103 protein-coding genes and 1 tRNA gene (2 of these 104 only partly in view) are annotated in these 112,695 nt (G+C 70.3%); 49 read left to right on the top strand and 55 right to left on the bottom strand.

What is annotated here, in order from left to right; all coding sequences use genetic code 11:
- The 3 genes in view from coxB to ACFQ58_RS08140 are tightly spaced (at most 6 nt apart) and all read left to right on the top strand, a layout consistent with a single transcriptional unit that may run on beyond the window.
- A protein-coding gene (gene coxB, locus ACFQ58_RS08130; protein WP_376950571.1) for a cytochrome c oxidase subunit II crosses the window boundary here: on the top strand, positions 1-103 show its final stretch. 788 nt of this gene lie to the left of the window's left edge; 103 of the gene's 891 nt are visible here — the last part of the coding sequence; its start codon lies beyond the left edge, outside the window; it ends in the stop codon at positions 101-103.
- 6 nt (positions 104-109) lie between these two features.
- Positions 110-1,846, top strand: a complete 1,737-nt coding sequence (ctaD, locus tag ACFQ58_RS08135) for a cytochrome c oxidase subunit I (protein ID WP_376950572.1) — start codon at positions 110-112, stop codon at positions 1,844-1,846.
- On the top strand, positions 1,847-2,296 hold the full coding sequence (locus tag ACFQ58_RS08140) for a cytochrome c oxidase subunit 4 (RefSeq protein WP_376950573.1): 450 nt from the start codon (positions 1,847-1,849) through the stop codon (positions 2,294-2,296).
- A 59-nt stretch (positions 2,297-2,355) separates the two neighbouring features.
- Here the strand turns inward: ACFQ58_RS08140 and ACFQ58_RS08145 are convergent, their stop codons facing one another.
- Genes ACFQ58_RS08145 through ACFQ58_RS08170 form a run of 6 tightly spaced genes read right to left on the bottom strand, consistent with a single transcriptional unit; the run spans position 2,356 to position 8,101 of the window.
- Positions 2,356-3,018, bottom strand: a complete 663-nt coding sequence (locus ACFQ58_RS08145; RefSeq protein ID WP_376950574.1) for an SAM-dependent methyltransferase — start codon at positions 3,016-3,018, stop codon at positions 2,356-2,358.
- Positions 3,019-3,038: 20 nt separating this feature from the next.
- Positions 3,039-3,878, bottom strand: a complete 840-nt coding sequence (locus ACFQ58_RS08150; RefSeq protein ID WP_376950575.1) for a putative RNA methyltransferase — start codon at positions 3,876-3,878, stop codon at positions 3,039-3,041.
- A 29-nt stretch (positions 3,879-3,907) separates the two neighbouring features.
- Positions 3,908-5,518: a cytochrome bc complex cytochrome b subunit gene (locus ACFQ58_RS08155; protein ID WP_376950576.1), complete on the bottom strand. Its 1,611-nt coding sequence runs from the start codon at positions 5,516-5,518 to the stop codon at positions 3,908-3,910.
- A complete protein-coding gene (locus ACFQ58_RS08160) occupies positions 5,515-6,591 on the bottom strand; it encodes a Rieske 2Fe-2S domain-containing protein (protein WP_376950577.1) in 1,077 nt (358 codons plus the stop codon). The genes ACFQ58_RS08155 and ACFQ58_RS08160 overlap by 4 nt, the downstream gene beginning before the upstream one ends.
- Before the next feature lie 30 nt (positions 6,592-6,621).
- The gene (locus ACFQ58_RS08165; RefSeq protein WP_376950578.1) at positions 6,622-7,413 is read right to left on the bottom strand and encodes a c-type cytochrome; all 792 of its coding nucleotides are present in this window, start codon (positions 7,411-7,413) and stop codon (positions 6,622-6,624) included.
- A gap of 49 nt (positions 7,414-7,462) precedes the next feature.
- Entirely contained in the window at positions 7,463-8,101 is a 639-nt protein-coding gene (locus tag ACFQ58_RS08170; RefSeq protein WP_092670112.1) for a heme-copper oxidase subunit III, read from the bottom strand.
- 131 nt (positions 8,102-8,232) lie between these two features.
- Between ACFQ58_RS08170 and trpD the strand changes: the two genes are divergently transcribed.
- On the top strand, positions 8,233-9,285 hold the full coding sequence (gene trpD, locus ACFQ58_RS08175) for an anthranilate phosphoribosyltransferase (RefSeq protein WP_376950579.1): 1,053 nt from the start codon (positions 8,233-8,235) through the stop codon (positions 9,283-9,285).
- A gap of 90 nt (positions 9,286-9,375) precedes the next feature.
- Here the strand turns inward: trpD and glpK are convergent, their stop codons facing one another.
- Both glpK and ACFQ58_RS08185 read right to left on the bottom strand, forming a co-directional pair.
- Positions 9,376-10,896: a glycerol kinase GlpK gene (glpK, locus tag ACFQ58_RS08180; protein ID WP_376950580.1), complete on the bottom strand. Its 1,521-nt coding sequence runs from the start codon at positions 10,894-10,896 to the stop codon at positions 9,376-9,378.
- Between the two features lie 116 nt (positions 10,897-11,012).
- Positions 11,013-11,738 (bottom strand): MIP/aquaporin family protein, encoded by a 726-nt coding sequence (locus tag ACFQ58_RS08185; RefSeq protein WP_376951108.1) that lies wholly within the window; start codon positions 11,736-11,738, stop codon positions 11,013-11,015.
- A 266-nt stretch (positions 11,739-12,004) separates the two neighbouring features.
- Here ACFQ58_RS08185 and dhaK point away from each other — a divergent pair, with 266 nt between their 5' ends.
- From dhaK to ACFQ58_RS08205, 4 genes are all read left to right on the top strand, one after another.
- On the top strand, positions 12,005-13,006 hold the full coding sequence (gene dhaK / locus ACFQ58_RS08190; protein WP_376950581.1) for a dihydroxyacetone kinase subunit DhaK: 1,002 nt from the start codon (positions 12,005-12,007) through the stop codon (positions 13,004-13,006).
- A 10-nt stretch (positions 13,007-13,016) separates the two neighbouring features.
- Positions 13,017-13,664, top strand: a complete 648-nt coding sequence (gene dhaL / locus ACFQ58_RS08195) for a dihydroxyacetone kinase subunit DhaL (protein ID WP_376950582.1) — start codon at positions 13,017-13,019, stop codon at positions 13,662-13,664.
- A complete protein-coding gene (gene dhaM / locus ACFQ58_RS08200; protein ID WP_376950583.1) occupies positions 13,657-14,379 on the top strand; it encodes a dihydroxyacetone kinase phosphoryl donor subunit DhaM in 723 nt (240 codons plus the stop codon). The genes dhaL and dhaM overlap by 8 nt, the downstream gene beginning before the upstream one ends.
- 67 nt (positions 14,380-14,446) lie before the next feature.
- Positions 14,447-14,785, top strand: a complete 339-nt coding sequence (locus tag ACFQ58_RS08205; protein WP_376950584.1) for a hypothetical protein — start codon at positions 14,447-14,449, stop codon at positions 14,783-14,785.
- Between the two features lie 355 nt (positions 14,786-15,140).
- Here the strand turns inward: ACFQ58_RS08205 and ACFQ58_RS08210 are convergent, their stop codons facing one another.
- The 6 genes from ACFQ58_RS08210 to ACFQ58_RS08235 form a co-directional block, all read right to left on the bottom strand.
- Positions 15,141-15,569 (bottom strand): cupin domain-containing protein, encoded by a 429-nt coding sequence (locus tag ACFQ58_RS08210; protein ID WP_376950585.1) that lies wholly within the window; start codon positions 15,567-15,569, stop codon positions 15,141-15,143.
- A gap of 115 nt (positions 15,570-15,684) precedes the next feature.
- The gene (locus ACFQ58_RS08215) at positions 15,685-16,056 is read right to left on the bottom strand and encodes a hypothetical protein (RefSeq protein ID WP_376950586.1); all 372 of its coding nucleotides are present in this window, start codon (positions 16,054-16,056) and stop codon (positions 15,685-15,687) included.
- A 130-nt stretch (positions 16,057-16,186) separates the two neighbouring features.
- Entirely contained in the window at positions 16,187-17,017 is an 831-nt protein-coding gene (locus ACFQ58_RS08220; protein WP_376950587.1) for a LysM peptidoglycan-binding domain-containing protein, read from the bottom strand.
- A gap of 105 nt (positions 17,018-17,122) precedes the next feature.
- Entirely contained in the window at positions 17,123-19,483 is a 2,361-nt protein-coding gene (locus ACFQ58_RS08225; protein ID WP_376950588.1) for an ATP-binding cassette domain-containing protein, read from the bottom strand.
- Positions 19,484-19,526: 43 nt separating this feature from the next.
- Positions 19,527-19,937: a VOC family protein gene (locus ACFQ58_RS08230; RefSeq protein ID WP_376950589.1), complete on the bottom strand. Its 411-nt coding sequence runs from the start codon at positions 19,935-19,937 to the stop codon at positions 19,527-19,529.
- Positions 19,938-19,947: 10 nt separating this feature from the next.
- A complete protein-coding gene (locus ACFQ58_RS08235) occupies positions 19,948-20,415 on the bottom strand; it encodes a helix-turn-helix transcriptional regulator (protein WP_376950590.1) in 468 nt (155 codons plus the stop codon).
- A gap of 112 nt (positions 20,416-20,527) precedes the next feature.
- On the opposite strand from ACFQ58_RS08235, the gene ACFQ58_RS08240 reads away from it, so the two are divergent.
- Positions 20,528-21,370: a patatin-like phospholipase family protein gene (locus tag ACFQ58_RS08240; protein WP_376950591.1), complete on the top strand. Its 843-nt coding sequence runs from the start codon at positions 20,528-20,530 to the stop codon at positions 21,368-21,370.
- A gap of 119 nt (positions 21,371-21,489) precedes the next feature.
- On the opposite strand, the gene ACFQ58_RS08245 is transcribed toward ACFQ58_RS08240, so the two are convergent.
- On the bottom strand, positions 21,490-23,097 hold the full coding sequence (locus ACFQ58_RS08245) for a RecQ family ATP-dependent DNA helicase (RefSeq protein WP_376950592.1): 1,608 nt from the start codon (positions 23,095-23,097) through the stop codon (positions 21,490-21,492).
- Positions 23,098-23,359: 262 nt separating this feature from the next.
- Here ACFQ58_RS08245 and ACFQ58_RS08250 point away from each other — a divergent pair, with 262 nt between their 5' ends.
- A complete protein-coding gene (locus ACFQ58_RS08250) occupies positions 23,360-23,968 on the top strand; it encodes an HdeD family acid-resistance protein (protein ID WP_376950593.1) in 609 nt (202 codons plus the stop codon).
- Positions 23,969-24,057: 89 nt separating this feature from the next.
- Here ACFQ58_RS08250 and ACFQ58_RS08255 read toward each other — a convergent pair whose 3' ends face one another.
- Complete coding sequence (locus ACFQ58_RS08255; protein WP_376950594.1) at positions 24,058-24,822, bottom strand: SDR family oxidoreductase; 765 nt, start codon at positions 24,820-24,822, stop codon at positions 24,058-24,060.
- Between the two features lie 130 nt (positions 24,823-24,952).
- Here ACFQ58_RS08255 and ACFQ58_RS08260 point away from each other — a divergent pair, with 130 nt between their 5' ends.
- From ACFQ58_RS08260 to ACFQ58_RS08275, 4 genes are all read left to right on the top strand, one after another.
- Positions 24,953-25,420 carry an NfeD family protein gene (locus tag ACFQ58_RS08260; RefSeq protein ID WP_376951109.1) on the top strand — a complete coding sequence of 156 codons (468 nt, stop codon included), beginning with the start codon at positions 24,953-24,955 and terminating at the stop codon, positions 25,418-25,420.
- Positions 25,417-26,355 carry an SPFH domain-containing protein gene (locus ACFQ58_RS08265; protein ID WP_376950595.1) on the top strand — a complete coding sequence of 313 codons (939 nt, stop codon included), beginning with the start codon at positions 25,417-25,419 and terminating at the stop codon, positions 26,353-26,355. The genes ACFQ58_RS08260 and ACFQ58_RS08265 overlap by 4 nt, the downstream gene beginning before the upstream one ends.
- 13 nt (positions 26,356-26,368) lie before the next feature.
- Positions 26,369-27,121, top strand: coding sequence for a glycerophosphodiester phosphodiesterase family protein (locus ACFQ58_RS08270; RefSeq protein WP_376950596.1), 753 nt, complete (start codon positions 26,369-26,371; stop codon positions 27,119-27,121).
- Positions 27,122-27,206: 85 nt separating this feature from the next.
- On the top strand, positions 27,207-27,572 hold the full coding sequence (locus ACFQ58_RS08275; RefSeq protein ID WP_376950597.1) for an RNA polymerase-binding protein RbpA: 366 nt from the start codon (positions 27,207-27,209) through the stop codon (positions 27,570-27,572).
- On the opposite strand, the gene lnt is transcribed toward ACFQ58_RS08275, so the two are convergent.
- From lnt to ACFQ58_RS08320, 9 genes are all read right to left on the bottom strand, one after another.
- Positions 27,569-29,203, bottom strand: a complete 1,635-nt coding sequence (gene lnt, locus ACFQ58_RS08280; protein WP_376950598.1) for an apolipoprotein N-acyltransferase — start codon at positions 29,201-29,203, stop codon at positions 27,569-27,571. The genes ACFQ58_RS08275 and lnt overlap by 4 nt on opposite strands.
- Entirely contained in the window at positions 29,200-31,638 is a 2,439-nt protein-coding gene (locus ACFQ58_RS08285) for a DEAD/DEAH box helicase (RefSeq protein ID WP_376950599.1), read from the bottom strand. The genes lnt and ACFQ58_RS08285 overlap by 4 nt, the downstream gene beginning before the upstream one ends.
- Before the next feature lie 9 nt (positions 31,639-31,647).
- Positions 31,648-32,412, bottom strand: coding sequence for a twin-arginine translocase subunit TatC (gene tatC / locus ACFQ58_RS08290; RefSeq protein ID WP_376951110.1), 765 nt, complete (start codon positions 32,410-32,412; stop codon positions 31,648-31,650).
- Between the two features lie 49 nt (positions 32,413-32,461).
- Positions 32,462-32,746, bottom strand: a complete 285-nt coding sequence (gene tatA, locus ACFQ58_RS08295; protein WP_376950600.1) for a twin-arginine translocase TatA/TatE family subunit — start codon at positions 32,744-32,746, stop codon at positions 32,462-32,464.
- Positions 32,747-32,809: 63 nt separating this feature from the next.
- Positions 32,810-33,829, bottom strand: a complete 1,020-nt coding sequence (locus ACFQ58_RS08300) for a helix-turn-helix transcriptional regulator (RefSeq protein WP_376950601.1) — start codon at positions 33,827-33,829, stop codon at positions 32,810-32,812.
- Positions 33,826-34,845, bottom strand: a complete 1,020-nt coding sequence (locus ACFQ58_RS08305; RefSeq protein ID WP_376950602.1) for a helix-turn-helix transcriptional regulator — start codon at positions 34,843-34,845, stop codon at positions 33,826-33,828. The genes ACFQ58_RS08300 and ACFQ58_RS08305 overlap by 4 nt, the downstream gene beginning before the upstream one ends.
- A 48-nt stretch (positions 34,846-34,893) precedes the next feature.
- Positions 34,894-35,814 (bottom strand): FKBP-type peptidyl-prolyl cis-trans isomerase, encoded by a 921-nt coding sequence (locus ACFQ58_RS08310; protein WP_376950603.1) that lies wholly within the window; start codon positions 35,812-35,814, stop codon positions 34,894-34,896.
- Positions 35,815-35,853: 39 nt separating this feature from the next.
- Positions 35,854-36,873, bottom strand: a complete 1,020-nt coding sequence (locus ACFQ58_RS08315) for a tRNA (adenine-N1)-methyltransferase (protein WP_376950604.1) — start codon at positions 36,871-36,873, stop codon at positions 35,854-35,856.
- Complete coding sequence (locus ACFQ58_RS08320) at positions 36,870-37,544, bottom strand: HAD family hydrolase (protein WP_376950605.1); 675 nt, start codon at positions 37,542-37,544, stop codon at positions 36,870-36,872. Before ACFQ58_RS08320 ends, ACFQ58_RS08315 begins: the two co-directional genes overlap by 4 nt.
- Positions 37,545-37,579: 35 nt before the next feature.
- Here ACFQ58_RS08320 and ACFQ58_RS08325 point away from each other — a divergent pair, with 35 nt between their 5' ends.
- Positions 37,580-38,530 (top strand): PAC2 family protein, encoded by a 951-nt coding sequence (locus tag ACFQ58_RS08325; RefSeq protein WP_376950606.1) that lies wholly within the window; start codon positions 37,580-37,582, stop codon positions 38,528-38,530.
- A 26-nt stretch (positions 38,531-38,556) separates the two neighbouring features.
- On the opposite strand, the gene ACFQ58_RS08330 is transcribed toward ACFQ58_RS08325, so the two are convergent.
- Both ACFQ58_RS08330 and ACFQ58_RS08335 read right to left on the bottom strand, forming a co-directional pair.
- A complete protein-coding gene (locus ACFQ58_RS08330) occupies positions 38,557-39,378 on the bottom strand; it encodes an undecaprenyl-diphosphate phosphatase (RefSeq protein ID WP_376950607.1) in 822 nt (273 codons plus the stop codon).
- Between the two features lie 78 nt (positions 39,379-39,456).
- Positions 39,457-40,815: a M20/M25/M40 family metallo-hydrolase gene (locus ACFQ58_RS08335; RefSeq protein ID WP_376950608.1), complete on the bottom strand. Its 1,359-nt coding sequence runs from the start codon at positions 40,813-40,815 to the stop codon at positions 39,457-39,459.
- 114 nt (positions 40,816-40,929) lie between these two features.
- On the opposite strand from ACFQ58_RS08335, the gene ACFQ58_RS08340 reads away from it, so the two are divergent.
- The 6 genes from ACFQ58_RS08340 to ACFQ58_RS08365 all read left to right on the top strand — a co-directional run bounded on the left by ACFQ58_RS08340 (position 40,930) and on the right by ACFQ58_RS08365 (position 49,164).
- Positions 40,930-41,013, top strand: a tRNA-Leu gene (locus tag ACFQ58_RS08340).
- A 158-nt stretch (positions 41,014-41,171) separates the two neighbouring features.
- On the top strand, positions 41,172-41,951 hold the full coding sequence (locus tag ACFQ58_RS08345; protein ID WP_376950610.1) for a hypothetical protein: 780 nt from the start codon (positions 41,172-41,174) through the stop codon (positions 41,949-41,951).
- Entirely contained in the window at positions 41,948-43,498 is a 1,551-nt protein-coding gene (locus tag ACFQ58_RS08350) for a DNA polymerase Y family protein (RefSeq protein ID WP_376950611.1), read from the top strand. The genes ACFQ58_RS08345 and ACFQ58_RS08350 overlap by 4 nt, the downstream gene beginning before the upstream one ends.
- Positions 43,498-46,956, top strand: coding sequence for an error-prone DNA polymerase (locus tag ACFQ58_RS08355; protein WP_376950612.1), 3,459 nt, complete (start codon positions 43,498-43,500; stop codon positions 46,954-46,956). Before ACFQ58_RS08350 ends, ACFQ58_RS08355 begins: the two co-directional genes overlap by 1 nt.
- Positions 46,957-47,049: 93 nt before the next feature.
- On the top strand, positions 47,050-48,219 hold the full coding sequence (locus ACFQ58_RS08360) for an MFS transporter (RefSeq protein WP_376950613.1): 1,170 nt from the start codon (positions 47,050-47,052) through the stop codon (positions 48,217-48,219).
- Between the two features lie 72 nt (positions 48,220-48,291).
- Entirely contained in the window at positions 48,292-49,164 is an 873-nt protein-coding gene (locus ACFQ58_RS08365; RefSeq protein WP_376950614.1) for a DUF3097 domain-containing protein, read from the top strand.
- A 12-nt stretch (positions 49,165-49,176) separates the two neighbouring features.
- Here the strand turns inward: ACFQ58_RS08365 and ACFQ58_RS08370 are convergent, their stop codons facing one another.
- Both ACFQ58_RS08370 and ACFQ58_RS08375 read right to left on the bottom strand, forming a co-directional pair.
- On the bottom strand, positions 49,177-50,271 hold the full coding sequence (locus ACFQ58_RS08370; RefSeq protein WP_376950615.1) for a VIT1/CCC1 family protein: 1,095 nt from the start codon (positions 50,269-50,271) through the stop codon (positions 49,177-49,179).
- A 179-nt stretch (positions 50,272-50,450) separates the two neighbouring features.
- Positions 50,451-50,927 carry an Lrp/AsnC family transcriptional regulator gene (locus ACFQ58_RS08375; protein WP_376950616.1) on the bottom strand — a complete coding sequence of 159 codons (477 nt, stop codon included), beginning with the start codon at positions 50,925-50,927 and terminating at the stop codon, positions 50,451-50,453.
- Between the two features lie 120 nt (positions 50,928-51,047).
- Between ACFQ58_RS08375 and ACFQ58_RS08380 the strand changes: the two genes are divergently transcribed.
- Positions 51,048-52,271 carry a trans-sulfuration enzyme family protein gene (locus tag ACFQ58_RS08380; protein WP_376950617.1) on the top strand — a complete coding sequence of 408 codons (1,224 nt, stop codon included), beginning with the start codon at positions 51,048-51,050 and terminating at the stop codon, positions 52,269-52,271.
- A 54-nt stretch (positions 52,272-52,325) separates the two neighbouring features.
- On the opposite strand, the gene ACFQ58_RS08385 is transcribed toward ACFQ58_RS08380, so the two are convergent.
- Positions 52,326-54,158, bottom strand: a complete 1,833-nt coding sequence (locus ACFQ58_RS08385) for a DEAD/DEAH box helicase (RefSeq protein WP_376950618.1) — start codon at positions 54,156-54,158, stop codon at positions 52,326-52,328.
- Positions 54,159-54,222: 64 nt separating this feature from the next.
- Between ACFQ58_RS08385 and ACFQ58_RS08390 the strand changes: the two genes are divergently transcribed.
- Complete coding sequence (locus ACFQ58_RS08390; RefSeq protein ID WP_376950619.1) at positions 54,223-55,041, top strand: SGNH/GDSL hydrolase family protein; 819 nt, start codon at positions 54,223-54,225, stop codon at positions 55,039-55,041.
- Here ACFQ58_RS08390 and ACFQ58_RS08395 read toward each other — a convergent pair.
- Positions 55,038-56,342, bottom strand: coding sequence for a D-alanyl-D-alanine carboxypeptidase family protein (locus ACFQ58_RS08395; protein ID WP_376950620.1), 1,305 nt, complete (start codon positions 56,340-56,342; stop codon positions 55,038-55,040). The genes ACFQ58_RS08390 and ACFQ58_RS08395 overlap by 4 nt on opposite strands.
- 23 nt (positions 56,343-56,365) lie before the next feature.
- Positions 56,366-57,163: a TrmH family RNA methyltransferase gene (locus ACFQ58_RS08400; protein ID WP_376950621.1), complete on the bottom strand. Its 798-nt coding sequence runs from the start codon at positions 57,161-57,163 to the stop codon at positions 56,366-56,368.
- A gap of 141 nt (positions 57,164-57,304) precedes the next feature.
- On the opposite strand from ACFQ58_RS08400, the gene ACFQ58_RS08405 reads away from it, so the two are divergent.
- Together ACFQ58_RS08405 and ACFQ58_RS08410 are read left to right on the top strand one after the other, a co-directional pair.
- A complete protein-coding gene (locus ACFQ58_RS08405) occupies positions 57,305-58,087 on the top strand; it encodes a Sir2 family NAD-dependent protein deacetylase (RefSeq protein WP_376951111.1) in 783 nt (260 codons plus the stop codon).
- Complete coding sequence (locus tag ACFQ58_RS08410) at positions 58,084-58,746, top strand: histidine phosphatase family protein (protein WP_376950622.1); 663 nt, start codon at positions 58,084-58,086, stop codon at positions 58,744-58,746. Before ACFQ58_RS08405 ends, ACFQ58_RS08410 begins: the two co-directional genes overlap by 4 nt.
- Here ACFQ58_RS08410 and ACFQ58_RS08415 read toward each other — a convergent pair whose 3' ends face one another.
- Together ACFQ58_RS08415 and ACFQ58_RS08420 are read right to left on the bottom strand one after the other, a co-directional pair.
- Positions 58,747-59,841: a glycosyltransferase family 4 protein gene (locus tag ACFQ58_RS08415; protein ID WP_376950623.1), complete on the bottom strand. Its 1,095-nt coding sequence runs from the start codon at positions 59,839-59,841 to the stop codon at positions 58,747-58,749.
- Positions 59,838-60,752, bottom strand: coding sequence for an alpha/beta fold hydrolase (locus ACFQ58_RS08420; protein WP_376950624.1), 915 nt, complete (start codon positions 60,750-60,752; stop codon positions 59,838-59,840). Before ACFQ58_RS08420 ends, ACFQ58_RS08415 begins: the two co-directional genes overlap by 4 nt.
- A 61-nt stretch (positions 60,753-60,813) precedes the next feature.
- Here ACFQ58_RS08420 and ACFQ58_RS08425 point away from each other — a divergent pair, with 61 nt between their 5' ends.
- A complete protein-coding gene (locus ACFQ58_RS08425; protein WP_376950625.1) occupies positions 60,814-61,515 on the top strand; it encodes an exonuclease domain-containing protein in 702 nt (233 codons plus the stop codon).
- Between the two features lie 40 nt (positions 61,516-61,555).
- The gene (locus ACFQ58_RS08430) at positions 61,556-62,053 is read left to right on the top strand and encodes a hypothetical protein (RefSeq protein WP_376950626.1); all 498 of its coding nucleotides are present in this window, start codon (positions 61,556-61,558) and stop codon (positions 62,051-62,053) included.
- A 72-nt stretch (positions 62,054-62,125) separates the two neighbouring features.
- Here ACFQ58_RS08430 and ACFQ58_RS08435 read toward each other — a convergent pair whose 3' ends face one another.
- From ACFQ58_RS08435 to glgA, 3 genes are all read right to left on the bottom strand, one after another.
- Positions 62,126-62,374: a type B 50S ribosomal protein L31 gene (locus ACFQ58_RS08435; RefSeq protein ID WP_092670014.1), complete on the bottom strand. Its 249-nt coding sequence runs from the start codon at positions 62,372-62,374 to the stop codon at positions 62,126-62,128.
- Between the two features lie 109 nt (positions 62,375-62,483).
- Positions 62,484-63,275, bottom strand: coding sequence for an ABC transporter ATP-binding protein (locus ACFQ58_RS08440; protein WP_376950627.1), 792 nt, complete (start codon positions 63,273-63,275; stop codon positions 62,484-62,486).
- A gap of 52 nt (positions 63,276-63,327) precedes the next feature.
- The gene (gene glgA / locus ACFQ58_RS08445) at positions 63,328-64,518 is read right to left on the bottom strand and encodes a glycogen synthase (protein WP_376950628.1); all 1,191 of its coding nucleotides are present in this window, start codon (positions 64,516-64,518) and stop codon (positions 63,328-63,330) included.
- A 78-nt stretch (positions 64,519-64,596) separates the two neighbouring features.
- Between glgA and glgC the strand changes: the two genes are divergently transcribed.
- The 3 genes from glgC (at position 64,597) to ACFQ58_RS08460 (ending at position 67,530) form a co-directional block, all read left to right on the top strand.
- Complete coding sequence (gene glgC, locus ACFQ58_RS08450) at positions 64,597-65,847, top strand: glucose-1-phosphate adenylyltransferase (RefSeq protein ID WP_376950629.1); 1,251 nt, start codon at positions 64,597-64,599, stop codon at positions 65,845-65,847.
- Entirely contained in the window at positions 65,844-66,506 is a 663-nt protein-coding gene (gene serB / locus ACFQ58_RS08455) for a phosphoserine phosphatase SerB (RefSeq protein ID WP_376950630.1), read from the top strand. The genes glgC and serB overlap by 4 nt, the downstream gene beginning before the upstream one ends.
- Positions 66,507-66,585: 79 nt before the next feature.
- Entirely contained in the window at positions 66,586-67,530 is a 945-nt protein-coding gene (locus ACFQ58_RS08460; protein WP_376950631.1) for an SMP-30/gluconolactonase/LRE family protein, read from the top strand.
- Between the two features lie 27 nt (positions 67,531-67,557).
- Here ACFQ58_RS08460 and ACFQ58_RS08465 read toward each other — a convergent pair whose 3' ends face one another.
- A complete protein-coding gene (locus ACFQ58_RS08465; protein ID WP_376950632.1) occupies positions 67,558-68,268 on the bottom strand; it encodes a beta-ketoacyl-ACP reductase in 711 nt (236 codons plus the stop codon).
- 142 nt (positions 68,269-68,410) lie between these two features.
- Between ACFQ58_RS08465 and ACFQ58_RS08470 the strand changes: the two genes are divergently transcribed.
- From ACFQ58_RS08470 to ACFQ58_RS08480, 3 genes are read left to right on the top strand one after another with little or no spacing between them, the layout of a single operon-like run.
- Positions 68,411-68,809 carry a DUF3099 domain-containing protein gene (locus ACFQ58_RS08470; protein ID WP_376950633.1) on the top strand — a complete coding sequence of 133 codons (399 nt, stop codon included), beginning with the start codon at positions 68,411-68,413 and terminating at the stop codon, positions 68,807-68,809.
- Positions 68,806-69,084 (top strand): hypothetical protein, encoded by a 279-nt coding sequence (locus tag ACFQ58_RS08475; RefSeq protein ID WP_376950634.1) that lies wholly within the window; start codon positions 68,806-68,808, stop codon positions 69,082-69,084. Before ACFQ58_RS08470 ends, ACFQ58_RS08475 begins: the two co-directional genes overlap by 4 nt.
- Positions 69,081-69,929, top strand: coding sequence for an SURF1 family protein (locus tag ACFQ58_RS08480; protein WP_376950635.1), 849 nt, complete (start codon positions 69,081-69,083; stop codon positions 69,927-69,929). Before ACFQ58_RS08475 ends, ACFQ58_RS08480 begins: the two co-directional genes overlap by 4 nt.
- Before the next feature lie 19 nt (positions 69,930-69,948).
- On the opposite strand, the gene ACFQ58_RS08485 is transcribed toward ACFQ58_RS08480, so the two are convergent.
- A complete protein-coding gene (locus ACFQ58_RS08485; RefSeq protein WP_376950636.1) occupies positions 69,949-71,547 on the bottom strand; it encodes an ABC-F family ATP-binding cassette domain-containing protein in 1,599 nt (532 codons plus the stop codon).
- Between the two features lie 112 nt (positions 71,548-71,659).
- On the opposite strand from ACFQ58_RS08485, the gene ACFQ58_RS08490 reads away from it, so the two are divergent.
- On the top strand, positions 71,660-72,769 hold the full coding sequence (locus tag ACFQ58_RS08490) for a winged helix DNA-binding domain-containing protein (RefSeq protein ID WP_376950637.1): 1,110 nt from the start codon (positions 71,660-71,662) through the stop codon (positions 72,767-72,769).
- 87 nt (positions 72,770-72,856) lie between these two features.
- Here the strand turns inward: ACFQ58_RS08490 and ACFQ58_RS08495 are convergent, their stop codons facing one another.
- Positions 72,857-73,423, bottom strand: a complete 567-nt coding sequence (locus tag ACFQ58_RS08495) for a YceI family protein (protein ID WP_376950638.1) — start codon at positions 73,421-73,423, stop codon at positions 72,857-72,859.
- Positions 73,424-73,496: 73 nt separating this feature from the next.
- Positions 73,497-74,675: a glycoside hydrolase family 3 N-terminal domain-containing protein gene (locus tag ACFQ58_RS08500; protein ID WP_376950639.1), complete on the bottom strand. Its 1,179-nt coding sequence runs from the start codon at positions 74,673-74,675 to the stop codon at positions 73,497-73,499.
- A 140-nt stretch (positions 74,676-74,815) separates the two neighbouring features.
- Between ACFQ58_RS08500 and ACFQ58_RS08505 the strand changes: the two genes are divergently transcribed.
- From ACFQ58_RS08505 to ACFQ58_RS08520, 4 genes are all read left to right on the top strand, one after another.
- The gene (locus tag ACFQ58_RS08505; RefSeq protein WP_092669990.1) at positions 74,816-75,310 is read left to right on the top strand and encodes an Lrp/AsnC family transcriptional regulator; all 495 of its coding nucleotides are present in this window, start codon (positions 74,816-74,818) and stop codon (positions 75,308-75,310) included.
- Between the two features lie 108 nt (positions 75,311-75,418).
- Positions 75,419-76,549: a pyruvate dehydrogenase (acetyl-transferring) E1 component subunit alpha gene (gene pdhA / locus ACFQ58_RS08510; protein WP_376950640.1), complete on the top strand. Its 1,131-nt coding sequence runs from the start codon at positions 75,419-75,421 to the stop codon at positions 76,547-76,549.
- A complete protein-coding gene (locus tag ACFQ58_RS08515; RefSeq protein WP_376950641.1) occupies positions 76,546-77,574 on the top strand; it encodes an alpha-ketoacid dehydrogenase subunit beta in 1,029 nt (342 codons plus the stop codon). The genes pdhA and ACFQ58_RS08515 overlap by 4 nt, the downstream gene beginning before the upstream one ends.
- Complete coding sequence (locus tag ACFQ58_RS08520) at positions 77,571-79,094, top strand: dihydrolipoamide acetyltransferase family protein (protein WP_376950642.1); 1,524 nt, start codon at positions 77,571-77,573, stop codon at positions 79,092-79,094. The genes ACFQ58_RS08515 and ACFQ58_RS08520 overlap by 4 nt, the downstream gene beginning before the upstream one ends.
- Before the next feature lie 69 nt (positions 79,095-79,163).
- On the opposite strand, the gene ACFQ58_RS08525 is transcribed toward ACFQ58_RS08520, so the two are convergent.
- Positions 79,164-79,679: a hypothetical protein gene (locus ACFQ58_RS08525; RefSeq protein ID WP_376950643.1), complete on the bottom strand. Its 516-nt coding sequence runs from the start codon at positions 79,677-79,679 to the stop codon at positions 79,164-79,166.
- Between the two features lie 123 nt (positions 79,680-79,802).
- On the opposite strand from ACFQ58_RS08525, the gene ACFQ58_RS08530 reads away from it, so the two are divergent.
- Positions 79,803-80,018 (top strand): hypothetical protein, encoded by a 216-nt coding sequence (locus ACFQ58_RS08530; RefSeq protein WP_376950644.1) that lies wholly within the window; start codon positions 79,803-79,805, stop codon positions 80,016-80,018.
- Between the two features lie 357 nt (positions 80,019-80,375).
- Here the strand turns inward: ACFQ58_RS08530 and ACFQ58_RS08535 are convergent, their stop codons facing one another.
- On the bottom strand, positions 80,376-81,266 hold the full coding sequence (locus tag ACFQ58_RS08535; RefSeq protein WP_376950645.1) for a LysR substrate-binding domain-containing protein: 891 nt from the start codon (positions 81,264-81,266) through the stop codon (positions 80,376-80,378).
- Between the two features lie 59 nt (positions 81,267-81,325).
- Here ACFQ58_RS08535 and ACFQ58_RS08540 point away from each other — a divergent pair, with 59 nt between their 5' ends.
- The 3 genes from ACFQ58_RS08540 to ACFQ58_RS08550 are packed head-to-tail and all read left to right on the top strand — an operon-like array spanning position 81,326 to position 84,872.
- The gene (locus ACFQ58_RS08540) at positions 81,326-82,621 is read left to right on the top strand and encodes a M20 family metallo-hydrolase (protein ID WP_376950646.1); all 1,296 of its coding nucleotides are present in this window, start codon (positions 81,326-81,328) and stop codon (positions 82,619-82,621) included.
- Positions 82,618-83,733 (top strand): diaminopropionate ammonia-lyase, encoded by a 1,116-nt coding sequence (locus tag ACFQ58_RS08545; protein WP_376950647.1) that lies wholly within the window; start codon positions 82,618-82,620, stop codon positions 83,731-83,733. The genes ACFQ58_RS08540 and ACFQ58_RS08545 overlap by 4 nt, the downstream gene beginning before the upstream one ends.
- Positions 83,730-84,872: an ArgE/DapE family deacylase gene (locus ACFQ58_RS08550; RefSeq protein WP_376950648.1), complete on the top strand. Its 1,143-nt coding sequence runs from the start codon at positions 83,730-83,732 to the stop codon at positions 84,870-84,872. The genes ACFQ58_RS08545 and ACFQ58_RS08550 overlap by 4 nt, the downstream gene beginning before the upstream one ends.
- Positions 84,873-85,005: 133 nt before the next feature.
- Here the strand turns inward: ACFQ58_RS08550 and ACFQ58_RS08555 are convergent, their stop codons facing one another.
- From ACFQ58_RS08555 to ACFQ58_RS08595, 9 genes are all read right to left on the bottom strand, one after another.
- A complete protein-coding gene (locus tag ACFQ58_RS08555; RefSeq protein ID WP_376950649.1) occupies positions 85,006-86,013 on the bottom strand; it encodes a LacI family DNA-binding transcriptional regulator in 1,008 nt (335 codons plus the stop codon).
- Positions 86,014-86,110: 97 nt separating this feature from the next.
- Positions 86,111-87,154: a LacI family DNA-binding transcriptional regulator gene (locus ACFQ58_RS08560; protein ID WP_376950650.1), complete on the bottom strand. Its 1,044-nt coding sequence runs from the start codon at positions 87,152-87,154 to the stop codon at positions 86,111-86,113.
- Positions 87,155-87,313: 159 nt separating this feature from the next.
- Positions 87,314-89,626, bottom strand: coding sequence for a family 78 glycoside hydrolase catalytic domain (locus tag ACFQ58_RS08565; RefSeq protein WP_376950651.1), 2,313 nt, complete (start codon positions 89,624-89,626; stop codon positions 87,314-87,316).
- The gene (locus ACFQ58_RS08570) at positions 89,623-90,492 is read right to left on the bottom strand and encodes a carbohydrate ABC transporter permease (RefSeq protein ID WP_376950652.1); all 870 of its coding nucleotides are present in this window, start codon (positions 90,490-90,492) and stop codon (positions 89,623-89,625) included. The genes ACFQ58_RS08565 and ACFQ58_RS08570 overlap by 4 nt, the downstream gene beginning before the upstream one ends.
- A complete protein-coding gene (locus ACFQ58_RS08575) occupies positions 90,492-91,436 on the bottom strand; it encodes a carbohydrate ABC transporter permease (RefSeq protein ID WP_376950653.1) in 945 nt (314 codons plus the stop codon). The genes ACFQ58_RS08570 and ACFQ58_RS08575 overlap by 1 nt, the downstream gene beginning before the upstream one ends.
- 7 nt (positions 91,437-91,443) lie before the next feature.
- Positions 91,444-92,739, bottom strand: a complete 1,296-nt coding sequence (locus tag ACFQ58_RS08580) for an ABC transporter substrate-binding protein (protein ID WP_376950654.1) — start codon at positions 92,737-92,739, stop codon at positions 91,444-91,446.
- 108 nt (positions 92,740-92,847) lie between these two features.
- Positions 92,848-94,455, bottom strand: coding sequence for a family 43 glycosylhydrolase (locus tag ACFQ58_RS08585; RefSeq protein WP_376950655.1), 1,608 nt, complete (start codon positions 94,453-94,455; stop codon positions 92,848-92,850).
- Entirely contained in the window at positions 94,448-96,853 is a 2,406-nt protein-coding gene (locus ACFQ58_RS08590; protein ID WP_376950656.1) for a glycoside hydrolase family 3 N-terminal domain-containing protein, read from the bottom strand. The genes ACFQ58_RS08585 and ACFQ58_RS08590 overlap by 8 nt, the downstream gene beginning before the upstream one ends.
- Before the next feature lie 370 nt (positions 96,854-97,223).
- Positions 97,224-100,265, bottom strand: coding sequence for a glycoside hydrolase family 2 TIM barrel-domain containing protein (locus tag ACFQ58_RS08595; RefSeq protein ID WP_376950657.1), 3,042 nt, complete (start codon positions 100,263-100,265; stop codon positions 97,224-97,226).
- A 500-nt stretch (positions 100,266-100,765) separates the two neighbouring features.
- Between ACFQ58_RS08595 and ACFQ58_RS08600 the strand changes: the two genes are divergently transcribed.
- The 3 genes from ACFQ58_RS08600 (at position 100,766) to ACFQ58_RS08610 (ending at position 105,684) form a co-directional block, all read left to right on the top strand.
- A complete protein-coding gene (locus tag ACFQ58_RS08600; protein ID WP_376950658.1) occupies positions 100,766-101,194 on the top strand; it encodes a MarR family winged helix-turn-helix transcriptional regulator in 429 nt (142 codons plus the stop codon).
- A gap of 545 nt (positions 101,195-101,739) precedes the next feature.
- Positions 101,740-103,725 (top strand): hypothetical protein, encoded by a 1,986-nt coding sequence (locus tag ACFQ58_RS08605; RefSeq protein ID WP_376950659.1) that lies wholly within the window; start codon positions 101,740-101,742, stop codon positions 103,723-103,725.
- A 408-nt stretch (positions 103,726-104,133) separates the two neighbouring features.
- Positions 104,134-105,684, top strand: a complete 1,551-nt coding sequence (locus tag ACFQ58_RS08610) for a carboxylesterase/lipase family protein (protein ID WP_376950660.1) — start codon at positions 104,134-104,136, stop codon at positions 105,682-105,684.
- 849 nt (positions 105,685-106,533) lie between these two features.
- Here ACFQ58_RS08610 and ACFQ58_RS08615 read toward each other — a convergent pair.
- Entirely contained in the window at positions 106,534-106,923 is a 390-nt protein-coding gene (locus ACFQ58_RS08615) for a hypothetical protein (protein WP_376950661.1), read from the bottom strand.
- Between the two features lie 604 nt (positions 106,924-107,527).
- On the opposite strand from ACFQ58_RS08615, the gene ACFQ58_RS08620 reads away from it, so the two are divergent.
- Both ACFQ58_RS08620 and ACFQ58_RS08625 read left to right on the top strand, forming a co-directional pair.
- The gene (locus tag ACFQ58_RS08620; protein WP_376950662.1) at positions 107,528-108,235 is read left to right on the top strand and encodes a hypothetical protein; all 708 of its coding nucleotides are present in this window, start codon (positions 107,528-107,530) and stop codon (positions 108,233-108,235) included.
- A gap of 4 nt (positions 108,236-108,239) precedes the next feature.
- Entirely contained in the window at positions 108,240-110,054 is a 1,815-nt protein-coding gene (locus ACFQ58_RS08625) for a hypothetical protein (protein ID WP_376950663.1), read from the top strand.
- 116 nt (positions 110,055-110,170) lie between these two features.
- Here the strand turns inward: ACFQ58_RS08625 and ACFQ58_RS08630 are convergent, their stop codons facing one another.
- Together ACFQ58_RS08630 and ACFQ58_RS08635 are read right to left on the bottom strand one after the other, a co-directional pair.
- A complete protein-coding gene (locus ACFQ58_RS08630; RefSeq protein ID WP_376950664.1) occupies positions 110,171-110,353 on the bottom strand; it encodes a hypothetical protein in 183 nt (60 codons plus the stop codon).
- 808 nt (positions 110,354-111,161) lie between these two features.
- Entirely contained in the window at positions 111,162-111,539 is a 378-nt protein-coding gene (locus ACFQ58_RS08635) for a hypothetical protein (RefSeq protein WP_376950665.1), read from the bottom strand.
- A gap of 388 nt (positions 111,540-111,927) precedes the next feature.
- Here ACFQ58_RS08635 and ACFQ58_RS08640 point away from each other — a divergent pair, with 388 nt between their 5' ends.
- A complete protein-coding gene (locus ACFQ58_RS08640) occupies positions 111,928-112,092 on the top strand; it encodes a hypothetical protein (protein WP_376950666.1) in 165 nt (54 codons plus the stop codon).
- 446 nt (positions 112,093-112,538) lie between these two features.
- On the top strand, positions 112,539-112,695 hold the 5' end (the start) of the coding sequence (locus ACFQ58_RS08645; RefSeq protein ID WP_376950667.1) for a DDE-type integrase/transposase/recombinase. It continues 185 nt past the right edge of the window; the window shows 157 of its 342 coding nt (coding positions 1-157); its start codon is at positions 112,539-112,541; its stop codon lies beyond the right edge, outside the window.

Raw genomic sequence — 112,695 nt, forward strand, 5'->3', positions numbered from 1 at the left:
GTCGCTGCGCGACGCCGGCCAGGAAGGCCAGCTGTCGACCGAGTACGACCGCAACCAGAACCTGCCCGGAACGGGCGAGCCCGAACTGAAAGAGGAAGAGTAAGCCGCGATGAGCACCACGACCGCACCGGCTCGTCCCACAGGATCGTCGCCGCAGTTCGGCGCGCTGAAGGTCGAGCGCAAGGGCAACGTCCTCGTCAGGTGGATCACCTCGACGGACCACAAGGTCATCGGGTACCTGTACCTGATCACCTCGTTCATCTACTTCTGCATCGGCGGCGTGATGGCGCTCATCATCCGTGCGCAGCTGTTCGAGCCGGGTCTCGAGATCGTGCAGACGCGTGAGCAGTACAACCAGCTGTTCACCATGCACGGCACGATCATGCTGCTGATGTTCGCGACGCCGCTGTTCGCGGGCTTCGCGAACGTCCTGATGCCGCTGCAGATCGGCGCACCCGATGTCGCCTTCCCGCGCCTGAACGCGTTCGCCTACTGGGCGTTCAACTTCGGCTCGCTGATGGCCGTCGCCGGCTTCTTCACGCCGCAGGGCGCCGCATCGTTCGGATGGTTCGCGTATCAACCGCTCGCCTCGACGACGTTCTCGCCAGGCATCGGCGGCAACCTCTGGATGCTCGGACTCGGCCTCTCGGGCTTCGGCACGATCCTCGGTGCCGTGAACTTCATCACGACGATCATCACGATGCGCGCACCGGGCATGACCATGTTCCGGATGCCGATCTTCACGTGGAACACGCTCGTCACGTCGATCCTCGTCCTGATGGCCTTCCCGGTCCTGGCGGCGGCCCTGCTCGCCGCTGCCGCCGACCGCATCTTCAACGCGCACATCTACGACCCCGCCAACGGCGGTGTCATCCTGTGGCAGCACCTCTTCTGGTTCTTCGGCCATCCCGAGGTCTACATCATCGCGCTGCCGTTCTTCGGCATCGTCTCCGAGGTGTTCCCGGTGTTCAGCCGCAAGCCGATCTTCGGCTACAAGACGCTGATCTACGCCACGATCGCGATCGCCGCGCTCTCCGTCTCGGTGTGGGCCCACCACATGTACGTGACCGGCTCCGTGCTGCTGCCGTTCTTCGCGCTGATGACGATGCTCATCGCGGTACCGACGGGCGTGAAGATCTTCAACTGGGTCGGCACGATGTGGCGTGGCTCGATCACGTTCGAGACCCCGCTCATCTGGGCGCTCGGCTTCCTCGTCACGTTCGTGTTCGGTGGTCTGACGGGCGTCATCCTCGCCTCGCCGCCGCTCGACTTCCACGTCTCGGACACCTACTTCGTCGTGGCGCACTTCCACTACGTGGTCTTCGGAACCGTCGTCTTCGCCATGTTCTCGGGCTTCTATTTCTGGTGGCCCAAGTGGACTGGCAAGATGCTGAACGAGACGCTCGGCAAGTGGCACTTCTGGCTGCTGTTCATCGGCTTCCACACGACGTTCCTCATCCAGCACTGGCTGGGCGTGGTCGCGATGCCGCGCCGGTACTACTCGTACCTGCCGGAAGACAACATCACCTGGATGAACCAGCTGTCAACGATCGGCGCGTTCATCCTGGCGGTCTCGCTCCTGCCGTTCTTCCTGAACGTGTACATCACCGCGCGTCGTGCTCCGAAGGTGACCGTGAACGACCCTTGGGGCTACGGTGGATCGCTCGAGTGGGCGACCAGCTGCCCGCCGCCGCGGCACAACTTCACGTCGATCCCGCGCATTCGCTCGGAGCGCCCGGCGTTCGACCTCAACCACCCCGAGGCCGGCATCCCGGTCGGCATCGGTCCGGCCAAGGACGCCCCCGAGGCTCCCGTTTACGACGCTGAGACGAAGGAAGTCAAGTAGATGCGCGCCAACGTCATCCTCTTCTGGATCCTCGCCGGCTTCTTCGCCCTGGCCACGGCCATCTACGGCGTCTGGTCCTCCATCGACGCCACGGCCTCGCGCGTCGCGAACTCGCACGAGCTCGTCGGACCGGAGTGGGCCGGAACCATCGCGCTCGGCCTGACGACCGTCCTCAGCGCGTTCATCGCCTTCTACCTCGGCCGCGTGCGTCGGGAGCAAGGCGGCGTCCTCCCCGAGGACCGCCTCGACGCGAACATCGACGACGGCGACGCCGAGCTCGGCTTTTTCAGCCCGTGGAGCTGGTGGCCGATCCTGGTCGCCGGTGCTGCGGCACTGGCGTTCCTCGGCCTCGCGGTCGGCGTCTGGATCACGTTCATCGCGGTCCCGCTCGCGCTGATCGCGCTGACCGGCTGGGTGTACGAGTACTACCGCGGCAACTTCGCCCGCTGAGTCCACCTGTAGACGAGGGCCCCGGCACATTGTGCCGGGGCCCTCGTCGTTCCGACTACTCAGGCCGGCGCCGCCCGCGTGGCCGCGACCACCCACCACCGCGGCCCGGTGCTGAGCGCTGCGGGCGCAAGCCCGGCGTCGGCCAGCGCGTCGTACATCCGGCCGGGGGAGTGGATGAAGCCGCGGTACTCATGGCCGCGGACTCGCATCCAGGCATTGCCGAACGCGACCGAGCTCCGCGTGAGCCACGTACGCGGCGGGTGGCTGAAGACCAGCGCACGCCACGTGTGCCGAGCGGCGGCCGCGAGAAGCTGCTCGGCGTGGGGGTAGCAGCACACCACGCGATGGAGGATGACGTAGTCGGCCGCGGGAACGCGATCGCCGTCGACGGCCACATCCACGCCGACGATGCGGGTGGCCCGCCGCGCCACGCCGCGCTCCTCGAGGAGCGCGACCGCTTCCCCCTCGTACGCCCCGGAGAGCTCGACGTTCGTCGTGTGCGCCGCTCCACGCGCCAGCAGTTCGAGCTGGAGCTCGCCGATGCCACCGCCGATCTCGAGGACGGTCCGGTCGTCCACGCCGAGCGAGGCGAGATGCTCGACCATGCGGCGTTCGAACCTCGTCGCTCCGCGGCGTCGATAGCGCCGGGCGAGATCCCGGGCGAATCGCGCATCGAACACGTCCTCGTACCGCGCCGAGCCCGGGTTGCAGCAGTCGGGCATGGGCCCAGTATGCACCCGCGTCAGCCGGCGCCGCGATGTCCGAACACGAGCACGTCGACCGACACGGTCACCCGAATGGTGCGTTGCTCTGAAACCTCGGAGGAGGACGCAGCATGGTGGGCAGACGGGCCCATGCCTGCGAGGAGCCGGCGCAGCGCTCCATCCGCCTCGATCCGGTAGTCCACCCGGGACGCGCTCCGTCGAACGAGGCCCGCGTCGGCGAGCCGGTCGGTGGCAGCCGCGGCCTTCTCGGGCGGAACGTCGAGCAGGAGTCCCTCACGGCGAAGTTCGGCCAAGTGGTCGACACCGGGCACGACGACGACGAGACGCCCGGCGGGGCGCAGGATCCGGGCGAACTCCTCCGGATTGCGCGGCGCGAAGACGTTCAGCACGGCGTCGGCGGCCGCCGTGCGGATCGGGAAGGGCCGCCAGATGTCCATGACGATGCCGGTGGCCTCGGGGATGGCTCGGAGGCTGGCCCGCACGGCGTCGGACGACCGGTCGGCGAGGAGGAGTCGGACCTCGGGATGCGCATCGGCGAGGCGCCGCGAGTAGTACCCCGTCCCGCAGCCGAGGTCGGCGACCGAAGGCCGCGCTCCGGATGTCTCGAGCGCCGCCGCACGGACGATCTCGTCGGCGATGGGTGCATAGGTCCCAAGCCCCAACAGGGCGGCTCGTGCGTCGAGCATCGCTCGATCGTCGCCGATGGTCCGTGGCGCCTTCGGCGGCAGCAGCGTCAGGTATCCGTGCTTGGCACGGTCGAACCGGTGTCCGTGCACGCATCCATACACCCGTTCGTCGACGAGCGAGAGATCGGAGAAGCAGTTCGGGCACCGGAGCCAGGTCGAATCGATCGACATGGCCCGGTGCCCGAAGTTGCGAGGAGCGGTCAGTGGTGGTTCGAGTGGGATGCCTCGAGCTCGCCCTTCGTGACGGGCGCGATGCGGTCCTCGAAGAACCAGCGCGACACGCCCGCGCGGAGGCGCTCGCCCACCGTGATCTTGCCGCGCGCGTTCGGACGCAGCATGAGCGGCTCGTACGAGTCGTAGCTCACCAGGCGCCAGCGCTCGTACTCGTCGAGCGGCTGGTGCACCTCGATGAACTCGCCACCGGGCAGCTTGACGATGCGGCCGGACTCGTAGCCGTGGAGGACGATCTCGCGGTCCTTCTTCTGCAGCGCGATGGCCACGCGCTTGGTCACGAAGTACGCGACGATCGGCCCGAGGAAGAGCAGGGCCTGCAGCGAGTGGATCACGCCCTCCATCGTGAGCATGAAGTGCGTCGCGATGAGGTCGGAGGCCGCTGCGGCCCACAGGACCGCGTAGAACGTCACGCCGGCCGCGCCGATGGCGGTGCGGGTCGCCATGTTCCGCGGACGGTCGGCGATGTGGTGCTCGCGCTTGTCGCCGGTCACCCACGCCTCGATGAACGGATAGATGAGGACCGTGACGATGAACAGGCCGAGGCCGATGAGCGGGACCAGGATGTTGAACGACCAGGTGCGGTCGAACAGCACGAACTCCCAGCCCGGCGGGATCAGGCGCAACGCTCCGTCGGCGAAGCCGATGTACCAGTCGGGCTGCGTGCCCGCCGACACGGGGGAGGGGTCGTACGGACCGTAGTTCCAGATCGGGTTGATCGTGAACAGCGACGCGATCAGCGCCACGACACCGAAGATGATGAACATGAAGCCGCCGGCCTTGGCCGCGTAGATCGGGAGGATGGGCGGGCCGACCGAGTTGGTGACGTGGCGGCCGGGACCGGCGAACTGCGTGTGCTTGTGGATGAACACGTAGCCGACGTGGACCGCGATGAGCGCGACGATGATCGCCGGCAGCAGCAGGATGTGCAGGGTGTACAGGCGGCCGACGATCGCCGTGCCCGGGAACTCGCCGCCGAACAGGAGGAAGGAGATCCACGTGCCGATGACCGGCATGCCCTTGACCATGCCGTCGATGATGCGGAGGCCGTTGCCCGACAGCAGGTCGTCGGGGAGCGAGTAGCCCGTGAAGCCCTCGCCCATGGCGAGGATGAACAGGATGAACCCGAACACCCAGTTGATCTCGCGCGGCTTGCGGAACGCACCGGTGAAGAAGATGCGCAGCATGTGCAGGCCGATCGCCGCCACGAACAGCAGCGCCCCCCAGTGGTGCATCTGCCGGACGAGCAGGCCGCCGCGGATGTCGAACGAGATGTCGAGCGTGGAGGCCATCGCCACCGACATCTCGACGCCCTTGAGCGGCACGTACGAGCCGTCGTACTCGACCTCGGCCATCGAGGCCTGGAAGAAGAACGTCAGGAACGTGCCCGTGATCAGGATGACGATGAAGCTGAAGAGCGCGACTTCGCCGAGCAGGAACGACCAGTGGTCGGGGAAGGCCTTGCGACCGAGCCCCTTGACGGCGACGGCGATGCCGGTGCGGTCATTGACGTACTCCGAAGCCGCAGCGGTGAACGAGCGCCGGGCTGGCGCTGCCGGACGGGTGGTTGCGGTGCTCAATGACGCTCCCAGAAGCTCGGGCCCACGGGCTCGGTGAAGTCGCTCTGCGCGACGAGGTAGCCCTCGTCGTCGACCGCGATGGGCAGCTGCGGGAGCGGCCGGGCGGCCGGTCCGAAGATGACCTCGCAGTGGTTGGCCACGTCGAACTGCGACTGGTGGCACGGGCAGAGCAGGTGGTGCGTGTGCTGCTCGTACAAGGCGACGGGGCAGCCCACGTGGGTGCAGATCTTGGAGTACGCGACGATGCCGTCGTACGACCAGGAACTGCGCTCCTCGGTCTCGTTGAGCTCCTCGGGGTTGAGCCGCATGAGGAGCACGGCCGCCTTGGCCTTCTCCTCGAGCCTGCCGTGGTGGAGTTCGCTGAGACCCTCGGGGATGACGTGGAAGGCGCTGCCGATGGTGACGTCGGCCGCCTTGATCGGGACACCGGAGGGGTCGAGCGTGAGGCGCGTGCCCTCCTTCCACATGGTGTGGCTGAGCAGTTCGACCGGGTGCTGGTCCTGCGGCGCGAGTCCGCGGAAGAGGACCACCGCGGGCAGCGGCATGACCAGGAGCGCCCCGATGAGGCTGTTCCGGATGACGGTCCGCCGGGAGAAGCCCGACTCCTCGTCGGCCTGCCGGAACACCTCGACCGCTCCCTGCTTCGTCGTCTCCGTCGAGCCGATCGGGTGGCGGATGTCGATCGACTCGGCCGACGTCATCAGGGTCTTGCCCCAGTGCACGGCGCCGAAGCCGATGCCGAGGAGCGCGAGCGCCGAGCCCAGTCCGATGAACATGTTGTTGAGCTGGACCGCGCCCACGTCGTTGGACTCGATCGGGAAGAGCATGTACGCCGCGATCGCCCAGACGCTGCCGAGGATCGACAGGTAGAACAGCGTGTACACCGTGCGCTGGGCACGCTTCTCGCGCGCCGGGTTCTCATCGGTGACGCGAGGGCGGTGCGGCTCGAAGCCCGGGTTCTCGAACGTGTCGGCCTGGATGAGTGCGGTACCCGCCTTCACGGCAGGAACGTTCGCGGCGTGCGACGAGTCGGCAGCGGCGAGTTCAGAGCCGCTGTGGTCGTCCTGTGCCATGGTTCTCCTTCTTCGCTTCTTCGGTCGGCCCTAGTTGGACTTCGCCGTGATCCACACGGTGATCGCGACGATGGCGCCGAGACCGAAGATCCAGATGAACAGGCCCTCCGCGACCGGACCGAGCGAGCCGAGCTCGAACCCTCCGGGCGAACGGTTGTCCTGCACGTACTGCAGGTAGGTGATGATGTCGCGCTTGTCTTCGGGCGTGATGTTGAGGTCGTTGAAGACCGGCATGTTCTGGGGGCCGGTGACCATGGCCTCGTAGATGTGCACGCCCGTGACGTCGGTCAGGGGCGGGGCGTACTTGCCCTCGGTGAGCGCGCCGCCCGCGCCGGCGACGTTGTGGCACATCGCGCAGTTGATACGGAAGAGCTCGGCGCCGTTGGCCGCATCGCCTCCGCCGTTGACGAGGCTGTCGGCGGGGATGTCGGGGCCGGGGCCGAGCGAGGCGACGTAGTACGCCAGCTGCTTGACCTGCTCGTCGGTGAACTGGACGGGCTTCTGCTGCGCCTGCGGCCCCTGCATCTGCATGGGCATGCGGCCCGTGCCGACCTGGAAGTCGACGGCCGCGGCGCCGACGCCGACCAGGCTGGGGCCGGTCTCGGTGCCCTGGGCCTCGAGCCCGTGGCACGTCGCGCAGTTCGCCTGGAACAGCTTCTCGCCCTCTTCGATCGTCTCCTGCGACGTAGGGGACGCCTCGGCCTGCGCCGTGGTCGTGCTGAAGGCGGCGTAAGTGCCGCCGGTGAACACGAGCCCGAGCGCGAGCAGCGCGACGGTGGCGAGCGGGTGCCGGCGACCGGTGCGTCGCTTCGAGCGGGTCATTGATCTCTTCCTGTTCGCGGGCATTGCGGGGTGACGCTCCTGGCTCGGCCTATCTGAGGACGTAGATGACGAGGAAGAGGCCGATCCAGACGACATCGACGAAGTGCCAGTAATAGGACACGACGATCGCGCTGGTCGCCTCTCGATGGCCGAAGTTCTTCACGGCGAAGGTGCGCCCGATGACGAACAGGAACGCGAGCAGGCCGCCGGTGACGTGCAGGCCGTGGAAGCCGGTCGTGAGGTAGAAGGCCGAACCGTACGCGTTGGAGTCGATCGCGATGCCCTCGGAGACGAGCTGCGCGTACTCCCAGACCTGGCCCGCGACGAAGATCGCGCCCATCGCGTACGTCAGGAAGAACCACTCGACCATGCCCCACTGCGTCGGCCTCCAGCCCGTCCGATAGGGCTGGCTGCGCTCGGCCGCGAAGACGCCGAACTGGCACGTGAACGACGACGCCACGAGGATGATCGTGTTGGTCAGGGAGAACGGGAAGTTCAGGCGATCGGCCTCGAACGCCCACAGCTCGGGGGACGTCGAACGCAGCGTGAAGTAGATCGCGAAGAGTCCCGCGAAGAACATCACCTCGCTGCCGAGCCACACGATCGTGCCCACTGCAACGGTGTTGGGACGCTTGATCACGGGCGCGGTCGCCTGATACGTCAATGAGGTGCTCGTCACGCTCCCCATTATGGCTGATCCGGCGCCCGAGTTTTGGACGTCCCAGCCCGTTCGAGGGTGGATTCGGCTGTTCCGAGCCTGCGGTGCGCCTGATGAGGCGCCGTGAATCCGCCTCGAATCCGCGCGGATAGGATCGAGCCATGTCTCCAGCCCAGTCCTGGCCCGCCGTCCTGAACGCCCTCATCGAGGGCGAAGACCTCAGCGTGTCGGATGCCGCGTGGTGCATGGAGCAAGTTATGACGGGTGTCGCGACCGACGCACAGCTCGCGGCCTTCCTCATCGCGCTGCGGCTCAAGGGCGAGACCGTCGACGAGATCGTCGGCTTCCGCGACGCCGTCCTGGAGCACGCCGTCGAACTGCCGGTCGACCCGATGGCCCTCGACATCGTCGGCACCGGTGGCGACCGGTTCGGCACGGTCAACGTCTCCACGATGGCCTCGGTCATCTGCGCAGCGGCGGGCGTTCCCGTGATCAAGCACGGCAACAAGGCGGCGAGTTCGGCGTCGGGCTCGTCCGACGTGCTCGGCGCACTGGGGATCGACCTCACGCTTCCGGCTCATCGCGTCGCCGAGATCCTCGGCGAGGCGGGCATCACCTTCGCGTTCGCCGCAGCGTTCCACCCCGGGTTCAAGCACGCCGGCCCGGTCCGATCGCAGATCGGCGTGCCGACCGTGTTCAACTTCCTCGGCCCGTTGTGCAATCCGGCGCGACCCGAGGCATCGGCCGTCGGGGTCGCCCAGCTCGACCGCGTCCCGCTCATCGTGGGCGTCTTCCAGACGCGTGGCGCCACCGCGCTCGTGTTCCGCGGCGACGACGGGCTCGACGAGCTCACGACGACGGGGCACAGCCACATCTGGGAGGTCTCCCGCGGAACCGTCAAGGAGCACGACCTCGACCCGCGCGAGCTCGGCCTCCCTCGCGCGACGATCGAGCAGTTGCAGGGCGGCGACGCCGAGCACAACGCGCAGGTCGTGCGCGAGGTCTTCGCCGGTGCCCGGGGGCCGGTCCGCGACATCGTCGTGCTGAACGCCGCCGCCGGGTTGGTCGCGTTCGAGCTCGCGAATGATCCGAGCCAGCTGCAGCGGACGATCCTCGAGCGCTTCCACGAGAAGATGGCCGTCGCCGAGGGCGCGATCGACAGCGGAGCGGCGGCGCGGAAGCTGGAGGCGTGGGTCGCGGCGACCCGCCGCTGAGCCCATTCCGGCGCCTCGCGTCCGACGACCTCGTGCCGGGAGCACATGACGAGGGCCCCGCCGCAGCGGGGCCCTCGCTCGTGGGTCGGGCTACTCGTGCGACACGTCGGCGTCGACCCAGTCGAAGGTCTTCGAGACGGCCTTCTTCCAGAGCCTGAGCTGGCGCTCGCGCTCCTCGGCGTCCATCTTCGGCTCCCAGCGACGGTCCTCCTGCCAGTTGGCCCGGAGGTCGTCGAGACCCGACCAGAAGCCGACGGCGAGGCCGGCCGCATAGGCGGCTCCGAGCGCCGTCGTCTCGGCGACGACCGGACGTACGACCGGGACGCCGAGGATGTCGGCCTGGAACTGCATCAGCGTGTCGTTCGCGATCATGCCGCCGTCGACCTTGAGCTCCTCCAACTCCACGCCGGAGTCGGCGTTCACCGCGTCCAGCACCTCGCGGGTCTGGAACGCCGTCGCCTCGAGAGCCGCCCGCGCGATGTGCCCCTTGTTCACGTAGCGGGTCAGGCCCACGAGCGCGCCGCGCGCGTCCGGACGCCAGTACGGGGCGAAGAGCCCCGAGAAGGCCGGCACGAAGTACGCGCCGCCGTTGTCCTCGACGGACTTCGCGAGCTCCTCGACCTCGGGCGCACTGGAGATGAGCCCCAAGTTGTCGCGCAGCCACTGGATGAGCGAGCCGGTCACCGCGATCGAGCCTTCGAGCGCGTAGTGGGCCGGCTGGTCGCCGATCTTGTAGCCGAGGGTCGTGAGCAGCCCGTTCTTCGAGTGCACGATCTCGGTGTCGGTGTTGAAGATGAGGAAGTTGCCCGTGCCGTACGTGTTCTTGGACTCACCCGCGTCGAACGCGGCCTGGCCGAACGTCGCCGCCTGCTGGTCGCCGAGGATGCCGGCGACGGGGACCTCGCGAAGGAGGCTCGACGGCTCGACATTGCCGTACACCTCGGAGGAGGCCCGGATCTCGGGCATCATCGAACGCGGCACGCCGAAGGCCTCGAGGATGTCGTCGCGCCAGGAGAGCGACTCGAGGTCCATGAACATCGTGCGGCTCGCGTTCGTGACATCCGTCGCATGGACGCCGCCCTCGGTGCCGCCCGTGAGGTTCCACAGCACCCAGCAATCGGTCGTGCCGAACAGGAGGTCGCCGGCCTCGGCCTTCGCGCGCGCGCCATCGACGTTCTCGAGGATCCACACGATCTTCGTGCCGGAGAAGTACGTCGCCAGCGGCAGTCCGACGTCCTGCTTGAAGCGTTCGACGCCGCCGTCGGCCGCGAGGCGGTCGACGATGGGCTGCGTGCGCGTGTCCTGCCAGACGATCGCGTTGTAGACGGGTTCGCCCGTGTTCTTGTCCCAGACCACCGCAGTCTCGCGCTGGTTGGTGATGCCCACCGCGGCGATGTCGTGTCGCGTGAGGTCGGCCTTGCCGAGCGCTTGACCGATGACCTCGCGCGCGTTGCGCCAGATCTCCATGGGGTCGTGCTCGACCCACCCGGGCCTGGGGAAGATCTGTTCGTGCTCGAGCTGCCCGCTCGAGATGATCGAGCCCTTCTTGTCGAAGATGATGGCCCGCGTGCTGGTGGTTCCCTGGTCGATCGCCAGGATGTAGTCCGCCATGACGTCCTCTCAATGTTGCGGATTTCCGTCGGCATCGACGCCGGCGGGATGCACGACTGCGTGCGTGCGGGGAAGGACGCGGGGCCGGCCCGCGGAGGACCGGACCCGCCGGATGGTCAGGTGATGACCGGAAGCAGCCAGAGGGCGGCCCAGCCCGCGAGCAGGCCGCCGATGATCGGACCCACCACGGGCACCCACGAGTAGGCCCAGTCGGATGAGCCCTTGCCGCGGATCGGCAGGAAGGCGTGCGCGATGCGGGGACCGAGGTCGCGCGCCGGGTTGATGGCGTATCCGGTCGGACCACCGAGCGAGACGCCGATTCCGACCACGAGGAGTGCGACGGGAAGTGCGCCCAGCGAGGCGAGTCCGGACGCATCGCCCTGCCGGCCGAAGCCGATCACGACGAAGACGAGCACGAAGGTGCCGATGATCTCGGTCACGAGGTTCCAGGCGTAGTTGCGGATGCCGGGGCCCGTCGAGAACGTGCCGAGCTTGGGAGCCGGGTCGGGCTCCTCGTCGAAGTGCTGCTTGTACGCCAGCCAGCAGACGACGGCACCGAGGATGGCGCCGATGAGCTGCGCGCCGATGTAGGCGATGACGCTCAGCACGTCGACCGGCACGGTGAGCCCGAGGGCGGCGTTGCCGAACTCCGTTGCGCCATTGGCGACCAGGCCGAGCGTGACCGCCGGGTTGATGTGGGCACCGGACGCGTACGCCACGATGACGGCCGCGAAGACGGCGAAACCCCAGCCGAACGTCACCATGAGGAAGCCGCCGGCGAAGCCCTTCGTCTTCGCGAGGGCGACGTTCGCCACGACACCGCAGCCGAGGAGCACCAGCATCGCTGTGCCCACGAGTTCGGAGAGGAACAGTACACCGAGATTGTCCACGTCGACCTTCCATCCTTTCGCCGAGCCCGAGGGCCGCGCCCTGGGGCGGATGGCGCCCACCATACTCGCGTCGCGAAGTCACGCGGAAGACCCGCTCCGCTTTTCCCGGAGAGCCCTTTCATGCGCCGCACCCGCGGGAGTAGTTTTGCGTGGAGTGCTGCCGACGGCGTCGATGCGCGTGGGCCCGGCGCGGGCAGTTCGAGGGGAAAGGGACGTCCGTGAAGAAGATCATCAACGACCCGAAGCGCGTGGTCGACGAGTCCGTCGCCGGGTTCGCGCTTGCGCACGCCGACCTCGTGAAGGTCGCGACCGACCCGATCCACGTCGTACGCGCCGATGCGCCCGTGGCCGGGAAGGTCGGCATCGTCTCCGGCGGCGGAAGCGGCCACGAGCCGCTGCACGCGGGATTCGTGGGCCACGGCATGCTGGATGCCGCGGTGCCGGGCGCCGTCTTCACCTCGCCCACGCCCGACCCCATCCTCAACGCGACCAAGGCGGTCGACGCGGGCAAGGGCGTCCTGCACATCGTCAAGAACTACACCGGCGACGTGCTCAACTTCGAGACCGCGGCCGACCTCGCGGCTGCCGACGGCATCGAGGTGCGCGCGGTCGTCACCAACGACGACGTCGCCGTGAAGGACTCGCTCTACACGGCCGGTCGCCGCGGCGTCGGCGGCACCGTGCTCGTCGAGAAGATCGCGGGGGCGGCCGCCGAGCGCGGCGACTCGCTCGAGCAGGTCGCCGAGATCGCCGAGCGCGTGAACGCGAACGTGCGCTCGATGGGCATGGCGCTGACTCCGTGCATCGTGCCGCACGCCGGCGAGCCGAGCTTCACGCTCGCCGAGGACGAGGTCGAGATCGGCATCGGCATCCACGGCGAGCCCGGCCGTGAGCGCATCAAGCTCGAGCCGGCCGACTCGCTCGTCGACCGCCTGCTCACGCCGATCCTCGAGGACCTGCCGTTCTCGTCTGGCGACCGGGTGCTGCTCTTCGTCAACGGCATGGGGGGCACTCCGCAGGTCGAGCTCTACATCGCCTACCGCCGTGTCGCCGAGGTGCTCGAGGAGCGCGGCATCCGCATCGAGCGCTCGCTCGTGGGCAACTACATCACCTCACTCGAGATGCAGGGCTTCTCGCTCACGCTCCTCAAGCTCGACGACGAGATGGTCGAGCTGTGGGACGCGCCTGTGCACACCGCGGCGCTGCGGTGGGGCCGGTAGGGGGCGGACGGTGGGACTGGACATCACCTGGGCGGTCGATTGGGTACGGCGCAGCGCGGAGGCCATGTCGGAGCACCGGATCGAGCTGATCACGCTCGACCGTGAGATCGGCGACGGGGATCACGGCGAGAACATGGATCGCGGTTTCCAGGCGGTGCTGCCGAAGCTCGACGACCTGCCGGCGGGTTCCACGCCCGCCGACGTCCTGAAGCTCGTCGCCACCACATTGATCTCGACCGTCGGCGGTGCGGCCGGCCCGCTCTACGGCACGGCCTACCTGAAGGCCTCCGCCGCCGCCGCGGGGGAGACCTCGATCGATGCCGCCGGTGTCGCCGCTCTGCTCGAGGCGGGGCGCGACGGCATCGTGGCGCGAGGCAAGGCGGAGTCGGGCGACAAGACGATGGTCGATGCCTGGACGCCCGCGGTGGACGCGGCGCACGCGGCCGCCGAGCGCGGCGCCACTGCCGCCGAGACACTCCGAGCGGCGGCGGATGCCGCGGCGGCGGGCGCCGTCGCCACGGAACCGCTCGTCGCGCGGAAGGGTCGGGCGAGCTACCTGGGGGAGCGGTCGGCCGGGCATCGCGACCCCGGCGCGCAGTCCACGGCGTACCTCCTCGAGGCTGCCGCCGCCGCGGCGACGAACGGCACCAGTGCCTGACCCGGCGTCCGCCGCTCGCGTCGGCATCGTCTTCGTCTCCCACTCGCGGAAACTCGCCGACGGCCTCGTCGAACTCGCCCGGCAGATGGCGCCGACCGCCCGACTCGAAGCGGCCGGTGGCACCGACGACGGACGGATCGGCACGAGCTTCGATCTCGTGTCCTCGGCGATCCAGGCGGCCGAGGGCGGGGCCGGCGTGGTGGTGCTCTGCGACCTCGGTTCCGCGATCCTGACCGCCGAGACGGCGCTGGACTTCCTCGATGACGACGAGCGGGCGCGTGTGCGCATCGCGGATGCGCCGCTCGTGGAGGGCGGTGTCGCGGCATCCGTCGCGGCCGAGGCGGGCGACCCGCTCGAGGTCGTCGTGCGGGCCGCGGAAACGGCCGCCGGCGGCGGGGGACAGGAGCAGGCCCAGGGCAGCACCGCAGGCCACGCGGCGGCGGCGCCATCCGCCTCGCCGGCCCATCATCGACGCGTGACGCTCACGAATGCCGACGGGCTTCACGCCCGCCCGGCGGCCGAGCTCGTGAAGCTCGCCAGCACGTTCCCGCAGCGCGTGACGGTGAACGCGACGGATGCGAAGAGCCTGCTGGCGATCATGGCCCTCGGGCTCGTGAAGGGCGACGAGGTCGAGATCGCGAGCGAGGATCCCGATGGAGGCGAGGCGGTCGACGCGATCGCGGATCTCGCCGAGTCGGGGTTCGGCGAGCACTGAAACGGATAGTGACACTATCTGATCATGTGCTCGCGCCGCGCTCGGCCTCGGGAGTACCATCGGCGCCATGGCACGCGAGGATGCGGGCCCTGACGACCGGAATGCGTTCACGCGGTTCTTCGACCGCGTGGACCGGACGCTGAGTCCAGCATTCGTGTCGCCGGACATGGCCCCGGAGGACCCAGATGACCGCAGTCAGCTGGGGGAGAAGCCGTGCCCCGTCTGCGGGCACCCGATGTTCGAGCATCGCGTCGACGAGTCCACGTCGAACGTCCTGCTCGAATGCCCGACCGATGAGCGCCTGCCCGAGCGGGCCGCGAGCGGTCCACTCAACGAGTTCGGCATGCCGGCGGGCGAGAAGCGCCTGGAGAAGATCCGGCGACACGAAGAGCGGTACGGCGACTGACGACGCGGCAGATCACCACGGCGTGATGCGCACCGTCCGGACCCACGGGGTCGGACGGCGCTTGTGCGTGATCGACGACTCTCGCGAACTCACCGCATGATGAAGCGACCTCACGATGAGGCGGATGCAGCGGCTCGCGACTCCTCGGTTCGGGTGCGCCGTTGAGCGTTGCCTTCAGCGCGACAGCGAGTCCTGGATCAGAGGACGGCTCGAACGGCGGGTGGGGGATCACCCGGCTGACGAATCCTTCAGTTCCTGCTGTTCGTGACCGATAACGGACATAATGTGCATTATCGGCGCTGCGTGCCTGCCGGGATTCCGGCGCCGGGAGGACCCGAGCAACGAGTGGCGTGCCTTACCACGGCATCGGGCGATCAGCGGCTCGCTCCGCGTCGTCGGGCACGCGCGGCAGTTCGCCGCCGCCGGCCCGGATGCAGAGCCACCGCAGCTGCTCCGGGCTGTCCGGCATGCTGCGCCACGTCCGCCACACGCCCTGGCCGACGCGCACGGCGCTGCCAGGACCGACGTCGACGAGGTCGTCGTCCAATCCCATCTGGCCGCGCCCGGCGAGGAACACGTACAGTTCCTCGACACGCGAGTGGCGGTGCCAGTATCCGGCTTCCTCGCCGGGCTCGAGCGCGTTCGCCGTCATCCCGATGTACTGCATCGTGAGCTCGTGGTCGACGGCCCGACGACCGTCCCGCGAGGTCTCCGGACGATACCCGCCGTAGTGCGAGCGCCAGTCGTCCAAGCCGCCGAGTTCCAACACCTGGTAGTCAGTCACGTCCTTCACCCTATGGCCCGACCGCTCCCCTCCCTCGACCGTCGACGACCATGGAAAGCGATTTCCAGGGCGCTCGTGGAGCCGCAGTTACGAATCAGCCACGTCCGGTGCGAACTCAGGTGCTCGAGAGGCACCCGGTCGCATTCGCGGTCTCCGTGGTGAGCAGCGCCGCGGACTCTGCGCTGATGCGGTCGGCCGCCGCGAGGTCGTCGACCTTCACCTGCAGGTTCCCCAGCTTGACGACGGCGTCCGCGGTCTTGCCGGCGTCCGCCAGGTCGCTCGCGTCATCCACGAGCTTCACCAGCCCGGCGCGTTCCTTGTCGACCTTCCCTCCAGTGATCGTCACTGAGCCGACGGAGCTCCCCAACTGGGAGAGCTCTTCTCCGCATGCGGTCACGGTGTCGGCGTTCGCGGCCGATCCGCCTGCGGCGGTCAGGACGGATGCGAGCAGCGCGGCCGACAGGACGGCCGGGATTCGTGTGAGCACGATGTTCCTCCTGGTGTTCGGGTATCGAGATCCTATGCGCCGAATCGCCGAGACGGACGCCCTGCGGCGAGGCGTTTTCTCAGTCACCCAGTCGTGCGCCGATTGGGGGTGGTCGTGCGCGGCCCCGTGTTCAACCGCGAAGCCCGCGCGATCCTCGCGCCAGGTTGAGGGTGAGGTCGGCGAGTACGAGCCGCGTGGTCAGCCGATCCGGGTTCAGCCACTCGAGGTCGTCCAGCGTGATGCCGAATCGCTCGGTGATGCCGTCGGGCGTATCACCCCACGCGACCCGATAGGTCGACGGGGTGCCATCCGGGGCGAGCGTCACGGCTCCGCGTGCTCCGTCGTCGGGCCCGCGATCGACGACCGCGAGACCGGGATTCATGTCGGGCAGGTCCCACGTCAATGCGGCCGTCGCGACGACGCTGCCGAGGCCCACGGGCGCCCCGGGCGATGCCGCCCAGATCACCGCCGTCCGCATGTAGCTGGGGTCGTTCGTCTCGAACCCGCCATACCCCGAGCTCGGCATCGCGAGCGTCTGGTCGGCCACCTGCTGCAACGGGTTGTCCGTGTAGTAGCTGAACCCCTGCTGCAGCTCTTCGTCGGTCGCCGTCGCCGGTAGCGCGTTGAGCTCGAGCGAGGTTCCATTGGGAGGCGCGGGTGACACCCCGATCAGTGCGACATCGAACCCGTGGTCGGCACCGTTCGCCGTGATCTCGATCCGGCCGTCGGTGCCTCGCCCGAGGAACGCCCCGCTCGCGATCACCGTGCCGGCAGTGACATCGGACAGGCTCGGAGGCACCTCGGACGACGTCGCTTCGGACGCGCTCACCGGGTCGGCGGTCGCCGGGATCGCGGCGTCGGACGGTGCCGGGCCCGGCACCGCCACGGCACAGCCAGTCGCCGCCGTCAGGATCAGTGCCGCCATGCCGACTGATCGAGCCCACCGTCGCGCCGTGACCATGCGCCGCACTCTATCCGGATGCCGCTCCCCTGCGCCGCACCCGAGCGAGAATGTGGAGAACTTCCTCCGGTCCGCTTCTCACGTCGGACGCGCGCGCTCCCTCGCTCACACCGGCGCCGTCGCGCCCACGTATTCGGCCAGGTGCTCCCCCGTCACGGTCGAGCGCACGGCCACGAGGTCGGACGGCGTCCCCTCGAAGACGACGCGCCCGCCGTCGTGACCGGCGCCGGGTCCGAGGTCGATGATCCAGTCGGCGTGCGCCATGACCGCCTGGTGATGCTCGATCACGATCACCGACTTGCCCGAGTCCACGAGGCGATCCAGCAGCGCCAGCAACTGCTCGACGTCCGCGAGGTGCAGTCCCGTGGTCGGTTCGTCGAGGACGACCACGCCGCCCCGCTCCCCCAGGTGCGTTGCCAGCTTCAGTCGCTGCCGCTCCCCGCCCGACAGCGTGGTCAACGGCTGGCCGAGCGCGACGTACCCCAGGCCGACGTCGGCGAGCCGGCGCAGGATCGCGTGCGCGGCCGGGATCTTGGCGTCGCCCGAGGCGAAGAACTCCTCGGCCGCCACGACCGGCATCGCCAGGACCTCGCTGATGTCGCGACCGCCCAGGTGGTACTCGAGTACCGATGCGTCGAACCGCTTGCCCTCGCACACCTCGCAGGTCGACGCGACGGTCGCCATGGGCCCGAGGTCGGTGAAGACCACGCCGGCGCCGTTGCAGTTCGGACAGGCGCCCGCGGAGTTGGCGCTGAACAGCGCCGGCTTCACGCCGTTGGCCTTCGCGAAGGCCTTCCGGATGGGGTCGAGGAGTCCGGTGTACGTCGCCGGGTTGCTCCGGCGCGAACCGCGGATGGCAGCCTGGTCGATCGAGACCACGCCGTCGCGCGCCGACACCGATCCGTGGATGAGCGAGCTCTTGCCCGACCCCGCGACGCCGGTGACCACGGTCAGCACGCCGAGCGGGAGGTCGACGTCGACGTTCCGCAGGTTGTTCGCCGTCGCCCCGCGCACCTCGAGTGCGCCCTTCGGCGTCCGGACCGATTCCTTGAGCCTCGCGCGGTCGTCGAGGTGGCGCCCGGTGAGCGTGCCGCTCGCCCGCAGCGCGTCCACGCTCCCCTCGAAGCAGATCGTGCCGCCGGCGGTCCCGGCCCCCGGCCCGAGGTCGACCACGTGATCGGCGATGACGATCGCCTCCGGCTTGTGCTCGACGACGAGCACGGTGTTGCCCTTGTCGCGAAGGCGTCGCAGCAGGTCGTTCATGCGCTGGATGTCGTGGGGGTGCAACCCGATCGTGGGCTCGTCGAACACGTACGTGACATCCGTCAGCGATGAGCCCAGGTGCCGGATCATCTTCGTGCGCTGCGCCTCGCCGCCCGACAGCGTGCCCGAGGGCCGGTCGAGCGAGAGGTAGCCGAGTCCCACCTCGACGAACGAGTCGAGGATCTGGCCGAGGCCGGTCAGGAGGGGTGCGACGGATGGCTCGTCGAGCGCGCGCACCCACTCGGCGAGGTCGCTGATCTGCATCGCGCAGGCATCGGCGATGCTGACCCCGGCGATCTTCGACGACCGCGCCGGCGCGTTCAGGCGGGTGCCACCGCAGTCGGGGCAGGCGGTGAACGTGACCGCGCGTTCCACGAACGCGCGGATGTGCGGCTGCATGGCGTCGACGTCCTTCGAGAGCATCGACTTCTGGATCTTCGGCACGAGGCCCTCGTAGGTGAGGTTGATGCCGTTGACCTTCACCTTCCGCGGCTCCGCGTACAGGAAGTCGTGACGTTGCTCGTCGGTGAAGTCGACGATCGGGACATCGGCCGGCACCACGGCGCCGATGATCTTCGTGCCCCAGCCGTCGGCCGTGTAGCCGGGTACCGTGATCGCACCGCCGAGGAGCGACTTCGTCTCGTCGAAGAGCTCGGCCAGGTCGAGGTCGGACACCGTTCCCATGCCCTCGCAGCGCGGGCACATGCCGCCGAGCTGCGTGAAGGTCCGCTCGACGTCGGTGCTCGTCGAGCCGCGTTCGATCGTCATCGAACCGCTGCCGCTGACTGACGGGATGTTGAACGAGAAGGCTTGGGGCGAGCCGATGTGCGGCTCGCCGAGCCGGCTGAAGAGGATGCGCAGCATCGCGTTGGCGTCGGTCGCAGTACCGACGGTCGAGCGCGCGTTCGACCCCATCCGCTCCTGGTCGACGATGATCGCCGTCGTGAGGCCCTCGAGCAGGTCCACGTCGGGCCGGGCCAGCGACGGCATGAAGCCCTGCACGAACGCGCTGTAGGTCTCGTTGATCATCCGCTGCGACTCGGCCGCGATCGTCTCGAACACGAGCGAGCTCTTGCCCGACCCCGAGACCCCGGTGAACACCGTCAGTCGGCGCTTCGGGATCTCGAGGGAGACGTCCTTGAGGTTGTTCTCGCGTGCGCCCTGCACGCGGATGAGGTCGTGGCGGTCTGCTGCATGCGTCACCGGAACGGCGCCTCCTGGGTCGTGGTCGTGGCCGTCGCGGGGATCAGCGCGGCTCCTGGATCCTGACCATGTTGCCTGCCGGATCGCGGAACGCGCAGTCGCGCACGCCGTAGGGCTGGTCGATCGGCTCCTGGGCCACCTCGGCGCCGCTGGCCTGCACCTGCTCGAACGTGCCGTCGACGTCCGGCGAGGCGAGGACGATGCTCGCGAACGTGCCCTTCGCCATCATCTCGGCGATGGTGCGACCCTCGTCCTCCGTGACGCCCGGGTCGGCGGTCGGCGGATAGAGCACGACGGATGTCCCGGGCTGGCCCGCCGGACCGACCGTGATCCATCGCATTCCCTCGTACCCGACGTCGTTGCGCACCTCGAACCCGAGGACGTCCCGGTAGAAGGAGAGCGAGGCCTCGGGGTCGGTGTGCGGCAGGAACGTGTACTGAATCGTGATGTCCATGCCCGTCACGCTATCGGCGCCTCCCGGCTGTCGCTTCTCGATTCCTGACCGGTCGAGCGACGCGCTTGGCGAGGACGGAGGGCACACCCGCCACGACCGACGGCATGCCTTCGGTCGGGTGGCGTGCCTCACGCTGGTAGACGCTCGGCGGCACGCCGACCAGCTCGGTGAACCGCGTGCTGAAGGTGCCGAGCGACGAGCAGCCGACCGCGAAGCACACGTCCGTCACGCTCAAGTCCCCGCGCTGCAGCAGGGCCATCGCGCGCTCGATGCGGCGGGTCATGAGGTACGAGTACGGCGACTCGCCGTATGCCAGCCGGAACTGCCGACTGAGGTGGCCGGCTGACATGTTCGCGCCACGCGCGAGCGCCGCGACATCGAGCGGCTGCGCGTACTCCCGGTCGATCCGATCGCGGACCCGCCGCAGGCGGACGAGGTCGTCGAGCTGCGGCGCGTGCGAGTCGGGACTGCTGCTCACCTGCGTGATCGTGCCACCTCTCCCCCGCGATGTCCAGCGGCCGACGCCACGTCGACTGCGTACCGGGCCGAACGTCACGTGAAGTGCGAGCACCCGGTGCGACAATGGCGCCATGGGCTCGGCGAGGGTGGCGTTCGTGCTCGGCGGGGGCGGCGTGCTGGGCGCCGTGCAGATCGGCATGCTCCGTTCGCTGCTCGAGCGCGCCGTCCGCCCCGATCTCATCGTGGGCACGTCGATCGGCGCGATCAACGGCGCCATCATCGCCTCCGGGGTCGACCTCAGCGTGGCCCGGCTGGAACGTGCCTGGACCTCGCGCGACGCCAGGGTGCTGACCAGCGGGATGGGTTTCCGCCCCGGGCGGACGCACGTCATGTCGACCGGTCCGCTGGTCCGGCTGCTGAAGACCGGCCTGCCCGAGGCGCGCACGTTCGCCGACCTCGAGGTCGAGTTCCGCTGCTGCGCCGCGAGCATCGAGCGAGCGGCCGAGCACTGGTTCCGCGAGGGCCCGCTGATCCCCGCGGTGCTGGCCTCGTCGGCGCTGCCGGGCGTCTTCCCGGCGGTCGAGATCGACGGCGAGCACTTCCTCGACGGCGGGATCGTGAACTCCATCCCGATCAGCGAGGCGGCCGCGGCCGGCGCCACCGAGATCCACGTGCTTCAGGTCGGTCGCATCGAGTTCCCGCTCACCGCACCACGCCACCAGCTCGACAACGCGCGCGTCGCCTTCGAGATCTCCCGGCGGCACCGCTTCGCGCGCGACTCGGCGTCGCTGCCTCCGGGGGTCCGCCTGCATGTGCTGCCGACCGGGACCACGACTGAGCGCGAGAACCGCATCGCTCGCAACCTGACGCCGGACGCCATCCGCCGACGCATCGACGGGGCGTACCACGCGACCTGCTCCTACCTCGAGCGCGAAGGCATCATGCGGAATTCGCCGCATCGGACGCCGAGCTGATGCGCGTCCCGCCCGTCTGGCGAGCGACATAGGACCCCCGACGCTCTCGTGATCTTCCCCGGGGCGGCAACTTCACGGAGAAGCGGCGCACGCGCCATCGAGCGGCGCCGACCCGTCAGTCACGACGCGGTCAGCAGCCCACCGTCACGCACGGCCGCGAGCGACAGCACCCGATAGCCCTCCTCGTCGAAGAACACCGTGATCCGGTCGGGTTCGATGCTCATCACGCGTCCGTCGCCCCACTCGCGATGGCGGACCGCCTGGTCGAGGCGGTACTCCCCCTCGGCGCCACCCTCGTCGGACCCGGAGGCCGACCCGTCGTCGCACGTGTCGCAGTTGCCGCACGGCGAGTCGACCGCGTCCCCGAAGTACTCGAGCAGGTACGCACGCCGGCACCGGGTGGTCTCGGCGTAGCCGCGGATCATCGCGAGCCGCGACTCGTCGATGCGTCGGCGTCGTTCGGCGACCTCGTCGACGAGCGCGAGCGCCGTCTCGCCAGGGAGCTCGCCGTGGACGATGACCCCGCCCTCGACGGCGGTCGCGGCATCCGCCTCGACCAGGATGTTCAGGATGGCGGTGACCGCCCGAGTCGGCAGGCCGAGCGCCTCGGCGACCTCGCGGCCCGAGCGCGGCGCATCGGTGGCCGACAGCGCCCCGGCGACCGCGCGGACGCGGTCCTCGCGCGGCCGGCCGGACGCGAAGAACGCGCGCAGGCCGAGATCCTCGGGCCGGTAGTGCAGGGTCGCATCGGCCGGCTCACCGTCGCGACCGCCCCGGCCGACCTCCTGGTAGTACGCGTCGATCGACTCGGTGACGTCGCCGTGCACGATCGCGCGCACGTTCGGCTTGTCGACGCCCAGGCCGAACGCGCTCGTCGCGACCACGAGATCGAACTCGTCGGCCAGGAACCCCTCGTGGACCTCGCGTCGCGCTCGGGCGGGCATGCCGCCGTGGTAGAAGGCGGCGCGGAGCCCCTCCTCGCGGAACCGCTCCGCGAACCGCTCCGTGTCCGCTCGGGTCGCGACGTACACGAGCGCCGGCCGCGCCACCTCGAGCGCGGTCTCGATGATCGCGCGCTCCTTCGCCGCATCGTCCTCGTGACGAGACACGCCGAGGTGGATGTTCGGCCGGTCGAAGCCGCCGACGAGGACGCGCGGCTCGCGGAGACCGAGCCGTTCGACGATCTCCTCACGCACCGGCGCGGACCCGGTCGCGGTGAGCGCGACGACCCGCGGGCGACCGAGCGCCTCGATGGCCGCACCGAGCCGCAGGTAGTCGGGGCGGAAGTCGTGACCCCACGACGAGACGCAGTGGGCCTCGTCGACGACCACCAGCGAGACGCCGAGCGCGGCGAGTTCGTCGACCACCTCCGGCTTCGCGAGCTGCTCCGGGGCGAGGAAGACGAACTCGGCCTCGCCCGACGCGACGGCCTCCCACGCGCGTTCGTTCGCGCGGTCGCTGTGCGACGAGTTGACCGCGACGGCCGCACCCTCGCCGGATGCCCGCTCGAGGTGTCGGACCTGGTCGGCCTGCAGTGCGATGAGCGGCGAGATCACGAGCGTGGGGCCGTCGAGTAGGTGGGCCGCGATCTGGTACACCGCGGACTTGCCGTACCCCGTGGGCATCACGACCAGCACGTCACGCCCCGCGACGACCGTCTCGATCGCCTCGGCCTGCCCGGGCTTCAGCGCGGTCCAGCCGAAGCGCTGCTCCGCGATCTCCTGCATCCTGTGCCTCAGTCCACCCACGCGGCTCCCCTGCTCGAATCGGACGTCCCAGTCTGGCGCACGCCCGTGCATCCGGTGGTCGCCGCCGGCGGGCTTGACGCGGAGCGCACGATGCGTCCCGGGGATCGAGGCGCGGCCCGCGGCGGGAAGGCGACGCCCGACGACACGCTCTCCACGGGACGAAAGGCTCCCCGCCCCTCCACCCCGCGGGGAATACCCTGATCGCGAGCGCGCGGAGCGCGCGCCGGAAGGAGTCGTCGGAATGTCCTCCCCCCAATCCAGCAGTACCTTCGCCGCGTTCTCATTCGATTCCGCCGAGCTGACCAAGTCGGCGGTCAACACGATCCGCGTCGCGCTCGGCGTGACGGGCGTGCTCGCGCTCCTCGCGGGCATCTTCATCACGTTCTGGCCGGACAAGGCGGCGATCTTCCTCACCGTGATGCTCGGCATCTACTTCGTGATCGCCGGGCTCGCCTACGTCGGCCTCGGCATCTTCTCGAGGGGCATCTCCGGCGGCGCCAGGGCACTGGACATCATCCTCGGCATCCTGTTCGTGGTCGGCGGCGTGCTGATGCTCACCAGCCCGAGCGACAGCGCCATGGTGATCGGCATCTTCCTCGGCGTGCTCATCGGCATCCTCTGGATCATCGAGGGCGCGGTCGCGCTGGCCCAGTCCGGGAGCTCGTCGTCGAGGGGCTGGAGCATCTTCTTCGGCATCCTCAGCATCCTCGCGGGCATCGTGCTGCTCTTCTCGCCACTCTGGGGTGTCGCGATCCTGTTCTGGATCGTCGGCATCGCGCTCATCGTCCTCGGGATCGTGCAGATCGTGCGCGCGTTCACCTTCGCGCGCGGCATGCAGCTGTCGAGCTGAACCGTCACTCCACGCGAACGGGGCCGGCGGATGATTCCGACCGGCCCCGTTCGCTGCGTGCAGGCGCTACTCCTACGCAGGCTCTGCTCCTACTCGGGCGTGAATCCCGAGGTGTCGCCGACGTAGCGCGTGTGGTCGGCAGGGATCGGCTCGACGGCGGCGGAGGCCACCTCGGCGGCGAACTCGGCTACGTCGTACAGTCGCCCCGCGTCCTCCTTGCGCGCGGCGATCGCGCCGGGGTTCGCGCGCTCGAGCAGCGTCGCCGTGATGGTCCCCTCGATCATGTCGCCCGAGACGACGACGAACTCGACGCCCTTCGCGTCGAACTCGGGCAGCTTCGCCCGGAGGGCGTCTTCGCCCGCGCGCTTGGAGAGGGCGACCGGCTCGTACTCGGGCATGGTCGGGGTGGTGCGGATGAAGTGCGCCTGGTGGCTGGTCACGAACACGATGCGCGCGCCATCCGCGAGGTGGGGCAGCGCGTTGTCGACGACGTTGACCTGGGCGTCGCGGTTGAGGCGCATGGCGTAGTCCTCGCCCATGCCCGTCTCCATGCCACCGGACGCGTTGAGCACGAGCACGTCGATCGGCCCGAGCTCGGCGACGGCGTGCTCGAACATGGCCTGCACGGAGGCGGCGTCGGTCAGGTCGGCGCCGACGGCGATCGCACGACCGCCCCCGGCGGTGATCTCGCCGGCGATCTTCTCGGCGCGCGGCGCCTTGCTGCGGTAGTTGATCACGACGGCGGCCCCTGCCTCGGCGAGGTAGCGGGCGGTGTCGGCGCCGATGCCGCGGGACGACCCCGTGACGAGGGCGACGCGACCGTCGAGCGATCCGGGTGCGAGCGGGTTGGTCACGTTGGGCTCCTCAGTGGTGCGGATGTCGCGGGGGCGCGCTCCGGCGCGCCGCACCGAGACTACCAACTCCCCCACTGGCGGGCCCTCCGCTGCTAGGTTCGTGACGGGCCCCGAAGGAGTCGAATTGGATGTGCTGACGCAGTACGCGTGGATCGCCTGGGTCGTGCTGATCCTCGTGTTCGCGACCGTCGAGGTGTTCACCCTCGAGATGACGTTCCTCATGCTCGCGCTCGGCAGCGTGGCGGGCCTGCTCTCCGGTCTGGCGGGCATCCCGTGGTGGGCGCAGTTCATCATCGCGGCCGTCGTGTCGGTCGCGCTCATCCTCGTCCTGCGGCCTCCGCTGCTTCGCCGGCTCCGGCGTGGCGCCGACCCGGCACGCAGCAACATCGACGCGCTCATCGGAGCCGACGGGGCGGTGCTGCGCACCGTGACCGCCTCCGGCGGCCAGGTCAAGCTGCAGAACGGCGACGTGTGGACGGCGCGGCTGTCGCCGATCACCGAGCAGGCGGATGTCGCGGTCGGCGAGCGCGTGCTCGTGACCGGCATCGACGGGGCGACGGCGGTCGTCGTCCCGGTGGAGAGGAGCTCAGAGGCGTGAACGACGTCGGACCCATCATCACCGTGATCGCCGTCGCGGCGATCACGATCTTCGCGATCGTCGTCATCGCGAGGTCGATCCGCATCATTCCCCAGGCGTATGCCGGCATCGTCGAGCGCCTGGGCCGCTACCACAAGACGCTGACGCCCGGCTTGAACATCCTCGTGCCCTTCATCGACCGGCTGCGGCCGCTCGTCGACATGCGCGAGCAGGTCGTCTCCTTCCCGCCGCAGCCGGTGATCACCGAGGACAACCTCGTGGTGTCGATCGACACCGTCGTCTACTTCCAGGTGACCGACGCGCGGGCCGCGACGTACGAGATCGCGAACTACCTCGGCGCGGTCGAGCAGCTGACGACCACCACGCTGCGCAACGTGGTCGGCGGCCTGAACCTCGAGGAGGCGCTGACCTCGCGCGACAACATCAACGGCCAGCTCCGCGTGGTGCTCGACGAGGCGACCGGCAAGTGGGGCATCCGCGTGTCGCGCGTCGAGCTCAAGGCGATCGACCCTCCCCTGTCGATCCAGGACTCGATGGAGAAGCAGATGCGCGCCGAGCGGGACCGCCGCGCGCTCATCCTCACCGCCGAGGGCACGAAGCAGTCCGCGATCCTCACGGCCGAGGGTGAGCGGCAGGCGGCGATCCTCAAGGCCGAGGGCGACGCGAAGGCCGCGGTGCTGCGCGCCCAGGGCGAGGCCGAGGCGATCCTCACGGTCTTCGACGCCATCCACAAGGGCGACCCCGACCCCAAGCTGCTCGGCTACCAGTACCTGCAGATGCTGCCGCAGCTCGCCGAAGGTGCGGCGAACAAGCTCTGGATCGTCCCGAGCGAGCTGACCGAGGCGCTCAAGGGCATCGGTCGCGCCTTCACGCCGAACGGCGAGGCCGCCGGCGGCGCCGGAAGCGGCGTCTCCCGGCCTGGCGGGCTCGCCTGACCTCCACCCGCCGGTGACCTCGCGCTGGTTCGAGCCGCCCAGGCCACGTGTGCTCGCGCACCGCGGGCTGGCGATCGACGTGCCCGAGAACACGCTCGCCGCGTTCGAGCGGGCGGTCCGCGTCGGCGCGACCTACCTCGAGACCGATGTCCACGTGAGCGCCGACGGCGCCGCCGTGCTCGCGCACGACCCGACCCTGAGGCGCGTGGCCGCCCGCCCCGAACCGCTCGCGAGCCTCACGGTCGACCAGCTCCGCCGCGTCGACCTGGGCGGCGGCCACGGGTTCGGCACGCTCGACGAGCTGCTGCACGCGTTCCCCGAAGCCCGCCTGAACATCGACGTCAAGACGGATGCCGCGGTGCCGGCCGCGATCGAGGCGATCCGTCGCGCGGACGCGGCCGACCGCGTACTGCTCACCTCGTTCGCCGATGCACGTCGTCGACGCCTCGTGGCCGCCCTCCCCCAGGCGGCCACGTCGGCCGGTCGGGCATCCGTGCTGCGGGCGCGCGCGGCATCCGTCACTCGCAATGCGGCCCTCATGCGCCGCGCGACCGCCGGGCTCGGCGCGTTGCAGATCCCCGAACGCGTGGGGCGCGTGGTGCTGCTCTCGCCCGCCCTGCTCGCCGCCGCGCACGCGGCCGGCGTCGAGGTCCACGTGTGGACGGTGAACGACGAGGCCGACATGCGGCGCCTGCTCGCCCTCGGCGTCGACGGGCTCGTCACCGACCGCGCCGACCTCGCGCTGCGGATCGTCTCGCAAAGCTGAGAGTTCTCCTGCAAAAGCCCAGCCCGCGGAAAGAAGATGCCCAGCTTGATCGTTTATACCTGATGACGAGCGAGAGGAGTACGCCATGGCGGACCGGAGCCTTCGGGGCATGCGAATCGGCGCGCAGAGCCTGCAGAGCGAGGATGGCGTCGTCTTCGCGGAGCGCGCGGAGTACACGTACCAGTGCGAGACCTGCGGTCGCGACACCAACATGGTGTTCTCGACCGAGGCTGAGATCCCCGAGACGTGGGAGTGCCGTCACTGCGGCAGCTCGGCAGTCCTCCTCGTCGACTCGAAGCCCGTCGAGATCGACCGCTCGGGCGAGAAGGTCGCCCGCACCCACTGGGACATGCTGCTCGAGCGTCGTACCCGCGCGGAGCTCGAGGAGATCCTCCAGGAGCGACTGAACTACCTGCGGGCCCGCCGCGGCCAGCAGAAGATCGGCGCCTAGACCGCCGTTCCCCCGTCGACGCCCCGCTCGGACCCGTTCCGACGCGGGGCGTTCCGCATGCCGGCGCGGACTCCGGCCGCGATGAGTCCGGCGATGGCGCCGATTCCGATCAGCGTCGGGATGATCCCGCCGAGCGCGACGGAGGGCGTGATGCCCGTCCGCAGCTCCACGTCGGTGACCATGGCCCCTGCCTCGTATGCGGGAAGCGAATCGATCGTCCGACCCGACGGGTCGATGACCTGGCTCGTGCCGACGGTCGAGATGTTCACCACCGAGCGCCCGGTCTCGATCGCACGGAGCCGTGCGATGGCCAGTTGCTGCTCGTTCTCGTCGGTACCGCGGAAATCGGCGTTGTTCGTCTGCAGGAGGTAGACCTCCGCGCCGTCGCGGGCACCCTCCCAGATCACGCCGTCGTAGATGACGTCGAAGCAGATGGCCAGTCCGGCCATGGTGCCGTCGATGTCGAAGACCGGCGGCTCGGTTCCGGGCGAGTAGCCGCGCTGGACGAGGCCGGTCAGCTCGGGCACGAGGGCGTCGTAGAACCACCGGTCGGGGATGTACTCGCCGAACGGCACTGGGTAGCGCTTCGAGTACCGGTCGACCGCCCCCTCGCCCGCCTTCCACAGGAGGGAGGTGTTGTAGAAGCGCTCCTCGTCCGCCTCCTCGTCGACGGTCACCGTGTTGAGGACCACGGGGGCGTCGAGCCGCTCGCTCAGGTCGTCGAAGACCCGGGCGGCGTCGGCGCTGCGCGTCGGGTCGATGTCGGATCCGCCCTCGGGCCAGAGCAGCACGTCGACGCCCGGTTCGTCGAGGATCGGTTCGGTCGCATCGAGCTGCGCGGCGAGCACGTCACCCTGCGACCGCTCGTCGAAGTATCCGGACGGGCCGTTGCCCTGCACGCTCGCCACCCGGAATTCTCCGGTCGGGCTCGTCTGCCAGGCCGGTACGACGATCGCCACCACGAGGAGCGCAGCGATCGGGATGCCCGTCCGCAGGTCGCGCCATCCGCGAAGCCGCACCCACTCGATGATCCCCGCGACGATCGCCACCATGACGAAGCCGAGACCCGAGAAGCCGACCCACGACACCACGTCGGCGAAGGGGCTCTCGGACTGGCTCAGTGCGGCGCGACCCCACGGGAAGCCGGTGTACGGCAGCGTGCCCGACGCGGTCTCGCGCAGCACCCACAGCCCGGCGACCAGGAGCGGCAGCAGTACGAGTCGCGCCCAGCGGGAATCGGTGGCGCGCGGCATCCATCGGTACGCGAGCGCGATGAGCACCGCGCCTCCGGCGACGAAGAGCGACTCGAGGATCGAGAGCGCGAGCCACGGGATGGGGCCCAGGTACAGCGACGTCCACGACACGTGGGTGAGGTAGAACGCGAGGCCGAACACCAGGCCCACGTGGAAGGCCGCCCACGACGACCGGCCGATCAGGCTCAGCAGCGCCATGGCGATGCCCGCGAAGGCGAGCGGCCAGACGCTCGCACTCGGGAAGCCGAGGTCGTACACGAACCCGCCGAGCGCCGAGAGGAGCAGGGCCGCCCAGAGCGGCAGCGGCAGCCGGGCGCGGGCCGTGACGCGGGCGCGGACGGGCGACGCGCCGTCGGGCCGCGGCGGAGCCGCGCTCACGCCGCCGCCCCGTACGCCACCACGCCGCGGCGCACGGCGTCGATCGCGGCGCGCGCGGTGGCGCCGAGCTCGGCCTCGGCCACGATCGAGATCTGGTCGAGCAGGTCGATGACCTGCTTGGTGAGCCGCACGAAGTCGCCGGCCGCGAGCTCGGTGTCGGCGAGGATCGCGCCCAGCCCGACGCCGCGCGCCCACGCGTGCATCGCGGACGCGAGCGCCGGCGAGGGCTGCTCGCTGCCCGGCAGGCGGTGGTCGCGCTCGACGTCGTCGAGCTCGCTCCACGCGTCGGTCGTGCGGTCGAACGCCTCGCGGAACGGTCCCTTCGGCAGCCGGAACTGCATGCCTCGCTCGTCGCGCCGCGGTTCGTAGACGAGCGCGGCGGCCATCGCGGCGATCGACGGAACGTCGAGTCGATCCCACAGGCCCCGTCGCAGCGACTCCGCGACGAGGAGGTCGCGTTCGCCGTAGATGCGCTTGAGCGTGCGGCCTGCCGCGGTGGACGTGAGCCCGCCTTGCCCGTCGGACTCGAGGTAGCCGAGCTCCTCGAGGACCTCGGCGACCCGGTCGAACCGCTTCGCCACCTGGCCCGTGCGCGTCCGGATCTGGCGGGACAGGTCGTCGTGGTCCTTCTTCAGCCGCCACCAGCGCTCCGCCCACCGCGCGTGCTGCTCGCGCTCTGCGCAGCCGTGGCAGGGATGGGCTCGCAGGCGCTTGCGTTCCGCGGCGAGCTCGCGCTGCATCCGCTCGCGCTGGGCGTGCGTGGGGTTGCCCTTCGCCTGCTGGCGCTCGAGCCCGCCGATGCGCCGGCGGATCGAGAAGTACTCGCCGAAGTCGCCGAGATGGCACCGCATCGCCTGCTCGTACCCCGTCATCGACTCCTCCTGCTTGCGCAGGGTGCGGGCGAGGTCGACCACGGCCCGATCCGCCTGGAACTGCGCGAATGACAGCTCGAGCACCTGGCGCGTGCGTTCGCGGCCGAACTGGTCGACGAGGTTGACGGCCATGTTGTAGGTGGGGCTGAAGCTGGAGTTCAGCGGGTAACTCCGCCGCGAGGCGAGGGAGGCGACCGACTCGGGATCGAGGCCGTCGACCCACTGGATGACCGAGTGCCCTTCGACGTCGATGCCACGTCGCCCGGCGCGTCCGGTGAGCTGCGTGTACTCCCCCGGCGTGATCGGGACCCGCGCCTCGCCGTTGAACTTCTCGAGCTTCTCGAGGACGACCGAGCGCGCCGGCATGTTCACGCCGAGCGCGAGCGTCTCGGTCGCGAAGACGACCTTGAGCAGCTTGCGCTGGAAGAGGTCCTCGACGACCTCCTTGAACGTCGGCAGCATGCCGGCGTGGTGGGCGGCGACGCCGCGCTGGAGCCCCTCGAGCCACTCCCAGTAGCCGAGCACCGCGAGGTCCTCGTCGCGCAGCGTCCGGGCTCGCTCCTCGACGATCGCGCGAATCTCGTCGCGCTCGGCGGTGTCGGTGAGCCGCATGCCGCTGCGCAGCACCTGGCGGACCGCCTGGTCGCACCCGGCCCGGGAGAAGATGAACACGATGGCCGGCAGCAGGTGCTTGCCGCGGAGCAGTTCGACGACCTCGGGCCGTTCGGCCCGGCCGCCCCCTGGTCCGCCGCCCGATCCATGGAAGCGTCCGCGGTCGCTGCCCCGGCGCCCGCGCTGGGATCGGCCCTGGATGGAGCGCCCTCCCGCTCGCGCGAGTCGCTGCAGTTCGGGGTTGACCCGGTGCGTCGCCGCCTGGCCCGACGAGTCGAACAGGTCGACGAGCTTCGCACCGACGAGCACGTGCTGCTCGAGCGGGACGGGACGCTGCTCGGAGACGATGACGTCGGTCTCGCCGCGGACCGCCTGCAGCCAGTCGCCGAACTCCTCGGCGTTCGACACGGTTGCGCTCAGCGAGACCAGTCGCACCGCCTCGGACAGGTGGATGATCACTTCCTCCCACACGGCCCCCCGGAACCGGTCGGCGAGGTAGTGCACCTCGTCCATCACGACGTACGCGAGCCGGTCGAGCAGCGGCGAGTCGGCGTAGAGCATGTTCCGCAGCACCTCGGTCGTCATGACGACGATCCGGGCGCCGGAGTTGATGTTCGTGTCGCCCGTGAGCAGGCCGACGTTGCGCGCTCCCCAGGTGTCGACGAACTCCTGGTACTTCTGGTTCGACAGGGCCTTGATCGGCGTCGTGTAGAAGACCTTCTCGTCGCCCGCCTGCATGGCGAGGTACACGGCGAATTCGGCGACGACCGTCTTGCCGGCGCCCGTGGGCGCCGCGACGAGCACACTGCGCCCATCGTCGAGCGCGGCGCACGCCGCACGCTGGAACGGGTCGAGGTCGAACGAGAGGCCGGCGGCGAACTCCTGCAGCCTGGGCTGTCGCTGCTGCTGTCGCGACAGGGCGTATCGCTCCGCCGGTGAGAGGCTCTTCACCCCTCCAGCCTAGACAGCCGTCCCGAACTCCAGTTCCGTGCGCTTGGCCACGCGGCGATCATGCAGGAAGGCGATCCCGTACGCCGCGAAGTACAGGCCGATCATCGGGAGCGCGAGCATGAACATCGAGACCACGTCGGCCGACGGCGTGGCGAACGCGGTGAACAGCACGATCACGAGGATCGCGATGCGCCACGACTTGATGATGGAGCTCGCGCTGATGACGCCCGCGAAGTTCAGCAGCACGATGAAGACCGGCAGCACGAATGCGATGCCGATCGCGACCACGAGCTTCAGGACGAAGTCGATGTACTCCTTCGCCGTGAGCAGGGTCTCGGCGCCCTCCGGGACGAAGCTCGTCATGAGCTTGACGATGTTCGGCAGCACGAACCATCCGGCCGCGCAGCCGGCGAAGAACAGCGGGATCGCGGTCGCGAAGAAGCCGAAGGTGTACTTGCGCTCCTTCGAGCTGAGCCCCGGCACGAGGAAGGCGAAGATCTGGTAGAGCCACACCGGCGCGGAGATCACGATGCCGAGGGTGAACGCGATCTGCAGGCGCAGGTCGAACGCGCTCGAGATCGTCGGGAAGATGATCCCGGTGCTCGCTGCGTCGGTGCCCTGCTGCGCCTCGACGACGAGGTTGACCGGCTCCTGGATGGCCTGCCACACGAACAGGTCGGTGAGCACCCAGCCGGCGACCATGCCGACGACGATCGCGATCGCGGAGATGAACAGCCGCTTGCGCAGTTCGAGCAGGTGCGCCCCGAGCGACATCCGCTTCTCGGGATTGCGGGTGCCGCGATCCTTCACGGCAGACACGGGGTCAGGCGCTCGGGCCGGCGTCCGTGCGCTTGGCCTGGTCGGCGGGCGCGGCCGGCGTGGTCGTCGGCTCGGCAGCCGCAGCCGGCGTCGACTGGGCCGGAGCCTCGGTCTTCGCTGCCGTGCCGTCGGCCGCCTCAGCGTCCTCGGAGCGGACCTCGTTCTTGAGGATCTTCATCGACTGGCCCAGGCTCCGCGCGAGCGCGGGAAGCTTCGGCGCACCGAACAGCAGCAGGATCACCAAGAGGATGATCAGCGCGTGCCAACCGGTGAAGGCGTTTCCAAACATAGGTGCTCGTCCATTCTGGCGGGATGGTGCGGCCAGTCTACCTGCTCGTGAGCGGTGCCGATCTCACGCTTCGGTCACGCGCGGATCGGGGTCGTCGGGCACGTCGGCGTAGGCCGCGAGTCCGGCCTCGGCCCACTCCGCGACGGCGGCGCGGGCGACCTCGGGCGCGACCACGGTGACGAGTCCCGGAAGGCCGGCGACCAGTCGCTTCAGGCCGTGCACGTGCGCGAGCCGCAGCGTCACGCGCAATCGATCGCCGGCCTCGGCCTGCGTCGAGTCGGCGAGGTAGTCGCCGAGCAGCGGCAGCGTGGCGGGCGCGACGTCGACGACCACCTCGAGGTCGTCGGGCGAGGCCTGGAACAGGGTCTCGGGGATGGCGCGCCCGGAGTGGTCGCCGATGGGCTCGTCGGTCACCTCGAGGTCGCTCATGCGGTCGACGCGGAAGTTGCGGACGTCCTCGCGCGTGTGGTCGTACGCCTGCAGGTACCAGTCGGCTCCGAGCGACGCGATGCGCAGCGGATCGACCCGGCGCCGCCGGCGCTCGCCGCGCGCGTTGAGGTAGTCGAAGTCGAGACGGTGACCGGATGCCACGGCACGCCGCACCGTCGCGAGCGATTCGTCGGCCGACTCCTCGGCGACCGCGAGCCGGCTCGGCGCCGACGACGCGCCGGCCCGCAGCTTCTCGGTGAGCGCGGCGAGCGAGGCCCGGCCGGCGTTCTCGGGCAGCGCCGAGAGGTACTGGAGCCCCGCGATGAGGGCCGCCGCCTCGCGGGCGGAGAGCCGAGGCGCGTCGTCGATCGCGACGTGGTGCACGATCACGATGACGTCGTCCTCCTCGAAGGAGTCCCAGTCGATGTCGAAGAGGTCGTTGGGCTGGTACGTGCCCGTCGCTCCGGGGAGGCCGGACGTGGCGATGAGCATGACCGCGTCGCGGATCTCCTGCTCGCCGACGCCGAAGTGCGTCGCGGCGTCGGCGACGTCGACGACCCGCTGCTCGAGCAGGTACGGCACCAGCGAGAGCAGGAACACGAGCTTGTCGGGCGCGCGCAGGCCGGCCGGCCGCCGCGCAGACGGTCCGCTCATGCGGCGCCTCCTGAGCGGTGGGCGGCAGCGACGGCCTCGAGGCGGTCGCGGACCGCGTCGCGCAGCGACGCGGGCGCGAGCACGCGCACCTCGGGGCCGTACGAGGCCAACTCGTCGGCGAAGATGGCCGCGTCGGTGTAGTGCAGCCGGATGACGCCCGCATCCTCGTCGGCGGCCACCGCGCGCTTGCCCAGCCGCACCTCGGCGTCGGATCCCGCACGCACCGCGAGGTCGGCCGCGTTCGACAGGCGCAGCGCCTGCAGGTCGGCCAGTGCGCGGTCCTGGATGTCGGGCGGCGGCGGCGGGAAGGGCGTCCCCGCGATCGCCTGGACGTCGCCCACGATGCGCGAGAGCAGGAACGTGCGACCTGCCGCGACGTCCACGTCTCGGCCGTGCAGGTGCCAGCGCCCTTCGTGGAGCACCATCGCGTAGGGCTCGACCGTGCGCGGGCGCGGCTCGTGCTCGCCGGGCTTGAGGTAGCGGAACCGGACGCGCTGGCGCTTGTCGAGCGCCTGGCGGACCGGCTCGAACGCGGCATCGCGCACCCGCAGGCGCGGGGCGTAGCCGATCACGGGTTCGCGCGGTTCGATGCCGAGCGAGCGAAGCTTGGTGAGCGCGCGCTGCGAGTCGGCCGACAGCGAGGCCTCGCGCCACACCTCGGCGGCGAGGCCGAGCAGCGCGAGCTCATCGGGCGTGAACCGCACGTCGACCGGCAGGTCGTACTCGCCCTTGGGGATCCGGTAGCGCAACGCCTGGTTGTCGCCGGGCCGGTCGGGCGATTCCACCGTCTCGAGCGGGATGCCGAGGTCGCGGATGTCGTCCTTGTCGCGCTCGAACTGGCGCTCGAGGTTGGCGTTGCCGCCGCGCGCGTCGTAGCGCTCGGCGTATCCGCGCACCGTCGAGAGGATCTCGGACTTCAGCAGCCCGGTCTCGGTGGCCAGCAGTGCCAGGACGAGGCTGAACAGCCGGTCCTCGACCGGGATCCTCGGCTCCCCCGAGCGCTTGGATGACGCCACGTCAGCGATCATACTGAAGCGCCGCGGGGGCACGGCGACCGCTCGTCGTCACACCACCCCGAGGACGTCGACCACGTAGAACGCCGCCGGGTTGCCGGCCTCGTCGGCCGGGAGCGCGATGCCCACCTGGGACCCCACCGTCACGCCCTCGAGCGACCCGGCGAAGGGCGGGCTCCCCTGGGCGACCGCATCGTCGCCGACGACGATCGCCGTCGGACCGCCCTGCTCCCACGTGGAACCGCCTTCGAGCACGGTTCCCTCGGCCCAGTTCACGCCGGTGTAGTGGACGAGCACCTGGTCGCCCGACTCGACCTCCTCGCCCTGCCCCTTCTTGAGGAGCTCGACCTCGGTCGACTCGAACGGGTCGGAGTCGGGCACCGTGATGCCGGGACGCCCGTCGGGTGCGAGGACCACAGCGGGGAATCCGTCGCGCGTGAGCTGCGGTGTGCCGTTCGCGCGCGTCAGGAAGGAGCGGTGCACGTCGAACACCACCACGAGGCTGTCGTCGCCGCTGATGCCGAGATCCTCGTTGCCCTCCTCGCCGAATCCGTCCTCGGGCGGGACGACGACGACGACCCGGGATCCCTCGCTCGTGCACGAGAGGCCCTTGCTGAGGCCGGGCAGCGTGTTGCTGCCGAGCAGGACGGGGACCGGGTCCTCCTCGCCGAATCCGACGACCTGGATCTCGTCGCCCGTGGTGCCGTTGTACACGGCCAGCCCGACGAGCGCCTGCTGGCCGTCGACCAGGTGCTCTCCGTCGCCCTCGATAACGGTCGTGCACTGCGTCGTACCGGGCGAGACCGGCGTCGGGAAGTCCACCTTGGGCGCGTCGCCGAAGTCGCCGCGCACCTCGATGAGATCGGACGACGCACCGGCCGTCGCCTGCGGCTCGGGTGCCGGGGCGGAGCAGCCGGTGAGCGTGACCGCCAGGGCGGTCGCGGTGGCCATGAGTGCGAGCGGGACGCGCACGGATCCTCGTTTCGTCGGGTGGGACGGGCGGCAGACAGCCTAGTCGGCGTCGGCGGGCTCGGTGGTCTGGTGTGGATCGTCGTCGTCGCCGCGGGAACGGCGCGCCGCGGCATCCGCCGCCCTCGCGCGCTTGCGCAGCACTTTGTCGCTGACGTTGCGCTCGCCGAGCGCGCCGGGCGTCCACGCCTCGACGTCCTCGTCGCTGAACTCGGTCTTCGAGGGCCGCCGCTTGAGCTCGGGCAGCACGGTGCCGGGCGCGAGCCGCCGCGCCGTGAGCAGGAAGCCCGTGTGGGCGATCATGCGGTGGTCGGGCCGGACCGCGAGCCCCTGCACGTGCCATCCGCGCACCATGGTCTCGTTCGCCTGCGGCTCGGTGTACGCACCGGTCGCCCGGATCGCCTCGGCGACCCGGGAGAGCTGGGTCGCCGTCGCGACGTAGCAGAGCAGCACTCCGCCGGGCTTGAGCGCCGTCGAGACGACGTCGATGCACTCCCAGGGCGCGAGCATGTCGAGCACGACGCGGTCGACGGAGGCGTCGGCTGCCTGTTCCGGCAGCGTCTCGGCGAGGTCACCCAGGGTGATGGACCAGTTCTCGGGGTCTTCGCCGTGGAAGGTCGCGACGTTGCCCCGCGCGACCGAGGCGAACTCCTCGCGGCGCTCGAACGACAGCAGGCGACCCTGCGGGCCGATCGCACGCAGCAGCCACAGCGAGAGCGCACCGGATCCGACGCCGGCCTCGACGACCGTCGCACCCGGGAAGACGTCGGCCTGCGCGAGGATCTGCGCCGCGTCCTTCGGGTAGACGATCGCGGCGCCGCGCGGCATCGACATGACGAAGTCGCTGAGGAGCGGCCGGAGCGCGAGGTACTCGACGCCGACGGCGTTCGCGACGACCGAGCCGTCGGGCAGTCCGATCAGGTCGTCGTGCGCGATCGGGCCCTTGTGGGAGTGGAACACCTTGCCCGGCTCGAGCGTGATCGTGTGCAGTCGGCCCTTCGGACCGGTGAGCTGCACACGGTCGCCGGTGCGGAACGGCCCGCTCGCCTCGCCGCGGCTCATGCGCGCCCCCAGACGGATGCCGCGACCGCGACGACGTCGTCGAGCGAGCGACCGTCGAGGGTGGGCCAGACCACGTGCGAGGGAGCCTCGTCGAGCGAGAGCATGTGGGGCACCCCGATGGACACCGCGCCCGCGCTCATTGCGGCGGCGAGTCCGGTCGGCGAGTCCTCGATCGCGACGCAGTCCGCGATGTCGACGCCGAGCCGGCCGGCCGCGGTGAGGTAGGGCTCGGGGTGCGGCTTCGGCGCCGCCACCTCGTCGCCCGTGACGAGCTCGTCGAAGGCCGTGAAGGGGATGGCGCCGACGATGTCCTCGGCCATCGACCGGATCGACATTGTGACGAGGGCGGTCGGGATGCCCGCGTCGCGCACGGACTTCAGCAGTTCCTGTGCGCCCGGCTGCCACGGCACGCCGTGCTGCGCGAGCTGCTCGCGCACGCGCTCGGTGAGCCGCGCCACGATCTCGTCGGCGGGGAGGTCGACGCCCTCGCGCTGGAAGACCGCCGCGGCATCCCACAGCCCCGCGCCGACGAGCTGCAGGGCGTCCTCCTCGGTCCACGATCCGCCGAACTCGCGGATGAGCTCGGTCTCGGCCCGCATCCAGTACGGCTCGGTGTCGACGAGGGTGCCGTCCATGTCCCAGAGGACGGCGGCGGGCAGGCGCTTGGTCACAACGGGCGATTCTATCCGCACGCCCTATTGTGGAGATGAGCCCGGAGTTCCCGGTCTCGGGAAGCGGGGCGAACCGAGTGCAGCATCCGACCGGATTCGAGGGCGGCCGACTCCTCATCGTGGCCTTCGAGGGGTGGAACGACGCGGGCGAGGCCGCCACGGGGGCCGCGAGGCTGCTGTCCGAGCGGCTCGGCCTGGTCGAGATCGCCGCGGTCGACCCCGAGCTGTACTTCGACTACCAGTTCACGCGTCCGACCATCCAGGCCGACTCCGACGGCGTGCGACGGCTCACGTGGCCGGGCGCGGCGATCCTCGGCCCGAGCGGGATGCCGCTCGACGACGACGACGAGATCGTCACGGGTCCGGGCGCCGACACGCTGCACGTGCTGCTCGGTGCCGAGCCCGCGCGCACCTGGAAGGGCTTCGCGGCCGAGCTCATCGACGCCGCGCTCTCGGCCGACGTCGAGGGCATCGTGCTGCTCGGCGCCATGCTCGCCGACGCCCCGCACACCCGCCCCCTCGCCGTGTTCGCCTCGAGCGAGAACCCCGAGGTGCGGGCCGCGCTCGGCGTCGAGCGCTCGACCTACGAGGGGCCCGTCGGCATCCTCAGCGTCATCGCCGACCAGGCCGAGCGCGTCGGCATTCCGACCGTGTCGCTCTGGGCCTCCGTGCCGCACTACGTGCACAACGCGCCGTCGCCGAAGGCCGTGCTCGCGCTCCTCGGCAAGGTCGAGGAGCTCACGGGCCTCAGCATCCCCCGCGGTTCCCTCGAGGACGAGGCGCAGGCGTGGGAGGCGAGCGTCGACGCGCTGGCGGCCGACGACGAGGAGATGGCGGGATACATCCAGCAGCTCGAGCAGGCACGCGACGCCGTCGACGCGCCGCAGGCCTCGGGCGAGGCGATCGCGCAGGAGTTCGAGCGGTACCTGCGCAGGCGCGGCGACCAGCCCGGCGGCGGGCCGTGGCGTCCGCGCGACGTGGGCTGAGCCATCCGCCCCCTTGGCCGGCCGGATCAGAAGGGCTCGAGGACGCCCGCGCCCAGCAGGATGAAGATCGTCACGCCGAGCGCGATGCGGTAGATCACGAAGGGCAGGAAGCTGTGCCGTGAGATCCACTTCATGAAGACCGCGATGATCAGGATGGCGACGGCGAACGCCACCGCGGTCGCGACGGCGGTCTCGACCGGGCCGTAGACCGCCGGCTCCCCCATGCTCTTGAACAGCTGGAAGAAGCCCGATCCGAACACGGCGGGGATCGCGAGCAGGAACGCGTACCGCGCCGCGGCCGCTCGCTCGTAGCCGAGCAGGAGCCCCATCGTGATGGTGCCGCCGGATCGCGAGACGCCCGGGATCAGCGCGAGCGACTGCGCGAGGCCGAAGTAGAGCCCGTGCGGGTAGGTGAGGTCGTCGAGCTTGCGGCGCTTCGCCCCCGCCCAGTCGGCGAGGCCGAGGACGATGCCGAAGACGATGAGCATCGTCGCGACCACGTACAGTGAGCGGAACGTCGTCTCGATCTGGTCCTGGAACAGCAGGCCGAGCACGACGATCGGGACCGAGCCGATGATGATGAGCCAGCCCATGCGCGCGTCGGGGTCGCTGTGCGGGATCTTGCCGCGGATCGCCTGGAACCAGTGCGAGATGATCCGCACGATGTCGCGCCAGAAGAACACCACCACCGCCGTCTCGGTGCCGAGCTGCGTGATCGCGGTGAACGCCGCACCCGGGTCGGCCGCGTTGGGCAGGAACTCGCCGAGGATGCGCAGGTGCGCGCTCGAGGAGATCGGCAGGAACTCGGTGAGTCCCTGCACGAGGCCGAGGATGATGGCTTCGAGCAACGCGGGATCGCCTTCCCGCCCTCCGCACGGCGAAGGGCATCGGACCGTCGTGGTCGGGGGTTCGGGTGGACCGCGTACTCAGTACGCGAGGAGCAGGTCGCGCAGGACCTGCCTACCGAAGACTAGTGCGTCGAGCGGCACGCGCTCGTCGACGCCGTGGAACATGGAGGGGAAGTCCAGCCCGTCGGGCAGGCGCAGCGGCGCGAAGCCGTAGCCCGCGATGCCCAGCCGTGAGAGCGACTTGTTGTCGGTGCCCCCGCTCAGGAGGTACGGGAACACCTGCGCCTCGGGGTCGTGCACGCGCAGCGCCGACGTGACCGCGTCGACGAGCGGTCCGCGGGTCGGCGCCTCGAGGCCGACGTCGCGGTGCACGACCTGGATCTCGATGTCGGGGCCGACGAGATCGCGGATCTCGGCGAGCACGTCGTCCTCCTCGCCCGGCAGGGTGCGGATGTCGACGAGCGCCTCCGCCCGGTCGGGGATGACGTTGTGCTTGTAGCCCGCGTTCAGGAGCGTCGGATTCGAGGTCGTGCGCAGCGTCGCCGTGATGAATCCCGACGCGGATCCGGTCGCCAGCGCGAGCTCGTCGGGAGCGACCTGCTCGGGGTCGACGCCGAGGGCGCCGGCGATGGCGGCGAGGAGCTCGCGCGTCGTGCCGGTGAGTCGCAGGGGCCACTCGCGGCGGCCGATCTTCGCGATCGCATGGGCGAGGGCCGTGACCGCGTTCTCGCGTACGAGCCGGGAGCCGTGCGCGGCCCGGCCGTGCGCGACCAGGCGCACCCAGATGAGCGACTTCTCGCCGGTCTGGAGCAGGTAGGCGCGCGTGCCCCCGACGGTGATCGAGTAGCCGCCGACCTCGCTGATCGCCTCGGTCGCGCCGGCGAAGAGCTCGGGATGCTCGTCGACCAGCCAGCTCGCGCCGTACAGGCCCCCGGCCTCCTCGTCGGCGAAGAACGCGACGATGAGCTCGCGCTCGGGCAGCTTCCCCGCCGCGAGGATGTCGCCGACCGCGGTCAGGATCATGGCGTCCATGTCCTTCATGTCGACCGCGCCGCGGCCCCACAGCATGCCGTCGCGGATCTCCCCCGCGAACGGGTCGACGCTCCAGTTGCGCGGATCGGCCGGGACCACGTCGAGGTGGCCGTGCACGACGAGCGCCGGCTTGGCCGGGTTCGCTCCGGGGACGCGTGCGACGACGCTCGCACGGCGCGGTGCGGACTCGTGCATCACGGTCTCGAGGCCCATGGCGCGCAGGCGCGCCTCGACGTACTCGGCGGCCTCGCGCTCGCCGTTCGAGCGGCCCTCGCCGTGGTTCGTCGTGTCGAACCGGATGAGGTCGCGGGCGATGACGGCGGTCTCGTCGAGGACGGCTTCGGCGGCCGCGCCATCCGGGTTCGCGTCGGGCGTCGGGGCGTCGGTCGGGGTCGTCTCGGCCATGCGCTCCACCGTAGCGTTCGGGTGGGTCGGGGGCAGCGCTGGGGTGGTCAGGGGGCTCGGGAATCCGTGCTAATGTCGTCTACGGCCACTGAGCGATCAGGGGTTCATGACAACGCGCGGGTGGCGGAAATGGCAGACGCGCTAGCTTGAGGTGCTAGTGCCCTAACGGGCGTGGGGGTTCAAGTCCCCCCTCGCGCACGCGTTGTCGAGAAGGCCGGATCTTCGGATCCGGCCTTCTCGCGTTTCCGGGGTCGCATGGCGCGATTCGCGGTGCACGGCCCCCGATCGGGGACGTGGACGGACGGCTTCCACGACTTGCCGTATTCGAACATGTGTTCGAACATTGAGTGGTGACGATGACCGCTCCCCGACCCGCGCAGTCCGCCTCGGCGGCGCACGGCGAAGCGCGAGTCGAGCGCGTCGAAGAGCTGCAGGCGCGCATCCGCGGCATGCAGTCGACCCGGCTCGATTCGCGGGCGGTGCCCACGCACCCGGCGCTCGCCTCGGTGCTGCCCGGCGGCGCGCTGCGCGAGGGCGCGGTCGTGCAGGTCGAGGGGTCGATCACGCTGCTCATGGCGGCGCTCGTGGGTCCGTCGCAGAGCGGGCGATGGGTCGCCGTCGCGGGCATCCCCGAGTTCGGCGTCGAGGCGGCCGCACGGTTCGGCATCGACCTCGAGCGGCTCGTGCTCGTGCCCGATCCGGGCCGGCAGTGGCTCACGGTCGCGGCAGCGCTCGCCGACGTCATCCCGGTGGTCGCCGTGCGGCCGGCGGGCCGGCTCGCGCCCGCCGAGGCGTCCCGGTTCGCCGCCCGGCTCCGCCAGCGCGGCGCGCTGCTGCTCGTCGACGGCGACTGGCCGGGCAGTGACGCGCGGCTCGAGCTCGAGCGGAGCGAGTGGACCGGGCTCGAGCACGGGCACGGGCACCTCGCCGAGCGCGAGGTCGTCGTCCGGGTCACGGGTCGCGGCGAGGTCGGCCGGGGCAGCCGGCGCCGCCTCCGGCTGCCGGCGGGCGACCTGGGGTTCGCCGCGATCGGCGAGGCCGACGCGACCGGGCGCGACGCGGCATCCGTCACCGGCATGGCAGCCGCCGACGGCGGCATCGTGCACCGGCCCGACTTCGCGGCGAGGGCCTCGTGAGCGCGGTCGTGCGCACCATCGCGCTCTGGTGCCCCGACTGGCCCGTGCTCGCCGCATGCCGCGAGGCCGGCATCGACCCCGCACTCCCCGTCGCGCTGACCGAGTCGGGGCTCGTGCACTCGTGCTCGGCGGCGGCACGGCGCGACGGCGTGGCCCGCGGGCTCAAGCTCCGCGAGGCGCAGTACCGCTCGACGGCGCTCACGGTGCTCGAGTACGACGCCGCGCTCGACCATCGGGCGTTCGAGCCGGTCGTGCGCGGCATCGAGGCGATCGTGCCGGGCGTGCAGGTGCTGCGGCCGGGCACCCTCGCGATGCGGGCGCGCGGCCCGGCCCGGTACTACGGCGGTGAGGATGCCGCGGCGCGGGCGCTGCTCGACGCCGTCGCGGGGCTCGGGGTCGGCGTCGCCCGGGTCGGCGTCGCCGATGGCCCGTTCGCGGCAGAGCAGGCGGCGCGTGCGGCCGTGCGGCACGGCGAGCCCGTCCACGTGGTGCCGGCCGGCGAGGCGGCCGCGTTCCTCGCGCCGTTGCCCGTGGCGCTCGTGGTCGATGCGCGCACCACGACGCTGCTGCACCGGCTGGGCGTTCGAACGCTCGGCGAGTTCGCGGCGCTGCCCGATGAAGATGTCCGGCGCCGCTTCGGGGCGGCGGGCGCGTTCGCGCACGACCGCGCGGCCGGCCGCGAGCAGTCGCGCGTGGCGCCGCGCACTCCCCCACCCGACTTCGAGGTCGAGCAGCACTTCGAGCCGCCGCTCGATCGCATCGACCAGCTCGCGTTCGCGTTCCGCGTGCGGGCCGAGGAGTTCATCGAGCGGATGCGAGCCGTGCGGCTCGTGTGCACGGGCATCCGCGTCGAGCTCGACGACGAGCGCGGTGGGCACTCGAGCCGCAGCTGGCTCCACCCCCAGTGGTTCACGCCCGCCGACGTGGTCGACCGGGTGCGCTGGCAGCTGCAGGGCGCGGGCACGGCCGACGCGGGGCTCGACTCCCCCATCGTCCGCCTGCGCGTCGTGCCCGAGCGCGTCGACTCGACGGGCAACCAGGAGCAGGGCCTGTGGGGCGGCGGCCCCGACGAGCGCGTGCACCACGGGCTGACCCGCGTGCAGAGCATGCTCGGGCACGAGGGCGTCGTGACCGCGGCGGTCGGCGGCGGGCGCATGCTCGCCGACCGGCAGGTGCTCGTGCCGTGGGGCGACCGCGCTCCCGAGCGCACCGCGGCCGAGGCGCCGTGGCCCGGCAGCCTTCCGGCGCTCGCGCCCGCGAGCGTGTTCCGCGAGCGGCTGCCGGTCGCGCTCGTCGACGCGGGCGGCGCGGCCGTGTCGGTCGACGCGCGCGGCGCGATCTCGTCGGCGCCCGTCTCGTTCGCGGTCGGTCCCGGGCGACCTGCGCCGGTGCGCGCGTGGGCCGGCCCCTGGCCGGTCGTCGAGCGCTGGTGGGATCCCGAGCGCGCGCGCCGCGTGCACCGGTTCCAGGTCGTCGACCACGACGGATGCGCGTGGCTGCTGGTGCGCGACGCCGAGGGCTGGTGGGCCGAGGCGAGGTACGACTGATGGGCTGGAACAATCCCGAGATCCCGTGGTCCGAGCTCGAGCGGCGACTGTCCGACCGGCAGCGGCCCGGCGGCAGCTCGAAGGTCGTGGCCGACGGCGGCGACAGTCCGGGATGGAGCCGGAAGCGGCATCCGTACCGCCCCTCGCACGACGCCGACGAGCGGCCCGCCGGCCCGATCGTGCCGTACGCCGAGCTGCACGCGCACTCGACGTTCAGCTTCCTCGACGGCGCATCGGGGCCCGAGCGGCTCGTCGAGGAGGCGCACCGACTCGGCCTCACCGGCCTCGCGATCACCGACCACGACGGCTTCTACGGCGTCGTCCGCTTCGCCGAGGCCGCCGAGTCGTACCCCGAGCTCGACACCGTGTTCGGCGCCGAGCTGTCGTTCGGGCTCACCGAGCCCCAGATGGGCGCGGCCGACCCCGAGGGCGAGCACCTGCTCGTGCTCGCCGCCGGCGAGGAGGGCTACCACCGGCTCGCCGCCGCGATCACGGCCGGGCAGCTCGCCGGCGGCGAGAAGGGCCGCCCGGTGTACGACCTCGAGCAGCTCGCCGAGCGCGCCGCCGGGCACTGGGTGATCCCCACGGGGTGCCGCAAGGGGGCGGTGCGGCGTGCGCTCGCCGGCGAGGGCGGGGCCGAGGCCGCGTGGCGCGAGCTCGACCGGCTCGTCGCCCTGTTCGGGCGCGACCACGTGGTCGTCGAGCTCACCGATCACGGCGACCCGCTCGACCAGGTCCGCAACGACGCGCTCGCCGAGCTCGCCGCCCGCGCGCACGTGCCCGTGCTCGCGACGAACGCCGTGCACTACGCCACGCCCGGCGAGCACCGGCTCGCGTCGGCGCTCGCGGCGGTGCGGGCCCGCCGAAGCCTCGACGAGCTCGACGGGTGGCTGCCCGCCACCGACGGGCTGCACCTGCGTTCGGGCGCCGAGATGCTCGCGCGGTTCGAGCGGTACCCGGGCGCCGTCGCGCACTCGGTGACGCTCGCGCGCGACCTGTCGTTCCGGCTGCGCAGCGCCCGGCCGAAGCTCCCCCGCCAGCAGGTGCCCGAGGGCCACACGCCCATGTCGTGGCTGCGCGAGCTCGTGTGGGCGGGCGCCGACCGCCGCTATCCGGGCCTGCCCGACCACGTGCGCGAGCGCCTCGCGAAGGAGCTCGACGTGATCGAGCAGAAGGACTTCCCGGGGTACTTCCTGATCGTGCACGACCTCGTGCAGGAGGCGCGGCGTCGCGGCATCCTGTGCCAGGGTCGCGGGTCGGCCGCGAACTCGGCGGTCTGCTACGTGCTCGACATCACGGGCGTCGACTCGGTCTTCTACGAGCTGCCGTTCGAGCGGTTCCTGTCGTCGCTGCGCGACGAGGAGCCCGACATCGACGTCGACTTCGACTCCGACCGCCGGGAGGAGATCATCCAGTACGTCTATGGCAAGTACGGCCGGCACAACGCCGCGCAGGTCGCGAACATCATCAGCTACCGTCCGAAGGGCGCCGTGCGCGACATGGCGAAGGCGCTCGGCTACTCCACCGGGCAGCAGGACGCGTGGTCGCGCCAGGTCGAGCGCTGGGGCGCCGTCGTCGAGACGCAGGACCACGACATCCCCCCGGCCGTCGTCGAGCTCGCCGAGCAACTGCTCACCTTCCCGCGGCACCTCGGCATCCACTCCGGCGGCATGGTGCTCACCGACCGGCCCGTCGGCGAGGTCTGCCCCATCGAGCACGCCCGCATGGAGGACCGGACGGTGCTGCAGTGGGACAAGGACGACTGCGCCTGGATGGGCCTCGTGAAGTTCGACCTGCTCGGGCTCGGCATGCTCGCCGCCCTGCAGTACACGTTCGACCTCGTGCGCGAGCACACGGGCGAGCTCTGGGAGCTCGCGACCATCCCGAAGGAGGAGCCCGCGGTCTACGACATGCTGTGCCGCGCCGACTCGATCGGCGTGTTCCAGGTCGAGTCGCGCGCGCAGATGGGCACGCTCCCCCGGCTGAAGCCGCGCTGCTTCTACGATCTCGTCGTCGAGATCGCGCTCATCCGTCCGGGCCCGGTGCAGGGCGGCGCGGTGCACCCGTACATCCGCCGGCGCACGGGCGAAGAACCGGTGAGCTACCTGCACCCCAAGCTCGAGCCCGTGCTGCGGCGCACGCTGGGGGTGCCGCTGTTCCAGGAGCAGCTCATGCAGATGGCCGTCGCGGTCGGGGACTGCGATGCGGCCGACGCCGACCTGCTGCGCCGGGCCATGGGCTCCAAGCGCGGCGTCGAGAAGATCGAGCGGCTGCGGGCGAAGCTCTACGACGGGATGGCTCGCAACGGCATCGAGCCCGACATCGCCGACTCGATCTACGCGAAGATCGAGGCGTTCGCGAACTTCGGCTTCGCTGAGAGCCACGCCATCAGCTTCGGCCTGCTGGTCTACGCGAGCTCCTGGCTGAAGCTGCACTACCCCGCGGCGTTCCTTGCCGCCCTGCTGCGCGCGCAACCGATGGGCTTCTACTCGCCGCACACGCTGACCGCCGATGCCCGGCGTCACGGCGTCGAGCTGCTCCGGCCCGACCTCGCGCGCTCGGGCGTGAACGCCGGGCTCGAGCCGATCGGGGCGGCCGGCCCTGATGAGCCGGCGACGGATGCCGCGGCGGGGGCGAGCGGCATCCGTCGCCCCACCGGTATGCCGGAGTGTGCCGACGCGAGGCAACCCCGCGTCGGCGAGTTCGATCGCGACGCGCCCGACCACTCGGCCGAGCATCGGCGCGATGGCGCGTTCGCCGTGCGGCTCGGGCTCGCCGACGTCACCTCGATCGGCGAGAAGGTCGCCGAGCGCATCGTCGCCGAGCGCGAGCAGCACGGTCCGTACCGCGACATGGCCGACCTGTCGCGCCGCGCCGACCTGGACGCCACGCAGCTCGAGGCGCTCGCCGCGGCGGGAGCGTTCGAGTGCTTCGACCTGCAGCCGCGCCAGGCGCTGTGGCTCGCCGGCGAGGCCGCGCAGGATCGGGCCGACTACCTGCCGGGCGCGGTCGTCGTCGTGCAGCCGCCGCTGCTGCCCATGCTGAACGACGCCGAGCAGGTGGTGTACGACCTCTGGGCGACGGGCATCTCCCCCGACGACCATCCGATCCGTCACGTGCGCGAGCGGCTCGACGCCCGTGGGGTCGTGCGCATCGACCTGCTGCGCGCGGCGGAGTCGGGTCGACGCATCGAGGTCGGCGGCGTGGTCACGCACCGGCAGCGGCCGGCGACCGCGAGCGGCATCACGTTCATGAACCTCGAGGACGAGTCCGGCACCCTCAACGTGATCGCGAGCGTCGGTGTCTGGACGCGGTATCGCCGCATCGCGCGCGAGGCGCCCGCGATGGTCGTGCGCGGCATCCTCGAACGCTCGCGCGAAGGCGTGGTGAACCTCGTCGCCGACCGGTTCGAGCCGCTCACCGTGTCGACGACGAACCGGTCGCGCGACTTCCGCTAGTCATCGGCGGATGCCGCGCCATCCGCCCGGCGGTACGCTGGGCGCGACCCGAGCGACCGGTGCCGAGCACACCGGTTCGAGGGGGGGTGCATCGTGACCGAGCCCGGACGCGCACCGTTGTTCACCCGCACGTTCATCGCCCTCACGGTCGGGGACCTCGCCTACTTCACCGCCGCCGGCGTGGCGATCTTCGTCCTGCCGCTGTACGTGACCGGACCGCTGGCCCGGGACGAGGTCGCGGCGGGGATCGCCTTCGGCGCCTTCGCGGTGTCCGCGCTCATCCTCCGGCCATTCGCCGGCCGGCTGGCCGATCGGTTCGGCCGACGCCCGCTCCTCGTCGGCGGCGCGCTGCTCGCCGCGGCCTGCTTCACCCTCATCGCCGTCGCCGCCGACCTGGTCACGATCATCGCGCTGCGCCTGGCCGCGGGCGTCGCCGAGGCCGCGTTCTTCGTCGCCGGCTTCGCGGCCCTGGCCGACATCGCGCCGGCCGAGCGGCTCGGCGAGGCGCTGTCGTACAACTCCCTCGGCCTCTACCTCGGCATCGCGCTCGGTCCGCTGCTCGGCGAACTGCTGCTCGAGAACCTCGGCTACGGGGCAGCCTGGCTCGGCGCCGCCACGCTCGCGCTCATGACGGCCGCACTCGTGCTCACCATCGGCGAGACGAGCACGACGCGGACCGAGCGGGGCGAGCCGTTCCGGATCGTCCACCGGCCTTCCATCCCGGCGTCGATCGGCTTCCTCACCTCGCTCGCCGCGGTGGGCGGATTCCTCGCCTTCGCCTCGCTGCACGCGACCCGGGTCGGGATCGTCGACCCGAGCCTCGCACTGTTCGCCTACGGCACCGTCGTGGTCGTGTGTCGCATCGCATTCGCCCGCGTTCCGGACCGGCTTCCGTCGCTGCCGCTCGGTGCCGCGGCGCTTGCGACGATCGGGATCGGCCTGGTGCTGACGGCGGTCGTCGCGCACCCGTGGGGCGCGTTCGCGGGCATCGCGGTCATCGCGGTCGGCGTCAGCTTCAGCACGCCGGCGTTCTTCTCGGCGATCTTCGCCACGGCCGCCCCGGCGGAGCGCGGCATCGCGTCGGGCACCGCGAGTGCGGCCATCGACCTCGGACTCGGCATCGGCCCCATCCTGCTCGGGTTCATCGCCGCGCCCTACGGCATCCCGTGGGCGCTCGCGCTCGCCGCGGGCGTCGCATTCGCGGGTGCGGGATGGACGCTGGGCCTCTCGCGACGTGCCTTCCCGCGACCGGTCGCCGAATAGCCGCCGGCCTCCGCGCGCCGAGGCCACGCGTGTCGGCCCGAACCGCGAGGTCCGCTCCGTTAGCCTCATGCGGTGCCTCACGCGACGCCTGACCGCTTCGGACCCGATCGCTACGGCGAGGACGTGCTCGCCGGCGACTGGCGTGCGGCGGGGCGCCGCACCATCCCGGAGGTACCGGCCGTCCGGGACCTCGTGGTCGAGGTCGCGGCCGACGGGTACTGCGGCGCCGTGGTGGGCGTCGAGAAGCAGGTCGTCGCGCTCGAGGACCGCCACGGGCGCATCCGGATGTTCCCGCTCGGGCACGCCTTCCTCGTCGACGGCGAGCCCGTGCGACTCGTCGCGCCCACTGCGGCCGCTCCCACGGGCCGGCTGCGTACCGCGTCCGGCTCGTTCGCGACCGAGTCGGCGCCCGCGAAGGTCGCGCTCCCGAGCCGCATCTTCGTCGAGGGCCGGCACGACGCCGAACTCGTCGAGAAGATCTGGGGCGCCGACCTGCGCGTCGAGGGCGTCGTGGTCGAGTACCTCGAGGGCGTCGACCTGCTGGGCGAGGTCCTCGACGAGTTCCGCCCCGGGCCGGGGCGACGCGTGGGCGTGCTCGTCGACCACCTCGTGGCCGGCTCGAAGGAGCAGCGGATCGCCGATTCCGTCATGCGGGGTCGCCATCGCGGCCACGTGCTCGTCGTCGGCCACCCGTACATCGACATCTGGCAGGCCGTGAAGCCGGCCCGGCTCGGCCGGGACGCGTGGCCCGAGATCCCCCGGGGGACCTCCTGGAAGCACGGCGTGTGCGCGGCCTTCGGCTGGCCCCACGCCGAGCAGGCCGACATCGCGCGCGCCTGGCAGCGCATCCTCGGCGGGGTGCGCGGCTACGGCGACCTCGAACCCGCCCTGCTCGGACGCGTCGAGGAGCTCATCGACTTCGTGACCGAGCCCACCGGCGGATGACCCGCGGCGGGGTCACCCGATCGTCGTGCCGAACGCGAGGCCGAGCAGGTAGGTGACGGCGGCCGCGCCGAGTCCGATCGCCAGCTGACGCATCGCGCGCTTGAGCGGCGACGCACCCGAGAGCAGCCCGACGGTCGCGCCGGTGAGCAGCAGCGCGATGCTGACGAGCACCGTCGCGGTGATGATGGCGGCGGGTCCCGACATCCCGAGCAACCACGGCAGCACCGGGATGAGCGCGCCCGACGCGAAGAACAGGAAGCTCGAGATCGCGGCGCTCATGCCCGTGCCGACGGCCTCGTCGTCGTGCTCCATCGTGCCGATCGCGTCGGTCGGCGCCGGCACGCGTCCAGCGGCCTGCACGCGCGCGAGCACGAGTGCGGCCTGGTCGATCGCCTCGCCCTCGGCCATGCCGCGCGCCCGGTAGACGAGCGCGAGCTCGTTGGCGTCGAGGTCGAGGTCGCCGAGCGCCTCGCGCGCCGTCGGGTCGGGGGCGGATGCCTCGAGCAGCTCGCGCTGCGATCGGACCGAGACGTACTCGCCTGCGCCCATCGACAGCGCGCCGGCGAGCAGGCCCGCGATGCCGGTGAAGAGCACGACCGGCGCGGGGACGCCCGTCGCGCCGATGCCGAGCACGAGCGCCAGGTTCGACACGAGCCCGTCGTTCGCGCCGAACACCGCCGCGCGGAATGTTCCGGCCAGCCGGCGACGGCCGCGGGCGGCGAGCCCGCGCACCACCTCGCCGTGGATGCGCTCGTCTGCGGCCATGGCCGCGGTCGCGTGCGGATCGGTCGAGTACGGCGATCGAGCCTCGGCGCGCTGAGCGAGCGCGAGCACGAAGATCGAGCCGAACGCGCGCGCGAGGCCGGCCAGGAGCCGGGTGCGGATGTCGGCGCGCGGGATGCCGCGATCATCGCCGCCGAGCTGGGCGAGCCAGTGCGCCTCGTGGCGTCCCTCGGCGGCCGCGAGCGCGAGCAGGATCTCGCGTTCCTCGCCGTCGCGGCGTGCGGCGAGCTCGCGGTAGACCGCGGCTTCGGCGCGCTCGGCGGCGAGGTACCGCTTCCAGCGGGCACGGTCGGCTGGCGTTGCAGTGGGCTGATCGGCGGTCATGCTGCTCCATCGGGTCGCGGGCCGCCGTCGCGATCCGGTCGGTCCGAGCGCCCGCCTCGTCGCGTCCGGCCCCGCGGGGCCTCCGAAAGGCTAGCCAACCGGATGGCGCGAGCAGGCCCGATCGGCGGGATTGGCAGCATTTCGGACCCCCGAACGCGGCGCCGAACGACGCCCCGAACTCAGCCGACGAGCTGCTGCCATCCGTCGCCGTCGACGTGCTCGAAGATCAGGTTGGTCTCGGTGTGCGCGACGGCCGGATGGCCCGTGAGGTGCGCGAGGACGAACTCGCGCAGTTCCTCGGCGTCGCGCGCGGCGACATGCAGCAAATAGTCTTCGGCGCCGGCCATGTGGAACACCCCGAGCACGCCGGGCAGGTGGGGCACGGCATTGCGGAAGGCGTCGATCTCGCTGCGGTCGTGCTTGACGAGGCGGATCGCGATGAGCGCCTGCAGCGAGGCGCCCAGCGAGACGAGGTCGACGTCGACGCGGTAGCCCCGCACGGTGCCGAGGCTCTGGAGCCGTCGCAGCCGAAGCGACACGGTGGACTCCGCCACGCCCACCTCCGCGGCCAGCGCGGCGCCCGAGGCGCGGGCGTTCTTGGAGAGGGCGGCGAGGAGCGCCCGGTCGACTCGATCGAGTTCGGGTTTCTGCGCCATCACATGGTTCCTTCCGCGGGTTGCGAAGATTCTGCGCCGATTCATGCGTTTCCGCAAGAGCCTGCGGGCGGACTTGAGTCGAATGACAGATTCTGCTTCATTTGCGGCATGTTGACACCGATGTCGAACCTCGAGACCCGTGCCGTCCATTCCGGGATGGAGGGAGTCCACGAGCAGGGCTCCCACGTCCCTTCGATCGATCTTTCCACGACGAACCCGCTCGGCGACGTCGAGAACGGCGGCCTGTCGTACGAGGAGCTCGCGACCGGCGGCTCGCTCGGCGATGGACGGTCCGCGGTGTACCAGCGCCTGTGGCAGCCGGGCGTCGCACGCTTCGAGACGGCGCTCGCCGACCTCGAGGGCGCCGAGGGCGCGGTGGCGTTCGGCAGCGGGATGGCGGCGCTCGCCGCCACGCTCATCGCCGCCGTGTCCGCCGGCACCCCGCACGTCGTGGCGGTCCGGCCGCTCTACGGCGGCAGTGACCACGTGCTCGACAGCGGCCTGCTCGGCACCCAGGTGACCTGGACCGACGTGGACGGCATCGCGAGCGCCATCCGGCCCGACACCGGCCTCGTCGTGGTCGAGACGCCCGCCAACCCGACGCTCGAACTGCTCGACCTTCGCCGAGTGGCGGATGCCGCGGGGCGGGTGCCACTGCTCGTCGACAACACGTTCGCGACCCCCGTGCTCCAGCGCCCGCTCGAGCACGGCGCGACGCTCGTGCTGCACAGCGCGACGAAGTACCTCGGCGGACACGGCGACGCGATGGGCGGCGTGGTGGCCGGTCCGGAGCAGTGGGTTGAGCGCCTGCGCCGCGTGCGCGCGCTGACGGGCGGACTCCTCCACCCGATGGGTGCGTACCTGCTGCACCGCGGCATCCGCACCCTCCCCGTGCGCGTGCGGGCCCAGCAGGAGACGGCCGCGGAACTCGCCGTGCGACTCGAGGCGCACCCCGCGGTGGCGCGGGTGCGGTACCCCGGCCTGCCCGGACAGGACCCGCAGGGGCTGATCGGGCGCCAGCTCGCCGGCCCGGGTTCGATCATCGCGCTCGAGCTCGCGGGCGGCTACGACGCCGCCTGCCGCTTCACCGAGGCGTGCCGGCTCGTCACCCACGCGGTGTCGCTCGGCGGCGTGGACTCGCTCGTCCAGCACCCGGCCTCGCTCACGCACCGCCCGGTCGCCGCGCACGCCAAGCCGGACGGCGGCGTCGTGCGCCTCTCGATCGGACTCGAGCACGTCGACGACCTCACGGCCGACCTGATGTCGGCGCTCGATGCGGCCGCCGAGCCTCAGGACCTCGAGCGCTCCTCGGAGCTGGCGGTCTCGGTCGACGCCACGAGCTGACGCGTGCCCGGGGCATCGGGGGCGGCGACGCCGCCCTCGATGCCGCCGCGCGCCTCAGCGCCCGGACAACCGCCGGCGCAGGAGCTCGATCCGCGCCTGCAACTGGGTGACGGTCGCGTGCGCCACGTCGGGGCCGCCGCACGCTCGGCGAAGCTCCCCGTGGACGAGCGAGTGCGCCTGCCCGGTCTGCCGCGCGTAGAGCCCGACGAGGCTGTTGAGGAGCGAGCGCTGCTCCTTGAGAGTCCGGTAGAGAGCGACAGGTTCGGCTGACCCGGCCACGCCGGCGTCGTCGGCACCCTCGGTGGCGGCCGCGTGCTTGCGTCGGTCGGACGCGCGTCGCGCCTGTCGCGCCTGGCGATGCCGGAGCAGCTCGGCGACCTGGTCGGGTTCGAGGATCCCGGGGATGCCGATGAAGTCGAGCTCCTCGTCGCTGCCCGGCTCGGCGAAGGTGCCGAACTCGGTGCCGTCGTAGACGACCCGGTCGAACGTCGCGTCGGAGCCGAGCGCCTGCCACGTGAACTCGTCCTGGAGCTCGTCGGAGCCCTTCTCGTCGCGGTTCGCGGCCTCGAGGAGGCCGTCGTCGAGTCCCGGATCGTCGTCGCCGTCGCCCGAACGCCGGTCGAGCGCGTGGTCGCGCTCGCGCTCGAGCTCGGATGCGAGCGCCATGAGCACGGGGACGTTCGGAAGGAACACCGACGCCGTCTCGCCTCGGCGCCGGGCGCGCACGAAGCGGCCGATCGCCTGTGCGAAGAACAACGGCGTCGACGCGCTCGTGGCGTAGACGCCCACGGCGAGCCGCGGCACGTCGACCCCCTCGGACACCATGCGGACCGCCACCATCCACCGGCTCGTGCCGCCCGAGAATTCCTCGATGCGCGCCGAGGCCTCGTTCTCGTCGGAGAGCACGACGGTGACCTTCTCTCCGCAGGTGCGCTCGAGGATCTCGGCGTAGGCGCGCGCCACGGACTGGTCGGTCGCGATCACGAGTCCGCCGGCATCGGGGATCGACTGGCGGACCTCGGTGAGCCGGCGGTCGGCGGCCTGCAGCACCGACGGGATCCACTCCCCCGTCGGCTCGAGCGCCGTGCGCCACGCGGCCGAGTGGATGTCCTTCGTCGCGTCCTCGCCGAGGCGGGCCTCCATCTCGTCGCCGGCCTTCGTGCGCCAGCGCATGCTGCCCGCGTAGACCATGAAGATCACGGGCCGCACCACGCCGTCGGCAAGGGCACGGCCGTAGCCGTAGTCGTAGTCGGTGCTCGACACGCGGATGCCCTGCGCGTCGGGCTCGTAATGCACGAACGGGATGGGCGCGGTGTCGCTGCGGAAGGGCGTTCCCGTGAGCGAGAGACGGCGGGTCGCCGGCTCGAACGCCTCGCGGATGGCGTCGCCCCACGAGAGTGTGTCGCCGCCGTGGTGCACCTCGTCGAGGATCACGAGCGTGCGGCCCGAGAGCGTGAGCTCGCGGTGCAGGGCCGGCCGGATCGCGACCTGTGCGTACGTGACGGCGACGCCGTGGAAGTGGCCCGCCGCGCGGCCGTGCGCGTTCCGGAACCCGGGGTCGAGCCGGATGCCGACGCGAGCCGCGGCATCCGCCCACTGCCGCTTGAGGTGGTCGGTCGGCGCGACCACCGTGACGCGGTCGATCGTGCGCCGGGCCCGCAGTTCGGCCGCGAGACGCAGCGCGAAGGTCGTCTTGCCCGCGCCGGGCGTGGCGGCGGCGAGGAAGTCGCGCGGTTCGGTCTCGAAGTACCGGTCGAGCGCCTCGGCCTGCCAGGCGCGCAGCTTGGAGGCCGTGCCCCATGGCGCGCGGGCGGGGAAGGACGGTGAGAGGTGCTCGGCGGCCGAGGTGCCCGGCAGGTGCTGGCCGGAGGGGGTCGCTGTGCTCACTGGATGGGAGGCTACCGGAGCGGACCGACAACGCTCCACTCGGCGGACTGTGCAGAATGGGGGGATGGTCACCCAGCAGCATCCGTGGTCGCGATATGTCGCGATCGGCGACTCGTTCACCGAGGGCATCGGCGATCCCGAGCCCGGCGCGCCCGGCGGGCACCGCGGCTGGGCCGATCGCGTCGCCGAGGTGCTCTCGCAGGGCACCGAGGACTTCGCGTACGCCAACCTGGCGATCCGCGGACGGCTGATGCAGCAGATCATCGACGAGCAGGTCGAGCCCGCGCTCGAGCTGCGTCCCGACCTCATCACGATCTCCGCCGGCGGCAACGACGTGATCCGCCCGCGCACCGACCCCGACGAGATCTCGGCGCGATTCGAGTACGCGATCGAGCGGCTCTCGCGCGACCGTGCCACGATCGTCCTGTTCACCGGCGTCGATGTGGGCTTCTCCCCGGTCTTCCGCGGCATCCGCGGCAAGGTCGCGATCTACAACGAGAACCTCCGCGCGATCGCGCAGAAGCACGACTGCATCGTCGCCGACCAGTGGGCGCTGGCCGAGATCCAGGACCAGCGCATGTGGGACCGGGACCGGCTGCACCTCAACTCGCTCGGCCACCACGAGGTGGCTCGGATGGTGCTCCGCGCCCTGAACGTCGAGAACGACCTCGAGCCCATGAAGCCCGAGCCGCTGCCCGTGCGGACGTGGCGCGCGGCGCGCACCGAGGACCTCTCGTGGGCACGCGAGTACCTCGTGCCGTGGGTGCTCCGCCGAATCCGCCACCAGTCGTCCGGCGATTTCGTCACCGCGAAGCGGCCCGCTGCGGGCCCGTACGCGGCAAGCGCCGCCGAGCGGGTCGAACGGATCGCGGACGCGGACTAGTCCGCGTCGAGCGCGCCGGGGTTGGTGAGCCGCCACCAGGCGCCCGGGTCGTCGACCGTGCCGTCGAGCACGAGCGGGACCTCGATGCGCTGGGTGCCGGCGGTGACGACCGCGGTACCGACGTCCGCGCCATCCGCGGCCAGTGTGATCGGCTCGGCCGAGACCGCGACGTCGACCGGCGTATCCGACCAGACCACGACGGTGGCGCCCTCGGCGGTGCGCGCGGCGGCGGTGTCGCCCCACGGCGTCGAGTAGGTCGCGACCTCGGTGCCGGCCTCGATCGCCACCACCTCGTGGAATCCGGGCGCGATCGTGTCGATCATCTCGGCGATCGCCTGCCGCACGGCGGGATGGTTCGCCCCGCCGAGCACCACGCCCACGACGGTGATGGACGACGAGCCGACCGCGACGTCGGTGGAGAACAGCAGGTTCGCCGCGTCATCCGTCGTGCCGGTCTTGATGCCGTCGACGCCGTGCGTGCCGAGCAGCTTGTTGGAGTTCTTCAGCGTGCCGAGTTCGGGGATGTCGACCTGCTGCGTCGCCACGATCTCGGCCAGCGTGGCGTCCTGCAGCGCGAGCTCGCCGAGCCGCACGAGGTCGGCCGCGGTCGCGGTGTTCGCGAGCGAGAGGCCGCTGGGGTCGGCGATGCGCAGCGTCGTGAGTCCCTGCTCGGCCGCCCACGCGTTCGCCCGGGCCACGTAGGCGTCGACCGATCCGAACCCCCAGATCGCGAGCGAGTTCGCGTAGTTGTTGCCGGACGGCAGCAGCATGGCCTCGAGGCTCTCCTCGAGGCTCAGGGTCGCTCCGGCGGCGACGGGGGCGACCGACCCGTTCTGCGCGATCATGTCCCAGTAGATCGCGACGTCGGCATCGGTGTACTGGATGTCGGGACCGCCCTCGCCCGCCGGGATCGGCTGCTCCTCGAGCAGGACCAGCGCCGTGACGACCTTGGCGATGCTCGCGATCGGCATCGCGGTCGCGTCGTTCCCGGCGGCGAGTGCGCCGTCGAAGCCGACCGCGCCGACGGCCCACGCCCCGAAGTCGGGCTGGTCGACCACCTGGGGCGCCGCGACGATCGGCGCAGGGTCGACGACGGATGGCGCGGCCGCCGGGACGGGCGCATTGAGCGTGGTCGTCGCGTACGCACCTCCACCCACGAGGCCGGCGAGCAGCACGCCGAGCGTGCCGAACACGACGATCCGGCGGCGGCGGTACATCCGCGCGGAGGGACGCGGGGTCGCCGCGGCCGGTTCCGCGGGTGCGGCCGCGGGAGGCGGCGCCGGATCGAGCGTGCGAGTCATCCGTTGCAGGATATCGAGCCTGCCTAGGCGAGTGCGTACAACGCCACGGCCGCGGCGGCCGCGACGTTGAGCGAGTCGACGCCATGCGCCATCGGGATCGTGACGATCGTGTCGGCCGCGGCGAGCGCCTGCCGCGAGAGCCCGTCGCCCTCGGCGCCGAGCACGAGCGCGAGCCGCTCGGGCGGGTCGGCGGCGAGCTCGCGCAGGCTGACGGCGTCGTCGGCGAGGGCGAGGGCCGCGACGCGGAACCCCCGGGCCGCGAGCAGGGTCCGCGCGTCCGCCCACTCGGGCAGGCGCGTCCACGGCACCTGGAACACGGTGCCCATGCTGACGCGCACGCTCCGCCGGTAGAGCGGGTCGGCGCAGCGCGGTGTGACGAGGACGGCGTCGGCGCCGAGCGCGGCGACCGAGCGGAAGATCGCGCCGACGTTCGTGTGATCGACGATGTCCTCGAGGATCACGACGCGTCGGGCGGCCGCCAGCAGGTCGGAGGGGTCGGGCAGCACGGGACGCTCGAAGGCGGCGAGCGCGCCCCGGTGCACGCGATAGCCGGTGATCGCCTCGAGCTGCGCGGGGTCGGCCAGGTGGACGGGGATGTCGAACGCGTCCAGCGAGGGTGCGAGCCCCTGCAGCCACTTCTCCTCCATGAGCACCGACCTCGGCGTGCACCCCGCGTCGATCGCGCGGCGGATGACCTTGGCCGACTCGGCGATGAAGATGCCGCGTTCCGGTTCGCTGATGCTTCGCAGTGCGACATCCGTCAACCGGGCGTAGTCGGCGACGGCGTCGGATGCCGCGTCGCGGACGTGTTCGATTCGCATGGGTCCAGCCTGCCGGTTCTGGAAACATTCTCGAAAAGCCGGGCGTCTAGAATCACAGCACCGCCGAAGGGAGGGCCCGTGGGGACTGGGATCGAGGCGCCGGCTCCGTCCGACGTGCTGCTCGACGAGGCGATCCGCCTGATGCGCGGGTCGCGCGTCGCCGTGCTCACCGGCGCGGGCGTGAGCACCGACTCCGGCATCCCCGACTACCGCGGCGAGGGCGCTCCGGTGCGCACGCCGATGACCTTCCAGACGTTCCTCGCGTCCGAGAGCGCCCGCAAGCGCTACTGGGCGGGCAGCCACCTCGGCTGGCGGCACTTCGGCACGGCCGAGCCGAACGCCGGGCACTTCGCGCTCGCGGCCCTCGAGCAGGGCGGCGTGGTGTCGGGCGTCGTGACGCAGAACGTCGACGGCCTCCACCGCCGCGCGGGCAGCACCCACGTGGTCGAGCTGCACGGCGCGTCCGATCGCGTGGTGTGCCTGTCGTGCGGGCAGGTGTTCGCGCGTCAGGCGATCGCCGACCGGCTCGAGCAGCTCAACCCGCACGTCGATCTCGAGGTGGCGATCCGGCCGAACCCCGATGGCGACGTCGACGTCGACGACCCCGATGCGATCGTGATCCCCGCGTGCACGGTGTGCGGCGGCCTGCTCAAGCCCGACGTCGTGTTCTTCGGCGAGTTCGTGCCGACGCCGGTCTTCCGCCAGGCCGCGTCGCTCGTGCAGGGCGCCGACGTGCTGCTGGTCGCGGGCTCGTCGCTCGTGGTCAACTCGGGCGTGCGCCTGCTCGAGATCGCCCGCCGTCGACGCGTGCCGATCATCGTGATCAACCGCGGCATCACCAAGGGCGACAGCCGCGCGACCGTCAAGCTCGATGCGGGTGCGACCGAGACGCTCACCGCGATGGCGGAGGCGCTCGTCGCATGATCGTCCGCCTCTGGCGGCATGCGGATGCCGCGGGGCCGGTCGTCGACGCGTCGGCGGCCGCCACGATCGCGCTCGTGCGCCACGGCGAGACCGACTGGAACCGCGAGGGGCGGATCCAGGGCTCGACCGACATCCCGATGAACGAGACCGGCCGTGGGCAGGCGCGAGCGACCGCCTCACGCCTCGGCTCGGCCGGGTGGGATGCGGTCGTGACGAGCCCGCTGGTGCGTGCCCGCGAGACGGCCGAGATCATCGCGCACGGCCTCGCGCTGCCGGCGCCGCAGGTCGAGCGCGACCTCGCCGAGCGGCGCCACGGGATGCTCGAGGGGCGGACGTCGGCCGAGCGGCGCGCGCTCGAGGCGCAGGCGGTACCGATCGCGGGGCTCGAGTCGCGCGTGTCGGTCGTGTCGCGCGCGGTGCCGTCGCTGCTCAGGCTCGCGGCGCGCCATCCGGGTGGCGCGGTCGTAGCGGTCACGCACGGCGGCGTCATCCAGTCGGTGCTGCTGCACCTCTGGGAACGCCGGTCGCTGCCGAGCGGAGCCGTGGCGAACGGCTCGGTGCACGAGCTGCTCGTGACCGGCGCGCGACTGCAGGTCGTGCGCTCCGACGCCGACGCGGCGGCGGGAGTCGCCGACCTCGCCGAGGAGGCGCCCGCCTGATCAGCGGCGCGCGTGCGCGGCGCGGCCGCTCGCGCCGCCCACCTCGAGCAGGAGGGCGAGCAGGCGCTCGGCCGAGGCGCTCCAGCTGAACCGCGAGGCCATAGCGGCGGATTCCTCGGAGCGCCGTTCCCACTCGCCGGGCTCGTCGAGCGAGGCGATCGCCCGGGCCGCCGCCTGCGCGTCGTCGGCCGGGAAGTACACCGCCGCCTCCCCGCCGATCTCGCGGAAGATCGGGATGTCGGCGACCACGACCGGCGTGCCCAGGCGCATCGCCTCGACGAGCGGGATCCCGAAGCCCTCGGCCTTCGACGCGGTCACGAGCGCGGTGGCACTCCCGAGCACGTCGGCGTACACGGCGTCGGTCGCGCCGTCGTGGAACACGAGGCGCGCCTCGGGCGCAAGACGGGTCAGCCGGCGCCGCTCCTCGTCGGAGATGCGGCTCATGAGGTGCAGCTCGTGGTCGGGCAGCGCCGCGACCGCGCGCACGAGGGTGTCGACGCCCTTGTACGACATGAACGAGCCCATGTAGACGAGCCGCTTGTCCGCGGGCCGCGTCCGCGGCAGGTCGGGCGTGCCGAGGGCGTCGGCCGCGTTGTGCACGACGGAGAGCGGACGCTTGGTCAGGTGGTGCTTGCGGATCAGGCCGGCGCTGGTCTCCGAGACGGTCACGACCGCGTCGGCGCGGTTCAGCAGCATCCGTTGCGGCCACCACGCCAGGTGGTAGAGCCGCCACAGCCCGCGGACGAACGCCGGGAGGTCGCGCGGCGGCGTGCGGTTCTCGTAGTAGATGAGGTCGTGCAGGGTGAGCACGAGCCCGTAGTTCCGCCCCCACGACCCCATGGTCTGCATCGGCGAGAACACGACGTCGGGCTTGAGCTTGCGCACCTGCCGGGCGACCCACGGTTCCCTCGGGCTCGTGGGGCTGCTGACCAGATGCCACGGCAGCGCGGGCAGCTTCGCGAGCTGGCGGTGGTCGCTGATGAGCATCGTCACCGGATGGCGCCGGCCGATCTCGCCCACCAGGGCCGCGGTGAACCGGCTGATGCCGTCGTGGTGGTCGATGCGCACGTAGCGGCAGTCGAACACGAGCCTCACGCGCGCTCCCCCTCGAGGAAGACGCGGATGTGCCCCGCGGCCTCCGCGGGGGTCTCATAGTGGATCAGGTGCCCGACCCCGGGGATGACGGCGAGCGTCGCGTCGTCGAACAGCGGCTGCAGGCGACGCTGCGCGGCGAGCGGCGTCACATCGTCCTGCTCGGCCACGACGAGCAGGACGGGCAGCGCGATCGACGGCGCGTACTCGCGCACGTCGTGGCTGACGGATGCCTCGAACGCCTCGAGCACGGCGTCTCGGTCGCCGAACGCCGAGAAGTACTGGTCGTGCTGGTCGTGGATGAAGCGGCGGAGCGCGGGTTCCTCGGTCTTGGCCATCGTGACGCTCATCACGCGGACGATGACGCGGTTGCGCAGCAGCGCGAAGCCGAGCTTCTCGGGCAGTGCGGCGGCGGCCCGGTAGTAGCCCACCGCGAGACGCGTCATGATCGCCCGCGGACCCTCGAGCGCCGGCGCGCCGATCGGGTTGACGAGCACGAGCTCGCGCGGCGCCAGGCCGGCAGCGACGGCCGCGGCGGTGATGATGGACCCGAACGAGTGGCCGAGCAGCGCGAACGCGCCGGCGCGGCCGTCTGCGGCGGCATCCGACGCCCCTGACACCCGGACGAACTCGGCGAGCCAGGCCGCGTAGCCGTCGATGTCGTGCGCGCCCTCGGCGAAGGTCGATGAGGCGCCGAAGCCGGGCAGGTCGGGCACGATCAGGCGGTAGCCGTGCAGCTTCGCGACGATGGGCTCGAGGCCGTGGTGGTCGCCGCGGAACCCATGCACCATCACGATCGCGGGCGCCGCCGGGTCGCCGTACTCCCACCAGGCGGTGTCGCTGCCGTGCACAGGGGCACGGTGTTCGCGGACCGGGATGCGCGCGAGGTCGTCGGCGTACGGTGAGGCGATCATCGGTGTCATCCTACGGCGCGGCACCTGAGCGCTGTCGGGGGGCGCGGATACCGTGACCGGCATGGAGCACTCCCCCGACGCATCGTGGGCCGACACCCTCGCCGTCTTCGATCTCGAGACCACCGGCATCGACATCGACACGTGCCGGGTCGTCACCGCCCACGTCGGCGTCATCGGACCCGGCGGCGAGGTGCTCGAGCAGCGGCAATGGCTCGTCGACCCCGGCGTCGAGATCCCCACGGCGGCGACGCTGATCCACGGCGTCACCACCGAACGGGCCCGGCTCGAGGGGCTCGCGGCCGTCCAAGCGGTCGCCGAGATCACCTCGGCGCTCCGGCAGGTGGCCGCGCGCGGCCTGCCGATCGTGGCGTACAACGCCGCCTACGACCTGTCGCTGTTGCGACATGAGGCTGAACGGTACGGGCACGAGCCGTTCCGCGGACCCGGGTGGGTCATCGACCCGCTCGTGATCGACAAGGCGGTCGACCGGTACCGGTCGGGCAAGCGCACGCTGACCGCCGCGTGCGAGCACTACGGCGTCGAACTGCTCGCCGCGCACGACGCGGGCGCCGACGCGATCGCCGCCGGCCGCGTGGCCCAGGCGATCGCCCGCGCGTTCCCCGAGCTCGCGGCGTGCGCGATCGCCGAGCTGCATGCGCGCCAGGTCGGATGGAGTCGCGAGCAGGCCGAGAGCTACCAGGACTGGCGCCGTCGCAACGGCGAGCCCGAGTTCACGACGTCCGGGGCGTGGCCGTTGCGCTGAGGCCGTCGCGCATCGCGCGTCGTCGTGGAATCCTTGGCACATGGAGCCAGCGCGCGTGAACCGTTCGGAGACCGAGGCGCTCGTCGACGCGACCGCGCTGTGGATCCTCGGCGACACCCCCGTCGATCCCGTGCTCGAAGCGGCCGTCGACCTCGTCGTCGCCGGCGTCGACTCGGCGGCCCTCCGCGAGCTCGCCGGCATGTCCGACGCCGAGGACCCGTGGGACATCCGCGCCGCCCTGGGCCGGGCGTTCGACGAACTCGGGCTCGTGATGCCCGATGCCGCCGCGCCCGAGACCACGCAGCTGGCGCTCCGCGAGCTCGGCGCACTGCTCCTGCACGATCGCATCTCGGTGCGCGAACTCATCGACCGGGCGCGCGCGCTCGTGGGCGATCGGGCCGAGTCGCTCGGCGCCCGCGAGCTCATCGAGATCGGCACGTCGCTCGACGGGGGCCGTTCCACGCCGCACGAGGCGCAGCTCGCGGCGATCGACTGGGCGACCGGCTACCTCACGGCGACGCCGCCATTGGAGGCGTGAGGAGGGCGGTCCTCCCACCGGCATGACGAAGGGGCGCGCGACCGCAGTCGCGCGCCCCTTCGTGGTGGCGTCTTACGCGCCGAAGTTCTTGAAGCGCTTGTTGAACTTCTCGACGCGGCCCGCCGAGTCCATGATGCGCTGCTTGCCCGTGTAGAACGGGTGCGACTCGGACGAGATCTCGACGTCGATGACCGGGTAGGTCTCGCCGTCGAGCTCGATCGTCTTGTCGCTGGACACCGTCGAGCGGGTGAGGAACGTGGCGCCCGAGGCGAGGTCGCGGAAGACGACGGCGTTGTAGGCGGGGTGGATGTCGGCCTTCATGAGGAGTCCTTGCTGATCGGATGATGGGTTCGCCCCGCCTCAGGGCAGGGAAGCGTGTCGGCCGTCGGGCCAAAACAGAAGTCTAGCAGAGCCCGCAGTCGGATGCCGCTCAGGCCGCCTGGCGGCGTGCCGTGTACCGGCCGTCGCGCTCGGTCAGCTCGATCGGCATGCCGAACGTCTCGCTGAGCGTCTCGGGCGTCAGCGCCTCGTCGATCGGGCCGGCCGCGCGGATCTTGCCGTCGGCGAGCAGCAGCGCGTGGGTGAAGCCCTCGGGGATCTCCTCGACGTGATGCGTGACCATCACGATCGCGGGCGAGGCGGCCGAGGACGCGTACCCGCCGAGGAGCGCGACGAGCTCTTCACGGGCACCGAGGTCGAGCGAGGCGGCCGGCTCGTCGAGCAGCAGCAGCTCGGGGTCGGTCATGACCGACCGGGCGATCTGCACGCGCTTCTGCTCGCCGTCGGAGAGGCTCCCGAACCGGCGGCCTGCGAAGCCCTCGAGGCCCCACTCCTTGAGTACGCGCTGCGCACGACGGTCGTCGATCGCCTCGTACTCCTCGTTCCACCGGCCCGTGACGGAGTACGCGGCGGTGAGCACGGCGTCGAGCACGGTCTCGTTCTTGGGGATCCGACGCGCCATCGCCGTGGACGCGAAGCCGATCATGGGCCGCAGCTCGAACACGTCGACCTTGCCGAGCGACTCCTGCAGCACCTCGGCCGTACCGCTGGTGGGGTGCATGGCCGCCGCGGCGATCTGCAGCAGCGTGGTCTTGCCGGCGCCGTTCGGGCCGAGGATCACCCAGCGCTCGTCGGATTCGACGTTCCAGTCGATGCCGTCGAGGATCGCGTTGCCGTCGCGGACCACCGACACGTGCTGGAACTGCAGAACCGTAGACGCCATGCGTTCCATGCTAGTGGGACGGATGGCACCGCTCCGCCCACCCGGGAGGGGGTCAGCGCCCCGCCAGCACCCGCTCGTAGAGCGCGCGCGTCTCGGCCCCGATCGCGTCCCAGGCGAAGTGCTGCTCGGCCCGCACGCGCCCCGCGGCGCCCATCTCGCGGGCCCGCGCAGGATCGCTCACCACGCGGGTCAGCGCCTCGGCGAGGTCGGTGACGAACCGCTCCGGGTCCAGCGGCGTCCCGGTGCCGTCGTCATGCTGTTCGATGGGCACGAGCACGCCCGTGACCCCGTCGTCGACGACCTCGGGGATGCCGCCCGTGGCCGTGCCGACGACGGCCGCGCCACACGCCATCGCCTCGAGGTTCACGATCCCGAGCGGCTCGTACACCGACGGGCATACGAAGCACGTCGCCGCGGTGAGCAGGGCGGTCAGCTCGTTGCGCGGCAGGTGACGCTCGATCCACACCACGCCCTCGCGGGTCCTGCCGAGCTCGGCGACCAGCCCGGACACCTCTGCCATGATCTCCGGGGTGTCGGGTGCGCCGGCGCAGACCACCAGCTGCACCTCGGGCGGCAGGAGGCGTGCGGCCCGCAGCAGGTACGGCAGGCCCTTCTGGCGCGTGATGCGTCCGACGAAGACGATCGACGGGCGGTCGGGGTCGACGCCCAGTGCGCGGACCTGGTCGGGGTCGTCGTTCGGCTTCCAGTCGGTCAGGTCGATGCCGTTGTACACGACCGAGACGCGCTCGGGGTCGATGCCGGGGTATGAGCGCAGGATGTCGCGCCGCATGCCGTCGCTCACGGCGATCACCGCGTCCGCATCCTCGAACGCCGTCCGCTCGACCCAGCTCGAGACGCGGTAGCCGCCGCCCAGCTGCTCGGCCTTCCACGGACGCAGCGGCTCGAGGCTGTGCGCGGTGACGACGTGCGGCACGCCGTGCAGCTGCTTCGCGGTGAAGCCCGCGAAGTTGGCGTACCAGGTGTGCGAGTGCACGAGGTCGGTGCCCGCGGCATCCTGCGCCATCAGCAGGTCGACGCCCATCGTCGCGAGCGCCGCATTGGCCGAGGCGAACTCGGCCGGCGTCGCGTACGCGGTCGTGCCCGCCTCGTCGCGCGGCCCGCCGAAGCAGCGGACCTGCACCTCGATGTCGCGCCGCAGCGCCCGGACGAGCTCGGCGACGTGCACCCCCGCCCCTCCGTAGATCTCGGGCGGGTACTCGCGGGTGAGGAGGTCGACGCGCATGCGGCAACGTTAGCCCGACCGGGTCACGCGCCGTCAACCTCCTGTCCCACCCGGCGCGCTGCTGACTACGCTGGGCACATGGTGGCGACGCGCAAGATCTTCGGAATCATCCTCGCGGGCGGCGAGGGAAAGCGCCTCATGCCCCTCACGGAGGACCGCGCCAAGCCCGGCGTGCCCTTCGGCGGGCAGTACCGGCTCATCGACTTCGCACTGTCGAACCTCGTGAACTCCGGGCTCCGGCAGATGGTCGTCCTCACGCAGTACAAGTCCCACAGCCTCGACCGCCACGTCTCGCAGACGTGGCGGCTCGACGGAATGCTGGGGTCGTACATCGCCTCGGTCCCGGCCCAGCAGCGGCTGGGCAAGCGATGGTTCTCCGGATCGGCCGACGCGATCCTGCAGAGCCTGAACCTCATCTACGACGAGCAGCCCGACATCATCGTGGTCGTCGGAGCCGACCACGTCTACCGCATGGACTTCAGCCAGATGATCCAGGCGCACATCGACTCGGGCGCGGAGGCGACGGTCGCCGCGATCCGCCAGCCCATCTCGCTCGCGAACCAGTTCGGCGTCATCGAGGTCGACCCGACGTCGCCCGACCGCATCCACCGGTTCCTCGAGAAGCCGAGCGATCCTGAGGGCCTGCCCGACTCGCCGAACGAGGTGCTCGCCTCGATGGGCAACTACGTGTTCAACGCCGACGCGCTCATCGACGCGGTCCTGCGCGACGGCGAGCGCACCGATTCCAGCCACGACATGGGCGGCGACATCATTCCCGCCTTCGTCGAGCAGGGCAACGCCGGCGTGTACGACCTCAAGCGCAACGACGTGCCGGGCTCGACGGATCGCGACCGGTACTACTGGCGCGACGTGGGAACGATCGACTCGTTCTTCGAGGCGCACCAGGACCTCATCTCGGTGCTGCCGGTGTTCAACCTCTACAACCAGGAGTGGCCGATCTTCAGCCAGCAGGTGAACTCGCCGCCCGCCAAGTTCACGCGCGACGCGCGCGGCTCGCTCGGCACGGTCATCGACTCGATCGTCTCGCTGGGGTCGGTCATCTCGGGTGCGCACGTCGAGCGCAGCGTGCTCGGCCCGTGGGCGATCGTGGGCTCGGGCGCCAACGTGTCGGACTCCATCCTGTTCGACCGGGCGCGCATCGAGGCCGGTGCGACGGTGCGCCGCGCCATCCTCGACAAGGAGGTCGTCGTCGAGGATGGTGCGCACATCGGCATCGACCGTGCCGAGGACCTCGCGCGCGGGTTCGTCGTGACCGACAGCGGCATCACGGTGGTGGGCAAGGGCTCGCACGTGCGGGCCACCGCGTGACGGCCGCGCCATCCGGCCGCCGAGGCGGCCTGCTCGTCGTGCTCGACGCCGACTCGACCCTGATCCGCGAGGAGGCGATCGAGCTGCTCGCCGAGGCGGCCGGCAGCCTCGAGCACGTCGCCGAGGTCACCGAGCGCGCCATGCGCGGCGAGCTCGACTTCGCCGCGAGCCTGCGCGAACGCGTCGCGACCCTCGCGGGCCTGCCGGTCGCCGACGTCGAGGCGGCGCGGGGCCGGCTCACGCCGACTCCCGGCGTGCAGGACCTCATCGCCGGAGTGCATGCCGCGGGCGGCCGGGTCGGCGTGGTGTCGGGCGGATTCCACGAGCTCCTCGACCCGTTGGCCGAGCGGCTCGGCCTCGACTTCTGCCGGGCCAACCGGCTCGAGGTCGACGGCGGCCGGCTGACGGGCCGCGTGCTCGGCGACATCGTCGACGCCGAGGCCAAGCGGCGCGCGCTCGACGAGTGGGCCGAGACATCCGACACGCCCCTTTCGCGAACGATCGCGGTCGGCGACGGCGCCAACGACCTGCGCATGCTCGACCGTGCCGCGCTCGGCGTCGCGTTCTGTGCGAAGCCGGTGGTCCGGGCACGAGCGGATGTCGCGATCGACCGCGTCGACCTCAGCGGCGTGCTCGCGCTCGCCGGCCTGCGCGGCTGACGCTGGCGCGGCACCGGTCGGCGCTGGGAGCTTCCTCCGAGCACCGACGGCGTCTCGGAGCCGGGCGTAGCATGTGGCCATGTCCGGTCGCATCGTCGCACGTGCATTCGCCGCCGCCGCGTTGGGCGCGCTCCTCGCCGTCTCGGGGACGCACGCGGCCCTCGCCATTCAACAAGCGCCGCCGGGCCAACCCGAGGTGATCCCGCTCCCGAACGGCTTCCAGCCGGAGGGCGTCGCGATCGCGCCGGGTGGCACGGGATACGTCGGCTCGCTGGCCGATGGGGACGTGTACGTCTTCAACGTGCGGACGGGCGAGGAGATCACGACACTCCAAGGCCCCGGCACGCCGTCGGTGGGACTGAAGGTCGACCAGTTCGGTCGGCTCTTCATCGCCGGCGGCCCCACGGGCGAGGCGCGCGTGGTCGACGCCGCGACCGGCGAGGTGCTGCACACCTACCAGCTGACGACGGGCCCCGCCTTCATCAACGATGTCGTGCTGACGAATGGCGGCGCATGGTTCACCAACAGCTTCGCGGGCGAACTGTACTTCCTGCCGCTCGGTCCGGCGGGCGCCCTCCCGGACGACTCGGAGGTCGTGACCCTGCCGCTCACGGGCGACTGGGTCCAGCTGGGCGGATTCAATGCCAACGGCATCGCCGAGACACCCGACCACCAGGCGCTGCTCGTGATCCAGTCGTCGACCGCGACGCTCTTCCGCGTCGACCCGACCACCGGCGAGGCGACGGCGGTCGACCTCGGCGGTGCGACGCTCCCGGCAGGCGACGGGCTGCTCGTCGTGGGGCGCACGCTCTACGTGGTGCAGAACCAGCTCAACACGGTCGCGGTCGTCCAGCTCTCGCCGGACGGCACGAGCGGCACCCTCGTGGACCAGATCACCGATCCGGACTTCCAGGTCCCGACGACGGTCGCTCGGTTCGGCAACGACCTGTTCCTGCCCAACGCGCGCTTCGGCACGCCGCCGACGCCCGACACCGAGTACTCGGTGGTGCGCGTCGATCGCTGACCGGCGGGGCGAATTCCTCGGCTCGGGCTAGTGCCCCATGCCGAGGCCGCCGTCGACCGGAATGACCGCGCCGGAGATGTAGCCGGCGGCGTCGCCCGCGAGCCAGGCGACGACCTTGGCGACCTCATCGGGCGTCGCGAACCGCCCGGCGGGGATGCTCTTCCTGTACTCGGCCTGCTGCGCCTCGGGCAGCGCGTCAGTCATGTCGGTCTCGATGAAGCCGGGCGCGACGACGTTCGCGGTGATGCCGCGGGCGCCGAGTTCGCGCGTGATCGACCGCGCCATGCCGACCAGTCCGGCCTTGGAGGACGAGTAGTTGACCTGGCCGGCACCGCCGAACAGGCCGACGACGCTCGAGATGAGCACGATGCGACCGAAGCGCGCCTTGAGCATGCCCTTGGACGCGCGCTTGACGACGCGGAACGCCCCGGTGAGGTTCGTGTCGACGACGCTCGCGAACTCGTCCTCGCCCATGCGCATGAGCAGGGTGTCGCGCGTGATCCCGGCGTTGGCCACGACCACCTCGACGGGCCCGAGCTCGGCCTCGACCTGGGTGAACGCTCGATCGATCGACTCGGCGTCGGTCACGTCGGCGCGCACGGTGAGGGTGCCTTCGGGACCCTCGCCCGAACGGGCCGTGACCGCCACGCGGTGCCCCTGGGCGACGAACTCCTGGGCGATGGCGTACCCGATGCCGCGGTTGCCTCCGGTCACCAGCACGGTGCGGCTCGTCGTCATGGCGGACTCCGTCTCTTTCCAGGGATGCTCGACGCGGCCCGAAGGCCCGTCCCAGCATAGAGGTTGCCGAATCGGGGGCATCGGCTCGCCGCAGCGGTCGTAGGCTTGAGGGAGAGGAGCGCCGCAGGCCACGGCGACCAGCATGAAGCACCAGCCCCTGCAGTCGATCACGTCGCTGCCTCCATCCCCCGAGGAGGAGCGCCGAGCGCGCATGATCAAGTACACGATCATGATGGGCATCCGAGTGGTCTGCATCTTCGCGCTGCTCTTCGCGCAGGGATGGTGGATCCTCGTCTTCGCCGCCGGTGCGATCTTCCTGCCGTACTTCGCGGTGGTCGTGGCGAACGTCGCGACGAACAAGCCGGCGCAGGACGTCGAGCGCCCCGGCGGCATCGTGCCCATCGGGCAACCAGGTGCCTGGTCGTCGACGGAATCGACCGCAGCCCCGACGCCCGGCGAGGACGACGCGGGAGAGCAGGGGGCCGGCGAGCCCGGGGATGGCGACCGGTCCGCCGAGGACCGTCCGGAGGCCGACCGGTGATCGGCTCACTCGGCGCCGCCCCCGAGGGCGGTTGTTCCCGCGCGGGATGCCGCGAGGCGGCGACCTGGCGGATCGACTGGCGCAACCCGAAGATCCACCACGCCGACCGCGTGAAGACCTGGCTGGCGTGCGACGAGCACGTCGACTACCTCCGCGAGTTCCTCGCGGCACGCTCGTTCCCGGTGCGGGTGTCGGCGTTCGATGCGTCGGCCCCGTTTGACGCGGCGCCGGCACCGCTCGGAGAGGTGCCGTCGAGCGGCGGTGACGGCGCATGAGCGACTGGCGTTTCCTCGTGGCTCCGCGCTGGGCCGGTTACCTCGCACTCGTGATCGTCTTCGCGATCGCCTGCTCCGCCCTCGGCACGTGGCAGTTCAACCGACGCGCGGAGGCGTTGGCCGAGGTCGCGCGGATCGACGCGAACTACGACGCCGACCCCGTCCCGGTCGCCGAGGCCCTGCCCGACCCCGACGGATTCGACATCGGCCAGCGCTGGCAGGTCGTCGCCCTGACCGGCGAGTACCTGCACGACGAGGAGGTCGTCGTGCGCAATCGCCCCTTCGAGAGCAGCACCGGTTTCGAGGTCATCACGCCCATGCGGCTGGCGGATGGCACGGTCTTCATGGTCGATCGCGGATGGATCGCGCAGGACTCCGACGGCCGCCCCTCCGAGGTGCCGGCCGCGCCCGAGGGCGAGGTGTCGGTCACGGCGCGACTCAAGGCCGGCGAGGCCACGATCGCAGGCCGCACGTCATCCGGGTTCGAGATGGCGACGATCGACCTCGACGAGCTCGCCGAGCGCGTGGGCGAACCGTCGTACACCGGCGCCTACGGCATCCTCGTGCAGTCGGCCGCCGACGCCGCCGAGCCGCCGCTGGCACTCCCCCGCCCGGTGCGCGACGAAGGTCCCCACCTGTCGTACGCACTGCAGTGGTTCGTCTTCGCGCTGCTCGCGTTCATCGCCCTCGGCTGGTTCGCGAACCAGGAGCGCAAGGCGCTGTCGACGGATGCCGCCGAGCGCAGCGGTGCACCGAAGCATCCGGTCGAACCCAGGCGGTCGCCCCGGCCGGCTCGGAACCGCAGCGACGCCGACGTCGAGGACGAGATCCTGGACCGCCGCTGACACGCGGCGGACCCACGGCTCACGCCAGCTCGATGAGCTCCTGGTACTCGCGGCTCCAGTGATCCTCGACGCCGTCGGGCATGATGAGCACGCGCTCGGGGTTGAGCGCCTCGACGGCGCCGGGGTCGTGCGAGACGAGGACGACGGCGCCCTCGTAGTGCGCGAGCGCGTCGAGGATCTCGCTGCGCGAGGCGGGGTCGAGGTTGTTCGTCGGCTCGTCGAGGAGCAGCACGTTCGCACCCGAGACCACGATCATCGCCAGCGCGAGCCGCGTCTTCTCGCCTCCCGACAGGACGCCGGCGGGCTTGTGCACGTCGTCACCGGTGAACAGGAACGAGCCGAGCACCTTGCGCGCCTCCGTCTCCGTGAGGTTCGGTGAGGCGCTCACCATGTTCTGCAGGACCGTGCGCGCGACATCCAGCGTCTCGTGCTCCTGCGCGTAGTAGCCGACGCGCAGGCCGTGCCCGGGCTCGACGACGCCGGTGTCGGGCCGGTCGACACCGGCGAGGATGCGCAACAGCGTCGTCTTGCCCGCGCCGTTCAGGCCGATGATGACGACCTTCGAGCCGCGGTCGATCGCGAGGTCGACGGCCGTGAAGATCTCCAGCGAGCCGTAGCTCTTCGACAGGTCCCCGGCCGTGAGCGGTGTGCGGCCGCATGCGGCCGGGGTCGGGAAGCGGAGCTTCGCGACCCGGTCGACCTGGCGCACCTCTTCGAGCCCTGAGAGCAGCTTCTCGGCGCGCGCGACCATCTGGTGCGCCGCGGCGGCCTTGCTCGCCTTGGCGCCGAACTTCGCGGCCTGCTGCTTGAGCGCGTCGGCCTTCTTCTCCGCGTTGACGCGCTCCTTCTTGCGGCGCTCCTCGTCGGCGGCGCGCTGGCGCAGGTAGTGCTTCCAGCCCATGTTGTAGATGTCGATGATCGAGCGGTTCGCGTCGAGGTAGAACACGCGGTTCACGACCTCGCCGACGAGCTCGACGTCGTGGCTGATGACGATCACGCCGCCCTTGTAGCCCTTCAGGAACTCGCGCAGCCATACGACCGAGTCGGCGTCGAGGTGGTTCGTCGGCTCGTCGAGGATCATCGTCTCGGCGTCGGAGAACAGGATGCGCGCGAGTTCGATGCGTCGACGCTGTCCGCCGGACAGGGTCTTCAGCGGCTGGTCGAGGATGCGATCGGGCAGGTTCAGGTTCGACGCGATCGAGGCGGCCTCGGCCTCGGCCGCGTAGCCGCCGAGCGCCTGGAAGCGGTCGGTGAGGTTGCCGTAGCGCTTCATCGCCTTCGCCGCGACATCCGCGTCGTCCGAGCCCATGAGCTCGGACGCCTCATGCATGCCGAGCACGAGCGAGCCCAGCCCGCGCGCGTCGAGGATCCGCGTGCGAGCCAGCATCTCGGGGTCACCCGACCGCGGATCCTGCGGCAGATAGCCGATCTCGCCCGATCGGTCGATGCGACCCGCGGTCGGCAGCGTCTCGCCCGCGAGCGTCTTGGTGAGCGTGGTCTTGCCGGCGCCGTTGCGGCCGACGAGCCCGATCTTGTCGCCGTCGGAGACGCGGAAGTTCACGCCTTCCATGAGCACGCGCGCGCCCACGCGGATCTCCAGGTCCTGGACGGCGAGCACGATCGACCTCCGGTCGGTAGCGAGTGGGATGGCGTGCCGAGGGGCACAGCCCTCCAGTCTAGCGGTCGGGCGAGGGATGGCTCGTGTCGGCGGTGTCCGGCAGACTTGCGTCATGGCGGCGCCCTCCTCCCCCGCGCTCCGGGCGACTCGCCTCGCCTCGCACGGCTTCCGCACGCGCGACGACGACGCGATCGCGGTCGTCGAGCGACTCGGCGCGATGCAGGCGCAAGACCTCGCGGCCGCGAAGTGGGCCGTCGGCAGCCGGATGTCGCACCCCACCGTCGAGGCGGTCGACGCCGCGATCGAATCGCGCCGCATCGTGCGCTCGTGGCCCATGCGCGGCACCCTCCACCTCATCCCGACGGGGATGCTGCGACCGGTGCTCGCGATCACGGGCCCGCGCGTCCTCGCGCAGGCGAAGCTCCGGCACCGGCAGCTCGAACTCGGCCCGGCCGAATACCGCACCGCACGGACGACGGTCGAGCGCGAGCTCGCCGGTGGAGGAAGCGCGACGCGAGAGCAGCTCGCCGCGATGTGGTCGTCGGCGGGCCTCGAGACCCCGGGCCAGCGCCTGTACCACCTCATCTGGTGGCTCGCGCAGGATGCCGTGCTGTGCGGCGGACCGGTGGACGGGCGCGTCCAGCATTTCTCCCTGCTCGACGAGTGGGCGCCCGCGCCATCCGAGGCCCCGACCGATCGCGACGACGTGCTCGGCGCGCTGTTCGCCGCCTACCTGAACGGGCACGGACCGGCCACGGTCGCCGACTTCGCCTGGTGGTCCGGCCTGACGCTCGCCGACGCCCGCACCGCCCTGGCCGCAGCGGGCGATCACGTCGAGTCGTTCCCGGGTGGCGACGATCGGTACGTGGGCGCCGGGGCGATGGATGCGGCAGCGACGCGTCCGCACGGAGCGCTCGCGCTCGCCGGGTTCGACGAGTACTTCCTCGGCTACGCCGACCGGGCGGCCGTGTGCGAGCCCCAGTTCGCCGACCTCGTCGTGCCCGGCCGCAACGGCGTGTTCCAACCGCTGCTGGTGCTCGACGGCCGGGTCGTCGGCACCTGGGCGCGCACGGGCACTCCTGCCAGACCGCGTGTCGAGCTGCGCTGGTTCCGGCCGATGCCGACCGACGCGTCGGCGCGGTTCCACCGTCCGCTCGGCGCCTGGGCGCGGTTCGCCGGGGTCGCGCTCGCGGGGATCGACGAGCGTGTGCACCGAGCCTGAGCGGGCGCCGCCCCATCCGCCAGCCTGCACATGACGACGGGCGGCCCGGCCGATGCCGGACCGCCCGTCGGACGTCTCACGCGGAGGTCACTCCTGGACGAGCGCCGCCTGCAGCTCGAGCGTGATCGTGACCTGCTCGCCGAGGAGCACGCCGCCGGTCTCGAGCGCCGCGTTGTAGGTGAGGCCGAAGTCCTCGCGGTTGACGACGGCCTTGGCCGTGGCGCCGCCCTTGTAGTTGCCGTAGGGGTCGCCGCCGAAGCCGCCGAAGTCGAACTCGAAGGTGACGGGCTTGGTGACGCCGCGCATGGTCAGGTCGCCGTCCACCTTGAACTCGCCGTTCGCGACGCGCACGCCGGTCGAGACGAAGTCGATCGTCGGGAACTGGTCGGCCGCGAAGAAGTCGCCCGTGCGAAGGTGCGCGTCGCGGTTGGGCTCGTTCGTCGTGATCGAGGCGACCTCGGCCGACGCGGTCACGGTCGACTCCAGCGGGTCCTCGGCGGTCACGAAGGTGGCGTCGAAGCGCTCGAACTTGCCCTTCACCTTGCTGATCATGAGGTGGCGGATGCTGAAGCCCACCTCGCTGTGCGTGGGGTCGATCTTCCAGGTGCCGGCGCGGTAGCCGGGGATCTCGATCGTCGTCGCGGTCGTCGTCATGCGGTTGTCTCCCGTGTGTCTGCGTTGGCGGCCGAGCGGCCACAGTCAATGCAAACGCATGGAGGGATCGCGTCTATTCCCGACCCGCGGTGGCGATCTCGCGACGGAGTTCGAGCACGCGCGTCGCGGCGTCGTCCAGCCGCTCCTGCGGGATCCGCCCGGATGCGACGGAATCGGCGATCGCGCCGGCCAGCCCGTCGACGCTGATGCCGAACTCCGAGGGGTCGGCGGGCAGCACGTACAGGAGCAGGTCGCCACCTGCCGCGACCGCCCGGACGGCGTTCTCGTTCGGGTCCGCGAACTCGGGCAGCTCGTTGTGCTGGAGCATCAGCATGTCGTCGGTGACGACCACGCCGTCGAAGCCGAGCTCCTCGCGGAGGATCCTGTGCCATTCGGGCGAGAGCGACGCGGGCGCGGCATCCACCGCGGGGTACGCGAGGTGGCCGGTCATGACCAGCTCGGTACCGGCGTCGATGCCGGCGGCGAACGGTCGCGCCGGGTCGTTGCGCCACTGCTCGAGCGTGAGGGAGGCGCTGGGCACCGACGTGTGGGAATCCCCCGGTGCCGCCCCGTGCCCGGGGAAGTGCTTCAGCGTGCTCGCGACCAGTCCCCGTTCCCCGGCGACGGCCGCCGCCACGCGTTCAGCCGATCCCGTGGCGTCGGTGCCGAGCACGCGCTCGAAGATGAACGAGCCGGGGTCGGCCGTGACGTCCGCGACGATGCCGAAGTTCACGTTGGCGCCGGATGCCGCGAGCGCGCCGGCCCGAGCGGCGAACGCGTCCTGCACGGCCGCCGCCGGCAGGCCGCGGAGTTCCATGGGCGGCGGCGCCGGATCCCAGCCGATCCGGCTCACGATGCCGCCTTCCTGGTCGATGCCGACGAGCGTCGCCGCCTCGGAGTCGACCTGCAGCGCGTCGGCGAGGGCCGCCGTCGCGGCCTGGTCGGCGGCGATGTTGTCGCCCATGAGGATGACGCCGGCGATGCCCTGGTCGACGAGCGCGAGCAGCGGGCCGGGCTCGGTGCCCGGGGCGTGCAGCATCAGCAGGGACGCCGCCTTCTGCTCGTTGGTCATCGAGGCCACGCGCTCGGCGGCCCACTCGGCCGCCGTGGGCGGCGTCGGCGTGGGCGTGGGCGATGCCGACGCGGATGCCACCGGGCTCGGAGTCGGCTCGGCGGCAGGCCCAGCGCACGCGGTCAGCGACGTCGCCGCCAGGACGGCGACGGCGACGAGCGAGCGGGTTGGGCGGCGCATCGCACGAGTCTACGTCCGGCTCCGTGGGGCGGCGGTCCCGCGCGAGCGGCGCGGCCGCGCCGCGGGTCCGGCTGCCCCGCCTCCCTCCCGCGCGGGCGGCGGGGCAGCCGCTACGCTGAGAGTGACCTGCGAGGACGAGGATGACCCAGCACGCACCGAACCGCGGAGAACCGCTCGACGCGATCGACCGTCGCATCGTCGCCGAGCTCAGCCGCGACGGCAGGCTCTCGGTGCGCACGCTGGCCGAGCGGGTCCACATCTCGCGCACGGCGGCGCACAATCGCGTGCTCGCGTTGCAGCAGCGCGGCGTCATCACCGGGTTCGGAGCGCAGATCGACCGCAAGGCGATCGGGCTGAACATCTCGGCGCTCGTCGTCGTCCGGATCGGCGACGTGTCCTGGGAGGAGATCGCGGCGAAGCTCGCGACCCTCCCGTTCGTCGAGAAGGTGCAGGCCGTCTCCGGCGACATCGACATCATCCTCACGGTGAGCGCGCCCGATCACGAGCAGCTGAGCCAGGCGATCCTCCGCGACATCCACGACATGCCCGGCGTCGTCTCCACGCGCTCGCACCTGATCCTCGCCGAGATCGACGGTCGACCCCCCGCGCAGTCGCTGGACATCTGGCGCGCCTAGCCCCCTGAGCAGCGGACGATCGGCACGCGTTCCGCCGTCGTCGTGCCGTTCGTTCACGGTTCTCGCGTACCCCGAGCGAGGGGGGCCAGACTGGCGCACCATGGCCGTATGAGCCTCAACGTCGAGCATCACGACACCCGCGTCCTGCCCTCCGAGAAGCCCCTGCGCCTGCTCGACAATGCGGGGCACGCCCTGCACGGCCGCGAGACCGGCGGCTTCGCGCTGCCGGCCGTCGAGACGCTCCTCGAGCTCTACCGGCGCATGGTGATCGCCCGCCGGTTCGACGTGCAGGTCACCGCGCTGACCAAGCAGGGCCGACTCGCGACGTACCCGTCCGCGTACGGCCAGGAGGCCTGCGAGATCGGCGTGATCTCGGCGATCACCGCCGACGACTGGTTCTTCCCGACCTATCGCGACAGCATCGCGCTGCTGACCCGAGGACTCGCTCCCGGCGAGATCCTGCAGTCCTTCCGCGGCGACTGGCACAACGGATGGGACCAGCACGAGCACCGCACGGCGTCGATGGCGACGCCGCTCGCCACGCAGGCGCTCCACGCCGTCGGCCTCGCGCACGCTGCGCGACTGCGCCGCGACCCGATCGTCGCGCTGACGTTCCTGGGCGACGGGGCGACGAGCGAGGGCGACGCTCACGAGGCGTTCAACTTCGCGGCCGTCTGGCAGGCGCCGACCGTGTTCCTCGTGCAGAACAACCAGTTCGCGATCAGCACGCCGCTCGCCCGGCAGACCCGCGCGGCGACGCTCGCCGACAAGGCCGTGGGCTACGGCATGCCGGGCTATCACGTCGACGGCAACGACATCGCGGCGATGTACGCCGTCGCCTCGGCAGCGGTCGAGCGCGCCCGCTCCGGCGGTGGTCCCACGCTCATCGAGGGACTGACGTATCGCATCGAGTCGCACACCAACTCCGACGACCCCACCCGCTACCGGCAGCAGCGCGACGTCGAGCACTGGAAGCGCCGCGACCCGATCGAGCGCCTCGAGAAGTACCTCGTCTCGGAGGGCGCCCTCGCCGACGCGCTCCGCGGGGAGATCGCCGAGGCGGCCGAGGACCTCGCGGCGCGCACGCGCGAGGCGATGAGCGAGGAGCCCGAGCTGGATCCGCTGCAGCTGTTCGACCACGTCTATGCCAGCCCGCGCGCCTCGCTCGCCGAGCAGCGGGCTGCGCTCGAGGCCGAGCTCGCCGCGCGCGGCGCCGGCGCGGAGGTGGCCGCCCGATGAGCTCGACGGCGACCGAACGTGCGGCGGATGCCGCGGCATCCGCCCCGCAGCCCCTGACCATGGCGGGCGCGCTCAACGCCGCGCTTCGCGACGCAATGGAGGCCGACGACCGCGTCGTGCTGTACGGCGAGGACGTCGGGCCGCTCGGCGGCGTGTTCCGCGTGACCGATGGCCTGCAGGCGCGCTTCGGCGACGAACGCGTGTGGGATTCGCCCCTCGCGGAGTCGGGAATCGTCGGCACCGCGGTCGGCATGGCCATGTACGGCCTGCGTCCCGTGGTCGAGATGCAGTTCGACGCGTTCAGCTACCCCGCCTTCGAGCAGATCGTGTCGCACGTCGCCAAGATGCGGAACCGGACGAAGGGCAGCGTCGCGTTGCCCATGGTCATCCGCATCCCGTGCGCCGGCGCGATCGGCGGCGTCGAGCACCACTCCGACTCCTCGGAGGCGTACTGGACGGCGACGCCCGGCCTCACCGTGGTGATGCCGTCCAACCCCGCCGACGCGTACTCGATGCTGCGCGAGGCCATCGAGAGCGACGACCCGGTCGTGTTCATGGAGCCGAAGAGCCGCTACTGGGCGAAGGCGAACCTCGAGCTGCCCGTGCGCACGGCCCCCATGGACCGGGCCGAGGTCGTCCGCGAGGGGTCGGATGTCACGCTCATCGCGTACGGCCCGACGGTTCGGACCGCGCTCGACGCCGCAGCCGCCGCCGAGGCGGAGGGGCTCTCGATCGAGGTGGTCGACCTGCGGAGCCTGTCGCCGTTCGACGACGAGACCGTCGGCGCCTCGGTGCGGAAGACCTCGCGTGCTGCGGTCATCCACGAGGCGGCGCAGTTCGGCGGCTACGGCGCCGAGGTCGCCGCGCGCCTGACCGAGCGGAACTTCTTCCACCTCGCCGCGCCGATCCTGCGCATCACGGGGTGGGACATCCCGTTCCCGTCACCGAAGCTCGAGGAGCACCACCTGCCGACGCCCGACCGCGTGCTCGAGGCGCTCGCCTCCTGGGAATGGGACCTGGCATGAGCGCGCGAGAGTTCATCCTGCCCGACCTCGGCGAGGGTCTCACCGAGGCCGAGGTCGTCGCGTGGCTCGTCCAGCCCGGCGACGAGGTGAGCGTCGACCAGCCGGTCGTGGAGCTCGAGTCCGCGAAGTCCGTCGTGCAGCTGCCGACGCCCTTCGCCGGGGTCGTCGAATCCCTCGGCGGTGAGGTCGGCCAGGTGCTGCACGCCGGCGCCGTGCTGATGCGACTGACGCCGGTCGGCGCGGGTGCCGAGTCGGCCGCCGCGGCCGAGGCGATGACGGATGGCGCGACCGCCGAGCAGCCCGTCGCGGCCGAGCCCGGCGTGGCCGTGCCCACCGAGGCGGCGACCGAGGAGTCGGGCGCCGTGCTGATCGGCTACGGCACGCGCACGAGCGCGGCGAGCGCGCGCTCCGCGTCGGCGCCGTCGCGCTTCGGCAACCGGCGAGCGAGCGATGCGTCCTCGGACGCCCCGCCGCCGGCGCCGATGGAGCCCGCACAGTCCGCCGAGCCCGTCGAGCCCGCCGAGCCCGTCGCGTCGGCGGCGCGAACGGAGCCCGAGGTCGACGACCCGCGCTCCGCGCTCGACCACGACCGCCACTCCCCCGTGGTCTCGCCGATCGTCCGTCGACTCGCCCGCGAGCACGGCTTCGACGCGACCGAGCTGCTGGGCTCCGGTCCCGAGGGCCTCGTGACGCGCGGCGACGTCGAGGCCTTCATCCACGAGCTCGAGGCGGCCCGCGCGGGCACGCACACCGGCGTCACGGCGGCCCACGCCGGCGCGGCGCCATCCGTGACGCCCACGGCCGCGCCGAGCCCCGCACCCGTCGCGGCCGGCGACCACCGCGTCCCGCTCGATCGGACCGCTCGCGCGGCCGCCGCGCACTTCACGCGGTCCCGTCGCGAGATCCCCGAGGCGACCGTCTGGATGGACGTCGACGCGACCGAGCTGCTCGCCGCACGGCGTCAGCTCCATGAGGCCACGGGCGAGCGCTTCGGCATGACGGCCCTCCTGGCCCGATTCGTGGTCGCGGGGCTGAAGCGGCATCCGTCGCTCAATGCGAGCTTCGACGGCGACCGCAACGAGCTGGTGCTGCACTCCGCGATCAACCTCGGCCTCGCCGCGCAGACCCCGCGCGGGCTGCTCGTCCCGGTCGTGCACGGCGCCGAGCGGATGTCGCTGCGCGAGCTCCGCGACGCCGTGCAGGCTCGCACCGAGCAAGCGGCGACCGGCGCGTTCCCGCCGGATGCGCTTACGAACGGGACGTTCACGCTCAACAACTACGGCACGCTGGGTGTGGACGGCTCGGCCGCGATCATCAACTACCCGGAGGCGGCCATGCTCGGCATCGGCCGGCTCGTGGAGCGGCCCTGGGTCGTCGACGGGCAGCTCGCCGTGCGCACGGTGACCGAGCTGACGATCTCGTTCGACCACCGCGTGTGCGACGGTGCCGAGGCGGCCGCGTTCCTCACCTACGTCGCGCGCTGCATCGAGCGACCGATCTCACTGCTCGCCGACCTCTGAGGTCCGCTGGAACGGCTGAGGCGCACCCGCCACGGGGTGCGCCTCAGCCGTTTCCGGGCTCCGGCCGGATCAGAAGAAGTCGTCGGGAGTCCCGGCGGCGCGCTCGACGTCGCGGGTCTCGATGCGCGCCGCGGCGAGCTTGGCGACCGCGACGCGCAGGCCGGATTCCATCTGCGCCGCCCAGGCGTCGGACTCGCGGGCCGTCGTCTCTGCGGCCCGGGCGCGCGCCTCGGCCGCGTCGGCCGCGCGGCGCGCATCGGCCACCTGTCGCAGGGCGAGCGAGATGCCGTAGTACGCGGCGACCATGGTGGCGATCGGGGCCGCGACGACTGCGAGCGCGCTGACCCCCGCGCCGTTGGGCGTGAAGGCGACCACGAGCGCGAACGCGAGGAACAGCGCCGCGATGGCGATGATCACGACGAGCATGAAGCGCAGGTCGCGGCTCCAGGGCTTCGGGGCCTTCCCGGTCGACTCGGGCTGCGGCTCCGGAATCGGATCGGGCTCGGGTGGGGCGCTGAACACCGCGGTGTCGCCGTAGCGTGCGTCGTAGACGGGATCGGAGGTGCGGGCGGTCGTGTCGCTCATGTGGCGGAACCCCTTGTGTCGGATCGTCCCCTCATTCTGTGCCGCGTTCGGGGGGCGGTCAAGGAAGCGCGCCGCGACGCCCGCGCCCACGGCGATGTCGGTGGGTGCTGAGATGCTCTCACTATGGAGATCGTGGAGCTGAAGCAGACACGGGAGCTCGCCGTGGGCGACACCCTGGTCAGCGCGGCTGGCGACGCGTACGACGTCACGAAGCTCGCGCGCATCGGCCGGGGCATTCGCGTCCAGTACGTCACCTCCGACGGCCGCTCGGGCCGATTCACCGCGGCACCCGACGCGATCACGCGGGTTCGCCGTGTCGATTCGCTGCACGCGGCCTGACGTCGAGCCGCACTGAGGTCCCGAAACGCGAAACCCGGTGCTCGAGGAGCACCGCGTTCATGGTGGATCTGAGGGGACTCGAACCCCTGACCCCCTGACGGTGTGCATCGTGGTGGGCGCGCACGTGTTTGGTTGTGGATGCCAGCAAGTATAAGGAAGTGCGGGGTGAGCGGCCGGCGCGGCGGTGGCCGATGGATGCCGTCATATGCCGGTGTCTGGAGACGAAAAGAGCCGCAAAAAGGCCGCAGACCTGGGGTGACGCTGCCGGGGTCACGGCAGGCTTCTGGTCGTCTCCGCGCACGATGGCGCCCGCACCGTCGAAGGTCGGCCGTCCCGATCTGACATTCAGCTCCATTGTCAGACCGACGCGCGAAGTGCACGGCGCACCGCTTCGAGTGCGGGGTTCGCCTGGCTGCCGGTGCGGGTGGCGAGGCGGATGTCGCGGCTCGCGCCGCTGGGCGTCAGCGTGAACTCCCCCACGGTGTTGGCGATGAGCGCGGGGAGGAAGGCGATGGCTCGTCCCTGTGCGACGAGGCGCGCGTGCAGGAGCACGTCGACGGACTCGAAGGCGACCCTCGGTTCGAATCCCGCGGCGCGGCACGTCGCAGCCGCCCATTCCCGCGCGCGGGTACCCGAGGGTTCCATCGCCCAACGCGCATCCGCGAGGCCGGCGAGGCTGGACGCAGCGTGAGCAGCGGGCGTGGCGATCAGCATCGGATCGTCGAGGAGGTGCTCTGTGGTGATGTTGGTGATGGGCGCGACGGGCGAGCCCGGGTACTCCTCGTAGAGCACGAGGTCGACGTCGCGCGCGAGCAGGGCCGGGAGGGCATGTTCCGCGTGGACGTGCTGGAACGAGACGTCGACGCCGGGATGCTCGTCGGCCAGTCGATCGAGCGCACTGGGCACGATGGTGTGCGCTGCCGTCTGGAACGTCGCGATGCGCACTTGCCCGGACACGCTCGACCGACTGGCCGCGATGGCCGCCTCGGCCTGTTCGAGTTCGAGCAGGACGCGCTCGGTGTGCGCGACGAGCAGCTCCGCGGCATCCGTCAGCCGGACCCGCCGCCCGACGGGTTCGATCACGGGCACGCCGACTTCGCGTTCGAGGATGGCGAGCTGGTGCGAGATCGCCGATGCGCTGTAGCCGAGCGCGTCGCCGACCGCGGCGAGCGTGCCGCGATGCTTGAGCTCGCGGAGCAGGCGGAGCCGGTGCAGGTCGTACATCACCAACCATTCGATCCGATTCATCGATACTGATGAGAATCATGCTATCGATCGAACGGATCGCGCGGCCGTACCGTCGAGTCATGACCGACACGCTTCCCACCCGAGCCCCTTCCAACGCGCTCGCCATCGACCCCGATCGACTCTGGGCCTCGCTCATGGAACTCGCCCGCATCGGCGCCTACGACGACCCGGCGACCGGACTCGTGGGAGTGAACCGCCAGTCGCTCACCGATGCCGATGCCGAGGGCCGTCGCCTCCTCGTTCGCTGGATGGAGGAGGCCGGCCTCGAGGTCACCATCGACGAGATGGGCACGATCTTCGGCCGCCGGGAGGGCCTCGAGCCGGACCTCGCGCTGATCATGGCCGGGTCGCACATCGACAGCGTCGCGACCGCGGGTGCCTTCGACGGATGCCTCGGCGTGCTTGGCGCCCTCGAGGTCATCCGCAGCCTGAACGACGCCGGCATCGCGACGCGCCGTCCGATCGTTATCGCCGCGTTCACCGAGGAGGAGGGTGTTCGATTCGGCACCGACATGCTCGGCTCGGCGGTCGCTGCCGGCCGGCTCACCCTCGAATACGCGTACGACCTGGTGGATGACGCGGGCCTCCGGTTCGGCGACGAGCTCGAGCGGATCGGATTCCGGGGTGACCGCCCGGTGCGGCTCGACCCGCCGCACGCCTATGTCGAGTGCCACATCGAGCAGGGACCGGTGCTCGCGCAGGAGGGCTACGCCGTCGGCATCGTCACGGGTGTGCAGGCCATCTCGTGGCAGAAGGTCACCCTGCACGGCCGGGCCGCGCACGCGGGCACCACCCCGACCGAACTGCGGATCGACGCGGGTCTCGCCGCCGCGCAGGTCATCGTGCACGTGCGCGAGATGGTCGACTCGGGCCGGTACGGGCGGCTCCGCGCGACCGTCGGACACGTCACGACCTCGCCCGGTCTCCCCAGCGTCGTGCCAGACCGTGCCGAGCTCACCGTCGACCTGCGGAACCCCGACGACGGGCACATGGCCGCCGCCGAGGCCGATCTCGCCGCGTTCCTCGACGGGCTCCCCGCCCGCCAGCCCGGCCTCCGTGTCGAGACGAAGCGGATGGCGAAGACCCGCCAGGTCCCCTTCGACCCGGGCGTGCAGGATGCCGCCGCGGCATCCGCTCATGATCTCGGCCTGCCGACCATGCGACTCATGTCGGGAGCCGGGCACGACGCACAGGAGATCGCCGCGATCGCGCCGACCGCGATGATCTTCGTACGCGGCCAGCACGACGGCATCAGCCACAACCCCCGCGAGTACTCCACCCCCGACGACTGCGCGGCCGGCATCGCCGTGCTCGGCACCACGCTCCTCCGTCTCGCCGAGGAGGCCGACGCATGAGCGCGACGTACTGGAACCCCGAAGCCCGCGGATGGCGCAGCGATCGGCTCGCCGGCGTGATCGCGTTCCACCGGAGTCTTCCCGGCTACGCGGCGACCCGCTCGGTCGACGCGCCGGCGCTCGCGGCCGAACTCGGCGTCGGACGCGTGGTCGTGAAGGAGGAGAGCGCCCGCCTCGGCCTGCCCGCCTTCAAGATCCTCGGCGCCGCCTACGCCATCTCCCGCGCACTCTCTGCAGGCTTCGGCTCGCCCGACCGCGCGCTGCCCCTCGACGAGCTCCGCGCCGCGGTCGCGGACGCGGGCGGTCGGCCCGTCCGGCTGGTCGCCGCCACCGACGGCAACCACGGCCGCGCCGTCGCGCACACCGCACGGCTGCTCGGCCTGCCCGCGCAGATCTGGTTCCCCGACACCCTCTCGGCCGAGGCCAAGCAGGCGATCGCCGATGAGGGCGCCGAGACCGTGGAGCTCGCCATCCCCTACGACGACGTGGTCCATGCCGCCACGACGTCCGCGCAGGACGCCGGGCCCGACGCGATGCTCGTCCAGGACACCGCGTGGCCCGGGTACGAGGAGATCCCGCAGTGGATCGTCGACGGCTACTCGACGCTGTTCGAGGAGGCCGACGCGCAGCTCACCGAACTCGGCGTCACCGACCTCGACCTCGTCGCCGTGCCGGTCGGCGTCGGCTCCCTCGCGCAGGCCGCGGTGCGCCACTACCGCTCCGGTGTCGGAGCCCCGATCGTGCTGAGCGTCGAGGCGTCCGCCGCGCCGCCGATCATCGAGTCGCTGCATCGCGGCGAACCGGTCAGCGTGCCGACGAGCGTCACCGTCATGTCGGGCCTGAACTGCGGCACCGTCTCGGGCAACGCCTGGCCGATCCTGCACGCCGGGCTCGACGCGGCGGTCACGGTCGACGAGGATGCCGCGATCCGCGCGGTGCACGACCTCGAGGCGCTCGACATCGATTCCGGGCCCTGCGGCGCGGCCACGCTCGCCGGCGTCCGCACCCTGCTCGCCGACGATCGGTCCCGCGCCGCGCTCGGACCCGACTCGACCGTGCTGCTGCTCTCGACCGAGGGCCGGCTCGCCAATCCCCTTCCCGCCGGCCGATGAACGAGCTCGACCTGCTGCGCGAGCTCATCGCGATCGACTCGGTCAACCCGGCGCTCGTGCCGGGCGGCGCCGGCGAGGCGCGCATCGCCGAGGCCGTCACGGCCTGGCTCGCCGACCGCGGCTTCGACTGCCGTCGGCTCGAGTCCGTGCCCGGCCGCCCCTCGATCCTCGCCGTCGCGCGGGGCACCGACGGCGGCCGCAGCCTGATGCTCAACGGTCATCTCGACACCGTCTCCCTTGCGAGCTACGACGGCGACGGCCTCGACCCCGTCATCCGCGACGGCCGACTCCACGGCCGCGGGGCCTACGACATGAAGTCCGGCCTCGCCGCGATGATGGTCGCCGCCGCCCGCGCGCATCGGTCGCGGCATCGCGGCGACATCCTGCTCGCCCTCGTCGCCGACGAGGAGCACGGCAGCCGCGGCACCGAGGAAGTCCTCGACGCGATCACCACCGACGCCGCGATCGTCGTCGAGCCCACCGGGCACGACATCGTCACCGCGCACCGCGGCTTCGCGTGGGCCACCGTCACGATCCACGGTCGCGCCGCCCACGGCTCCCGACCCGACCTCGGCATCGACGCGATCGCGAAGGCGGGTCGGTTCCTCACCGCGATCGACGAGCTCGGCGACCGGCTCGGGGCCTCAGCGTCGCGGCATCCGCTGCTCGGAACCGGGAGCGCCCACGCGGGCACGATCGTCGGCGGCGCCGAGGTCTCGAGCTACCCCGACGCGTGCGTCGTCACCGTCGAACGACGCACGATCCCAGGCGAGGACGACGCGACGTTCGCACGCGAGCTCAGCGACATCCGCGACCGCATCGTCCGCAGCGACCCAGAGTTCCGCGCCGACATCGAGCTCACCGCCCACCGTGGCCCGTTCGAGGCCGACACGGACTCGGCGATCACCGCCGCCGTCACCGGCGCGTTCCGCGACGTCGCCGGCCGGGAGCCCACGCGCCGGGGCGAACCGTTCTGGACCGATTGCGCGCTCCTGCACGACGCCGGCATCGACACCGTCATGTTCGGCGTCGACGGCGGCGGCGCGCACGCAGCCGCCGAGTGGGTCGAGCTCGCCTCGCTCCACGCGGTGACCGACACGCTCGAACGCGCCATCCGGAACTACGTCGGCGGGCCCTGAGGCAGGACGACGTCCTCGTCGAGCGCCCCCGCGGCGACCAGCACCTCGAACGTGGAGCCAGCGCCGCGAGCGCACTCGCCAGCAGATGAGCTCCACTATGACGGGCGGCTCCCGCGGAGAACGGGCCCGGCGCCTACGCGCCTTGTGGAGAGGGTCCAGTGGTCGAGCGGATGAGGAGCCTCGGCGCGAGCAGTTCATGGCGAGATTCCGTGCGGCCCGCGATCCGCTCCAACAGGAGACCTGCCGCGATGATGCCGGTGCGCAGGCCTTCCTGGTCGACGCTGGTCAGAGACACTGGTCCGAGCGAAGCGATGGGTGAGTTGTCCGAGCTGGCGATCGAGAGCTCGGCAGGCACATCGATTCCGCGCTGCCACAGTTCGCTCAGAAGGCCCACTGCCGCGACGTCGGCACCTGCGTGAATCGCGGTGGGCCTCGGATCGGTGCCGGCGAGCACATCGGCGACGTCGTGGCCGCCCTGAATCGTCCACGGACGTTTGATGACCGTTGCGTCCTGCTCCAGTCCGTGCGCCGCGACCGCGTCCAGGAAGCCGCGCAGTCGCAGGTTCTCAGGCGTGCCCACCTCGGCGAACGCCTCGTCATTCGCGACGAAGGCGATCCGCCGGTGTCCGAGTTCGACCAAGTGATCCACGACGAGCCTCGATCCGACGGACTCGTCGCCGCGAACCGTGTCGAACGCTTCGTCCGCGAGCTCGCGCCCTACGACGACCAGGGGGATCTGCTGGGCGGCGCTCGCCAGGTCCTCTGCGGATATCCGCGGCGCCACCAGGATCAGCCCGTCCATCCGATGATCGATGAGCGCATCGAGCATCGCCTGCTGCGTTTCGGCGCTGTACCCGCCGGGGGCGATCAGCAGCTCGTATCCCTGCTCCTGGAGTACGTCCTTGGCCCCGCTCGTGAGGACGCTGAAGTACGGGTTCTCGATGTCCGACACGAGCATGCCGATGGTGTACGTCTTTCCCCGCATCCCTCGCGCGAGGCGGTGGGGACGGTATCCGAGTGCATCCATCGAAGCGTGGACCTTGTCGCGCATCGCATCGCTGACGCCGTAGGCGTCCCGGAGCACCTTCGAGGCCGACGCCGTGGAGACACCAGCGTGGCGGGCGACGTCGACGATGGTCACACGTCGCCCTCGGCGACTCTCCCGGGGTTCCTCAGGGGTCATGGATGCATCCTGTTGTGCTGCGCGGAGGGATCGCTGAGCCGGCCGACTTCCACGCCTAGCGCTCCGGCGGCGCGGTGGTCGTGCGTGCGACCAGCTGCGGACGAAGCAGGACGTGCGACGCATCCACCCGTCCTTCGATGCGCTCCAACAGGAGCCGGCCGGCCGTCTCGCCCATCTCGAATCCGGACTGATCGACCGTCGTCAGCCCGATCGGACCAATGGAGGAGATCCGGGAGTTGTCGTATCCCACGAGCGAGTAGGTCGCCGGAACCGCACGACGTTGCTCCCACAACTCGCTCATGATTCCGAGCGCGGTGACGTCCGCCCCCGCGAACACGGCAGTCAGCGGGGTCTCGAGCGAGTCGACCATTGCAACCGCATTCCTGCCGCCCTCCAGACTCCACCGCGAATCGATCACAACCGCGTCATCCGCCAGACCTCGCGATGCCATGGCCTTGAGGAACCCGGCCAGCCGAGCGCTCTCGGGCCGGTCGGGCTCGACGCGATCCTGATGGTTCGTGACGAACCCGATCCGTCCATGCCCGAGGCCGACGAGGTGGTCGACGACCAGCTCCGAACCGCGCTCGTCGTCACCCGAGACGGAATCGAGGACTTCACTGTGGCTATGCCGGCCGACGATCACCAACGGGATCTCACGAGCGATCCGATCGAGGTCATCCCCGCCGACCACCGGTGCGACGAGGATCAGACCGTCCATCTGGTGGTCGATGAGCGCGTCCACGACGGCGTTCTGGGAGGCGGCCTCGTATCCGCCGGGCGAGATCAGGAGCTCGTAGTCGCGCTGGCGGAGGACGCTGGAGATGCCGTCCGCGATCAGGCTGAAGAACGGGTTGTCGATGTCCGAGACCATCATGCCGATAGTGAACGTACGCCCTCGCATTCCCCGAGCCGGCCGATGCGGACGGTAGCCCAGCGCATCCATCGAGGCTTGCACGCGCTCGCGCATCGACTCGCTCACCCCGTAGGCGTTGCGGAGCACCTTCGACGCGGACGCGGTCGACACCCCGGCGTGCTGGGCGACGTCCACGATCGTCACCCGCTTCTGCCGCACCTCGCCGGCAGTCCTGACTTCCTGCACTGCTTCGCCTCTCGATCGATCCCGGCTGCCCCATAGCGGGCGGCCCTGACGCTGGTGGACCTGGTTTCGTGACCGGATCAGAGAACGTTATCCGATAAACCGCGCGAGGGTGTCGCGCCGGTCCGATGTACGCGGAGGCACACCCGCCGCGAGCGTCCGTCAGCCCGCGCGCCGCGCGCCGGCGTCCTGGAGGAACGCCACCACGACCTCATGGGTTCCGTGCCCGCGTTCGAAGGGTTCGACGCCTTCGAGGTCGAACACCGCCACTGTGCCGGTAGGAATGGTGGCACGCACTCGAAGCTCATCCCCCACCACCGCCCAGTCGATCGATGCCTCGCCGAACGGGGTCCGGCAGGTGGCGCCCGCGTCGGTCAGCGGGCGGCGGGGCCGAGGGGCGATGCGGATCCGACGGTACCCGGGCTCCAGCGGAGCGATGCCCGCCACCGTCCGATGCAACCAGTCCGCGACTGCCCCGAAGGCATAGTGGTTGAAGGAGGTCATCTCACCCGGGTTGACGGAACCGTCGGGAAGCATGCTGTCCCAGCGCTCCCAGATCGTCGTGGCTCCCATTCCGACGGCGTACAGCCACGACGGATTCGCATCGTTCAGGAGGACGCCGTATGCGTCCTCGATCGCGCCGACGCTGGTGAGCGCGTCGAGGAGGAGCGGGGTCCCGACGAAGCCGGTCCCGATGCGATGGCTACCGGACCGCACGAGTTCCACGAGATGGGAGCCTGCTGCTGCACGCTGTTCGTCCGAGTCGAGGAGGTCGAGTCGCAGCGCGATCGCGTACGCGGTCTGCGAGTGGCTCGTCAACGTGCCGTCCGGCGAGGTGAATCGAGCCCGGAATGCCGCGGCGACCTCGTCCGCGAGCTCCGAGTATCGCCGGTGCGCGATCTCGTCGCCGAGCAGCCGAGCAGCGCGCGCCACGAGTCGAGCGGAGTGGGCGAAGTACGCCGTCGCGACGAGCGCCGGCTCGGTGGCCCCACCCGCCGGGTCCTCCGGCGGTGCATCGGGATCCAGCCAGTCACCGAACTGGAATCCGGTGTCGCGCACCCGGGTCGGACCCGCCAGGTCCGCCAGGCCGTCCACCCACCGCTGCATCATCTCGAAGTTGACGCGGAGGTGCTCCAGGTCACCGGTCGCCTCGTACAGCGCGGACGGGACCATCGTCGTCGCGTCGCCCCAGACTGCCGGGTGGATGCGGCCGAACTGGGGATGGATCGCCTCGGCGCCATCGGGGAATGGCACTTCGGGCACGAAGTTGGGGACGCTGCCGTCCTCGCGCTGCTCGAGCGCCACGTCGCGAAGCCAGCTCCGGAGGAAGGTCGAGGCGTCGAAGAGGAACATCGCGGTCGGGGCGAAGACCGCGATGTCTCCCGTCCAGCCGAGCCGTTCGTCCCGCTGCGGGCAGTCGGTCGGAATCGAGACGAAGTTGCCCTCGGTGCTCGCCACCACGTTCTCGTGCAACTGCTGAAGGCCGCGATGGGATGTCCGGAACCAGCCCGTTCGAGGCATGTCGGAGTGGACGAGGATCGCGTCGATCTGGTCGATGGTCGGTTCGCCCCCGGGCCACCCCTCGACTTCGACGTATCGGAAGCCGTGATAGGTGAAGGCCGGCTCCCAGGCCTCCTCCCCGACGCCGCTGAGGATGTATCGGTCCGTTGCCAGCGCGGATCGCAGCGGCCGGACGCTGAGTTCGCCGTGCTCGAGGACTTCCGCATGTCGGAGCACGATCTCGTCTCCCGCCGCGCCGCGAACGCGGATGCGGACCCAGCCGACGATGTTCCGGCCGAAGTCGACGATCACCCGACCGCTGTCGGACCGGAAGATGCGGGTGGGGCGAAGCATCCCGGTCCGGCGTACCGGCGGGCCGATGCGCGCCTCGAGGCGACCGAGGTCGAAGTCGACAAGTTCGACGGGTCGGGCCTCCGTGCGGGCCGCCTCGTGCCGGGCATCATGCGTCTCACCGTCGTAGAGCTCCGCGACGAGCGTGGCGCCGGTGCTCCAAGTCCACGACTCGCCTGTGTACACTGCGCAGGTCCATTTGCCGCCGACCTGCACATCGAGTTGGGCGAGCACCGCTCGGTCGCGTCCGTACACCTCGCGCTGGCCGAAGAAGCCCAGTCGGCCGCTGTACCACCCCGGAGCGACTTCCGCCTCGATGACGTTGCGACCGACGGCCAGCAGCGCCCGCACGTCATTCGTGCGATAGACCAATCGGTGACGGTAGCTCTGCCAACCAGGTTCGAGCACCTCATCGCCGACGACGGTGCCGTTGATGCGGATGCGCCCGATGCCGAGGAAGGTCGAGCGAAGCACCGCCGCCGACGGCACGCGGGCGAGGTCGAACTCCCTGCGGAAGACGGGAACGGGCCCGCCCTCAGAGCCTGAGCCGATGAACGCCGCGGCCCATTCGGGCTGCGCTCCGGCATCGGTCGTGTTGACCGATCGAGGGATGACCGTGCTCATCCCTTGAGTCCGCCCTCGGTCAGTCCGGCGAGGACCTGCCGCTGACCGATGAGGTAGACGAGCACGAGGGGCAGGCTCGTCATCACGACGTGCGCGAAGACGAAGTTCCACTTCGTCCCGACGTACGACGACGACGCGAACTGGAACAGGGTGAGTGGAAGCGTCGCGTTCTCGGTCGACCGGAGGAGGAGCAGCGCGAAGAAGTAGTCGTTCCATACGCCGATCACCAGGAGGACTGCGGCAACGAACAGGATGGGTCGGAGCAACGGGAGGAGCACCGAGAAGAAGGTGCGGATACGCGAGGCGCCGTCGATCTCCGCCGCTTCCTCCAGTTCGATCGGCATGCCTCGGATGAATCCGGTGGTCAGGAAGATCACGAAGCCGAGGCGCGTGCCGATCTGCATCAGCGCGTATCCCCAGAGGCTGCCGTCCAGCTGCATGGTCGTCAGTACGAAGATCGTCGGGATGATCGCGGGAGGGAGGAGGATCGACAAGGCGCAGAGGTAGAAGAAGAACTGCGTACTCCGCCGCGTACTGCGTGCGTAGCCCCAGGCCGCGAGCGCTCCGAGGAGGAGGACGACGGCGACGGTGGGGACGGTGACCAGGAGCGTGTTGCGAAGACCGGTGAGGTAGTTCCCCTCGGTGAAGACGGCGCCGTAGTTGTAGCCGATGGCCCATTCGGTCGGCAGCGCGAGCGAGAGTTGCGAGGCCTCGCCCTCGAGTTTGAACGAGTTCACCAGCAGCAGCCAGAGGGGCACGCCGACCCACGGGATGGCGAAGATCGCCAGCAGCGTGTATCGAAGCCATGGGGCCTTCGACTTCGGGCGGCGCCGTACGGCGACCCGGTTCAGTGCGATGTCGGCCATCAGGCCACCTCCCGCTTCCGAAGCCATGCCACGAGCGGGATGGCGATGGCGATGACGAGCACGCTGACGGTGAGTCCGATGCTGCTCGCGGAGCCGAGGAATCCTGCTTGGAACTCCTGCTGCAGGGCGACGTTTAGGGTCGTGGTCGCGGATCCCGGCCCCCCTGACGTAGTCGAGGCGATGATGTCGAACGCGCTGAGGGCACCGATGAGAGTGGTAGCGACGTTGAAGGTGAAGGCCGGCGCGAGTAGCGGAAGCTGCACGCTGAAGAATCGCTTCACCGGACCGGCACCGTCGATGGCGGCGGCCTCGAGGAGGGATGCGGGAATGCTGTTGAGGCCGGCGATGTAGACGAGCGTCGCGATGCCGCTCCACTTCCACGCGTCGATGAACGCGACGGTGAAGAGGGCGAAGCCGGGGTTGCCGAGCCAGGCGAATTCGAAGCCGGGGACGAAGAGTCCGATGAACTGGTTCAGCGGCCCCTCGGGCGCGACGATCGCGCGCCAGATGTATCCGGCGGCGAGCGGGGAGATGAGCACCGGGATGAAGAACAGCGACCGGAAGAATGAGTTGCCCCGGGTCGTGCGCTGTAGCGCCAATGCCAGCGACAGGGCGGCGGTGTTCTGGACGGTCATCGCGATAACGGCGTAGATCAGGGTGACGATGATCGCGGCTTGAAGCTGTCCGGTCCCGAGGAGCAGTTCGAAGTTGTCGAGTCCGACGAAGTCGATGTTGTTGTTGTAGGACGACCAGCCAGAGAACGCGAAGGGGACGTTGAGGATGAAGGGGAGGATGAAGAAGACCGCGACGAGGATGAACGACGGGACGATGAAGAGCACCCACCCGCCGCGGCCCTTGCCCCGGGCCGGGACCGGGGCCCGCCCGCGACGGCGGGCCCCGGTAGTGGTGGTGGCGCTCTCAGCCTCGATGGATGAGATCACCATCAGGAACTCACCAGCCTTCGATGCCGGCGGCCTTGGACGCGCGCTCGACGTTCGCCTGGGTGGCGTCCGCCAGTTCCTGGGCCGTGATCTCGCCGGCGAGCATCCGGCTGATGTCCGCGGCGAAGTTGTCGCCGAATCCGGTGACGTCCGTCGGGTAGCCGATGGTCGCGCCGCTGTCGTAGGCGTCCTTGAACTCCTGCTTGAGTCCGCTGATGCCTTCCGGCACGTCGTAGCCGTCGATGACCGGGAACGCCTTGTTGGCCTCGATCAGCGGGCCGTAGCCCTCGCCGGTGGCGTACTCGATGAACTTGAGCGCTGCGGCCTCCTTGCCGGCATCGCCGGTCTTGGGTGCCATGTAGCTGCCGAGGGGCCCGGGGCCGAAGGCCGCACGCGCAGTTTCGGTGGACAGGCCGGTGAAGCCGACGGTCTCGGAGAGGAGCTCCTCGTCGCCGCCCGCCGCGTCCTGCCAGATGTCGTAGGTGTCTGAGTGGATCACGGTCATGGCCGCGTTGCCGGAGTAGACCTCGGTCACCGCGTTCTCGAAGGTGCCGGTCGCGTAGTTGTCCTGGAAGCAGGCGTCGCGGACCTCGAGGTACGTCTCCAGCCCCTTGACGACGACGCCGTCGGGGTCGTTGACGGCGACCTCGTTGTGCGCGAGCGCTGTGCCGAGCTCGTTGCCGACGTTCGCGTCAGCGCCGTAGAGGAAGGGCGTGATCTGGGTCGGCCACTGGCTGCCGCCTGACTCGTGGAACGCGTCCACGCCCGCGGCCTGCAGGTCGGGGCAGACAGCGAGCAGGTCGTCGAAGGTCTGCGGCACCTCGAGGCCGGCCTCGTCGAACACGGTCTTGTTGTAGTAGAGGCCGAAGATGCTCGGGAACCCGGTGATGGCGGCGTACACCTTGCCGTTGAGGCTGCCGGCGTTGTCGTAGAGGGTGCCGGATGCGTCGACGAAGTCCATGTCGGAGAGATCCTGCATGTTCTCGCCGGCGTTGAGCAGCGCGAGCGCGCTGGAGGTCGGGTGATATTCGAGGATGTCGGGGCGGTCGCCGGTGGCCCACTTCGTGGTGACCGTGGACTCGAAGCCGTCGGCCGGAATGGGCTCGAGTTCGACCTCGATGCCGGTTGCCTCGGTGAATCCGTCGTACAAGGCCTTGATGCCGTCGTTGTCGGCGGCGTTGTGCCAGATCGTGATGCTGTCGGCGGCGGCGGCATCTTCGCTATCGGATGATGCCGAGCAACCGGAGACGGCGAACAGTACCGTCCCGACTGCGACCGCTGCGGTGATCGTGCGGGTGATGCGCATCGGACCCTCCATTGGGTGAGTGTGCGTGGATTGCAGAATGTAGAACGTTATCTAGAGAACGTTCTCTACGAAGATAGCGGCACGACGCCGGCCGGTCAAGTGTCGAAATCAGCCGTCGGGATCCGTCGCGTGCGCGGCATATCGGAACCGTTCGAGCAGAGCCTTCCCGGCCCGGACTCGAGCGCCGACGACGCGCCCTGTCCAGCCGCCCGCGACCTCGACGGAAAGGTAGCGACCATCGATCCGGTCGAGGGGTACTCGGTGACCGTCGACGATCACGCCGACCTCGATCTCATCAGGACCTCGAAGCAGCACCGGCGCCGCCATCGGGCGGACTTCCACGTACACGGTCACTGGACCGGAGGCGGGCGCGTCCGGTCCCGGCAGCCGCCGCTCGAGGTTCCCGACCTGGATTCGGGACTCGACCTGCCGGCCGCGCACCATGACCTCGGCGACGTGGCGTTCATCGACCCGGAGGCAAAGCCCGGCGTCTCCCTCGACGGACATCGTCAGCTCCGCCGTCCAGGAGAGATCACGCGGGCGGGTGGCGAGCAGCAGATGGGGGTCGTGCCCGTCAACCGGTCCCTCCATCCAGCGTCCCGGCTGTGCCGGTCGGGTGAATGAGTCGGGCAGGCGGCCCGGCGAGATCCAGCGCGGATCGAGCACGTCCGAAGCGAAGTCGTCCGCGAACGAGTGGTCGAGCTCTGGTACGTCGATGGCGCTCTCGTCCACCACGGGCCATCCGTCGATCCATCGCACGGCAGCGAGGAAGGTCTCCCGGCCGTTGACATGGAACCCGCTGAAGCCGCGGGCGCGGACGCCGAGGTACACCATTGCCCATCGCCCGTCGGGTCCTTCGACGAGGTCTGCGTGGCCGACGTTCAGCACGGGTCGATCGAGCCCCCGATGCGTGAGGATCGGGTTGCCGGGCGCCGATTCCCACGGCCCCTCGAGCCCACGTGCTCGCGCGACTGTCACGGCGTGACCGCGCTCCGTCCCGCCTTCGGCGAGCAGAAGGTAGAGCCATCCGCCCTTGGCGAAGAGGTGCGGGCTCTCCGGCGCCTGGCCGCCCGTGCCATGCCACAGTGGCACCGGGCTGCCCAGCAGTTCACCCGAGTCGAGGGCGACTGGCGCGCTCATCACGTGCGGTCCGCCCTGCGCGTACGACGAGACCGTCAGGTGGGCGACCCCGGAGTCGTCCCAGAACAGATCGGGATCGATGCCCGGCAGGCCGGGGAACTGCACCGGATCGGACCACGGCCCTTCGGGACGCTCGGCCCAGAAGACGAGCGGCCCGCCGAAGTAGTCCGACACGTTCGTCACCGCGAGCCAGAGGCGACCCGCGTGGGCGCGGATGGTGGGCGCGAAGTTCCCGGTGTTCGCGGAGCCGACCGGCAATCCACCGGTGTCGGCGGCCAGGGGGCTGCCGTCGAGCCAGTGCGTCATCGGCTGGAGCTTGAGTTGGGACGGGCGATCGAGCGCGTTGCCCCCATGCGTCCAGGTGACGAGGTCGGTGCTCGTCGAGATCGGGATGCCGGGCGCGTATTCGAAGCTCGAGTGCGCGAGGACGTAGAGGTCGCCGAATCGGCAGATCGATGGATCCGGGAAGAGTCCGGCCACGATCGGTCGCCCGTCGGCCGCCGTTCGGCCTGCCGGCTGGGCACGTTCCTCCGACGAGGTGAGCAGGGCGGCCCTCTGGCCCGCGAGGTCACGCATCTTCGATCACGACCTCGGAGAGGAACGCCCGCTCTGCGCTCGTCAGCGCGCGGGCGTCACCTCGGAGTTCAAACGACCCCGTGGCCCGGCGATCATCCGAGTCCAGTCCGACGAACCAGTCCACCCGAGCGGGCTCTACGACGAACTCGCGCGCGAGGTTGGTGTAGCCGAGCTGCTCGGCGCGCACCTCGAACCTGAGGCGCCGCGACTCCCCGGGAGCCAGGTCGATGCGGGCGAAACCGGCCAGCTGCTGTGCGGGCCGGGTGACGCCCGACGTGTTCACCCGGAGATACAGCTGAACGACCGAGGCCCCCGCCCGCTCCCCGGTATTGGTGATCGTGCCGGCGATCCGTGCGGTGCCGTTCATCGCGACCTCCGCGTCGCCGGTGGCTTCCGAGATCGAGAAGTCCGTGTAACTGAGGCCGTGCCCGAACGGGTGGAGCGGGGTGGCAGGCATGTCGAGGTAGAGCTCACCGGTCCCGGGCGGCAGCGGGTTGCGGTGGCCGCTCCCGGCCACCTTGTGGTGGTAGATCGGGATCTGCCCGGTGTGCCGCGGAATGCTGTACGGCAGCTTTCCGGAGGGGTTCACGACACCGAACAGCACCTCCGCGACGGCCTTCGGGCCGAATGGGCCGCCGTAGGGGGCGATGACGACGGCCGCTGCGTTCTGCACCGCCTCGGGAAGGGTGTAGGCGCGCCCCTGTGCCAGCACGACCACGACCGGGGTGCCGGTCGCGACGATGGCGTAGGCGAGCGCGGCCTGCGCCGCCGGGAGTGCGATGTCGGCCGAGTCGCTGGCCTCGCCCTCGGTCCGTTCGCCGTTGAACCAGAGACTCGCGCCGCCGAGCGCCAGCACGACCACGTCGGCCTCCTTCGCCGCGTCGATCGCGACCTGGAGGTCCTCGGCTGCGAGCTCGTTCGTCAGCGTGGATCCCGGCGCCGTCGTCACCGACTTCGCGTGATCGGCGATCTCCTCCCAGAGGGCACGGGCACCGTACGTCTCCCGCACGTAGCGCTCGGTGGTCATCGGAGGCAGGAGGCTCTGGTTCCAGCGGATCATGCCGGGATCGGCCCCCACCATGTTGCCCATGCCTCCCGAGGACATGACGAGCGTCATCTCCCGGAATGCCGGGTAGGTGTAGGTGGGGAACTGCAGGCCGATCGCGTCGGCGTGCGGCCCGATGACCGCGACGTCCAAGGAGCCGGGCGCGAGTGGAAGGAGTCCGTCGTTCTGCAGGAGCACGATGGAGCGGCGGGCGAGGTCGGCGGAGAGCTCTCGCCCCTCGGTCGCGACGGCGTCGAGGTCGATCTGCTCGGCCGGGTAGGGGTTCTCGAACAGGCCCAGGCGGAACTTCGCCTGCAGGATGCGGCGTGCGGCTCGGTCGACCAGGGCGACGTCCACGCCGCCGCGCTCGACCTCCCCGACGAGGGTGTCGCCGTAGCCGAACGGCGTCGGGAATTCGGTGTCCAGGCCCGCGGCGATCGCGAGCCGACCGGCTTCGGCCGGCGATGCCGCGACCTTCTGCCGATCGACGAGTTGCTCGGTCGTCATGTAGTCGGCGGAGACGAATCCGTCGAATCCGAGTGTCTCCCGGAGGAGATCGGTCAGGATCTCACGGGAGGCCGCAGCGGGCACGCGGTCGAGGTCTGAGTACGCGTTCATCACCGAGCCAAGGCCGGCGAGCTGTATGGCCGCTTCGAACGGGTAGGCGAACAGGTCACGCAGGCGGCGGGCTCCGGTCTCCGCCCCGGAGAGGTTGACGCCGGCCTCGGCCAGCCCGTACCCGATGAAGTGCTTGGCCGTGGCGATCACGCCGTTCCGGAGGTCCTGAGTCTGGAGCCCACGCGTGTACGCGACCGACATCGCAGCGCTGAGGTAGGGGTCCTCGCCGTAGGTCTCGTGGACTCTCCCCCACCGCGGGTCGAGCGCCACGTCCATGACCGGTGCAAGCGCCTGCCGGATGCCCACCCGGCGCATCTGCCGACGTGAGAGATCGGCCATCTCCTGCACGAGTTCCGGACTCCAGGTGGAGGCGAGACCGATGCCGGTCGGGAAGACCATGTGGCCGCCGGCCAGCAGTCCGTTCAACGCCTCGGTGTGGATGAGCAGCGGGATGCCGAGTCGGGTCTGCTCGACCGCGCGCCGCTGCATCGTCTCGATCAACTGCGACAATCGGCGCGGGTCGTCGATGGCGAAGTTCGAGATGTGGCCGGGCGCGCGCGCCAAGGTCGCCTCGAGGTCCGCAGGCTCTGACAGATCCGGGTTCACCAAGGACCAGGGCGGCACGCCCACGAGCTGGTGGCACTTCTCGCGCAGCGTCATCCGTCGCAGGAGGAGTTCGGCGCGCTCCTCGGGTGAAAGTGCGAGGTCGAGGTGTTCCTCCGCGCTCGTAGCCATCGGTACCGGTTCCTTCCGTGGTGAGACGCCTGGGCATCTCGCGTCATTGCGGGGCGGGGCGCAATCACAGCCCCCGACCATCGGGGCGCAGCGAGTCGGCGAGAACCGAGTATAACGTTCTACATGGCCGAGCAGTGACGGGCGTCCTCCGGTGACGCCCATGGTCGGGCTTCGGCCTTCAGTCCTGCGGCCACGTTGCTGCCGAATCGCCCGGGTCCCGGTGCTCGGGGCGCAATGACCGCGGCGCAGGTGCGCCCGCGGCCGGGTCGCGGACTGAACTCGATGAGAAGGGGTCCCTGCGCACGTCCGTACGGAGGGACCCCTTCATGGGTCGTTCAGTTCAGGTGAATTGAACGGTGCAAGCCGTCGCCTATGGCGTCGCCGCGCCGATCGTCACATCGAACCTGCCGGTCTTCGAGACGTTGCCCGCGAGGTCCTCCGAGCTGTACTTGATCGTGTACGTCCCGTCCGGGAGGGACACCGTCGCGACGTGCGACCACGCGGTGGCCCCGAACGCCGGGGTCTGCGTGCTCTCGACCAGCTTCCCGTCCCGGTAGATGTTCGCCACGACCCGGTTCAGGCCCTGGTCGTCCGACGCATCCACCTGCACCTGCAGCTCACGGAACGGACCCGTCGCGGCCGGCGCGACGAGCACCGATCCGGGCTTCACCTTGTCCGCCACGGGCGCGGCGTCGATCTCCACCTTCGTGCAGTCCGACTTCAGGTCCTCGGCCGACGCACACACCTCGACCTTCTTGCCCGAACCATCTGGGCGGACGATCACCAGTGCCTTGCCCGAGAACGCCCGACGCACGTTCGAGTCGGCGTACCGTTCGGTCGAGATCGAGTTGCCGTTGTCCACACCGACGACCGTGCCGTTCTTCGCGGTGAACGTGAGCTTGTCGTTCGCGTACGGCACGAACAGGCCGTCCTTGTCCTGGATGTCGGCTTCGACGAACACCAAGTCGCCCGAACCGACCGACTCCTCGGCCGACGACAGCGCGACCTTCGCCGGAGCGCCCGACGTCGAGATCTCCTCCGTCGCGACCAACTCGCCGTCTGTGTAGGCCTCCGCCCGCAACGTTCCCGGCTCGTACTCCAGATCCCAGCTCAGGTAGACCTTGTCGAGATTGGATGCGTCGTCGACGACCTGGTAGTCGCCTCGCGCGCCCGTGCGGGTCTCGAAGGAGCGCTCCCCCACGAGCTCGTCGTTCAGGTACAGCTTGACTGTATCCGCGTTCGTGTACGCCCACACCTGACCAGGGAACGCCTTTCCGGTGTCGCCCAACTCGAGCGCCGGGTCCGGGTTCTCGTCCTCCCAGTTCCAATGCGGAAGCAGGTGCAGCACCGGCTCATCCGTCCACAGCGCCTGGTAGAGGTAGTACAGGTCCTTGGGGAAGCCCGCCGTGTCCACCGCGCCGCTATACGAGTTCTTCGGTGCTTCCACATCCCCGAACGAGTTCGTCCGGGAGGTGTCCTCCCACGGGAGTGTTTCGCCGAAGTAGTCGAAACCGCTCCACAGGAAGGCTCCGAGAATGTTCGCGTTCTTTGCAACCGGGACCGAGGAACCCGACGTGGTGACGTGATCCCACGCAGACACCCAGAACTGGTTGTCGTACGAGGACCCCTGCCACGAATCCTGGATGTCCGGGTACGGACACGGGTTGTAGAAGTAGGCGCAGATCCGGTGGCTGAAGATGCGCCCGCTCGGGTTGTAGTAATACCCGCGGCTGCGCATGCCCCAGGACACCTCGGTTCCGAGCACGACCTTGTTCTTGTGGGTCTGGGCGAGCGCCAGCTGGCCGGACTCGCTCGTGTAGTTCACGCCCGGGATGTCGACCGCGTTGCGTGCAGCGACGTTGGCCGGGTCAGGGTAGGCGGCTGCTTCACCCCAAGTTGTGGGGCGCGTCGTGTCGACCTCCTTGACCCAGTCGTTCAGGTTCCGTGCATCCTGTGCGTACAGCGAGGCCGCACCGCCCGCGTTGTACCCCGAGATGGGAACGGCGCAGCTGCCGTCACCACTCGTGGCGATCTCGTTGCCGGTCGACCACAGCACGATCGCAGGCGAGTTCTTGTCCCGCTCCACCATCGACTTGATGTCCTTCTCCGCATCGGTCGGGAAGTACTGGTGGTAATCGTTCGTCGTCTTGCAGGTGCGCCACTGGTCGAACGCTTCCTCGACCAATGCGAGGCCGAGCTTCTCGGCCTCCTCGATCAGCACGCGCGAAGCGGGGTTATGCGAGATGCGGACCGAGTTCACGCCCGCTTCCTTGAGAATCTCGAGCTGGCGTCGGGTCGCACTGCGGTCGACCGCCGTACCGAGCGCGCCGAGGTCGTGGTGCAGGTTCATACCTCGGAACACGAACGGCTCACCGTTCAGATAGAACCCGGTCGTGTCGAATCGGATCGACCGGAGCCCGGTCGTCGTCTTCGTCACGTCGACGATTGCACCGTTCCGACGGACCTGGGTCACCACGTCGTACAGGTTCGGGTCTTCCGTCGACCACAGCTTCGGGTCCTCGACCGTGATCGTTTGCGCGAAGTCGGTCGACGTCCCTGCCTCGACCGCCGCAGTCGGCGCCTCACCGGTCGCCACGACGTTCCCGTCCGCGTCGACGATCCGCGTCGACAGTGACACCTGCGCTGCGTCCGACGAGTCGTTCTCGACCGTCGTGGCCACGCTCACGTTCGCCACGCCGGCCGCGACATCCGCCTCGAGCGTCGGCGTCGTGACGAACGAGCCGTTTCGCGCCACGTGCACCGGGTCCGTGACCGTCAACGTCACGTCGCGGTAGATCCCCGAACCCGTGTACCACCGCGAGTTCGGCTTCACGTTCTCCACTCGCACCGCGAGAACGTTCTCCCCCGACGCGTCGAGCAGGTCGCCGATGTCGTAGCTGAACGGCGTGTAGCCGTAGTTGTGCACGTCGAACCCGTCGGCATCCGTCAACTGCGTCCCGTTCAGGAACACCGTCGTGACCCCCATCACGCCGTCGAAGTCGAGCGAGATCTCCTTGCCCGACACCCCCTTCGGCAACGTGAACTCCTTCCGGTACCACCCCGTGCCCGCCGGCAGCAGACCCTCGGAGCTCCTGGTGTACCCGGGCGCGGCCGGGTCGAGGTTGAAGTCCTCGTGGATCGACCAGTCATGCGGCACCTGGACCCCAGCCCACCCGCCGTCGTCGAAGCCCACCGCCTCCGCGCCCGCCGGATCGTCCAGCACGAACTTCCATCCATCGTTGAACGGCACCGACCGCCCATCCACCGACACCGCCGTCGCCCCGGCACGCGTCGCAGCCACGACCGGCTGCGCCTGAGCCACCGGCGCCATCGCCAGCCCACCCGCCGCGACGGCGACCGCCAACGCGGTCGCCGCGACGGGCCGCCCCCTCCTGACAAGGACCTGCTTCATGAGACCTCCTCGAATCATGAATCAACGCACCGAGACACGGTGCACCACGCGCACGAGAACTCCCGCACACGAACCGAGACGGGAACCGCCACGGACCGGGAACTCCGTTCCCGGCAAGTTCTCAGATCGACCGCGGCACGAACGCATGCCTCCCTCAGTCGGAGCAGTGCCGTGCCGAATTCAACCCTCGGCGACCGCAGGACCGATCGATTTGTGATCGGTCACATGCTGTCGGACAGGACAATAACAGCGATCCGCGCATGCGGCAATACGCGACGTCATCTCGCTGGCGCCGGTGGACTCGGGCCCGGCGACGGCGATACGGCTCGGCCGCCGCGCCGGCCCGATAGAGTTCGGCAGGAGGCACGATGGAACGTCGAACGGATGCCGCAGGCGTCGGACATGGGACACCCGACTGGTTGCACCGCGCCGATCAGCGATTCGCCGAGGTCGCGGAAGCCATCACCGCGTTGAGCCGATGGCTGCAGTCCCCGGCGGTGGTGGAGACCTCGATCCGCGCGAGCGGGTTCCCGCTGCCCGATGATACGCAGGCGTTCGTACTCTTCAGCGAACTCCTCCGGCAGGACGCTCAACCGCCGACCGAACTCGCGAAGACGCTCAGGACGGGCCGAGCCAACATCAGCAAGATCGTTCGCCGGCTGGAGGCGACCGGGCTCGTCGATCGAACCCCGAACCCCGCCGATACTCGCTCCGTCCTGGTCCGCGTCAGCCCGCAAGGCCGCTCTTTCGCCCAGAAGTACGCGGATCTCGGACAGGGGTTCTACGCTCGGCTCTTCCGCTCGTGGGAGGACGACGAGGTCGCCGAGTTCGCCGATCAACTCACACGGTTCACCCGTGAACTTGAGGCCCTGACGGCAGTCAGGGTCGCCTCCGCGGACGGCCGCGACGGGACGGGACCGACCGACTAGTCCGCACGCCAACCGCCAAGTCGATCCGAGGCGCCCCATCACGTCAATCCTGCGGCGCGAGACATGCCGATCTCACACTTGTCCGATTCAGCGGTGCGTGCGCCTCGGAGCCCGAATCCGCGACCCTCGCGCGACTGCGACGAAATCGAGCGACCGTCTGCCCGTTTCGCGCTGGGCCTAGTGCCCTGCACGCGTCCGGATCCAAGCGGGATCCTCCTCCATCTGCACCCGCTCCATCGTTCGCGAGTTGCGGACCTGTAGGTCCTCCAGTACTTTCGTAGAACGTTCTAGCTAGAACGTTCTACCGGCGCGACGAGCCGGTTGCCGAAGATCGGATCTCGAAGGAGAGAGCTGTGAATGGTGGGACCTCCCAGTCGAAGCACAATGTGAGGTGGTCGCGAGGCAGACCGCGACGCACATTCGGGAGCATCCTGGTCTCGGCCATGATGTTCGGTTCGTTCGCTGCAGTAGCGCCGGCTGTCGCCGCTCCGGCCTCCGCAACATCGGCGACGACAGGTTCAGCGGGCGTCGCGTCGATCACGACGATGCAGCCCCTGCCCACCGTCGACGACTTGATGGAGGGGTACACGCTCAAGCCCGGCCTCGACCAAGCCCTGTTCGACAACCTCGAGGTGCTCTCGGCAGAGTACGTCGGCGATGTGCTGAAGGTCACGGGGACGTTCAACGAACCGGCCCTGTTCGGGGGAAGGGCTGACTGGCACATCTATCTCCCGCCGGCGGACCAGTTCGAGGGCCGCTTCTACCAGCGCGTCTACCCGTTCGACACCGGCAACCTTCCGGACGACCTGAAGTTCAGTCATTCGAGCGGTGCGTACCAGGTCGAGTACTACGAGCTCTTCAAGATCAACGGCGGCGCTCTGGCCGCCGACATATCCCGTGTGATCGCCGCGAACTACTACGGTCTCGATCTGGACGGCGTCAGGGACCCGCAGGACGACTCGTACATCTACGGTTATGCGTACGGCGGCAGCGGAGGCTCCCCTGCCGCGATCGACGTCCTCGAAGACGACACCTACAACACGTGGGATGGGGCCATTCCCTTCGTCATCACCGCGCCGTACACGTACAGCACGGGTGGCGACACGATCCCGGTCTTCCGGAACCTCCTCCTGAGGGGACTCGACACGCAGATCTGGGATGCGATGCGCCCCGGCGGTATCGGTCGCGACGCCATGTACGCCAACCTGACCCCGCTGCAGAAAGCGGCGGTCGAGGAACTCGAGCTCCTCGGGCTGCGATGGCAGGACATCGGCACGGTCGGAACAAGCCTCAGCGCGCCGGGCGGTCCGACCCTTCCGCCCGGCTATGTCCAGGACTTCTGGACGGAGCCGGGATACACGGGTACGGAGGATTCGCTGATCGGCGACTACTTCCGCGAGATCCGAGGCACGACGATCGGCGGGACCCTCATGACTGACGAGCTGCTCGCGAAGATCGCGTGGCACCGGCATCGGAACTTCGACCCGGCACTCGGCCTCTTCATGTACGACCACCTCGACCATCTCGCGAAGGCCGGACCCGTCGAGACATTCCCCCGCTACACGGGTGACATCCACCGCAAAGGGATGCTCATCCAGAACATGCAGGATGGCGGTGCGATCTACGTTTCGGCCGAATGGTACAAGCGGCAGGTCGCGGCGAACGGCAAGTCCGATGACTTCCGTGTCTACGTGCAGGAATCCGCGGGACACTTCGACAGCCCTCTCTTCAGCGGCGGCGACGTGCCGTACCTCGGGATCTTGGAGCAGGCGCTGAGGGATCTCGCGGCTTGGGTCGAGGAGGACGCCCAGCCGGCCGATTCCACGGGCTATGACTTCGAGTTCAACCAGATCTACCTGAAGAAGACCGCGGCCGAGCGTCATGGTCTCCAGCTGGTGGTGATCCTGAACGCCAACGGCAACGACGGCCAGCGTGTTCAGGTCGCATTGGGGAACACGGTCGATTTCGAAGCGAGGATCGAGCCGGCCGTGGCCGATGACGTCATCACCCGCATCGAGTGGAATCCCGAGACGTCGGGCGGAACGTGGAGTGATGTCGACTTCACGATCGATGCCGACGGGTCCGCGACCGTCGAACTGGATCACGCGTATCCGGCCGTCGGCACGTACTTCCCCCGGGTCAGGGTCACCGCGCATCGCGACGGCGCCCCACCCGAGGGCATCGTCGGCATGCTCATGAATCAAGCCACCATCCGAGTCCTGGTCGAACCGTCGCATCTCGGGGTCGCGGTGGCGCCACGGACGATCGCGGGCAAGGCGTCGGCGTCGGGGGCGAAGAAGGCCTTCCTCTCGGTTGCCGTGACGAACGAGTTCGACGTTCCCATGGATCTCGTCGTCACCACGCCGTACGGCGCCAAGTCGTTCACCGATGTCGCGCCGGGCGCGACAGTGGATGCGCCGGTGAACACGAAGCAGCAGTCGATTCCTGCCGGTGAAGTCACCGTTGAGGCGACGAGCGGCCACATCTCGGAGACGAAGACGATCGCCTACGAGGCGTACACCGTCGGCTGACCATCGTCCGCGGGCGTCGGGGTGGGTTCTTGCTTGGGCCCACCCCGACGGCGCTCCCACCCGCCGAGTGGGCGCCGATCGGTAGACTCCCGTCTCGAAATCGCACCATCATCGCCCATCCTGCCCACCGGTTCTTCGAGGAGCGGTACCGGGCGTTCCGCGCACTCGCCGCCGAGGCGATCCGCGAGAGCCAGGCGGCCGGTGCGTTCTCGACGGACCTGAAGGCCGAGCAGGCGGCGACGCTGCTGCTCGCGGTGGCTGACGGCTGCAGACGCAATGGCTCATGGACCCGGGCATGGACACGGCCGAGCACGTCGCGGCGCTCCTGAGGCTGAAGGAGCGGCCGGGGGCGGTCGGTGGCGCGGGTGGCGGGCCGGGGCCGAAGAATTCTCATGGACAGGAGACGTGATGACCCTCACCGAGCCCGACACGCACGTCGAGGTCGACACCCGGTCCGGGCGAGTGCGCGGCCGCTGGCGCGGCACCCCCGGATCGCCGGGTGCGTCGGCGGCGTTCCTCGGCATCCCGTTCGCCGAGGCGCCCGTCAGGTCGCGTCGGTTCGCCGCTCCGGTGCCTGTCGTGCCGTGGGAGGGCGTGCGCGATTCGCTGGCGTTCGGTGCGACGGCGCAGCGGGGCGATCCCGGGGTGACGCTGATCCCCGAACCGTCGGTGCCCGGTGAATCGACGCTAAATGTCAACGTTTTCACGCCGCGGCCGGCGGCGGCTGCGGCGGGCTCGGGGCTGCCCGTGCTGGTCTGGATTCACGGCGGCGGCTACGTCGCGGGCTCACCCGCGAGCCCTTGGTACGACGGACGCGGCTTCAACGGCGACGGCGTGGTGACGGTGTCGGTGTCGTACCGTCTCGGCTTCGACGGCTTCGGCTGGATCGCCGACGCGCCCGCGAACCGCGGCGTGCTCGACTGGCTGTGCGCGCTCGAGTGGATGCGCGACCACGTCGCGGCGTTCGGAGGGGACCCGGCACGGGTGACCATCGCAGGGCAGTCGGCCGGCGGCGGTGCTGTGCTCACGCTGCTCGGGATGCCGCGGGCGCAGGGCCTGTTCCATCGCGCCTGGGCGGTGTCGCCCGCGACGGCCGACATCCCGGCCGCGCGGGCGGAGGCGGTCGGGCGGCGGCTGGCGGCGCTCGGCGGCGTCGAGCCGACTCGTGCCGGCCTCGGCGAACTGCGGGAGTCCCGCGTGCACGAGTTGCAGGAGCAGGCGACGCGAGGCGACGGCGCGGCCCACGGCCTGCGATCCATGCTCGTCGACGGACTCCAGTGGGGCCCTGTGGTCGACGGCGATCTCGTCCCCCGGCCCACGCGGGACTCGTTCGCGGCCGGCGTCGGCGCCGGCGTGCCGCTCGTGCTGGGCGCGACGGACGACGAGTTCTCGATGGCGTTCAGGGACCGCGCGGCGAGGTTGCGGTGGACGCCCCCGAGCCTCGTGCTCGGTCGGATGGGCCTCGATGGGTCCGAGCGTCGGACCTGGCTGCGGGCGAACCGCGACGTGCAGCGTCGCGGCACGGCGGCGGTGCTGGGTCGGTACGTGACCGATCGGATCTTCCGCGCACCCGTCGTGGCGACGGTGGTGGCGCGGGCGACTGGCGCATCGGCCCGCGCCGGCTCAGTGGATGCGTCGGCGCCGGCCGGCACGTGGGCGTACCGCTTCACGTGGCGTTCGCCCGAGCACGACTTCGCCGTCCACTGCCTCGACGTGCCGTTCCTCTTCGACTGCCTCGGCGACGAGCACGTGGAACGCCTCGCGGGCTCGACTCCGCCCCAGGAGCTCGCCGATGCGGTGCACTGTGCTGCGGCGGCATTCGTGCGCGGCGAGAACCCCTCGTGGCCGCGGGCGACGGGGCCGGAGGTCATCGCACGCGTCTTCGATGTGCCGGTCTCGACGCTCGAGGATGCGTACGCGTCCGCGCTCCCGCTCGCGACGCCTCCGTCGGTCGAATAGGGACGCGAGGCCTCCCGTCGGTCGAGGAGCGCCGCGCGAAGGGCGACGCGTCTCGAGACCCACCCACCCCTCGCCGGGCCGCAATGCGAGGGCGACCACTCATGCCCGGCACCCGCGATGCGCTCGAGCACCTCCGCTCGACGCTCGCCCGTGTGCTCGAGTCGGCCAAACCGCGCCGGCTGCACGACGACTCCTGTCGTTCGCGCGCGTCACGCTGCGATAGCCGCGGTCGGCGGGCATCAGATGTGGATTTCTGGAAGCGCGACTGATCGCCACGAAAAGAGCCACAAGACCCTCGAAAAGAGCCACAGGAAAGCGCTCCCCCAACGCGAAACCCCTGAGAATCCTTGATTCATCAGGGGTTTTGTGGATCTGAGGGGACTCGAACCCCTGACCCCCTGACGGTGTGCACCGTGGCGGGCGCGCACGTGTTTGGTTGTGGATGCCAGCAAGTGTAAGGCAGGGCGGGCCGATCGAGGGGAGGCGACGTGGCCGCTCGTTGCCGTCAGATGCAGGTGTTTGTGGATGAAAAGAGCCCCAAAAAGGCCGCAGGGCCAGGCGACCGCTGGGCCGGCAAACGGGTAGGGACGAACCCCAGGCCGAATCAGACACCGTCCACGCCGCGGTCATCGACGAGGTCGGGCATCACGTCGCCGATCGTGAGCTTCCAACCACACCGGCCGGGTACCACCGGGCGCTTCACAGAAGTGCTGGATCAGCGTGCGCGGATCAAGTCATCCACTGCCGCCGCCCGACTCGGCACACTGCCTGTCACCCGTCTTCGAGTCCCATCTCGGGGAGGGAGCCTCCGACGAAGCGCGTCCACGGACACGCCGGGGGCTCAAGCCCTCATTCCTCGAGTTCGTCCCGAATCCTGCCTTCTCGCGGGACGCGACCCCACCACCAGTCGGTCTCCTGCTCTCTCCTCCCTGCGAAAGCACGGACAAGGCCGCTCACATCGTCCTCCGTAGACGATATGAATACTTCGTCCGCTACGAGCACCCTCGGCTGAATCCGGGCACGATCGGCAGGCTCCATGGCCGCGAGTGCGCGTTCCAAAATGTCACGCAAGTAAAGAGCTCCGATCAGGTCGTCAGCGACCCAAGCGAAAGCGCTCCGGTAGTCGAACGCGTCCGCTTCCAACCGACCAACGTGTTCGACCCAGGAGGAGATCAGGTCCCCCAGCCGGATCGTCTTATCCCAGGACATTCTTACTATCGAATCTTCAAGGTCGTTCATCAGACTCCTTCAATCGCGGAAGAACGCGGTACTTCTCCACGGCGTTTGCTCGTTGAGAATGACCAGTACGCCCCGATAGTCCAACTGAACCCGATTGCGTTCCAAGCACGTAACCGAGCCTCGCTCCAGAGTTCCCCTAATCTGAGCAAGACTCGGCTTGCCCGCGATGCCCCCTCCAACGTGTTGGCGCAGATCCGGGAGTTCGTTTCCGTGTTGGCAGTCTGATTGCCGGCGTAGGGAATCTGGCGTTACATGGCTCGAGACCATGCTCGCGCTTCGAGTTGCAGGCTTGACGAACGGCCGGATGAGGGAGGAACCTGTCTAACGAGGATTGCCGGCTCCCTTTGGCTGCGCGAGCCTGGTCCCATCGAATATTCGGATAAGTCGCTGACCCGTAGATGCGCATGGGGGTGCCATCATGGCCGAAGAATTCCAAGACTCGGTTAAGATCTCAGGGGCCGCCGGAACGCCAGAGACTGTGATCACAGGGACCGACCTCCACGTAGGTCGTGTCGTGCAGCGAAGGGGGCGGCGTCCCCGCTTGCCGAACGCTGCCGCCGTACCTGCGGCTGGCGCTGTGGCCGCACCCCCTGGTGGAGCCGTCGTGATCGATGTGGGTAACGCGGCCGCCGTCCCGGATGTGCTGGTCGACGTTGGCGACAACGGCGTCTCCGGGGGCATCATCATCCGCGACGCATCGGACGGGGCGGTCATCTCCCTGAACGGTGAGGACGGCACGGTCACCATCGGCACCGGCAAGGGTGCCGGTGGGCGGCTCGTACTGCGCGGAGACAAGAACGGGCCGGTGGTCATCTTCGACGGAGCCACTGGGTCGATGAGGTTCTTCAACAAGCAGCTCGTTGAGACGATGGTCATCGACGCTGTCGCTGGTGACATCCGGCTCCTCGGCGCCGACGCAGCCGAAGACTTCGATGTCGCTGTCGCCGGCGAACCGGGTGCTGTGATGTGCCTCGACGACACCGGCAAGGTCCGCCCGTGCGAGATCGCATACGACACCCGTGTGGCCGGGGTGGTGTCGGGTGCTGGTCGCTTCCGCCCCGCTCTGCGACTGGACCGGCGCAGCACGCACACAGACCGTCAACCGCTGGCCATGATGGGGAAGGTGGATTGCCTCGTCAACGCCGAGGACGCCCCGATCCGGGTCGGTGACCTGCTGACCACCTCATCCGTGCTCGGACACGCCATGGCAGCCTCCGACGCACACCGCGCTCACGGGGCAGTCATCGGAAAGAGCCTCGGTTCCATCGACCGGGGTCGAGGGCTGGTCCCGGTGTTGGTCTCGCTTCGGTGACGCCATGGCTCTTACCGTTGCAATCTGTGGCGACTCGGCGATGTGGGGGCAAGGCCTCCTCCGCGAGCACACTTACGCGTTTCTCTCATCGACTGAAATCGCGCGCCAACTCGGCGAGCAGCTCGTCATCCTCCCCGGGCGCGGCGTAGAGCCGCTTCGCGGTGAAGCTCGTTCCGGCGCGAAAACCCTGCCGTTCCGCCCCCAACCCGGAGACGTCGGGGACGCCGAACGCTTCATTGAGAATTTCCCTGACTTCTTCCAGTCCGCGCAGGAAATCAACGACTTCCGAATCGGAGACGACGAGTCACCAGGGGCCAAGCTCTTTGGGGAGAACCCTGCACCGTTCCCAACTGTTATCGAGGTCGTGAAGCGCTTCGCAACGACGGGTGCTGGGGCGGCAGCGGATCTCGTGCTTCTCGACGGCGGGATCAACGACGTCGACTTCGAGGGAGTTCTCGATCCGACAGGCCCGGGGCTCGGGAGGGTCAAGAGGAGCATCAAGGATGCGTTCAATCTCAGACTCGGGGAACTGCTCGAAGAAGCACGTGAAGCGTTTCCGAATGCAGTGATCGTCTACGTGGGCTACTACTCCGTGTTCTCGCCGGAAACCGACCGTGAGGAAATCAAGAGCTTCGGCAAGTACCAGTCCGGCAAGTCGGCTTTTCTGATCGCGCTGAACGACCTCATCCAGATGGACCCCGGTCCGGGGAAGATCATCTGGAACGCCATCGGAGGTCAAGACCTCGACGAGCTTTCCAAGGGTGCCGTTCGGCGATCGGGGATCGCCGCCGCCACCGCGCAGTTCTGGATCCAGAACACGATCGCCTCCGTGACCCAAAAGGTTCGAGGGCGAGGCATCGTCTACGCCCACCCGGGACTCAAGGATGAGAACGCAGCCTGGGCGCCTGCACCCATGGTGTACGAGCGCTACCGCCAGCCGGGTGAAGGCGGCAGCGAGGTATCGGATGAGATGCTGGCCACACGGTTGGCGAACATCCCGCGTCAAGGTTCGCTACCTGCCTACCAGGTGGTGATCGATGCGTACGCTCAACTGCAGGCCGGCGCCCAGCGAGCAATGAATGCTCTCGTGGACAGCGCCACGGCGCTCCTCCGTGAGCCGGACCTGACGCCCAAGATGAAGGATGCAGCCCAGGAGCTCAGCGCTGGCTTCACGCTTGCGCGGGCCGACACACTGGTCCGGCTTGTCTCTCTGGATCTTGCGCGCATCGAGCACGCCACGTTCGCCTCCTTCCTGCACCCCAACCCGCGCGGTGCTCGCCAGTTCGCGGACAGCATCGTGCGTGTGTATCGGCAACAGCGGAGTCTGTCGATACGAGAGGTGACGGAATCGGTCTCGGCAGGCAGTGGCATCGGCAAGGAGCTGCGAAAGCACGGCGTCAAGACGGCCGGCGGGCTGCGACAGCTCGGACCGATCGCAAAGATCACCTCACTCGCCGTCCAGTTCGAAGGATTGCAGGACAACCACGGCGGGGCGCAACTCTTGCTCAATGGCAGAGTTGTGGCAGGAATTGGCGTCAGTGACAAGGCCGCGAAGAAACTGTTCGTCGCCGCCGATGTCGACGTGCCTATCGGCGAGTTCAACGAGGTCAGCGTGCGCGCCATCATCGGCCCTCCGGGTGCTCAAGCTCCCAAGGCTGACATGACGAGGGTGTTCATTAACGGACGGTTGCACGCGTCCGTCCCCGCGAACGAGGTCCGGGATGTCGGCACGAAGTCGGTAATCTGGGGAAGCTTGCCTCGAGCTCCTCGGCCGCCTCGTCGTGACGGTGGCGGCGGAGGTCGTAGACGCACTCCGTGAGCGTGTTCGTCTGGGTGCGGGCGCTCAGCGGATCCTGACGCTGACGTCAGCCGGCAACGGGTCTGTCCGCGTACTTGTGTAATTGGTCATCGGCTGATCGGTTTTCTAGTTGCTTCCTAGCGGTCGCCGTAAGTCATTGCGAGCACCTTCAGGATGCTCTTCCAGCCCGTGGTTTCGCGAGGCGGGCTGGTGCGGTTGTTATGGCGCTGCCGGGCGGCCAGGTAGAGCACCTTCAGTGCGGGTTGCTCTTTCGAGAAGTGCCCTGATCGACGCGCGGCTTGCCGGAAGCGTGCGTTCATGGACTCGACCGCGTCGTGGCGCTACGGCTGGACAACGGCCGGAGAAGTGAAGTCATCGCACTCGCAGCATCCGCGGAGGGCGGCTGTGAATCCTCCTGATTCGGATCGCTCTCGAGCATGACTTGTATCCGAACGAAGAGGCCGCACTCTGGTGCCTCCGGGCGGCGTTCAAAGAGCTCAGGTACACGATTCGGGAAGACCAACCGTTGACTTGGTGGCGGTCCGACATCCACGGAGCTTCCGGCGGGTCCCGCGAATACCAGGCCTTCAAAGCGGTAATGGCAGTGGTCGCAAGCATCCTGACGGAACGGCGGCAGCGCGCACGGCGGTCCGTTGCGCGATGGGGAGACTCATACTGCGCAGACGCGGACGGAAAGCCTCCGATGGATCACCGGAGACCGACTGCCTGTGGACATCGATCGAAGGAGCACTTCGGACTCGTCGACGAAGGATTGGGGCCTGCTCGCGGAGTGGACGACATCCCGGCCAAAGTGATACCTGCAAGAACGGGCGGGATGCGCCGCCGTCGGCTTCAGATGGTGAAAATCCGCAGAGCGCGTCGGGCCATGAGTGTGTGAGAGTGCGTCCTTCGATTGGACGTGACCTACCGGGAGCCCCTTCGACAGGATGCATGATGGGGCTGGTCCCGGTGCGACGGCACTACAAGTCAGTTGAACTGGCTCGCGCAGCGCTGCCAAGGGGAGACCTCACCGGAACTTTGCTCAACAAATCGTGAGGTACGAACGTATTTGCCGTCCCTATGGCAAGCGGATGAGACGGCCGGCCCGGCAACCACTTCCGAGGAGTGTCACCGTCCTTCGTCGCGGTCTGCGAGCTCTCCGGGCCCGATCGCCTCATTCGCCCAGGACAGTAACGTCCACGGGTCTGACGGCGATGTGCGAACGAATACGCGATAGTTCTCGTACTGCTTGCCGTCCAATTCGACGACGCAGCTCACAGCTGCCCGCCTCGTCCCAAGGAGGGCGATGGATAAGATCGTCGTGGACCGCGGTCCCCCTTCCTTCACGTTCGCGAGGAATGTGTCCCTCGTTTCATGCGTGCCGTTCGCGCGTCTCATCGCGAAGACAGGCGCCAGGATTCGTTCGAAGAAGTTCCGGTCCCCTACCGACTCGGAGTTCCCGATCTCGATATTCAGCTGATGGAGATTTTCGACGTCGTTGTTCATGGCATGCCCGAGCTCACTCTCCTGCTTTCGGCTCGAGGCGTCAAGACGTAATGCGTGGCGGCGCTGACACCGGAATGCGCCCGCGGCGCAGCATCGAGACCGGCGACGGTCACCCGTCGTAGCTGCGGTTCACGGGTTCGTAGCTTTCCGCTCGTCCATCTAGTGCCCGGCTGTGGACCCGAGCCTGATTTGGGCACAACACTGAGCTGTTGTGAGAAGGGACGCCGGTGGCGAGAAGGATGCCTGAGTCCCCCGGCGTGTCTGGAGACAGTATTCCTTGGAAGGATCGCCTTCATGGCACGTGCAGTAGTATCCGCGCGAGCTTCGTGGGCGCGCGGTTCGGATGGTCGTGGAGGTGCGGCCGGATTATCCGAGCGAGTATCGGGCGATGGCCGAGGTCGCGCAGATGCTCGGCATCGGCTCCCCGGAAGCGGTGCGCACGTGGATGCGCCGGCATCAGCTCGATGCCGGGTCCGGCCCGGCGTCACGAGCGAAGCTGCTGACGAGTCAAGCGCCTGCGGCGGGAGAACACCGAGCTGCGTCGGCCGAGTGAAGTTTCTGGAGGCCGGGTTCGGCTTTCTTCGCGGCCGAACTCCACGGGCCACAGCAGCGATAGTCGCGTTCATCGAGGAGCGGGATGTCGAGTCGATCTGCGCCGTGCTCACGCAGCACGGGTGCAAGTTCGCCCGATTGACCTACGACGACGCCAGGAACAGAACGCCGTCGGCGCGGGGGTGTCGGACGACCGGCGGAAGCGGATCATCTGTCCACATGGCGGCAGCACCGTCGCCAGGCTCGGTGCCCGCGAGCTCTGGCTCCGGTTGCGCCGCAACCGGCACGAGATCGCCCGGGCTGGGTCGAACGGCTCCATGCGTGGTCTGGGCCTCGGCGGAGTCGTGCGCGGTGACCGCACACACCTCGCCGACGTGGGCCGGCGACCGACTCGTCGGTGATCTCGCCGAGCGGCACTTCCGACGGTTCCGCACGGACCAGCTGTGAGTGGCCGACTTCACGTGCGTGTGGACCTGGTCCGGGTGGGTATACGTGGCGTTCGTGTTCGACGCGCACTCGCGCCGGATCCTCGGCTGGCGGGCCGCGACGAGCATGACGACCCCGCTGGTGCTCGGCTGCCTAAGGATGGCGTTGTGGAATCCCC

The organism is Agromyces sp. NPDC056523 (assembly GCF_042794545.1).
Taxonomy (GTDB): Bacteria; Actinomycetota; Actinomycetes; order Actinomycetales; family Microbacteriaceae; genus Agromyces.

Coding starts and splice junctions, on each gene's coding strand:
- ctaD (WP_376950572.1), top strand. CDS start 110: ATGAGCACCACGACCGCACCGGCTCGTCCCACAGGATCGTCGCCGCAG.
- ACFQ58_RS08140 (WP_376950573.1), top strand. CDS start 1,847: ATGCGCGCCAACGTCATCCTCTTCTGGATCCTCGCCGGCTTCTTCGCC.
- ACFQ58_RS08145 (WP_376950574.1), bottom strand. CDS start 3,018: ATGCCCGACTGCTGCAACCCGGGCTCGGCGCGGTACGAGGACGTGTTC.
- ACFQ58_RS08150 (WP_376950575.1), bottom strand. CDS start 3,878: ATGTCGATCGATTCGACCTGGCTCCGGTGCCCGAACTGCTTCTCCGAT.
- ACFQ58_RS08160 (WP_376950577.1), bottom strand. CDS start 6,591: ATGGCACAGGACGACCACAGCGGCTCTGAACTCGCCGCTGCCGACTCG.
- ACFQ58_RS08165 (WP_376950578.1), bottom strand. CDS start 7,413: ATGACCCGCTCGAAGCGACGCACCGGTCGCCGGCACCCGCTCGCCACC.
- ACFQ58_RS08170 (WP_092670112.1), bottom strand. CDS start 8,101: ATGGGGAGCGTGACGAGCACCTCATTGACGTATCAGGCGACCGCGCCC.
- trpD (WP_376950579.1), top strand. CDS start 8,233: ATGTCTCCAGCCCAGTCCTGGCCCGCCGTCCTGAACGCCCTCATCGAG.
- glpK (WP_376950580.1), bottom strand. CDS start 10,896: ATGGCGGACTACATCCTGGCGATCGACCAGGGAACCACCAGCACGCGG.
- ACFQ58_RS08185 (WP_376951108.1), bottom strand. CDS start 11,738: ATGCTGGTGCTCCTCGGCTGCGGTGTCGTGGCGAACGTCGCCCTCGCG.
- ACFQ58_RS08205 (WP_376950584.1), top strand. CDS start 14,447: ATGGCACGCGAGGATGCGGGCCCTGACGACCGGAATGCGTTCACGCGG.
- ACFQ58_RS08220 (WP_376950587.1), bottom strand. CDS start 17,017: ATGGTCACGGCGCGACGGTGGGCTCGATCAGTCGGCATGGCGGCACTG.
- ACFQ58_RS08230 (WP_376950589.1), bottom strand. CDS start 19,937: ATGGACATCACGATTCAGTACACGTTCCTGCCGCACACCGACCCCGAG.
- ACFQ58_RS08240 (WP_376950591.1), top strand. CDS start 20,528: ATGGGCTCGGCGAGGGTGGCGTTCGTGCTCGGCGGGGGCGGCGTGCTG.
- ACFQ58_RS08245 (WP_376950592.1), bottom strand. CDS start 23,097: ATGCAGGAGATCGCGGAGCAGCGCTTCGGCTGGACCGCGCTGAAGCCC.
- ACFQ58_RS08250 (WP_376950593.1), top strand. CDS start 23,360: ATGTCCTCCCCCCAATCCAGCAGTACCTTCGCCGCGTTCTCATTCGAT.
- ACFQ58_RS08275 (WP_376950597.1), top strand. CDS start 27,207: ATGGCGGACCGGAGCCTTCGGGGCATGCGAATCGGCGCGCAGAGCCTG.
- tatC (WP_376951110.1), bottom strand. CDS start 32,412: ATGTCGCTCGGGGCGCACCTGCTCGAACTGCGCAAGCGGCTGTTCATC.
- tatA (WP_376950600.1), bottom strand. CDS start 32,746: ATGTTTGGAAACGCCTTCACCGGTTGGCACGCGCTGATCATCCTCTTG.
- ACFQ58_RS08300 (WP_376950601.1), bottom strand. CDS start 33,829: ATGAGCGGACCGTCTGCGCGGCGGCCGGCCGGCCTGCGCGCGCCCGAC.
- ACFQ58_RS08315 (WP_376950604.1), bottom strand. CDS start 36,873: ATGAGCCGCGGCGAGGCGAGCGGGCCGTTCCGCACCGGCGACCGTGTG.
- ACFQ58_RS08325 (WP_376950606.1), top strand. CDS start 37,580: ATGAGCCCGGAGTTCCCGGTCTCGGGAAGCGGGGCGAACCGAGTGCAG.
- ACFQ58_RS08335 (WP_376950608.1), bottom strand. CDS start 40,815: ATGGCCGAGACGACCCCGACCGACGCCCCGACGCCCGACGCGAACCCG.
- ACFQ58_RS08345 (WP_376950610.1), top strand. CDS start 41,172: ATGACCGCTCCCCGACCCGCGCAGTCCGCCTCGGCGGCGCACGGCGAA.
- ACFQ58_RS08355 (WP_376950612.1), top strand. CDS start 43,498: ATGGGCTGGAACAATCCCGAGATCCCGTGGTCCGAGCTCGAGCGGCGA.
- ACFQ58_RS08370 (WP_376950615.1), bottom strand. CDS start 50,271: ATGACCGCCGATCAGCCCACTGCAACGCCAGCCGACCGTGCCCGCTGG.
- ACFQ58_RS08375 (WP_376950616.1), bottom strand. CDS start 50,927: ATGGCGCAGAAACCCGAACTCGATCGAGTCGACCGGGCGCTCCTCGCC.
- ACFQ58_RS08380 (WP_376950617.1), top strand. CDS start 51,048: ATGTCGAACCTCGAGACCCGTGCCGTCCATTCCGGGATGGAGGGAGTC.
- ACFQ58_RS08390 (WP_376950619.1), top strand. CDS start 54,223: ATGGTCACCCAGCAGCATCCGTGGTCGCGATATGTCGCGATCGGCGAC.
- ACFQ58_RS08395 (WP_376950620.1), bottom strand. CDS start 56,342: ATGACTCGCACGCTCGATCCGGCGCCGCCTCCCGCGGCCGCACCCGCG.
- ACFQ58_RS08400 (WP_376950621.1), bottom strand. CDS start 57,163: ATGCGAATCGAACACGTCCGCGACGCGGCATCCGACGCCGTCGCCGAC.
- ACFQ58_RS08405 (WP_376951111.1), top strand. CDS start 57,305: ATGCGCGGGTCGCGCGTCGCCGTGCTCACCGGCGCGGGCGTGAGCACC.
- ACFQ58_RS08410 (WP_376950622.1), top strand. CDS start 58,084: ATGATCGTCCGCCTCTGGCGGCATGCGGATGCCGCGGGGCCGGTCGTC.
- ACFQ58_RS08420 (WP_376950624.1), bottom strand. CDS start 60,752: ATGATCGCCTCACCGTACGCCGACGACCTCGCGCGCATCCCGGTCCGC.
- ACFQ58_RS08425 (WP_376950625.1), top strand. CDS start 60,814: ATGGAGCACTCCCCCGACGCATCGTGGGCCGACACCCTCGCCGTCTTC.
- ACFQ58_RS08430 (WP_376950626.1), top strand. CDS start 61,556: ATGGAGCCAGCGCGCGTGAACCGTTCGGAGACCGAGGCGCTCGTCGAC.
- ACFQ58_RS08435 (WP_092670014.1), bottom strand. CDS start 62,374: ATGAAGGCCGACATCCACCCCGCCTACAACGCCGTCGTCTTCCGCGAC.
- ACFQ58_RS08440 (WP_376950627.1), bottom strand. CDS start 63,275: ATGGCGTCTACGGTTCTGCAGTTCCAGCACGTGTCGGTGGTCCGCGAC.
- glgA (WP_376950628.1), bottom strand. CDS start 64,518: ATGCGCGTCGACCTCCTCACCCGCGAGTACCCGCCCGAGATCTACGGA.
- glgC (WP_376950629.1), top strand. CDS start 64,597: ATGGTGGCGACGCGCAAGATCTTCGGAATCATCCTCGCGGGCGGCGAG.
- ACFQ58_RS08460 (WP_376950631.1), top strand. CDS start 66,586: ATGTCCGGTCGCATCGTCGCACGTGCATTCGCCGCCGCCGCGTTGGGC.
- ACFQ58_RS08465 (WP_376950632.1), bottom strand. CDS start 68,268: ATGACGACGAGCCGCACCGTGCTGGTGACCGGAGGCAACCGCGGCATC.
- ACFQ58_RS08470 (WP_376950633.1), top strand. CDS start 68,411: ATGAAGCACCAGCCCCTGCAGTCGATCACGTCGCTGCCTCCATCCCCC.
- ACFQ58_RS08480 (WP_376950635.1), top strand. CDS start 69,081: ATGAGCGACTGGCGTTTCCTCGTGGCTCCGCGCTGGGCCGGTTACCTC.
- ACFQ58_RS08490 (WP_376950637.1), top strand. CDS start 71,660: ATGGCGGCGCCCTCCTCCCCCGCGCTCCGGGCGACTCGCCTCGCCTCG.
- ACFQ58_RS08495 (WP_376950638.1), bottom strand. CDS start 73,423: ATGACGACGACCGCGACGACGATCGAGATCCCCGGCTACCGCGCCGGC.
- ACFQ58_RS08500 (WP_376950639.1), bottom strand. CDS start 74,675: ATGCGCCGCCCAACCCGCTCGCTCGTCGCCGTCGCCGTCCTGGCGGCG.
- ACFQ58_RS08505 (WP_092669990.1), top strand. CDS start 74,816: ATGACCCAGCACGCACCGAACCGCGGAGAACCGCTCGACGCGATCGAC.
- pdhA (WP_376950640.1), top strand. CDS start 75,419: ATGAGCCTCAACGTCGAGCATCACGACACCCGCGTCCTGCCCTCCGAG.
- ACFQ58_RS08515 (WP_376950641.1), top strand. CDS start 76,546: ATGAGCTCGACGGCGACCGAACGTGCGGCGGATGCCGCGGCATCCGCC.
- ACFQ58_RS08520 (WP_376950642.1), top strand. CDS start 77,571: ATGAGCGCGCGAGAGTTCATCCTGCCCGACCTCGGCGAGGGTCTCACC.
- ACFQ58_RS08525 (WP_376950643.1), bottom strand. CDS start 79,679: ATGAGCGACACGACCGCCCGCACCTCCGATCCCGTCTACGACGCACGC.
- ACFQ58_RS08530 (WP_376950644.1), top strand. CDS start 79,803: ATGGAGATCGTGGAGCTGAAGCAGACACGGGAGCTCGCCGTGGGCGAC.
- ACFQ58_RS08535 (WP_376950645.1), bottom strand. CDS start 81,266: ATGAATCGGATCGAATGGTTGGTGATGTACGACCTGCACCGGCTCCGC.
- ACFQ58_RS08540 (WP_376950646.1), top strand. CDS start 81,326: ATGACCGACACGCTTCCCACCCGAGCCCCTTCCAACGCGCTCGCCATC.
- ACFQ58_RS08545 (WP_376950647.1), top strand. CDS start 82,618: ATGAGCGCGACGTACTGGAACCCCGAAGCCCGCGGATGGCGCAGCGAT.
- ACFQ58_RS08550 (WP_376950648.1), top strand. CDS start 83,730: ATGAACGAGCTCGACCTGCTGCGCGAGCTCATCGCGATCGACTCGGTC.
- ACFQ58_RS08565 (WP_376950651.1), bottom strand. CDS start 89,626: ATGAGCACGGTCATCCCTCGATCGGTCAACACGACCGATGCCGGAGCG.
- ACFQ58_RS08570 (WP_376950652.1), bottom strand. CDS start 90,492: ATGGCCGACATCGCACTGAACCGGGTCGCCGTACGGCGCCGCCCGAAG.
- ACFQ58_RS08575 (WP_376950653.1), bottom strand. CDS start 91,436: ATGGTGATCTCATCCATCGAGGCTGAGAGCGCCACCACCACTACCGGG.
- ACFQ58_RS08580 (WP_376950654.1), bottom strand. CDS start 92,739: ATGCGCATCACCCGCACGATCACCGCAGCGGTCGCAGTCGGGACGGTA.
- ACFQ58_RS08585 (WP_376950655.1), bottom strand. CDS start 94,455: ATGCGTGACCTCGCGGGCCAGAGGGCCGCCCTGCTCACCTCGTCGGAG.
- ACFQ58_RS08590 (WP_376950656.1), bottom strand. CDS start 96,853: ATGGCTACGAGCGCGGAGGAACACCTCGACCTCGCACTTTCACCCGAG.
- ACFQ58_RS08595 (WP_376950657.1), bottom strand. CDS start 100,265: ATGAAGCAGGTCCTTGTCAGGAGGGGGCGGCCCGTCGCGGCGACCGCG.
- ACFQ58_RS08605 (WP_376950659.1), top strand. CDS start 101,740: ATGCAGCCCCTGCCCACCGTCGACGACTTGATGGAGGGGTACACGCTC.
- ACFQ58_RS08610 (WP_376950660.1), top strand. CDS start 104,134: ATGACCCTCACCGAGCCCGACACGCACGTCGAGGTCGACACCCGGTCC.
- ACFQ58_RS08615 (WP_376950661.1), bottom strand. CDS start 106,923: ATGAACGACCTTGAAGATTCGATAGTAAGAATGTCCTGGGATAAGACG.
- ACFQ58_RS08625 (WP_376950663.1), top strand. CDS start 108,240: ATGGCTCTTACCGTTGCAATCTGTGGCGACTCGGCGATGTGGGGGCAA.
- ACFQ58_RS08630 (WP_376950664.1), bottom strand. CDS start 110,353: ATGAACGCACGCTTCCGGCAAGCCGCGCGTCGATCAGGGCACTTCTCG.
- ACFQ58_RS08635 (WP_376950665.1), bottom strand. CDS start 111,539: ATGAACAACGACGTCGAAAATCTCCATCAGCTGAATATCGAGATCGGG.
- ACFQ58_RS08640 (WP_376950666.1), top strand. CDS start 111,928: ATGGCCGAGGTCGCGCAGATGCTCGGCATCGGCTCCCCGGAAGCGGTG.